Below are 96,478 nucleotides of genomic sequence, written 5' to 3'. Positions count from 1 at the left end.
GGGGCGGGTGCGGGCGCCGGTTGCGGCGCGCGCGGGCGTTGCGCAACTCCTATCTGCTGCTGACCGGCATCGCCCGTCAATGCCGGGCGGCGCAGCGCCGCCAGCCTGATGTCGCGCTCGACCACGACATCGGTCGGCCCGCCGATCAGGATCAGATGCTCGATGTCGTCGCGGCGCACCAGGACAAGCCGGCGATGGCTGTCGACAGCGGTGGCATCCATCACGGCAAGCCGCGTCTTGCGGTTCCTGCCGCCGGCGACGAAGGTGCCGAACGTCAGGTTGCGGACCACCTTGATGGCGAGCAGGACGACAACCAGCATGATGAGAGCCGCTACCGTCCACAGGATTGCAGCGACATAACCCGGGCCCGCTACATTATCCAGCCACTGCATCAGTGCACCCCAATCGCCATCTTTGAAGTCAGGGGACACTAGACCGTTGGGACCAGCGACCGCAAGTTCACATCACCCATCGTGAACAGTTTGAAACATGAATCGTTGATTTTATCGGACATTTGCCGCCGAGGCCTTTTCCGCTACAGGAGAATGTGATTCAACCGGCCGTCCGTGCCGTCGGACACCGGAATCACGAGCAGGGGGACCATGGCCAAGGAAGCGCGCGGCGATTTCTATCCGGTGCCGATCGTCGACCAGAACACGCGTCCGGGCGCCGTCACGAGGCTCATCGTCTTCATCGTCGTCTTGACCGGCGCCGCGATCGTCTTCGGACTTTTCCGCGAGCGCCTCGGCGATCCTTTCCTGCTCGGCATGCTCGGCGTGCTCGCCATGATCGGCGTCGGCTTCCTGTTCGCGACCGCGATCGGCTTCGTGCAGATCGCACCGCGTTCAACCGGCGACGAATTGTCGAAAGCCTTCGTCGATTCCATGTCGCAGGGCCTGCTGGTCACCGACACCAAGGGCCGCGTCGTCTACGCCAACCGCGCCTATGCCGACATGACGGGCGCTGCCTCGGCCGCCGATCTCAAGACCGTCGAAGGGCTGTTGTCGGACGTTCCCGAGGCCTCGATGACGATCTACCGGCTGGCGTCGGGCCTGCGCGACGGCCAGGCCGGCGACGGCGAGTTCCGGCTGGCGCAATCGATCAAACCAGGCGCCGAACCGGGCGCGCGCTGGTACCGCGCCCGCGCCCGCGCCTTCAGCATGCCCGGGCAAAGATTGCCGATGCTGGCCTGGCAGCTCGCCGACATTTCGCAGGAACGGGCGGAGCAGGAGCGTTTCTTCCTCGACCTGCAGAAAGCCATCGACCATCTAGACCATGCGCCGGCCGGATTCTTCTCTGCCGACCAGGAAGGCCGCGTCACCTATATCAACGCCACGCTCGCCGAGTGGCTGGGCATCGACCTTGCCTCCTTCACGCCGGGCGCCATCACGCTGCCGGAAATCATCGCCGGCGACGGCATGGCGCTGGTCCGCTCGGTCAAGGCCGACCCCGGTACCACCCGCAACGCCGTCATCGACCTCGATCTCACCACGATGAGCGGCCAGGCGCTGCCGGTGCGCTTCATGCATCGGGTTTCGGCAAGCCGCGAAGGCGTGAACGGCCCGACCCGCACGATCGTGCTCAACCGCACCCAGGGCGAGGACGCTTCCGCGGAGCTGCGGGCCTCCGAGGTTCGCTTCACCCGCTTCTTCAACTCGACGCCGATGGCCATTGCCGGCGTCGATGCGAGCGGACGCATCCAGCGCACCAACGCGCCGTTCCTGCAGCTGTTTTCGTCCGTGGTCGACCGCGACGCCGTCGACCGGCGGGTGCGGTTCGAGACCATCGTCCACGAGCGCGACCGGCCGGCATTCGCCGCCGCCTTCGAGAAGGCGCGGCAGCGGCAGGCCAATATCGAGCCGATCGATTCCGTCCTGCCCGGCAATGAGGAGCGCCACATCCGCTTCTACGTCAATGCCGTCGCCGACAGCGCGGGCAGCGAAGGCGCCGAGGAGGCGGCGATCGTCTATGCGGTAGAGACCACCGAGCAGAAGGCGCTCGAGGGCCAGATGGCGCAGAGCCAGAAGATGCAGGCGGTCGGCCAACTCGCCGGCGGTATCGCGCACGACTTCAACAACGTGCTGACCGCCATCATCATGGCGTCCGACCTTCTCTTGACCAACCACCGGCCGTCGGACCCGTCCTTCCCCGACATCATGAACATCAAGCAGAACGCCAACCGGGCGGCCTCGCTGGTGCGGCAATTGCTCGCCTTCTCGCGCAAGCAGACGCTGCGGCCGGAAGTGCTCAACCTGACCGATGTTCTGGCCGATCTCAGGATGCTGCTCGCACGCCTCGTCGGCAACGACATCAAGCTGAAGATCGACCACGGCCGCGACCTGTGGCCGGTCAAGGTCGATATAGGCCAGTTCGAGCAGGTGGTGGTCAATCTCGCCGTCAATGCGCGCGACGCCATGCCGAGCGGCGGCGATCTCACCGTGCGCACCCGCAACGTCACCGCCGACGAGTGCAAATCCTTCGCCTACCGCGAATTGACGCCGGCCGACTACGTGCTCGTCGACGTCGAGGACACCGGCAGCGGCATTGAGCCCGACGTGCTGAAGAAGATCTTCGAGCCGTTCTTCACGACCAAAGAAGTGGGCAAGGGCACCGGCCTCGGCCTGTCGATGGTCTACGGCATCATCAAGCAGACCGGCGGCTTCATCTTCTGCGATTCCGAAGTCGGCAAGGGCACGGTGTTCCGTATCTTCCTGCCGCGCCACATCGCCGAGGTGAAGAAGCAGGCCGAGCCTGGCGAGGCGCCGTCGACAGCGGCGACTGCTCCGGCCAAGACCGCCGACACCGCGAAAGATCTTTCCGGCTCGGCCACGGTGCTTCTGGTCGAGGACGAAGACGCCGTGCGCATGGGCGGTGTGCGGGCGCTGACCTCGCGCGGCTATACCGTGCACGAGGCGTCGTCCGGCGTCGAGGCGCTTGAAGTGTTCGAGGCGCTCGGCGGCAAGGTCGATATCGTGGTGTCCGACGTGGTGATGCCGGAGATGGACGGGCCGACATTGCTCGTCGAGCTGCGCAAACGCCAGCCTGACATCAAGTTCGTGTTCGTTTCGGGCTATGCCGAGGACGCGTTTGCCAAGAACCTGCCGGCCGAGGCGCATTTCGGCTTCCTGCCGAAACCGTTCTCGCTCAAGCAACTGGCGACGATCGTCAAGGACGTGCTGGAATCCTAGGGCGTTCAGCGCTTCCTTGGATTGCTCTAAATAAGCCAGAGCTTGCGCATTGCGGCAGTCCTGCCATGATGGTCGCCGGATGGGTCTATCAGGGGTGGTAGCGCGTGACGCCGCATATCGAGGCGGGCCGGGGGGACTATGCCGAAACGGTGCTGTTGCCGGGCGATCCCGAGCGCGCGCAATGGATGGCGGAGATGTTTCTCGAGGCGCCGCGTTGCGTCAACCGCCGAAGGGGCGCGCTGGGTTTCACCGGCCGGTTCCGCGGCAAGCCGGTCAGCATCCAGGCGACCGGGATAGGGGTGTCGTCTTTCCTGATTTATGCCTTTGAGCTGTTGGACCATTACGGCGTCAAAACGCTGATCCGCACCGGCACATGCGGCGGATTGTCGGAAGAGGTGCCCCTGCGCGGCGTCGTCATCTCCAGCGAAGTGCGGGCGGAGGGCGCAATCAGCGGACAGGTCTTCGGGCTGTACCAGCCGGCGGGACCGGACCAGACGCTGCATGCGCTGGCGCTGCAACGCGCGGCCGATCTCGGCATAGTCTGCAGCGCGGGTCTGACGATCTGCAGCGACGTGTTTCATCATCCCGACGGCCGCGCCCGGTTTGACGAGCCGATGGCGCTGCGGGCGTTGGCCGTCGATATGGAAACTAGCGCGCTCTATCGGATTGCGGCGCAGTTCGGCGCGCGAGCGCTGTCGCTGCTGACCGTCGTCGATCATGTCGCCACCGGTGAATTGACCGACTATTCGGAGCGCCAGGCGCTTTTCACAGACATGACCCGGCTGGCGCTCCAAGTCGCAGCCGAGAGCTAGATTTTAGGGCTATCTTTTGGTGCAGGTCGAAGCTGTGAAGGCGCCGTCCTGCTGTTTCATGATGATGTCGAAGGAAGGACCGCTCGGGTCATCCAAGGTCGCCTGGGTCATCGAGATCGAATTGCCGCCGCTGGTGTAGCCGCCGAGCGGACCGAGCCAGGTGATCTCGCCGTTGGGATTCATCTGGTAATTGTAAGGCGGCGGCGCGGCGCCGAAGGTCACCGGGCCGCTGTAGAGGCTGCCCTTGATGGTGATGTCGCCGAGGTTGAAGAACAGGCCAAGCAGGTAGACCTCACAGTGATAGGCGCCGTCCGGCAGCTTGCCGTCGGCGAAATCGGCGCGGGCGCTGCCGGCGGCGGACACAAGAAGCAGGAAACTCAGGATTGTTCGCAGGGCCATGACGTCGCTCGTTTGCACGGCGACCTTGCCCCATTTCGCCATGAGCCCGCAACAGGGCCGACGAAGCTATCCTTGCCTATGTGGTGAAATCATAGGCATTTTTACAATTTGGGCAAAATATAGGCAGCGGTGCGTAAAGTTTTCTCAATCCTGCCGCGTTGCAGTAGAGGCGACAGTTGCGCGGCTACCAGATAACCAACTGTAATCACTGCATTATCTCGAAAATCAGTTCAGCGCATTCCTATCTGGCACGTCGTTTGCACCGCTAATATTGCGATGCAAAACAACCAGCTTGGGAGTGTGTCATATGAGGGGTAACTTCGCGAAAATAACAAAAATCCTGTCCGCCGGCGTCGTCGCGGCTGGTCTGTTGGCTTCAGCTTCCGCCAAGGCGGCTGAAGACACGATCAAGGTCGGTATCCTCCATTCGCTGTCGGGGACCATGGCGATTTCGGAGACGACGCTGAAAGACGTCATGCTGATGCTGATCGACGATCAAAACGCCAAGGGCGGTCTGCTCGGCAAGAAACTGGAGGCCGTGGTCGTCGACCCGGCGTCCAACTGGCCGCTCTTCGCCGAAAAGGCGCGCGAGCTGATTTCCAAGGACAAGGTCGCGGCCGTGTTCGGCTGCTGGACCTCGGTGTCGCGCAAATCGGTGCTGCCGGTGTTTTCGGAACTCGACAATATCCTGTTCTATCCCGTCCAGTATGAGGGCGAGGAGAGCGAGCGCAACGTCTTCTACACCGGTGCGGCGCCGAACCAGCAGGCCATTCCGGCCGTCGATTACCTGATGAGCGCCGATGGCGGCTCGGTGAAGCGCTGGGTGCTTGAAGGCACCGACTATGTCTATCCGCGCACCACCAACAAGATCCTCGAAGCCTATCTCAAGTCGAAGGGCGTGCCGGCCGAGGACATCATGGTCAACTACACGCCGTTCGGCTTCTCCGACTGGCAGACCGAGGTCTCGGCGATCAAGAAATTCGGTTCGGCCGGCAAGAAGACGGCCGTGGTGTCGACCGTCAACGGCGACGCCAACGTGCCGTTCTACAAAGAGCTCGGCAACCAGGGCGTCAAGGCCGAGGACATTCCGGTCATGGCCTTCTCGGTCGGCGAGGAAGAATTGGCCGGTCTCGACACCGGGCCGCTGGTCGGCCATCTCGCCGCGTGGAACTACTTCGAAAGCATCGACACGCCGGCGAACAAGAAGTTCATCGACGACTGGCACAAGTTCATCAAGAACGACAAGCGCACCACCAACGACCCGATGGAAGCCCACTATATCGGCTTCAACATGTGGGTGAAGGCGGTCGAGAAGGCCGGCACCACCGATCCGGACAAGGTCATCGACGCCATGGTCGGCGTTTCGGTGCCGAACCTGACCGGCGGCTATTCGACGATGATGCCCAACCACCACATCACCAAGCCGGTGCTGATCGGCGAGATCCAGGCCGACGGCCAGTTCGAGACCGTCTCGCAAACGCCCGGCCTCGTCATGGGCGACGAATGGTCCGACTACCTGCCGGATTCCAAGGACCTGATCTCGGACTGGCGCGCGCCGTTGTCCTGCGGCAACTTCAACGTCGCCACCGGAAAGTGCGGCGGCAAGGGCACCAACTGATCCCGGTCCGTGATCCCAGGTCTGTCGGATCGCGGAGTGGCCCCGCGATCCGAGACCGCAGCCCGGGCAGGTTCCTGACCCGCCCGGGCAAGATCCCCGAAATCTAGTTTTGCGCAATTCCGGACGGAAAACCGCTTCACACTTTTCCTGGAATTGCTTGAGAAAGCTGCTTGAAGACGACAATGCTGCTGCTGCGCGCAATCGGTCTGATGTTGCTGCTGACGATGGCTGGACTGACGCCGTCGAAGGCGGCTGAGGCCGACCTTCGCGCATCGATCGGCAAATTCGCGACTGCAACCGGCTTCTCGGCTACCGAGGCCGTCGTGCGCGAGCTTGCCGCGAGCGGCGATCCCGCCGTCGATCGGCCGCTTTCGGCGCTGGCCGACGGCAATCTCTACATCCGCAAGGCCGATTCCCAGGTTTTTGTCGGCAAGGAGAGCGGTAACAGCATCGAGCTGCTCGATCCGCTGAGCGGCGAGAACGCCGCCGAAGCGGCGAAGGCCGACCTCACCAAGATCAAGGTTAATAACGGGCTGCGCCGTGTCATCCGCGACGCGCTGGGCACGCTGACCTTGCGCGCCAGGGACGCGAGCGTGCGTCTTGCCGCGGCAATGACGATGTTCAAGACGCCCGACGCGGCGAACACCGAGCCGCTGGATGCCGCAATCGCCGCCGAAATCGATCCCGGCGTCAAGGCCCTGTTCGAGCAGGCGCGCGCGGCGTCGGTTCTGGTTTCCGACAAGCCCGAAGCCGATAAGCTCGCGGCGATCTCGGTCGTCGCCGCCCGCGGCGACCGCGACGCGCTCTCGCTGCTCACCTCAGTTGAGGCGAACGCCCAGGGCGCGGTCAAGGAGGCGGCAACCGCCGCGATCGGCAAGATCAACGCGACGCTGGCCGTGTGGGATGCCGGCCAGAACATCTGGTACGGCATTTCGCTGGGATCGGTGCTGCTGCTTGCGGCGATCGGGCTTGCCATCACCTTCGGCGTCATGGGCGTCATCAACATGGCGCATGGCGAGATGGTGATGCTCGGCGCTTACACCACCTTCGTCGTCCAGCAAGTCATCCGCACCTCGTTTCCAGGCTTGTTCGACTGGTCGCTGGTGATCGCGCTGCCGCTCGCCTTCCTTGTCGCGGGGCTGGTCGGCCTTGCAATCGAACGCGGCATCATCCGCTTCCTCTATGGCCGCCCGCTGGAAACGCTTCTGGCCACCTGGGGTGTGTCGCTGGTCCTGCAGCAGGCGGTGCGCACCATCTTCGGGCCGACCAACCAGGAGGTCGGCAATCCGTCCTGGATGTCGGGTTCGTTCGATGTCGGCCAGCTGGCCATCACCTGGAACCGGCTGTGGATCCTGGTGTTCGCGCTCGCCGTGTTCGGTGTGCTGCTCTACGTCATGAAGCGCACGGCCTGGGGGCTGCAGATGCGCGCCGTCACCGCCAACCGGCGCATGGCTGCCTCGATGGGCATCAGGACGCCATGGGTTGACGCGCTGACCTTTGCGTTGGGCTCGGGCATCGCCGGGATCGCGGGCGTGGCGCTCAGCCAGATCGACAATGTCTCGCCCAATCTCGGCCACGGCTACATCATCGACAGTTTCATGGTCGTGGTCTTCGGCGGCGTCGGCAATCTGTGGGGGACGCTGGTCGGCGCCTTCTCGCTCGGCATCGTCAACAAGTTCCTCGAGCCCTATGCCGGCGCGGTGCTCGGCAAGATCGTCGTCCTGGTGCTGATCATCCTGTTCATCCAGAAGCGCCCGCGCGGCCTGTTCGCGCTGAAGGGCAGGGCGGTGGAAGCATGATCGCGCAGCGCTTCCTTTCCGCCGATCGCCGCATCGGCATTGCCATCTTCGTCCTGCTGGCCGCCGCGATCATCGTGCCCCTGCTCAACCTGGCGGTCTCGCCGCAAAGCGCCTTCCACATCCCGCCTTACATCGTGGCATTGGTTGGCAAATATCTCTGCTACGCGTTGCTGGCGCTCGCGCTCGACATGGTCTGGGGCTATTGCGGCATCCTCTCGCTCGGCCACGGCGCCTTTTTCGCGCTCGGCGGCTATGCGATGGGCATGTATCTGATGCGCCAGATCGGCTCGCGCGGCGTCTACGGCAATCCGATCCTGCCGGACTTCATGGTGTTCCTGAACTACAAGCAGCTGCCCTGGTTCTGGTACGGCTTCGATCATTTCTGGTTCGCGGCGCTCATGGTGCTGGCCGTGCCCGGCCTGGTCGCCTTCGTCTTCGGCTGGTTCGCCTTCCGCAGCCGCGTCACCGGCGTCTATCTTTCGATCATCACCCAGGCGATGACTTATGCGCTGCTGCTCGCCTTCTTCCGCAACGACATGGGCTTCGGCGGCAACAACGGCCTGACCGATTTCAAGGATATACTCGGCTTCAGCGTGCAGGCCGACGCCACGCGCTCGGCCCTGTTTGCGGCCAGCGCCGTGACGCTGGCGCTTGCCGTCTTCGTCACCGCTGCAATCGTGCGCTCCAAATACGGCAAGCTCCTGATGGCGGTGCGCGACGCCGAAAGCCGCACCCGTTTCCTCGGCTGGCGGGCCGAGAACGTCAAGCTGTTCGCCTTCACGGTTTCGGCCATCATGGCCGGCATCGCCGGCGCGCTCTACGTGCCGCAGGTCGGCATCATCAATCCCGGCGAATTCGAGCCGTCCAACTCGATCGAAGTGGTGATCTGGACCGCTGTCGGCGGGCGCGGCACCATTATCGGCCCGATCCTCGGCGCGCTCCTCGTCAACGCCGGCAAATCCTGGTTCACGGGCGTGCTGCCGGAATTCTGGCTGTTCGCGCTTGGCGGGCTGTTCGTCGCCGTCACCCTGCTTTTGCCCAAGGGCATCGTCGGCATGTGGGACGGCTGGCGCGGCAGGGCGACGGCGCTGCGAGCGGCCTCGCTTGCGGCGGAGGCCGGCGCCGATCAGCAGGCGCCGGAGCCGAAGATCGTGCGCTCGGCGGCGACGATGCCCGGCGCCTGGTCTGCCAGCGGCGCCGAGCCGCAGCCGGCGGAGTGAACGATCATGAGCAAGTCGAACACCATCCTTTATCTCGACGGCGTCTCGGTTTCCTTCGATGGCTTTCGCGCCATCAACAAGCTGTCGCTGGTGCTCGACAAGGGCGAAATGCGCGCGATCATCGGACCCAACGGCGCCGGCAAGACGACGATGATGGATATCGTCACCGGCAAGACGCGGCCGGACGAGGGCGAAGTGTTCTTCGACGGCGAGGTCGATCTCACCCGGCACGACGAGGCCGAGATCGCCATGATGGGTATTGGCCGCAAGTTCCAGAAGCCGACGGTCTTCGAGAGCCACAGCGTCGAGGACAATCTCATGCTGGCGCTAAAAGGGCCGCGCTCGATCTTCCCGGCGCTGTTCCATCGCCGTTCGGCGGCCGAGACGCGGCGCATCGACGATATCCTCGGCATCATCCGTCTCGGTAACAAGCGCGGCGAGCTCGCCGCCAACCTCAGCCACGGGCAGAAGCAATGGCTGGAGATCGGCATGCTCCTGGCGCAGGACCCAAAGCTTTTGCTCGTCGATGAGCCGGTCGCCGGCATGACTGATGCCGAGACCGAGGAGACGGCGCGGCTGCTCAAGGACATCGCCCGCGACCATTCGGTGATCGTCGTCGAGCACGACATGCATTTCGTGCGCGAGCTCGGCGTCAAGGTCACCTGCCTGCACGAGGGCTCGGTGCTGTCGGAAGGCACGCTCGATTTCGTTTCGGCCGACGAGCGCGTCGTCGAAGTCTATCTGGGGCGGTGAGCATGGTCTGGCGGGTTCCCTTCCACCGTTTCGATTTCGCTTTCCTGAAGCGCTGGAGAAGGGGCTGACCATGCTCGAAGTCTCCAATGCCACGCTGCATTACGGCGCCGCCCAGGCGCTGCGCGGCGTTTCGCTGAAAGCCGGCGCCGGCAAGATCACCTGCGTGCTCGGCCGCAACGGCGTCGGCAAGACGAGTTTGATGAGATCGATCGTCGGCCATCACCGGCTGACGAGCGGAAGCGTTGCCTTCGAGGGGAAGGCGCTCGACCGGAGCGCGGCGTATGACCGCGCCCGGTCGGGCATCGCATTCGTGCCGCAGGGCAGGGAAGTCTTTCCGCTGCTGACGGTGCGCGAAAATCTGGAGTCCGGCTTCGCGCCGCTGCCGCGCGCCGACCGCAACATTCCGGCCTATGTCTTCGAGCTGTTTCCGGTGCTGAAGCAGATGCTGTCGCGGCGCGGCGGCGACCTGTCCGGCGGCCAGCAGCAACAGCTCGCCATCGGGCGCGCGCTGGTGATGCGGCCCAAGCTCCTGGTGCTCGACGAGCCGACCGAAGGCATCCAGCCTTCGATCATCAAGGATATCGGCCGCGCCATCCGGTATCTGCGCGACCAGGCGGGGATTGCCGTGCTTCTGGTCGAGCAATATCTCGACTTCTGCCGGGAACTTGCCGACGAGGTCAACATCATGGATCGGGGCCAGATCGTGCATACCGGTCCCGCGGAAGACCTCGACCGGGCGGATGTGCGGAAGTTTCTGACAGTCTAGAATCGTTTGCTCGACTTCGGTCGACATCCCGAGGCGGCAGCAACCCCAGTATTTCTCTACGCTGGCCACGCCCAGCTCTGGCGCGTTGAATACCGCATGCTAGTCTTTTCTTGGCCTTGGTGAGTCGGCCGCTTTCCGTATCAGTCGCGAATGAGGGGGAAGGCGCGGATTCCGCCCGCAAGTTCCACGCAAGCCAATCCACCTAGCTTTCCCCGCAGTGATTGTCGGTCAATGCGTCCAAAAAGAATCTTGCCAGGGGACGGCGATGGAACGTTTTGTCGAGGACTACCAAAAGCGGCGCCTCACCGAGCGCGTCGACATCATGACCGCGATCAACATCCTGATGTCGCAAGGCTATGACGAAGATCATCTCCTGGATGAGATCACCAAGGTTTTCTACGTCGATCTCGACGCCTTCAACGAAGTGATCTCACATCATTGAGAGTTTGCACGCGGCGGTAAAACTCAGCCGGCGCGGCGAAAATCCAGGACGCGGTTGCGGCCGCCGCGCTTAGCGGCATAGAGCGCCTTGTCGGCGGCGCTGAGCACTTTGTCGAAGCTCATGCCATCCGTGCTGCCAAATGCGAAGCCGGCGCTGACCGTGCAGCGCAGCGGTCCGGTCTCGGTCTCGACCGTGTGTGCGGCGAACGCGGCCCGGACGCGTTCGGCCGTCGCCTCGGCCGTCTCGGGCGAGGTGCGCTTCAACACCATGGCGAATTCCTCGCCACCCATGCGGGCGACGGAGTCGCTCGGGCGCAGGTCGGCGGAGAGCACTTCGGCAAAGACCTTCAACACTTCGTCTCCCGCGGCGTGACCGAACTGGTCGTTGACCGCCTTGAAGCCGTCGAGGTCGAAAACCACGACAGCCGTGAAGGCGCCGACCGGTATCTTGCCGTGCAGGTCGAAGAGGGCACGGCGGTTGAGAAGGCCGGTCAAGGCATCGGTGTGTGCTTCGCGCCGATGGTGGCGCGCGAGCCGCCCCTGGTTGAGCGCCAGCGACAATGCGCCGATACCGGTCATGGAGGCGATGACGATGACGAGGCTCAGATCCTCAGCCCAATTGCTCGGCGCGTGGCCGAGAACCAGCCTGCCGTCCCATGCCAGCACGGCGGCGCACAGCACGAAGGACACAGCGGTCAGCGAATAGAGCAGCGCTACGCCGATGAGATGGACGGGCGCCTCCGCGCGACCGCGCCAATATTGATATGCGGTGCCGAACAGCAACAGCGCGGCCAGAGCGTTTTCCAGCATGAAGCCCAGCCCGTCATAGCCGAGCGCCATGGGCGGCAGCGCGAGAGCATAGGACATGCCGACGCCAAGCGCGATGAGCGGCAAGGGCGAGCGGCTGGTCCTGAACTGGTGGGCAGCGCCCAGCATGACCGAGAAGCCGAGCAAGAGCAGCGCCAGCGTCAGCACGCCAAGGGCCGTTCCGGGTCTCTCGATGTATGCGTCGTAGACAAAGACTTCGGCCACCACGACCAGCACGCTAATCGCCCAGGTCAGCAGGAACTTGTCGGAACGGGCGGTCAGCCATGTCCCGAACAGCGTAAGGCCGAGGCAAGCGGCCGAAAAGCCGACGGCAAGCAGCAATGAATTGTAGTCGAGCAGCATTCACGCGTCCTTGCCGGCGCCGGGCTTCTGCAACCTGACGTAGATGCATTAGTGCAGCAAGGAAGTATCGATTACGTTACGATAGCGGTGAAGATGCCATCATTCCGCGGCGTCAGAGGACCGCCACCAACAACAGCAGGATGATGCCGACCCCCATCATCAGCAGACCCGGCCAGTTCTGTGAAAGGCCGAGGAAACCGAGGCCGCGCCGGCGTGGCTCAAGCGTCGGGCCAGGCGTTGTAAGGTTTGGCATCGGGCGATCCGAGGCTGCAGGTGCCGGATCGCTAAGTTTCCCGCGCCTGAGGACCGCACCGGCCATGTACACGATGCCGGCGACAATGAGCAATGCCCCGATGAGGATGACAGCCATATCACCTGGCTTTCTTCGGGCTCCCCCGATACCGGAGCCTGGACATTGTTCCGCGAAAGCTCATCCGCTGTGAAAACCGGCTCCGGCGAGAAAGGCAAAACGGTCAAGATGCCTCGTAAGTTCCGACGGAGCTCGCCCCTTCAATCGGTCACCCGCTTCATCAGCGCCATGGCGCCGAAGGGAGCGCGCACCTTGCCCTCGGTAATGAAGTAGGCGAACACGTCGCGCGGCTTGACCGGCGCATCGGTCTTGGGATCGGCGCGCGGCAGGTCGGCGGGTTGCTTGCCTTGCGCCCATGTCTTCACGCGTCCCGCCCATTCGTCCAGGCCTTTCGGCGTGTAGCAGTCGGGGTTGTCGTCGCTGCCGGTTTGCAGCCGCGCATAGACGAAGTCGCCGGTTACATCGGCGATCGCCGGATATTTGGCGTGGTCGGCATAGACGATCGCAGCGTTGTATTTTCGGGCGAGCGCCGGGAATTCGGGCACAACAAAACTGTCGTGCCGCACTTCGACCGCGTGACGCAGAGGCACGCCGTCCTGCTTTTCAGGCAGCAGTTTCAGGAAAGCTTCGAAATCGTCCGCGTCGAATTTCTTGGTCGGCGCGAACTGCCACAGAATCGGGCCGAGCTTCTCGCCGAGTGCGGCGACGCCGGAGCCGAGAAAGCGCATCATCGATTCGCCCGCCTCGCCCAGCACGCGGCGGTTGGTGACGAAGCGGTTGCCCTTCAGCGAATAGACGAAGCCGTCAGGGGCCTCTTTCGCCCACTTGACGAACGTCGGTTCCTTGAAGCTGGAATAATAGGTGCCGTTGACCTCGATGCTCGGCACCTGCCGGCTGGCGTAGTGCAGCTGCTTGGCCTTGGCGAGCTTCTCCGGATAGAAGGAAGTATCCCAAGGCTCGAAAGTCCAGCCGCCCATGCCGGCGCGGATTGTTCCTTGGGCAGTCATCGTCTTCCTCCTCCGTTCAAAATGTGGTTAGGCCGCCTCGTCGACCGGCTTCACCATATCGACCAGGGTCCATCCTGGCCGGTATGGATTGGCGCGGCGACCCGTTTCGCGATAACCGTAGGCCGCATAGAGCGCGATGTTCCGCTCCATGCGCGAATTGGTGTAGAGCCGCACCTCCGGCACGCCCCATGACCGCGCCTGCTGATCGGCGAAGTTCAGCAATCTGATCCCAAGCTTCCTGCCCTGGAAAGCCGGCGCGACGGCGACGCTGAAGATCATGGCGTGGTCGGGATACTGTTCGAGGACTATCAACCCGGCCAATCCTCCGTCCTCTTCGAGCAGCCAAACCTCGCCGCGCTCGATGCGCGGCGTGTAATCCTCGGTCACTGGGATCGGCGGTCCGCCGAAGATGGGCGTGTAAGGCGCATAGGCATCCGTGGTCAGCGCGACGATTGCAGCGAGGTCTTCGGGGCGGGCCGGTCTCATGATTGGTCTACTCCGGCAGCGGCCGCGACAACCTTCTGCATCCCGGCAGCTATGGCTGCGACGGCATCGCGGCTGGCATCGCCGAGGCCGTGGCGCTCCGCCAGCCAGTGCGGGCGGTTATAGGACAGCCAGACCTTGCCTTGCTCGTCTTCCCAGGCCAGCGCCTTGATCGGCAGGTCGATGCCCGCAAGCTGCCGGTCCTGCATCAAGGGTGTGCCACCCTTCGGATGGCCGAAGATCAGCAATTCGGTTGGACGAAGCACGGCACCGATCTCGCGCGCGCCGGCGGCATGGTCGATGCGGGCGAAGACGCGCAGTCCGGCGCCGGTGACGGTTTCAACGAGCCGATCAACCGTCTCCGCGACTCCAAAGCGGCTTTCGACGGAGACGAGAGCGTTTGCCATCACTCCGCCGCTTCGCGTTTGCCTCCGGGGCGCCGCTCCAGCAGCTCCTTGAGGAACTGGCCGGTGTAGCTGCGCTTCTCGCGCACGATCGCTTCCGGCGTGCCCGACGCCACCAGCTCGCCGCCGCCGTCGCCGCCTTCGGGGCCGAGGTCCAGCACCCAGTCGGCGGTCTTGATCACTTCGAGATTGTGCTCGATCACCACCACCGTGTTGCCCTGGTCGACCAACTCGTGCAGCACTTCGAGCAGCTTGGCGACGTCGTGGAAATGCAGGCCGGTGGTCGGCTCGTCGAGGATGTAGAGCGTCTTGCCGGTCGCCTTGCGCGACAATTCCTTGGCGAGTTTTATTCGCTGCGCCTCGCCGCCGGAGAGCGTCGTCGCCTGCTGGCCGATATGGATGTAACCGAGGCCGACCTGCTTCAGCGTCTCCAGCTTGTCGCGCACGCCCGGCACCGCCGAGAAGAAGTCGACGCCTTCCTCGACCGTCATGTCGAGCACGTCGGCGATCGACTTGCCCTTGAACAGCACGTCGAGCGTCTCGCGATTGTAGCGCTTGCCGTGGCAGACGTCGCAGGTGACGTAGACATCGGGCAAGAAGTGCATCTCGATCTTGATAACGCCGTCGCCCTGGCAGGCCTCGCAGCGGCCGCCCTTGACGTTGAAGGAGAAGCGGCCCGGCTGATAGCCGCGCGCCTTCGCCTCCGGTAGCCCGGCGAACCAATCGCGGATCGGCGTGAAGGCGCCGGTATAGGTCGCGGGGTTGGAGCGAGGCGTGCGGCCGATCGGCGACTGGTCGATGTCGATGACCTTGTCGAGGAATTCCAGGCCCTCGATGCGGTCATGCTCGGCCGGATGCTCGCGCGAGCCCATGATGCGGCGCGAGGCCGCCTTGAACAGCGTCTCGATCAGGAAGGTCGATTTGCCGCCGCCGGACACGCCGGTGACCGCAGTGAAGGTGCCAAGCGGGATTTCCGCCGTCACGTTTTTGAGATTGTTGCCGCGCGCGCCGACCACCTTGATGCGCCGGTTCTTCTTCGCCTCGCGCCGCACCGCGGGCGTCGCCACTTCGAGCTCGCCCGACAGATATTTGCCGGTGATCGAGGCAGGTGTGGCCATGATCTGCTGCGGCGTGCCTTGCGCGATGATCTGGCCGCCATGGATGCCGGCCGCCGGGCCGATGTCGACGACATAGTCGGCATGCAGGATGGCGTCCTCGTCATGCTCGACGACGATCACCGTGTTGCCGATGTCGCGCAGGTGCTTGAGCGTATCGAGCAGGCGCGCATTGTCGCGCTGATGCAGACCGATCGACGGCTCGTCCAGCACATAGAGCACGCCGGTGAGGCCGGAGCCGATCTGCGAAGCGAGCCGGATGCGCTGGCTCTCGCCGCCCGACAGCGTGCCGGAATTGCGCGACAGCGTCAGATAGTCGAGGCCGACATCGTTGAGGAAGCGCAGCCGCTCGCGGATTTCCTTCAGCACGCGGACCGCGATCTCGTTCTGCTTGTCATTCAACTGCGCCGGCAAGTCCGTGAACCATTGGTCGGCCTTGCGGATCGACATCTCGGTGACTTCGCCGATATGCTTGCCGCCGATCTTCACCGCCAGCGCTTCCGGCTTCAGGCGGTAGCCGTTGCAGGCGGGGCAGGGGGTGGCCGACATGAAGCGCTCGATCTCCTCGCGCATCCAGGCGGATTCGGTTTCCTTCCAGCGCCGGTCGAGATTGGGGATGACGCCCTCGAAGGTCTTGGTCGTCTTGTAGGAGCGCAGGCCGTCATCATACTGGAAGGTGATCTCGCGCTCGCCCGTGCCGCGCAGCACGGCTTCTTTGGCCTCGGCGCTCAGATCCTTGAACTTGTCGCCGAGCTTGAAGCCATAGACCTTGCCCAGCGCTTCCAGCGTCTGCGCGTAATAGGGCGAGGTCGATTTCGCCCACGGGCTGATGGCGCCGTCGCGCAAAGAGACGTTCTCGTCCGGCACGACGAGATTGGGGTCGATGGCGCGCTGGCTGCCGAGGCCGTCGCAGGTCGGGCAGGCGCCGAACGGGTTGTTGAAGGAGAACAGCCTGGGCTCGATCTCGGGAATGGTGAAGCCGGACACCGGACATGCGAATTTTTCCGAGAACAGGATGCGCTCATGCGTCTCGTTCTTCGACTTGTTGACCGAATCCTCGCCGGTCTGGCTGGCATCGAGCGGCTTGTCGGCGAATTCTGCCACGGCAAGACCCTCGGCAAGCTTCAGCGCCGTCTCGATCGAGTCCGCGAGCCGCGTGGCCAGGTCGCCGCGCACGACGACGCGGTCGACGACGACGTCGATGTCGTGCTTGTATTTCTTGTCGAGCGCCGGCACGTCGGCGATCTCGTAGAAGACCCCGTCGACCTTGACGCGCTGGAAGCCCTTCTTCTGCAGTTCCAGCAGTTCCTTGCGGTACTCGCCCTTGCGGCCGCGCACGATCGGCGCCAGCAGGAACAGGCGCGTGCCCTCGTCCAGCGCCAGCACGCGGTCGACCATCTGCGAAACCGTCTGGCTTTCGATCGGCAGGCCGGTGGCCGGCGAATAGGGGATGCCGACGCGCGCGAACAGCAGGCGCATATAGTCGTAGATCTCGGTGACGGTGCCGACGGTCGAGCGCGGGTTGCGCGAGGTGGTCTTCTGCTCGATCGAGATGGCAGGCGACAGGCCGTCGATCTGGTCGACGTCCGGCTTCTGCATCATCTCGAGGAACTGGCGGGCATAGGCCGACAGGCTTTCGACATAGCGGCGCTGGCCCTCGGCATAGATGGTGTCGAAGGCAAGCGACGACTTGCCGGATCCCGACAGTCCGGTCATGACGATCAGGCTGTCGCGCGGCAGGTCGAGATCGACGTTCTTGAGATTGTGTTCGCGCGCCCCGCGAATGGAAAGGTATTTATGGTCGGCCATCGCCGGTCGCCGCCTCAGATCTGGAATTTGCTGGATTGGCGGGATTGTCCCGGCCATCCCCTATGTAGGTATTTTCACCGCCACGTCGAGAGACGCCACAATCTCGACGGGACAAGCCGATCATGGGTTTAACCGTCTTTCGCGCGAGCGGGCAAGCGGAAAGAACAAAGGTCGAACACGCTCCTGACAAAGCGTTGTGGAAACAATCGCTCAAGCGTTGTGAGAACAATTGCGGCCGAGATACGCGCCGTTGGCGTTTCGAAGCACTCGACTTACCTGCACGTAACCTCCAGGCGATCACATTTTTCGGTAACCGACTATTCAACGGTTGACGTCCCGGGCCCAGGGGAGCAGTCTCAAACGCGTCAACGAAGCCGGCCGTCTTTCGATGGCCTCGCCGCCTAACAGGCGGTCTGCGAGACGCCGCAGGCGATAGCGATTTGCGCTTCGAACGACATTGTCGCAACGGACCTAGGAGCGGAGCATGACGCCACCGGACAGTCCCTTGAGGCTCCACACTGAGATGGAGCCGCGGCGGGCATAAGTGCCAGGGCAGACTTGAAACGCCGGCCCGACAAACCGTGACTTGCCGATTCCCTACAATTAGAGACGATAGTCGGATCGTCGGCTGAACGCCGCGTTGCATCCGAAACAGAACGCCGGCAGTCCACTCCCGGCTAAAATTGGATTTTCAGATCCATGAAAGCCCCGTCCACCTGCGGAAGCAGTGGCGGGGCTTACATTTTGTCGGGCATGCCAGGTTCGCAATTGGCCGGAGACGCTCCCAACTTCGTCATTCTAGGGCGGAGCGACGCGAAGCGGAGCGCAGACCCTGGAATCCATGCCGTGACGTTGGACGGAGGGTGCAGCGGCGCAAAATTCTGTAACCGCTGCAATGCGTTAGCGTCACGGCATGGATTCCAGGGTCTGCGCGCGTCGCTCCGCTCCTTGCTCCGCCCTAGAATGACGAATTGAGAAGGGCTTCAGCCGATCGCCAGAGTTGTGGATTGCGCTGACGGCCAATCCGGCAAGATTTCTGTGACGACCGAACTATCAGTGGTTCGGTAGCTTCATGCCGCCCGTCGCCATGTCAATTGTGATGCTGCCGCCGATCCTGACATCGGTGTTGCCGATCTTGAAGGAGCCGCCTTTGCCGGTGGGCTGCGCGTCGTCCGGTTCCGGCTGCGGCGCCGGCTTGGCGATGCGGTAGTCGCCGCTGACGCCGGGCAGCTTCTGCGCCGAGTTGTCGTCGGCAATCGCGGCGCCGGCCACCAGCGCGCCGGCAAGCGCGGCGAGGGCAACGCGCAAATGCCTGGATTGGAACGGATCGATCATGCGCGGACTATAGAGACGCGGCTGGAGCGATGCCAGTCGCGCGGCGATAATTGCCGCGCGTTCGGCTTGAGGCGTCAGGCCGCTTTCTTGCGCGTGTCGTAGACGTGGTCGACAAGGCCCCAGGTCTTGGCTTCCGCGGCGCTCATGAAGTAATCGCGATCGAGCGTGCGCTCGACCTCCTCGTAGGTCCGGCCGCAATGCCTGGCGTAGAGCTCGGTCATATGCTGCTTGGTGCGCACGATGTCCTCGGCATGGCGCTGGATGTCTGAGGCTTGGCCCTGGAAGCCGCCCAGCGGCTGATGCAGCACGATCCTTGTGTTGGGCAGCGCGATCCGCCGCCCCGGCGCGCCGGCCATCAGCAGGAAGGAGCCCATCGAGGCGGCAAAGCCCATGCAGACCGTCGACACCGGGCAGGAGATGTACTGCATCGTGTCGTAGATGGCGAAGCCGCTGGTCACCATGCCGCCCGGCGAGTTGATGTAGATCGAGATCTCCTTGTCGGGGTGGTCCGATTCCAGCGACAGAAGCTGCGCGCAGACCAGCGCCGAGACGCTGTCGTTGATCTCGCCGTTGATGAAGACGATGCGCTCGCGCAGCAGCCGCGAGAAGATGTCGAAGGCGCGTTCGCCGCGGCTCGACTGTTCGATGACCATCGGCACCAGATTGGCCAGGGCGCTCATGTCGGATCTCCTCGGTTTTTTCGTTGATCAGGCCGCGCGCAGCATCATGCAGGGCGCGTTGGCGGCGATCGGGTTCTTGCGCGCGTGAAGCGAGAGCCCGCAGCCGGCTCCGGTAATGGCGAGGACAGGTTCCGCCACCGGCACGAAGCCGTCATGGACGATGCTGAGATGCGTGCCGCCTGAGGCGGTGCGCGCCAGCGTGAAGGTGACGATGCTGTCGAAGGCGGGAAACCCGTCGCGGTCGTTCGCGTCGGGCCGCTGATGCCAGGAATAGCGCAGCAGCTTCCCGTGCTCGGCCTCGAGCACCTCGCATTCGATCGGTTCATCCGGTCCGGCAAAGGCAAAGCGGGCGCCGGCTTCCGCCTTCATGTCGTTCGGCATCATCCAGGCCGCCAGCAGTTCCGGCTCGGTCAATGCCCGCCAGACTTTTTCCGGCGGATCTGGAAGGTCGCACTCAAAGCAGAGCGGCGCTTCATTGACCGTCGGGTTTTCGGTTGCCGTCATTGGTCCATTCCTTTCAGAACCGTCTTCAACTTCTCGATGCGTTCCGGCCAGAAGGCGCGGTAGCGTTCGATCCAGCCGAGCAGCGGGTCGAGCCCTTGCGGATCGGCGCGATAATAGGCGTTACGGCCGGCGCGTCGCTCGACCACCAGGCCGGCGCCTCGCAGCACGGCAAGGTGCTGCGAGACCGCCGGCTGGGACACGCTCATGCCGGCGCGCAGCTCGCTCACACTCATCTCGCCAGCGGTCAGCCGCTCGTAAACCGCGCGTCGCGTCGGGTCGGCCAGAGCGCGAAAAATCTCTGCTTCGATCATGGCAGAAGCATAAGTCGATACTTATCGATTTGGCAAGCTCCTATTTGATCGCCATATCAAGACGCACGTTCAAGCCTGCCTTTGCTGACATTCCTTGACAGAAAGTGCAGCTATGACTAGAACGAAAAGAGAACAAAAACCTTGTGGGAAAAGCCAGCCTTTTGCGGGCGGCGACGACCCGCAGGCTGTAAGGTGAGCGACTTGAAATTTGTTTCGGATGAGCGCGGAGAACTAAGATGGCGGGTAGCGTCAACAAGGTCATTCTGGTCGGCAATCTCGGAGCGGATCCTGAAATCCGCCGCCTGAATTCCGGTGATCCGGTCGTCAACATTCGCATCGCCACGTCGGAAAGCTGGCGCGACAAGAACTCGGGCGAGCGTAAGGAAAAGACCGAGTGGCATAACGTCGTCATTTTCAACGACCAGCTCGCCAAGGTGGCCGAGCAGTATTTGAAGAAGGGCATGAAGGTCTATGTCGAGGGCCAGCTGCAGACCCGCAAATGGCAAGACCAGACCGGTGCCGACAAATACACCACCGAGGTCGTGCTGCAGAAATTCCGAGGCGAGCTGCAGATGCTCGACGCGCGCGGCGAGGGGGGCGGCGGCCAGGTCGGCAATTATTCCGGCGGCGGCAACAGCCGTGGCTCGGATTTCGGCCAGTCCAGCCCGAATGAAAGCTTCAACCGCGGCGGCAGTGGCAGCTCCAGGGGCGGCGGTGGCGGCGGCTCGTCACGCGAGCTGGACGACGAGATCCCGTTCTAAGCGTCTCGAAACGGCCGTCTAAGGGGAAGGCGTGATGTCGCTCGGACCGCTTTTGTCGGCGTCGCCTCCCATTCCGTGGCATGCATTCGCGGCCTTCGCCGCTTTAGCCATCGGCGGCGCCCAGCTGGCGCTGCCGAAAGGTACTGTGCGTCATCGTGTGCTGGGCTACACTTGGGTGGCGTTGATGCTGGTCATCGCCATATCGAGCTTCTGGATCCAGCAGATCCGGCTCGTCGGTCCGTTCAGCCCGATCCATCTGTTGTCGATCCTGGTGCTGGTCACCGTGCCGTTGGCGACCTGGTATGCGCACACGCATAAGGTAACCGCGCATCGCGGCGCCATGATCAAGCTCTATCTGTTCGCGCTGGTCGGCGCCGGCATCTTCACGCTGCTGCCCGGCCGGATCATGCATGCCGTTGTGTTCGGCCAGTAAGGCGTGTTGATATTCAGGTGAGGCCGGCCTGACCTGAATCTCAACACGCCTTGGCGCGGACGGGAATTTCTCAAGGAAGATCAACGTGAAAGCACGCGTCAAATGGGTCGAGGAACGCACTTTCGTCGGCGAGTCCGGCAGCGGCCACAAGGTCGTGCTGGGCACGGCGCACGGGCCAGAAGGCAAGACGCCGGGACCGAGCCCGATGGAACTGGTGCTGATCGGCACCGGCGGCTGCTCGGCCTATGATGTCGTGCACATCCTCGAGAAGGGCCGCGAGGCGGTCGAGGATTGCGTGGTCGAGCTCGACGCCGACCGAGCCGAGGCCGATCCAAAAGTGTTCACGCGCATCCACATGCATTTCATCGTCAAGGGCCGCGCGCTTTCGCATGACAAGGTGAAACGCGCGATCGATCTGTCGATCGAGAAATACTGCTCGGCAAGTGCCATGATGGCGAAGACAGCGACGATCACGCACGATTTCGAGGTGGTCGAGACGGCGGCGAAGTAAGGCATTAGGCATTAGGATATTGTTCAAGCGGCCATCAGCGCCTTGATGCCGTCCGCCACGAACTGCACGGCAAGCGCCGCGAGGATCACACCGAGCAGACGGGTCAGGATCGATCGGCCGGTCTGGCCGAGGATGCGGTCGATGCGCTCGGACAGCACGAAGACCAGAAAGGTGATCACCAGGCAGATCGCAATGATGCCGACCAGCGCCGCCTGTGCGCCAAAACCCTGGAAGGAGCCCGACAGCAGCACGGTTGCCGAGATGGCGCCCGGACCGGCGATCAGCGGGATTGCCAGCGGGAAGGCGGCTATGTTGTGAATCATGTCCTTGGTGATGGCGACGTCGCCGATCTTCTCCTTACGGTCCTGGCGGCGCTCGAACACCATTTCGAAGGCGATGAAGAACAAGAGAAAGCCGCCGGCGACGCGAAAGGCCGGCAGCGTTATGCCGAACACCGACAGGATCGAGGCGCCGGCAATCGCAAACAACGCCATGACCAGGAAACCGATCACCGAGGCGCGGACCGAAACCTGCTGGCGCTCGTCACGGTTCATACCGCGCGTCACGGCAAGGAACAGCGGCGCCAGTCCCGGCGGGTCGATGGTCACCAGGATGGTGACGAAGGCGTTGAACAGGCTGTCGAAACTCGGCATCGCTGGTCCCCTCCCGCCGGGCGAAGCCCAGGTTCCGCAATTGGTAGAGCAAAGCCATGGCGCTGGAAAGCGGAAGGAAATGGTGTGCGAAGCTGTGAAAGCAGGCGCGAAGGATCGCTATTCAATTCCTTGCGGCTTTTCGATCGCTATCGAGGTTCATTTAGGCGGCGAGCCAGAAACTCGACCTCCGTGCGCCAGGTCGCGCCGCCATCATGCGAGCGCTCGCCGAGCCAGCGAAACGAGTTTTCGGTAACGCGTGAAAAGCTCCAGCGCACAGACGCGCCGGTGCCGTCGGTACCGACCTGGACGATCGTGCCGTCCTCGGCGCGGCCGAGCTGGCGGCTGTAATACTGGTTGCGCGGGTCGCTCCAGAAGATGTGCCAGGCGTCGGCGCCCGGATCGTAGACACGCAATGTGGTGCCGTAGAAGGTCCATGCTCCGAGCGAAGTCTGGGTCTCAGCGTTCCGCGCGGGCAAGATCCAGACGTCCTGCACGGCGCGGCCTTCGAGAACCCAGCCGAAATGCACTTCGCCGCGACCCGTGAGCCTTGTGCCATCCTCGAGAATGCGTGTGGCATCGAACGTCCATGCGCCGATGAAGCGGCCATAGAGCCTCAGCTTCTCGGCAAGGTCCGGTTTTGGGCCGTCGCTGTGCAGGGCCTCGGCAAAGGGATCGGTCATTGTTGCTGCCTCATTTGTCAGGAGAGGGCCAGCAATAGCGGTATGGCAGGTTCTGCGCTTGGGAAAAATTGCTATCTTTCAGCCATGACGACCGCGCAGAAAACTCTGGCTTCCGGACATGGTTGGCAGGTGTCCGACGTCGTGTGCACGGCCATCGCCGGCGACAAGCCATTCGAGGAAGAGCATTGCAGCTTTTGCGTCGCCGCCGTGACCAGGGGCACGTTCCGCTATCGCACGCGCCAGGGGACGGCGATGCTGGCGCCGGGCGCCATCCTGCTCGGCAATCCCGGCGCCTGCTATGAATGCGGGCATGAGCATGGCGCCGGCGACCGCTGCCTCTCCTTCCATTTTTCGCCGGGCTATCTGGAGCGCGTCCTGGCCGACCTGCCGGGCGTGAAACGGCTCGGCTTTGCCGATCCGCGCCTGCCGCCCTTGCCGGCGCTGGCGCCTCTGCTGGCCGAGGCGGAGGCGGCACGGGAGACGGGCGACGGCGACGCATTCGAGGAACTCGGCCTGCGCATGGCCGGGGCGGTCGCCACGGCTGCGGCCGACACTTCCACACCTGGCCGGACGCCCAGCCGCCGCGACCAGAAACGCGTTGCCGAGGCGGTGCGGCTGATCGAGCTCAACGCCGATCGACCATTGTCGCTTGCCAAGCTCGCTGCCGGCGTGGCGACAAGCCCGTTTCACTTCCTGCGTACCTTCCGGCAGGTTGCCGGCATGACGCCCTATCAGTTCCTGCTGAGGACGAGGCTGCACCGCGCCGCGGTGCGTCTGCGCAGCTCGGGCGCGGCGATCTCGACGATCGCCTTCGATGCCGGCTTTAACGATCTGTCGACCTTCAACCGCCGGTTCCGGCGCGAGATGGGACAAGCTCCCGGCGCCTATCGCGCCAGACGGACTAGAGGGCGCTGACGCCGGCCGCAGCGAAATCGACCTTGGCCATATCGTCGCAATCAGCGATATCCATTTGAAATTGCCATCAAAATTGTCTCTGGAAAAGTCCGGCCGACATTGGAGTTTCGGCGAGGCTTCCTATATAAGCGGTGAGTGATTCCCGACTGGATTGTGACCTGATTTGACCGACCAGAAGACACCGCGCGGGCCGGACGGCGGCCCCACCGGCATCGAGCCGATTTCGATCATCGAGGAGATGCAGCGCTCCTATCTCGATTACGCCATGAGCGTGATCGTCAGCCGTGCGCTGCCCGACGTGCGCGACGGCCTGAAGCCGGTGCATCGCCGCATCCTCTATGCCTCGCATGAGAGCGGCTACCACTGGAATCGCAAATATGTGAAATCGGCCCGCCCGGTCGCCGACGTGATGGGTAAATACCATCCGCATGGCGACGCCTCGATCTATGACGCGCTGGTGCGCATGGCGCAGGACTGGTCGCTGCGCGTGCCGCTGATCGACGGTCAGGGCAATTTCGGCTCGATCGACGGCGATCCGCCGGCGGCGATGCGCTACACCGAGTCCAGGCTCACCAAGGTCGCGCATGAGCTCTTGGAGGACATCGACAAGGAAACCGTCGATTTCCAGGATACTTACGATGCGTCCGGCAGCGAGCCCAAGGTACTGCCGGCCCGTTTCCCGAACCTTCTGGTCAACGGCTCCGGCGGCATCGCCGTCGGCATGGCCACCAACATTCCACCGCACAATCTCGTCGAGGTCTGCAACGGCGCCATCGCTCTCATCGACAATCCGGCGATCGACCTGACGGCGCTGATGGAGATCGTGCCCGGTCCGGATTTCCCGACCGGCGGCATCGTGCTTGGCCGTTCGGGCATCTACAATGCCTATTCGACGGGCCGCGGCTCGATCGTCATGCGCGGCCGCGTCGAGATCGAGCAGCGCGGCAATGACCGCGAATCCATCATCGTCACCGAGATTCCCTATCAGGTGAACAAGGCCTCGATGATCGAGAAGATGGCCGAGCTGGTGCGCGACAAGCGCATCGAGGGCATTTCCGACATCCGCGACGAGAGCGACCGCCAGGGCTACCGCGTCGTCGTGGAGTTGAAGCGCGACGCCGTAGCCGACGTTGTCCTCAACCAGCTCTACCGTTTCACGCCGCTGCAAACCTCGTTCGGGGCCAATATGGTGGCGCTCAACGGCGGCAAGCCGGAAGTGCTGACGCTGATCGACATGCTGAAGGCCTTTGTCGGCTTCCGCGAGGAAGTCGTCAGCCGCCGCACGAAATATCTGCTGCGCAAGGCGCGCGAGCGGGCGCATGTGTTGGTCGGTCTGGCGATTGCGGTCGCCAATATCGACGAGGTGATCAAGCTGATCCGCACCGCGCCGGATCCGCAGACGGCGCGCGAGCAGTTGATGGAGCGGCGCTGGCCGTCACACGATGTCGCTCCGCTGATCCAGTTGATCGACGATCCGCGCCATCGCATCAACGAGGACGGCACCTATAATCTGTCCGAGGAACAGGCGCGCGCCATTCTTGACCTGCGCCTGCAGCGCCTGACCGCTCTCGGCCGCGACGAGATCGCCGACGAATTGAACCAGATCGGCGCTGAAATCGTCGACTTCCTTGATATTTTGTCGTCGCGCGCGCGCATCCAGCAGATCGTCAAGGACGAGCTGGTCGCGGTCCGCGACGAGTTCGGCACACCGCGCCGCACCGAGCTGACCGACGGCGGTTCGGATATGGAAGACGAGGACCTGATCCAGCGCGAGGACATGGTCGTCACCGTCAGCCATTCCGGCTACATCAAGCGCGTGCCGCTTTCGCTCTACCGGGCGCAGCGCCGCGGCGGCAAGGGCCGCTCCGGCATGTCGACCAAGGAGGAGGATTTCGTCACCCGCCTGTTCGTGGCCAACACGCACACGCCGGTGCTGTTCTTCTCATCGCGCGGCATCGTCTACAAGGAAAAGGTCTGGCGGCTGCCGATCGGCAACCCGCAATCGCGCGGCAAGGCGCTGATCAACATGCTGCCGCTCGAGCAGGGCGAGCGCATCACGACGATCATGCCGCTGCCGGAGGACGAAACCAGCTGGGGCGAGCTCGATGTGATGTTCGCGACCACGCGCGGCACCGTGCGCCGCAACAAGCTGTCCGACTTCGTCCAGGTCAACCGCAACGGCAAGATCGCCATGAAGCTGGAGGAAGAGGGCGACGAGATCCTCGGCGTCGAGACCTGCACCGACAATGACGATGTGCTTCTGACCGCGAATTCCGGCCAGTGCATCCGTTTCCGGGTCTCCGATGTGCGTGTGTTCCAGAGCCGCAATTCCGTCGGCGTGCGCGGCATAACCATGGCCGAGACCGACCGCATCATCTCTATGTCCATCATCGAGAACGTCGATGCGTCGCCCGCAGAGCGCGCGGCCTATCTGAAGCGCGCCGCGGCGGAGCGCAGGTTTGCCGCCGGCGGAGCCGGCGAGGAAGAGGAGATCGCGCTCACCAATGAGGAAATCGGCGAGGAAGCCGAGCTTTCCGAGGAGCGCTACGAGTTCCTCAAGGCGCATGAGAAGCTTGTGCTCACGGTGACCGAATATGGCTACGGCAAGCGCTCGTCGTCCTACGATTTCCGGCTGACGGGCCGCGGCGGCAAAGGTATCCGCGCCACCGATGTGTCGAAGGTAGCCGAGATCGGCCGGCTGGTCGCGACTTTCCCGGTCGGCAACGACGATCAGATCATGCTGGTTTCGGACGGCGGCACGGTCATCCGCGTGCCGGTCAACGGCATACGCTTCGCCAGCCGGGCCACCAAGGGCGTGACGATCTTCAACACGGCCGAAGGCGAGAAGGTTGTATCGGTGGAGCGGATTTCGGAACCGCAGTCGGACGAAGAGGCCGAAGACGTGGCTTCAGGCGAGACCGGCACCGACGACATGGGCGAAGGCGAATAAGCCTCACCGGCCTCTCTGGGCCGATGCGATCATGATCAGTGGCGACGGTAGACGTTGCGATGGGCGAAACCATCGAGCCGCTTGGTATTGGCCTTGACGCGCACCCGCGCTGCTTCCTGATGCAACCCGAACGCAGTCGCGATCAGCATCACAATGGTCATCGCAGTGGCAAGCATATAGATCAGCATTTGCGTGTTCTCCTGGGCGTACAACGATGACATGGGGATTTGGTTTCATCCCTTGAAGCGGCAACCTAGTGAACGCTGAGTGAAACATTCGTGATTGCCGCGTTCATCTGTCGTTCATCGGCGCGAAAAGGTTCACGGCAGAGCGTTTCACCGTTTCACGGAAACGGCAAACCGCTCTGCCTCCTCGTTTTGGCGCAATTCCGAACGGAAAACCGCTCACACTTTTCCTGGAATTGCCCTAGGCAATTAATGAGATTTGCCTTTGTTCGAGAGGCTCGCTAGAAGCCTGCCATGACCGAACGCACCGCCCTTTACGCCGGCTCTTTCGACCCGCTGACCAATGGCCATCTCGATGTGCTGAAAGCGTCGCTGGCGGTGGCCGACACGGTCTACGCGGCGATCGGCATTCATCCGGGCAAGAAGCCGTTGTTTTCCTTCGAGGAACGCGTTGAGCTGATCGAGGCCGCAACCAAGGCCGAATTCGGCCGCGACAGCGATCGTATCAAGGTCGTCTCCTTCGACGGGCTGGTCATCGACGCGGCCCGCAAGCACGGCGCCTCGATCATGATCCGGGGGCTGCGCGATGGCACCGACCTCGATTACGAAATGCAGATGGCCGGTATGAACGAGACGATGGCGCCGGAATTGCAGACGGTTTTTCTGCCCGCCAGCCCTTCGGTGCGCACCATTACCGCCACACTTGTGCGCCAGATTGCGTCGATGGGCGGCGACATCCGCCCGTTCGTGCCAGCGGCCGTTGCCGGCGCGCTCGCCGCCAAGTTCACCAAATAGGTTTTCCCGGAGATACCCATGCAGCTGAAGAAGCTCGCTTCGTTCCTTGTCGTGCTTGCCGGCCTTTTCGCGGCGTCCTTGCCCGCCGTCGCCGCCGACAAGGAAAACACCATGATCATCACGCTCAAGGATGGCGACGTGACCATCGCGCTGCGTCCCGATCTGGCGCCCAAGCATGTCGCGCAGATCAAGAAGCTGGTGCGCGACGGCGCCTACGACAACGTCGCCTTCCACCGCGTCATCGATGGCTTCATGGCGCAGACGGGCGACGTCAAATTCGGCAACATGAAGAAGGGGTTCAGCCCCGAAGCCGTCGGCACCGGCGGCTCCGATCTTCCCGACCTGCCGGCCGAGTTTTCGCAGAGCGAGCAGTTCGCGCGCGGCGTGGTCGGCATGGCCCGTTCGCAGGACCCGAACTCGGCCAACTCGCAGTTCTTCATCATGTTCGCGCCGGCGCCGAACCTCGACGGCCAGTACACCATCGTCGGCAAGGTGGTCGGCGGCATGGATATCGTCGACAAGATCAAGAAGGGCGACGAGGCCGACAACGGCACGGTCACCGACCCCGACCGCATGATCAAGGTTCGCATCGCTGCCGACAGCAAGTAACTCCCTCAATTTTCAAAGGATTCTCCGACATGGCTGAGATCAAGGACCGCGAGAACGCGCTCATCATGGAAACGACCAAGGGCCCGGTCGTCATCGAAATGTATCCCGAGCTGGCGCCTGGGCACGTCGCCCGCATCAAGGAACTGGCGCGCGAAGGCGCCTATGACGGCGTGGTATTCCACCGCGTCATCGATGGCTTCATGGCGCAGACCGGCGACGTCAAGTTCGGCAATTCGAGCAAGCCCACTTATGCGCCGTCGCGCGCGGGCATGGGCGGCTCCGACAAGCCGGACCTCAAGGCCGAGTTCTCCAACGCCAATCACGGCCGCGGCGCCTGCTCGATGGCTAGGGCCCAGAACCCGAACTCGGCGAACTCGCAGTTCTTCATCTGCTTCGACGACGCGGCCTTCCTCAACCGCCAGTACACGGTTTGGGGACAGGTCATCGAAGGCATGGAGAATGTCGACAAGATCAAGCGCGGCGAGCCGGTGCAGGATCCCGACAAGATCGTGTCGCTGAAAGTCGCGGCAGACGTCAAGTAAAGGCGGGATGATGATGGGCGCTGTCTGGTCCCTGCTCGGCATCCTGTCCGGCGCTTTCATCGCCATCCAGGCGCCGATCAATTCGCAATTGGCTAAGGGCCTCGGCCTTCCGGTCGCGGCCGCCGCCTTTTCCTTCCTGTCCGGTGCCATCGTGCTCGGCATCATCTCGATTTCGGTGGTGAAGCTGCAGGGCATCTCGCTCGACTGGAAAGCGCCGGCGCCCTGGCTGTTCATCGCCGGCGGCATGCTCGGCGGCTTCTATGTGACGCTGTCAACGATCCTCACGCCACGCATCGGCGCTGCGGCGCTGATGGCCTTCCTGGTCGCCGGCCAGCTGATCGCCGGCATGCTGATCGACCGCGCCGGCTTCCTTGGCGTGGCGGTACGCGAGATCTCGCTTGGCCGCATCGCCGGCGCGGTGCTGCTCTTGGCCGGAGCGCTGCTGGTTCGGCTGACCTGAGTGTCAGCCGTTTCGTTCGGATTACTGTTTCGTCACCAGGACATGCATGGCGTGCTCGGACTGTTCCATTGACGTAACGGCATAGCCGAGCGCGCTAAGGTCGAGGCCCGCGAACAGGTTTTCGCCTTGGCCCAGCAGAACCGGCCCGGCCGCCAGATGCATCTCGTCGACGAGACGGGCGCGCAGATACTGCCGCACGGTCGAAACGCCGCCGCCGATCTTCACATCGAGGTTGCCTGCCGCCGTTTTGGCATGTTCGAGCGCCGATTCGATGCCGTCGGTGACGAAGAAGAAGGTGGTGCCGCCCTGCATGACGATCGGATCGCGCGGGTGGTTGGTTAGGATGAAGGTCGGCGCATGATAGGGCGGGTTGTCGCCCCACCAGCCCTTCCATTGATCGTCCGGCCATTCGCCGCGGATCGGCCCGAACATGTTGCGGCCGAGGATGAAGGCGCCGAAGCCATCCATCGCGCGGAAGGCGTATTTCTCATCAATGCCTTCGGACCCGCCCGGTTGGCCATGCATGGCACGGAATGTTTTGGTGCCGAAGAACCACTGGAATATCTCAGGTCCGCGTTTGCCAAGCGGGTATTCCAGACTCTGGTCCGTCCCGGCGGAAAAGCCATCAAGCGAAACGCCAAACCCGGCAACACGCACCTTGCCCATACTCATCTCCTGAATTGGTTTGTTTTCGGAAGCAGCAGTGCGAATATCATACCGATTGCATTTTGCAAGCGGTTTGTTGAGATGGAGCAGCGAAGGGCAATCGACGGCAATTGCTCGCAAGGCGCGGCAACAAGACGGTGGCGAGAGCGCGGCGATCGGGTTATTGGCGCGGACATGAAAGTGGACCTCTTCGATTTCGATCTTCCCGAAGACCGCATCGCGCTCAGGCCGGCCGAGCCGCGCGACAGCGCCCGGCTGCTGGTGGTGAGGCCGGGTGCCGGTTTCGAGGACCGGACGGTCCGGGACCTGCCGGCGCTGCTCAAGGCCGGGGACGTGCTGGTGTTCAACGACACCAAGGTCATCCCGGCGCAATTGAAGGGCATCAGGCTGCGCGGCGAAGCGGCGGCGCAGGTCGAGGCGACGCTGCACATGCGCACCGGCCCCGACCGCTGGCTGGCCTTCATGCGGCCGGGCAAGCGCATCGCCGCCGGCGACCGCATCCGGTTCGGCCATGACGGCAATTCCTGCTTTCTGGGCCGGCTCGACGCCACCGTGCTTGAAAAAGGCGAGGGCGGCGAAGCGCTGCTCGGCTTCGATCTGTCGGGCGCCTTTCTCGACGAGGCGCTGCATGCGGTCGGGCATATCCCGCTGCCGCCCTACATTGCGTCGAAGCGCGAGGACGACGAGCGCGACCGCGCCGATTATCAGACGATCTATGCGCGCGAGGAAGGCGCGGTGGCCGCGCCTACCGCCGGCCTGCATTTCACCCCGGAGCTGTTCGCGGCGCTCGACGCCAAGGGCATCGAGCGCCGCTTCGTCACGCTGCATGTCGGCGCCGGCACTTTTTTACCGGTGAAGGCCGACTACACGACCGACCACAAGATGCATGCCGAGACCGGGTCGGTAAGCCCGGAGACGGCGGCGGCGCTCAACGCGGCCAAGGCGCGGGGAGGGCGGATCATCTGCGTCGGCACGACATCGCTGCGGCTCTTGGAGAGCGCGGCGCGCGACGACGGCAGGATCGAGCCCTGGTCCGGACCCACCGACATCTTCATCACGCCCGGCTATCGCTTCCGTACGGCCGACATGCTGATGACCAATTTCCATCTGCCGCGCTCGACGCTGTTCATGCTGATCTCGGCCTTCAGCGGGCTGCAGGCGATGCGCTCGGCCTATGCGCATGCCATCGACAACCGCTACAGGTTCTACTCCTATGGAGACGCAACCCTGCTTTTTCGATCGGAGACGAGCGATGGATGATGATCTCGAAGGCATGGACCGCGATACGCTGATCGCGGAGGTGAAGAAGCTGCGCGCCGGCATCCGCGCGCATCGCGACGCGACCGGGCATGATCTGTGCTGGCATCACCCCGATCTCTGGGACCTTTTGCCGGAAAGGACCGAGCCGGCGATCGCCGTGCCGCCATGGCCGAAATTCATGCGCGGCTGCATCCGCTACCGGCAGTCGCTCGACGAGCAGGCGCCCGGCGCGCCGGAGCACGACAAGGAATTCAATGGCTGAGACTTTTTCATTCGAGGTGCTTGCCACCGATGGCAAGGCGCGGCGCGGCCTGGTCTCGATGCCGCGCGGCGAGATCCGCACGCCGGCCTTCATGCCGGTCGGCACCGGCGGCACCGTCAAGACCATGTATATGGACCAGGTACGCGGGGTCGGCGCCGACATCATCCTCGGCAATACCTACCATCTGATGCTGCGACCAGGTGCCGAGCGCGTGGCGCGCCTTGGCGGGCTGCACGAGTTCGCGCGCTGGCCGCATCCGATCCTGACCGACAGCGGCGGCTTCCAGGTCATGTCGCTGTCGAAGCTCAGGAAGCTGACCGAACAGGGCGTCACCTTCCGCTCGCATATCGACGGCGCGCCCTACGAGATGTCGCCGGAGCGATCGATCGAAATCCAGGGGCTGCTGGATTCCGACATCCAGATGCAGCTCGACGAATGCACGGCGCTGCCGGCCAAGCCCGAGGAGATCGAGCGCGCCATGGAATTGTCGCTGCGCTGGGCAGAGCGCTGCAAGGCGGCGTTCGGCGACCAGCCGGGCAAGGCGATGTTCGGCATCGTCCAGGGCGGCGACAGCGCGGCCTTGCGCGTGCGCTCCGCCCAGGCGCTGAAAGCGATGGATCTGAAAGGCTATGCGGTCGGTGGGCTGGCGGTCGGCGAGCCGCAGCTGGTGATGCTGGAGATGCTCGACATCACCTGCCCGGAGCTGCCGGCCGACAGACCGCGCTACCTGATGGGCGTCGGCACGCCGGACGATATCCTGAAATCGGTGGCGCGCGGCATCGACATGTTCGACTGCGTGATGCCGACCCGCGCCGGCCGCCATGGCCTTGCCTACACGCGCCGCGGCAAGGTCAATCTCAGGAACGCCCGCCATGCCGACGATCCGCGCCCGCTCGACGAGGAGAGCGACTGCCCCGCCGCGCGCGACTATTCGCGCGCCTACCTGCATCACCTGGTGCGTTCGCAGGAAGCGCTCGGCGCCATGCTGCTCACCTGGAACAATCTGTCCTATTATCAGAAGCTGATGCAGGTCGTCCGAGCGGCCATCGAGGCGCAGGCTTTCGAAGCGCGCGCCGCCGAGATTACCGAAGGCTGGGCGCGGGGCGATATCCCGGTCCTTTGACCAGGGAAGCCGTCGGAAAACCTTTCATAAATCAGATCAGGAGTAAGTATGCCTTGCCATATCGAGGCAAGGGGCGGCACGACTTTGGTAAAGATGGATGCGTCGATCGTCGACCATAAAGTAGCAAGTGCTAATGTTTACCGGCCAGGTTCGGCGGCGACCCAGCAATGGAATTACAGTCTATTACTTGTAATTTCAGGAGCCGTGCTTGTCGGCCTTATCTTGCGCCTGCTCGGCGCGCGCGGGGATCTCTGGCACGACGAGATCTGGAGCATCACGCTGCTGAGGCCCCTGACGTCGATCGACCAGATATTCTGGCGTGTGAACCACGACAACAATCACTTTCTCAACTCGATATACCAGTATGTCGTCGGGCCCGATGCCGCGCCGCTGGTCCAGCGCGGCCTGTCGATAACGCTCAGCGCATGCACCGTCATTGCAGCCGCGGCGATATCGCGCGGACGTTGGGCAATGATTGGGTCGGCGCTGCTGTTTGCGGTGAGCTATCCGATGGTTCACTACGGCTCGGAGGCGCGTGGCTATGCCGGCCTGGCGCTGTTCACACTCGTTGCGGTGGCTCTTCTGGAGCGCTGGTTCGACAAGCGGGGTGCATACGGCATCGCTCTTGCTGTCGCAATTCTGCTTGGCTTCCTTTCCCATCTGACAATGGCCGAAACGGTGGTGGTGCTCACGGCCTGGACGGCGTGGCTGAGCTGGCGAGGCAGCCGCAGCCTGATTGTCGTCAACAAGGAGGTCGTCCAGGCCTTTCTGCCTGCTTTCCTTGCCGTGCTTCCGCTTGCCGCGGCAATGCTTGTAGGCGCGCGATTGTTCAGCTTCAATATCGGCGGTTTTTCCTCTTTCTCGCTCGAGAAATTCGCCGCCGGTTATGGCGGAATGATCCGCTATCTTTTCGGTCTGCCGGACTGGATCGGCGACTGGACGTGCGTCGCGGTGACCTGCATCCTGGTCTTGGCACATGCAGGCGTCTCGCGCGATCGCCGGGCCAGCCTTTATGCCATCGGCATCGTCGGGCTGCCCGCCCTAATGGCGGCGGCACATCTGCCGAATGTTGAATTCCCGCGCTATTTCATTGTCAGCGGAACCTTGTTGCTGCTTTGGGCCGGAGACTTGATCGGACGCGGCTTCGACGCCGGCGGTAAGAGAAGGCTTTTTGCCGCCGGGATGCTCGTTCTTGAGGCGGGCGGCAACGCGGCGTCGCTGGCCCATTTCTATGAGCATGGGCGCGGTTCCTATTCCGGGATGGTGGACGAGATGACAAAGAGCGGCGCCGCCACATATGCCACCAACGCCGATTTCCGCACCGGCATGGTGGTCGATTATTTCGCTGCGCGCATCGGCCGCCAGGCTTCGCTCGTCACCCAGGACAAGATTTGCGCCGGACGCGCGGACTGGCTGATCCTCGAAGGCGATACCCAAAAACAGCCGGAGCGCGTGGACTTCGATTGCGCGCTTGCCTACGAACGAGCCGGAGCCTCGACCTTCTGGGGCCTCTCCGGTCTGGGCTGGACACTGTATAGCCGTCGAGATTGAGCGGTCATGCGGGGCCGGCTCAGGTACTGACCGAAGTCGAGGCGCGCAGGCTGCAGCCGGTGATCTTGAAGCTGCCGTCCGCCTGCTGCTGCAGCGTATAGACCGCCTCATAATCCTTGCCGTCGGGCCCGACGATCAGCACCTGCTGGACGATCGAGCCGGGTCCGGTCTGCTCGACCTTGCCGAAGGAATAGGACCGGGGCTTGCGCACCGGCGCGTAGCCATTCGTCACCATGTTCATGAAGGTGTCGACGGTCGGAAAGATCTGCTTCACGTTCGGCGCGGCGAAGCTGTAGGCGGTGGCGCCGTCATCGGCGACGAAGGCCTTCAACTGGCTGTCGATGACCGTCTGCGCGGCCTTGATCTCGGCGTCGCCGGCGAAAGCAAGCGAGGCTATCAACATCGGAACAAGAGCAAGTGCGAACAAAGCGCGGCGCATGGCGTGCCTCCCCGGAATTCGCTTGGCGAACGAATCTAACATACGCGTCGCGGCATGGCGTGGTTTCACCGGGTTGCGAAGATTTCGCCATTTCAGCGTCGGGAAGCGGGATCAGGCACTCTTCGAGGTGCGCGGCGCGTGAAGCTTGAAAGCCGGGCAGCAGTCTGCCACAAGGGCCGCTTAATCATGAAGCATGGCTGGCAGGACCGGGCAATGAAGGCATTTTTCGTGCAGATAAAGTGCGACCTGGGCAAGGCCTATGAGGTCGCCAGCGCGCTGGCCAATGCCGAAATCGCTTCGGAAATCTATTCGACCGCCGGCAATTACGACCTGCTCGCCAAATTCTATGTCGACGACGAGGAAGATGTCGGCCACTTCGTCAACGAGCGGGTGCAGATTCTGCCTGGAATCAAGGACACCTTCACCATAGTCACCTTCCGGGCGTTCTGACCGGGCCTGTCTGTGCCCCGCCGGGAAGCAGGAGCTGACCCGGCCGTGCTGTCCGTGCCTTGATTTTAGGCAATTTGCATAGAGTGGCCGCCGCGGCTTCCTAAATCACCGATTGCGCTTGATTTTCTCCGGCGGGGCCAGTGAAATGGCCTCAGAGGGGAGTACGCGATTGGCAGCGTTCGACGAAATGCTTCCGGAAGTTTCCGGATTGAGAAGACCTTATGAGGCTTACGATCGCTGGCTGGAGGAGCAGGACCCAGCCAGGCTTACCCAGAAGATGCAGGACGCCGAGCGCGTCTTCCGCAAGACCGGCATCACCTTTGCCGTCTATGGCGAGCAGGAAGCTTCCGAGCGGCTGATCCCTTTCGACATCGTCCCGCGCATCCTCTCCGGCCAGGAATGGCGCCGTCTGACGCAGGGCATCGAGCAGCGCGTGCAAGCGCTGAACGCCTTTCTCGACGATATCTACCACCGCCAGGAGATCCTGCGCGCCGGGCGCGTGCCGAGGGAGCTTGTCGCGAAGAACGAGGCCTTCCTGCCCGAGATGATCGGGGTCAGGCCGCCGGCCGGCGTCTACACCCACATTATCGGCGTCGACATCGTCCGCATCTCTGAGAACGAGTTCTACGTGCTGGAGGACAATGCCCGCACGCCGTCCGGCGTCTCCTACATGCTGGAGAACCGCGAGACGATGATGCAGCTCTTTCCGGAGCTGTTCCAGAAGATCAAGGTGCGGCCGGTCGAGAACTACCCGCAACTCCTGCGCCAGTCGCTGGCCGCGGTGCGGCCGCAAAGCAGCAAGGGCGCGCCGACCATCGCGGTGCTGACGCCGGGTTCGTACAACTCTGCCTATTTCGAGCATGCGTTCCTTGCCGACCAGATGGGCGTGCAACTCGTCGAAGGGCAGGACCTGCGCGTCGTCGACGGCCATGTGGCGATGCGCACGACCGAAGGCTACAAGCAGATCGACGTGCTCTACCGGCGCGTCGACGACAACTTCCTCGATCCGCTGACCTTCCGGCCGGATTCCGCGCTCGGCGTGCCCGGCATCATGGATGTCTACCGCGCCGGCAACATCACCATCGCCAACGCGCCGGGAACCGGCATCGCCGACGACAAGGCGATCTATTCCTACATGCCGGAGATCGTCGAGTTCTACACCGGCCGCAAGGCGATCCTCGGCAACATCCCGACCTGGCGCTGCTCGGAAGCCGACAGCTTGAAATACGTGCTCGAGCACATCCACGAGCTCGTCATCAAGGAAGTGCACGGCTCCGGCGGCTACGGCATGCTGGTCGGCCCGGCGGCGACCAAGAAGGAATGTGAGGCGTTCGCCAAGAAACTGCAGGCGAAGCCCTCGAACTATATCGCCCAGCCGACGCTGGCGCTCTCGACCTGCCCGATCCTGACCGAAAAGGGCTTGTCGCCACGCCATGTCGATCTCAGGCCTTACGTGCTCGTATCCGACCGCATCCAGATCGTGCCGGGCGGCCTGACGCGCGTCGCGCTCAAGGAGGGGTCCTTGGTGGTCAATTCCTCGCAGGGGGGCGGGACGAAAGATACGTGGGTGCTGGATGATTGAAAGAGCGAATAGAGAGTAGCGAATAGCGAGTAGAGAAAAAGAGGGGGATACGACGGCAATCAATTCCTACAGAGATCTGATTGTTTGGAAGGCGGCTTTGAGGTTGGCCGTGGATTGCTATTCGGCCACGAAAGGTTTTCCGAACAGCGAAGCGTATGGAATGACCTCTCAGATACGACGCTCGGCGGCTTCCATAGCAGCGAACGTTGCGGAAGGTCACGGAAGAGAAAATACGGGAGCTTTCATTCAATTTCTTCGGGTAGAGCGCAGGGCTCTCTGAAAGAGTTGGAGACACATCTCATCCTGTGCGGAGAGGTTGGGCTGATGGTCGAAGCGAAGGTCGCCAGCTTGCTTGGCCAAACTGACGAAATAGGAAAGATGCTACGTTCGATGATCCGGAGCCTGCAGCAAAAGTCATGAAGTCTTTTTCTCTCTATTCGCTACTCGCTAGTCGCTATTCGCTCGACACCGGAGCAAGCTGATATGCTTTTGGGCCGCACCGCAAACGGTCTCTATTGGATGAACCGCTATATCGAGCGAGCCGAAAACATGGCGCGCCTGGTCGATGCGGGATTGCGCATGGCGCTGACGCGCACGCAGAGCGCTTCGGAGGAATGGAACTCGGTCCTGCTCAGCGCCGGCTCGGACATCGCCTTCAGCCAGAAGTACCAGGACTATACCGCCGCCAACGTCTCGGACTTCCTGCTGCGCGACACCTCGAACCCGTCGAGCACGATGTCGTCGATCGAGACGGCGCGCAACAATGCGCGCATGGTGCGCACGGCGCTGACCCGCGAGACCTGGGAAAGCATCAACGAAGCCTGGATGTCGCTGAAGCGCATGCTGGCAAGGCCGATCGACGAACGCGACCTGCCAACGGTGCTCGATGCAATCAAGCGCGAGACGGCGCTGATCCGCGGTTCGTTCTACGGCACCATGCTGCGCAACGAGATTTTCGATTTCTCGCAGCTCGGCACCTATGTCGAACGTGCCGACAACACGGCGCGCATTCTCGACGTGAAATATTATGTGCTGCTGCCGTCGCTGTCCTGGGTCGGCTCGACGCTCGACAACTACCAGTGGGAATCGATCCTGCGCTCGGTGTCGGCGCATCGCTCCTATCGCTGGGTTTATGAAGCCGACTACAAGCCGACGAATATCGCCGACTATCTGATCCTCAACGTGCGCATGCCGCGCTCGCTGACTTTCTGCTACCGCTTCCTCGGCGAGCATTTGAAATTCCTCGCCGACGATTACGGTGAACGCCATGCCTGCCATGGCACGGCCGAGAAGATCCAGTCGCTGCTCAAGAGGGGGTCGATCAAGGACATATTTGATCATGGCCTGCACGAGTTCCTGGCCGAGTTCATTCGCGACAACACCAGGCTGGGCGACGAGATTGCCCAGGACTACCGGTTCTATTGAGCACAGCCGAGGCGAGCGTTATGCGGCTCAAGATCACCCATCGTACCGAGTACCGCTACGATCAGCCGGTGCAGTATCTGCTGCAGCGGCTGCGCCTTTGGCCTTCCAGCGGACGCACGCAGACCATCGGCTCCTGGGCGATCAAGGTCGAAGGCGCGCGCGAGGAGGTGCGCTTCACCGATCATTTCGGCAACGAGACGCGGCTGGTGAGCGCCGAGAGCGGCCAGAATTCGATCACCGTCGAGGCAGCCGGAGACGTAACCACGCATGACACGGCGGGCGTGACGGGTCCGCATCAGGGCTTTGCGCCGCTCTGGCTATTCGCACAGCAGACGCAACTCACCGCCGCCGGCGAGGGCATACGCGAACTGGCCGGCACGCTGGGCCAGGGCACCGAGATCGAGCGACTGCACCGGCTGATGGGCGCTATCGGCGAACGCGTTGCCTACAGGCCGGGCGCGACCAGCGTCGTGACGCCGGCGGAGGAAGCGCTGGCGTTGAAGTCCGGCGTCTGCCAGGACCACAGCCACATCTTCATCGCCACCGCCGTCGCCCTCGGCTTTCCCGCACGCTATGTCAGCGGCTATCTGATGATGGATGCGGCCGTCGAGCAGGCGGCAAGCCATGCCTGGGCCGAGGCCTATGTCGTGGGGCTCGGATGGGTTGCCTTCGACCCGGCGAACGGTATCTCTCCCGACGAACGCTATGTGCGGGTGGCGACGGGGCGTGACTATCGCGATGCCTCGCCGGTGTCGGGGATACTGCTGGGGCAGGCGCAAGAGAAGCTTGCCGTCACCGTCACGGTAGAGCAGTAATCTGCGCCGGAATCGCTAGCAAAAGAGCAATCATGACCTATTGCGTCGGCCTCAAGATCGATAGCGGGCTCGTGTTCATGTCGGACACGCGCACCAATGCCGGCATGGATTCGATCTCGACCTTCAAGAAGATGCATGTGTGGGAACAGCCCGGCGAGCGCGTCATCGTGCTGATGTCGGCGGGCAACCTTGCCACGACGCAGGCGGTTGTCAGCCTGCTCGACGAGCGTAACAAGGCGGTCGGCGACCGTCATCCGAAGCTGCTCGAAACTCCCTCCATGTACCAGACGGTGCGGCTGGTCGGCGATGCAGTGAAGGAAGTGATAGAGCATGCCTCGCTCAACGGCGACAAGGCGGATTCCTACTTCAATGCCTCCTTCATCCTCGGCGGCCAGATCAAGGGCAGCCCGCCCAGACTGTTCATGATCTATCCGGAAGGCAATTTCATCGAGTCGACCGACGACACGCCTTTCTTCCAGATCGGCGAGACGAAATACGGCAAGCCGATCATCATCCGTGCCTATGATCGGGCAATGAGCCTGGCCGAAACGGTGAAGCTGCTTCTGGTGTCGTTCGACTCGACGCTGAAATCCAACCTCTCGGTCGGGCTGCCGCTCGATCTGCTGTTCCTGGAACAGGATGCGCTCAGGGTGGGGCTAAACCGACGGATCGGCCATGATGATCCTTACTACCGCACCATATCGGACGGCTGGTCCAACGCGTTGAAAATCGCTTTTTCAAATCTGCCGGACTTTCCAGGATAGGGCTTTCCGAGAGCGGTTCGACCGGCCGGTATCTTCGCCGGCCGCTGGGAGGGAAAATATGGACAGCGACGAATTCCGCGATTGGTCGAGGCGCGCCGCCGACTGGGACGCCGACTATCGCGCCAGTCTGCGAGACGGTCCGGTGCGGACGGCGATCGCGCCGCAGATGTTGACGCGGCGTTCGACGGCATAACCGAGATTGCACGGCGCTTATCCTGAGGCGGCAGATCTGTTCCGCACTGGTTTGCCTTTTGCAATCAGGTGATTTTCGTTAGCCGGCTTATACCTTTTCTTCGCTTTCGTTTTCCGATATAGACGGAAAAAACGAAAATGGAGGACGCGCAATGTTTCTTTCGCCACGCCATGCCGAGATCATCCAGAGGGCGAAAGACCATGGCCGGGTCCTGGTCGATGACCTGGCGACGCATTTCAACGTGACGCCGCAGACCATCCGCAAGGACCTCAACGATCTGTGCGATCAGCGCCTGCTGACCCGTATCCATGGCGGTGCGCTGTTCCCGTCCGGCATCGAGAACATGGAGTACGAGGCACGCCGCAAGATTGCCGCCGACGAGAAGGAGGCGATCGGCAGCGCGGCGGCGCGGCTGATTCCCGACAATGCCTCGCTGTTCATCAATATCGGCACCACCACCGAGGCCGTCAGCAAGGCGCTGCTCGACCATAACGGGCTTATGGTCATCACCAATAATATCAATGTTGCCAATAGGATGCGCATCTACCCCACGATCGAGGTGGTGATCGCCGGCGGCGTTGTGCGCGGTTCCGACGGTGGCATTGTCGGCGAGGCAGCCGTCGATTTCATCCGCCAGTTCAAGGTCGATTACGCCGTCATCGGCGCCTCGGCGATCGATCATGACGGCGCGTTGCTCGACTTCGATTTCCGCGAGGTGAAGGTTGCGCAGGCTATCATCGCAAATGCTCGCCACGTCATTCTGGTTTCCGACCGGACGAAATTCGAACGCACCGCGCCGGTCCGGATTGGCCATCTTTCGCAGGTGAATACCTTCATCACCGATCGTTGCGAGATCCCGTCGATTCGCAGGATTTGCGAGGAAACCGAAGTCCGGCTGATCGAGACAGCGTTCGAATAGGCACGCCTCGACGGCTTGCTCAACCGACTGCGATATTTCGTTTGACATTCGCTTTGAGTTCGAAATAATTCCGTCACGGTTTCGTAAAACACAAAAATGGTGCAATGCGAAATCGTTGGAGGATTCTTTGGACGCATCTCCGATCCATGACATTTTCGTCATCGGCGGCGGCATCAACGGCTGCGGCATAGCCCGCGATGCCGTTGGCCGCGGATTTTCAGTTTACCTTGCCGAAATGAACGATCTCGCCAGCGGGACTTCCTCCGGCTCGACCAAGCTCATCCATGGCGGGCTGCGTTATCTCGAATTCTACGAGTTCCGGCTGGTGCGCGAAGCGCTGATGGAGCGCGAGGTTCTGTGGAAGAACGCGCCGCACATCATCTGGCCGATGCGCTTCGTGCTGCCCTATGCCAAGGGTCTCAGGCCCGCCTGGCTGATCCGGCTGGGACTGTTCCTTTACGATCATATCGGCGGGCGCAAGCTGCTGCCAGCGACGAAGACGCTGGACATGGCCCGCGATCCGGCAGGCAAGCCGCTCAAGCCATTGTTCCGCAAGGCTTTCGAGTATTCGGACGGTTGGGTCAACGACGCGCGCCTGGTGGCGCTGAACGCGCGTGACGCCGCCAACCGGGGTGCCATTATCCGCACCCGCACAAAAGTCGTCAGCGCGCGGCGCGACGGTGCGCTTTGGACCGTGAAGGTGCAGAATGTGCTTACCGGTGAAACCGAAGAGGTTCGCGCGCGGCTTCTCGTCAACGCCGCCGGCCCCTGGGTCGATCACGTGCTCTCGACCGCGGTCGGCCAGAACGACGTCCACAATGTCCGCCTCGTGCAGGGCAGCCACATCGTCATCAACAAGAAGTTCGACGACCCGCGCGCCTATTTCTTCCAGAACAAGGACGGCCGCATCATCTTCGCCATTCCTTACGAGGAAGAATTCACGCTGATCGGCACCACCGATCGCGACTATCCGGGCGATCCGCATGAGGTGAAGATCTCCGACACCGAGATCGACTATCTGTGCGCCGCGGCAAGCGAATATTTCGCGCAGCCGGTGAAGCGCTCCGATATCGTCTGGACCTATTCGGCGGTGCGCCCGCTCTATGACGACGGCGCCTCGAAGGCGCAGGAAGCAACGCGCGATTATGTGCTGAAGGCGGATGGCGGGGAGGGTGCTGCCCCCTTGCTCAACGCCTTCGGCGGCAAGATCACCACCTTCCGCCGGCTGGCGGAATCGATGTTGGAGAAGATCGAAGGTTTTCTCGGCAAGCGCGGCAGGCCGTGGACGCATGATGCGCCGCTGCCCGGCGGCGATTTCGCCGCGACCGGCTTCGATGCCCAGGTTGCCAGGCTGAAGAGCGCCTATCCGTTCCTTGACCAGCGGCTGGCGCGCCGCTTCACCCGGCTTTACGGCACGCGGGCGGAAAGGCTGCTCGGGCTCGCCAAGTCGAATGCCGATCTCGGCCGCAATTTCGGCGCCGATCTTTTTGAGGCGGAAGTTCGCTATCTGGCCGAAAACGAATGGGCGGTCACCGCCGAGGACGTGTTGTGGCGCCGCACCAAGCGCGGACTGCATTTCAGCCGCGAGCAGACGGCGGCATTGGAAGAATTCATGCGCGGACTGAGCGGCCGTCATGTCGCGGCGGCGGAATGAGGATCGGCCGCTGATGCGCAAGGCCTGGGAGGAGGCGTGATGCTGGAATTGAGGAACGTGACGAAGACCGTCGGCGCGCAGGAGCATATCCGCGACGTGTCGCTGACGCTTCAGCACGGCTCGCTGAACGTCCTGCTTGGGCCGACGCTCTCCGGCAAGACCAGCCTGATGCGGCTGATGGCTGGCCTCGACGCGCCGACTTCCGGCTCGGTCTGGTTCGACGGCAAGGACGTCACCGGACAGAAGGTGCAGAAGCGCAACGTCGCCATGGTCTACCAGCAGTTCATCAACTACCCGGCGATGACTGTCTACGAGAACATCGCCTCGCCGCTGCGGGTGGCCGGCGTCGAGCAGGCGAAGATCGACAAGGAGGTGCGCAACGCGGCGGCGCTCTTGAAGCTCACGCCTTATCTCGACCGCACGCCGCTCAGCCTGTCCGGCGGCCAGCAGCAACGCACCGCGCTTGCCCGCGCCATCGTCAAGAATGCCAGCCTGGTGTTGCTCGACGAGCCTTTGGCCAATCTCGACTACAAGCTGCGCGAGGAATTGCGCGCCGAATTGCCGAAGATCTTCGCGGCGGCCGGCACGATCTTCGTTTATGCCACGACCGAGCCGCACGAGGCCCTTTTGCTCGGCGGCAACACGGCAACGCTTTCGGAAGGCCGCGTCACGCAATTTGGCCCGACGGTCGAAGTGTTCCGCAAGCCCGTCGACCTGGTGACGGCGCGGACCTTCGCCGATCCGCCGCTCAACACCATCGTGCTCTCCAAGAAGGGGTCGGATTTCCTGCTCGAAGGCGGCGTCAAGCTGCCGGTGCCGACGGAACTCGCCGGCATTGCGGACGCCAGCTACACGATCGGCTTCCAGCCGCATCATTTGTCGCTGGAGCGGCCGAACGCCGGCGCCGTGCCGGTGCGGGCCAAGGTCACCATCACGGAGATCACCGGCTCGGAAAGCTTCGTCCATCTCGATTTCGCCGATGCGCGCTGGGTGATGCTTGCGCATGGCATTCTCGATTTCGAGACGGACGACGAGGTCGAGGTGTTCATCGACCCGCGCCACATCATGGTATTCGACCATAACGGCCGCGCCGTGACGGCGTCGAAGCTGGCGGCCTGAGGAGAAAACGATGGCGCGCATCGAGGTCAACCACATCCGTCATTCCTACCTGCCCAACCCGCAGAAGGATTCCGACTTCGCTCTGAAGGAAGTGCACCACACTTTCGAGGATGGCGGCGCCTACGCGCTGCTCGGGCCTTCGGGCTGCGGCAAGACCACCTTGCTCAATATCATTTCGGGACTGCTGCACCCCTCGCACGGCAAGTTGCTGTTCAATGGCCGGGACGTGACCAGGCTGTCGACGCAGGAGCGCAATATCGCGCAGGTGTTCCAGTTCCCGGTCATTTACGACACCATGACCGTCTACGACAATCTGGCTTTCCCCCTGCGCAACCGGCGCGTGCCGGAAGCCGATGTCGACCGCAAGGTGCGCGAGACGCTTGACATGATCGATCTCGCTTCGATGGCGAACAGGAAGGCGCGCCGGCTCACCGCGGACCAGAAGCAGAAGATCTCGCTTGGACGCGGCCTGGTTCGCTCCGACGTCAATGCCATCCTGTTCGACGAGCCGCTGACGGTCATCGACCCGCATATGAAGTGGGTGCTGCGCTCGCAGTTGAAGCAACTGCACCGCCGCTTCGGCTACACCATGGTCTATGTCACGCATGACCAGACCGAAGCGCTGACTTTCGCCGACCGCGTCGTGGTCATGTATGACGGCGAGATCGTGCAGATCGGCACGCCTGCCGAACTTTTCGAGCGGCCGCGCCACACCTTCGTCGGCTATTTCATCGGCTCGCCGGGCATGAACGTGCTGCCGGTTGCGCTGGAAGGCAGGACGGCGAAGCTCGGTGCCCAGCGCATCGAGTTACCCGGCGTGCCCAAGGCCGAAGCCGGCGCCGTCGAGCTCGGCATCCGTCCCGAATATGTGCGGCTCGGCCGCGAGGGCATGGCGGTGCAGGTCAGCAAAGTCGAGGACGTCGGCCGCCACAAGGTCGTGCGCGCCAACCTCGAGGGCAGGGAGATCGCCGCGGTGATCGGCGAGGACGACGAGGTGCCGGCCGAACCGAAAGTCCGCTTCGATCCGGCCGGCATCAACATCTATGCCGATTCCTGGCGCGTCGAGATGGGGGCATAGATGGACAAGACCTGGAACAACAAGGCCTGGTTCCTTGTCCTGCCGGTGCTGGTGCTGGTGGCGTTCTCGGCCGTCATCCCGCTGATGACGGTCGTCAACTATTCGGTGCAGGACACGTTCGGCAACAACGTCTTCTTCTGGGCCGGCACCGAATGGTTCGAGGAACTGCTGCACTCCGACCGCTTCTGGGAAGCGATGGTGAGCAACCTGGTCTTCTCCTTCATCATCCTGGCGATCGAGGTGCCGCTCGGCATCTTCATCGCGCTCAACATGCCGAAGAAGGGCTGGGGCGTGCCGGTCTGCCTGGTGCTGATGGCGCTGCCGCTGCTCATTCCGTGGAATGTCGTGGGCACGATCTGGCAGGTGTTCGGCCGCAACGACATCGGCCTGCTCGGCTATTACATCAATGCGCTCGGCATCGACTACAACTACGTCCAGGATCCGATCGATGCCTGGGTCACCGTCATCATCATGGATGTCTGGCACTGGACCAGCCTGGTCGTGCTGCTTTGCTATGCTGGCCTGGTCTCGATTCCCGATGCCTTCTACCAGGCTGCCAAGATCGACGGCGCCTCACGCTGGGCTGTGTTCCGCTACATCCAGCTGCCCAAGATGCAGCGCGTGTTGCTGATCGCCGTGCTGTTGCGCTTCATGGACAGTTTCATGATCTATACCGAGCCCTTCGTCGTCACCGGCGGCGGTCCCGGCAATTCGACCACCTTTCTGTCGATTGACCTGGTCAAGACGGCGCTCGGCCAGTTCGACCTCGGTCCGGCGGCGGCGATGTCGCTGGTCTACTTCCTGATTATCCTGTTGTTGTCATGGGTGTTCTACACCGTGATGACCAATTACGATGCGGAGCGCTAACAGATGGCGGGCGCCAACGAGACCACGCGCGTGAGCGAGACGGCAGTCACCGAAGTGGGCAGCGCGCTGTCGCAGGACGAGGTGGCGAAGCTGATGCGCCGCCGCGGCGAGGAATCGCGCTGGTGGTGGATCGTGCCGACGGTCTACATCATCGTTATCCTGCTGCCGATCTACTGGCTCATCAACATGAGCTTCAAGACCAATGCCGAGATCGTGTCGTCGCTGACGCTGTTCCCGCATAATCCGACACTGGCGAACTATCGCACCATCTTCACCGACCCGTCCTGGTATTCGGGCTACATCAATTCGATCACCTATGTGGTGATGAACATGGTGATATCGGTGGCGGTGGCGCTGCCGGCGGCCTACGCCTTCTCGCGTTACCGCTTCCTCGGCGACAAGCATTTGTTCTTCTGGCTTTTGACCAACCGCATGGCGCCGCCGGCGGTGTTCGCGCTGCCGTTCTTCCAGCTCTATTCAGCGTTCGGCCTGATCGACACCCATATTGCCGTGGCGCTGGCGCACTGCCTGTTCAACGTGCCGCTGGCGGTATGGATCCTCGAAGGCTTCATGTCCGGCGTGCCGAAGGAGATCGACGAGACCGCCTATATCGACGGCTATTCCTTCCCGCGCTTCTTTCTGAAGATTTTCATGCCGCTGATCGCGAGCGGCATCGGCGTCGCCTGCTTCTTCTGCTTCATGTTCTCGTGGGTGGAGCTCTTGATCGCGCGCACGCTGACCACGACGGACGCCAAGCCGATCGCCGCCACCATGACCCGCACGGTCTCTGCCGCCGGAATGGATTGGGGCCTGCTCGCCGCCGCCGGCGTGCTGACGCTGATCCCCGGCGCCTTGGTCATCTGGTTCGTGCGAAATTATATCGCCAAGGGCTTTGCCCTGGGGAGGGTCTAAGCGATGAACCTCGACTTCTCCTGGATGGCGTGGACGTGGCCGACGGCCGCCTTCTTCATCGTTATTGCGCTGATGCTCTTTGGCATGGGCGTCTGGGAATATGCCTCGCCCGGCGGTCATCCGCGCGTCGGGGTGCTGCGCTTCGAGACGACGCGCGGCGATCGTTTGTTCCTGTCGCTGCTTGGCAGCGCATTCATCCATCTCGCTTGGCTGGGTCTGGTTGGACCCAACCTGTGGTGGGCTCTCGCTCTCTCCGTGGTCTACGCCGTTGGCGTGTTCCGATACGTATAGAGGGGGAATAGCCGGGTCGGCCGCGTGCTGGCGGCCGCCCCGGATCGCACTTGCAACTTAAGACTGGAGGAGACACATGCGACGGCAATTTCTAACATCGACGACAGCCCTTGCTCTATTGCTCGGAGCGGGCCATGCCTATGCCGGTATGGACGAGGCAAAAGCCTTTCTCGACAAGGAGATAGGCGACCTGTCGACGCTTTCACGCGCCGACCAGGAAAAGGAAATGCAGTGGTTCATCGACGCAGCCAAGCCGTTCGCCGGCATGGACATCAAGGTCGTTTCGGAAACCATCGCCACGCACCAATACGAGTCACAGGTGCTGGCACCGGCCTTCTCCGCCATCACCGGCATCAAGGTCACACATGACGTCATCCAGGAAGGCGACGTCGTCGAGAAGATCCAGACCCAGATGCAGACCGGCCAGAACCTCTATGACGGCTGGGTCAACGACTCCGACCTGATCGGCACGCACTGGCGCTACCAGCAGGTGCGCAACCTGACCGACTGGATGGCGAACGAGGGCAAGGACGTCACCAATCCGAACCTCGACCTGAAGGACTTCATCGGCACGTCGTTCACGACGGCGCCCGACAAGAAGCTCTATCAGCTCCCCGACCAGCAGTTCGCGAACCTCTATTGGTTCCGCTACGACTGGTTCAACGACGAGAAGAACAAGGCCGACTTCAAAGCCAAATACGGCTACGACCTCGGCGTTCCCGTCAACTGGTCGGCTTATGAGGACATCGCCCAGTTCTTCACCGGCCGCGAGATCGACGGCAAGAAGGTCTACGGCCACATGGACTACGGCAAGAAGGACCCGTCGCTCGGCTGGCGGTTCACGGACGCCTGGCTGTCCATGGCCGGCAATGGCGACAAGGGCCTGCCGAATGGCCTGCCGGTTGACGAATGGGGCATCAAGGTCGACGAGCATTCGCGTCCCGTCGGCTCCTGCACCGCGCGTGGCGGCGATACCAACGGCCCGGCGGCGGTCTACTCGATCCAGAAATATCTCGACTGGCTGAAGGCCTACGCTCCGGCGGAAGCCCAGGGCATGACCTTCTCCGAATCCGGCCCAGTGCCGGCGCAGGGCGGGGTCGCGCAGCAGATCTTCTGGTACACCGCCTTCACCGCTTCGATGGTCGACGCCGGCGCCAAGGCGGTGCTGAACGACGACGGCACGCCGAAGTGGCGCATGGCGCCGTCGCCGCACGGCGTCTACTGGAAGGACGGCATGAAGCTCGGTTACCAGGACGTGGGTTCCTGGACACTGATGAAGTCGACGCCTGACGATCGCGCCAAGGCCGCCTGGCTCTACGCGCAGTTCGTCACCTCGAAGACGGTCGACGTGAAGAAGAGCCATGTCGGCTTGACCTTCATCCGCGAGAGCACGATCCACGACAAGAGCTTCACCGAGCGCGCTCCGAAGCTCGGCGGTCTGATCGAGTTCTATCGCTCGCCGGCCCGCGTCCAGTGGTCGCCGACCGGCACCAACGTGCCTGACTATCCGAAGCTGGCGCAGCTCTGGTGGCAAGCCATCGGCGATGCCTCGTCCGGCGCCAAGTCGGCCCAGGAAGCAATGGACTCGCTCTGCGCCGAGCAGGAAAAGGTCATGAGCCGCATCGAGAAGTCGGGCGTCCAGGGCGACATCGGCCCGAAGATGGCCGAAGAGCACGATCTTGCCTACTGGAACGCCGACGCGGTCAAGAAAGGCAATCTCGCTCCTCAGTTGAAGATCGAGAACGAGAAGGAAAAGCCGGTCACCATCAACTACGACGAACTGGTGAAGAGCTGGCAGCAGCAGTAACTGCGTGACGCGAGCGCGTTTGCCCATGTAGGAAGTGCAGGGGAGGCGGCTTGGCCGTCTCCCCTGTTGCATGAGAAGTGGAGGGATGGAATGAGCGGTTTTGTGCTGGCGATCGACCAGGGAACGACGTCGACCCGGGCGATCCTGTTCGACGACAAGATGAAAGTCGCCGGCAGCAGCCAGCAGGAATTCACGCAGCATTATCCGGCTTCCGGCTGGGTCGAGCATGATCCGGAAGATATCTGGGCAAGCGTTCTCGCCACGGTGAAAGCGGCTTTGAAGGCCGCCGGCCGAGCGGCATCGGATGTGGCCGCGATAGGCATCACCAACCAGCGCGAGACGGTCGTGATCTGGGACAAGGCGACAGGCAAGCCGATCCATAACGCGATCGTCTGGCAGGACAGGCGCACCGCGCCGCTGTGCCAGAAGCTGAAGAAGCAGGGGCTGGAGAAGACATTCACGAAGAAGACCGGCCTGCTGCTCGACCCCTATTTCTCCGGCACCAAGATCGCCTGGATGCTGGACAAGGTGAAGGGTGCCAGGAAGCGCGCCGAGAAGGGCGAACTGCTTGCCGGCACCATCGACAGTTTTCTCATCTGGCGGCTGACCGGCGGCCAAGTGCACGCCACCGACGCGACAAATGCTTCGCGCACGCTGGTCTACAACATCGAGAAGAATGTCTGGGACGACGAGCTGCTCTCGGTCCTGAAGATCCCGGCCGCGATCCTGCCTGAGGTGAAGGACTGCGCCGATGATTTCGGCGTCACCGAGAAGAGCCTTTTCGGAGCCGGGATGCGGATCCTCGGGGTGGCCGGCGACCAGCATGCGGCGACCATCGGCCAGGCCTGTTTCGAGCCCGGCATGATGAAATCCACCTATGGCACCGGCTGCTTCGCGCTGCTCAACACCGGCGCCGATCTGGTGCGTTCGAAGAACCGGCTTCTGACCACGATCGCCTACCGTTTGAACGGCAAGACAACCTACGCGCTGGAAGGCTCGATCTTCATCGCGGGCGCCGCCGTGCAGTGGCTGCGCGACGGCATCAAGGTGATCGGCAAGGCCGAGCAAAGCGGAGTATTGGCTGCGGCCGCTGACCCTGCGCAGCAGGTCTATCTGGTGCCAGCCTTCGTCGGCCTCGGTGCGCCGCATTGGGACGCGGATGCGCGCGGAGCGATCTTCGGGTTGACGCGCAATTCGGGCCCGGCCGAGTTCGCCCGCGCGGCACTCGAATCGGTCGCCTTCCAGACGCGCGACCTACTCGACGCGATGCGCAAGGACTGGAAAGGCGCTTCGGCCAAGACGGTGCTTCGCGTCGACGGCGGCATGGTGGCCTCCGACTGGACCATGCAGAGGCTCGCCGACATTCTCGACGCACCGGTCGACCGTCCGACGATCCTGGAGACGACGGCGCTGGGCGCGGCCTGGCTTGCCGGGTCAAAGGCCGGCGTCTGGCCAAAAGCGAAAGAATTCGCCAAGAGCTGGGCGCTGGAGCGGCGCTTCAAGCCGGAGATGGACGCGGCAACGCGCGGTGCGAAACTGGCCGGATGGCGCGACGCGGTGCGGCGGACGCTGAGCGCGAACTGAGATCGCGCCGACAAAACCGGCCTTGGAAACGAGACATTTGACCAGCATCCCGTACTGGCACAGCTCGTTTGGTTTTTGGCGACGGTATTCAGCGCGCCGGCCGTGAAAGCGGCCAGGGGAGTCGGCAGGCGTGATTTATTCGATCGGCTAGCCTCTACCACCTATTGATGCGAGAGCCGCACAGGATGCCGGCGATACAAACGCAGCTTGATAAGCATAAGCTAGCGAATTTCCAACGCTCGGTGCGGGAGCACGCCAGTGTCCGTTGTTGCTTTCATGAGAAATCAGCTCCGCGAAGGTAAGTTGGCGTCTGCTCGAGCCTGCGGATTTCGGCGTGGCGCCATGGTGGCAGGATAGACAGGGACATCTTTCGGTGGATGCCTTCACCAAGCTGCGGTCCGCACCGGCTATTCGACTTACAGACACGTCTGCTGTTCTTGGGAGAGTCAATTGAACGAAAGCGTTCCAAAGTTGTCAATTGGTCTCGCCGTCCGCAATGGCAGAGGCTGGGTCGAAAAGTGTATCCAATCAATCTTGGCTCAGGATTTTGAAGACTTCGAGCTGATTATTTCCGACAATGCGTCCGACGCGAGAGATGTTGAAGCGCTGATGGCCTTTTCACGCGCCGACCGACGTATCAATCTAAGCATCAATCCCTCGAACATCGGATTGCACCAAAATATGAACCGCGTTCTGCGCTTGTCGCGCGGCACGTACTTCCGGTGGATAAGCGCCGACGACTGGCTCGAGCCCACGTGCTTGTCGAGGTGTGTCCAAGCCCTTGAGGCGAGACCCGACGCGATCGGCGTCACAACAGGTGTGACGTTGTACGACGGAAATACGGGAAGGTGGGAGGACTTTCCTGGTGAGTTCCCATCGTCGCCAGAACCATCTCGGCGATTCGAGCGGATGTTATGGTTTTACCATGCGGGCGACGCGAAGTATGACCCAATCTATGGCGTGTTTCGACGTTCGCAGCTTATGGAAACCCAGCTGTTGCGGCGATCCGAACGGGCGGACTGGCTGTTCTGCGCGGAATTGGCACTTCGTGGGCCAATAATTCACCTTGCCGAAAGGTTGACGAACCGGACGCAGAAATCGGTTGTCGGTCGCGACATTGCCGCTTTCCTGAGGCGTCTCGATCCGGTCCGGAGTGAAGAACTCAGGACTTCGCCCTCTCGCATGCACAAAGATCTGTTGGATATCGCTTTGTCAGCCAATCTTTCGACTGAACAGAAGCGCAAATGCGAGGCGGCTCTCCGCCGCTTCTGGATCAAACAGATAGTTTGGGATGGGCGCGTTAAAGTCGCAAGCGCCCGACACAGGCTGTTCGGGCGGACGAACCAGGCGCGTCAGACCGCAACGAGGTGACGAGGCCTGGACTGCTCAAGATGACAGGCTCGTTTGCCAACGGAAGTAAGACGCGGGGAGCTTTCCGGAGGTTCGACCAATCGAACTATCAAAAATACCCAATAGGGCTATTTGTGCCTCTTCAATCCCCAAGCATGATTCAACAGCGGCCCTAGCCGGTCTTAACCCATAGACAGGTAGCAAATTGATTTCCGAAGCCGAATTGGAAGGTCAGTTCGTTGTGTCCAAGGGGCACATTCCGGCGGTGCCGGGCTCCAAGCGGGTTCAGATTAATGCGCTTTCGATTGATATCTTTCCTCGGCTTCGTTTGACCAAGGTTTTTGACAGCGACGATCAACTCATTGGCTGTCTGCTCGGAACCCCGATCGACCTCGACGGGAATAGGATACTCGATGGTCGTTACGAGCTAAAATGCGCTGCTGGCGCTGGACCGGCGCTGGACGCTTGCATTGAGAGAGAAATCTATAGGTTGGCCGGCAGCTTTGTCTTCGTTTTGGACTTGCCGCAGGCACGGAGATTGTACCTCGATGCAAATGGTACATTGTCAGTCGTATACGAGGCGGCCAATCAGGTGGCGGCGGCAACCACGTTGTTGGTTCTGGCATCGGAAAAGGAGTACGATGAACGCCTTGACCATGCCTTTTATGCCGCCCTTCGAGTTGACAGAGATGGCTGGTTTCCTGCGGGCCTTACAGCTCATGACGGCGTTAAGCGCTTGATTTGCAACCACTATCTCGATTTTGACAGCTGGAAATGCACTAGGCATTGGCCGACCGAGCCACTTACGCCGGAGTTTGACCCCGTTAGGTCGATCGGGACAATTCTGGAACACACAAGTCGCGTCATAGGAGTGCTCTCCAAGGCCGCTCAGGCACGTCTGGGTCTTACCGCCGGACTGGATACAAGGCTGGTATTGGCGTGCGCAAGAAAGTTCCTCAGCGATGTCAGCTTCATCACGGTGGACGCGCCGGGAGCCGAGTTAGATGTTTTGAGGGCGCGCGAGTTGTCACGACGCTTCGGTTTGAAGCATCAGATACTGCCCTATGTCGAGGCCAATGACGCGCAGGTGCAGACATGGCAGAGGAAGGCGAGCCATTGCGTCACTGGCATGAATATGAAAATGCATCCCAGCATGACACCTCTCGAGGACATGATATTTGTCGGAGGTTTAGGCGGTGAAGTCGGCCGTGGATTTCTCTGGTTGAACTCGGGTGATCAGACAAAGCTCGATGCCAGTGGCCTGATTGCAAGGCTCAAACTACCCCAGCATCCCCGCCTTCTGCCGGCGGTTGAGGCCTGGCTCGAGCCCCTGCAGGGTTTGGATAGTCTTCTGATACTTGATCTTGCGTATGTGGAACTGCGCATGAGTTCCTGGGGCTTTGCAGAATCCTATGCGCATCTAAGGCACGTCGAAATCAATCCGCTTATATCTCGCTCGACATATAGCGCGATGATGTCCCTGCATCCGTCGTTGCGCAGAAACAACTCCATGCTAGTCGGTGCGCTGAAGGTAGAATGGCCCGAACTGCTCGAATTTCCCATAAATTGCTACGGCAATTGGCGGGACGGTTATCATCGAGCGCGAGCTGCGATCATTAACCCGGTGCGAGCACTGAGAAAGTTGCGTCAATTGGGTTCGGCTAAATTGGTTAATTTATACAGCAAGGCAGAAAGAATTTTAAACTAGCTTGCGTCTATTGTGAGCAGTCTAGATCGGACCATCGTCTCAAGAGTTGCTGACCGTCCGGAGCATGAATTGCTTCCAGAGCGTATCACCGTTTCACGGAAATGGCGAACCGCTAGCTCTTTGTTTCAACACAATTCCTGACGGCTAACCGCTCACACTTTTCCTGGAATTGCCATAGGACAGCGTGCCAGAATACCTGGCTGTTTGGTCAATGCAGTGTCTCAGTGTGAAGATGCCCGACGCCAATCATGGGGGCGGCACACGCCACCCGGGTGGGCCAGCCTTGGCAACTGTCTTCTCTGAACCGCCGGGGGGCGCATCAAGAAGCCACACTCCGCTTCCCAGCAGAAACAGAGCAAGGACGTACGTGCTGCTCCAGAAGTGCACCGTCCAGCCGATCTGGAAAAAGAAGACCATCGTTATGATGTAACCAGTGCGGACGTCGTCGAGCCTTTTCTCGAAATTTCGTTTGCCAGCCATCGCCAGGCTGATCGAAATCCCTGCTGATAGCAGCAGTATCGGAGCGGGTAGACCGTAGCGAATTGCTTCCACGAGCCAGAAGTTGTCGATTGTGTCGTTGGGCATCCAGGCAGGGCGCTCCCAGTCGCCAAGGCCAATCCCGAAAAGAGGATGGTTCAGCGCGGTTGCCGAACCATAGTCCCAGATCAACCTCCGATACCAATAAGTCTGTGGGTCGATCACGACCATTTGCGTCATTATGGACAGAGGTGACCTGTTGGCAAGTAGTTCAAGCGGTATCAAGAGTAAAATTAAAATAGCTATAAATATCTTCCACCTATATCTAATTCTGTACAATACTGTGTTCCAACTTATCAGAATAATCTGTAGAATAGTGGAGAAAATAGGGCCAGTTGATAGAGACAACGATGCCGTTCCTAATATAACTGCCGATTTTAAATAGCGTTTCATCAATCTTTCGTTGTAATCTCCGACAAAATAGTTAAGTGCCAAGATACTACCTGTGCTAAGCCCAAACAAGATTGGGTGCTCGAACACCGACATTACGCGAGTTAGCCCAAGCCGATGCTCTGGCGCAAAAATTGCCGTGGGCCAAATTACCCCCATGGCGGTGCGCAGAACGTTGCCGCCACCAAAACATTCGACTACGGCAAAGGGCATCAAGATCACAACAATCCAAAACAGCAGACGGACCGCTTTTTGCAGGTCGTCAAAATCGCGTATCCAGCAGCGAGCGAGCAGGTAGGCGCCGAATGTTTCGACAACTTGAATTCCGGCTGGCTGCATAGCTGTCGCGAACCCGTTGTCAACGATGAGGCTGAGTGCCGACCACAGAGCAAACAGAAGCACCGCGAGATCGGCAAATCTGACTTTGCCAACTTTCCCGGCGATCAACAGGACCAGGCAGGAGCCCAGCAATGCCAACAGCACGAAGCGATAGGCCGACAGTCGCATCGGTCCGAGATGGAAATCCCAAGGAAATACCAACGAGATCAGAAAGATGCGCACCGGCCAAGGGTTGTTTTTCTTCTTCGCTGGCGGCTCGCGGTCACTGGCGTCGTCGGGGTCGGCCCGACCGTCCCAATTTGATGGCGGTCCCTCAGCCGTTTGGAGGGACGACCAACGGGGACGAGCCTCCGTCAAGATGAGCGCGCCTTCATATTCATTCGCTTGGCTGTGTGCCCTCTGAATGTGGCTCAGCGCAGCCGCGGTCGGGGATAGTTTCCGAATCTTCGTGCTGCTGCTCTGCGGACTCTTTGTCATAGGGTGCGACGTTCCGACTTGCCCGTGCGGGTAAGTCGACCTGCTGCGGGCAGGACTTGACTAGACGCGCAGCGCATCCTTTCGGCGGATAGCGGTAAAGAGAGCCCGGGTCTCATCAGAGCAACGACGCCAGCAATGGCTTGGATCTCCGTGGCATTCGGATGTGCGGGAAAGGGACGACCGTCGCAAGGAGGAGCAGGGCGTCAGGCGCAGTGCGGCGAATAAACCCGAAGTTGACCAAATCCCCGCCTCTTTCCGAAAGACTTTGTTCTGCAACGAGTGTGACCGGAAACACGCTCTTGGCGGAGCTACCAATTGGATGAGGTGCTGACGCGATTGGTGCTTCGTTCCTTTCAACCTAAAGCGAAGGGAGTAGGAGTTTTTCAGAATGGTCGATAGGCAGTCGCGCGGGTCTGGATCGATGCTTCGACACGCAAACCGGAAAGCGACCCTTAGTGGCCGCTATCGAACTTATTACCGCTTTGCGACGGCCGAGGCGGACGTTTGGGGTGCCTCGAGTGACGGAGAACAAGCGTTCAGGAGTTCCGAAAGGCACAGGAGAGGACATGCATCCAGCAAGGCTCAGTCTGCTTTTGGCCGGAGTGTTTGCTATCGTCGGCCTCCCGGCCAATGCCGCGACGCTCCGGAGCGACACCGCCGTCGTGTCGGCACGCTCGGCGGCCGCCTTCTTTGCGGCCCGGCATGCCGCGAGTTCAAAAAACGGCCTCCTTATCGCTAGCGCCGAGGCTCCTGTTCGTAGCAGGAGCGCTTGGCCTGACGCGACAAACACCGGCGTCCCCCCTGGGACGATATTGACAGATTACAAAGACGAGTGCGTCATTACTGAAAATAACTTTGTTGTCAATGGCAAAACTGTTAATTGCAGCCTGAGCATTCAGGCTTCAAATGTCATTATCAAAAATAGCAAAATTAACGGTCAGGTTATTCTTGATACTGATCGACCAGGCTCTAAGCTGTGGTCATTTTCAATGTTTGACTCCGAGGTTGACGCCGGAACCATTCAGCAGTCTGCTGTTGGGTGGGGAAATCTGCAGGTGCTCCGGTCGAACATCCACGGTGGAGTAACGTCAGTTCAGTGCGATGAGACGAGTTCGTCTTGTTTGGTGCAGGATTCGTATCTTCATGGTCAATACATGCCCGAAGGCCAGGATTGGCACCTTGGAGGATTCCTGAGCGATGGAGGCCGAAATATTACGCTTCGGCACAACTATATAATATGTGATCACCCAGTGAACTCAGTTGGCGGAGGGTGCACTGGCGATGTTAACTTGATCCCCAACTTCGACGCGATAAAAGGCGCTCTTATAGAGAACAATTTCTTTGGCGCGAATACTTATCTTTCGTATTGTACCTATGGAGGTGAGAAAAAGAATTCCAAATTTCCTCACTCTTACAATGTTATCTACAAAAACAATATTTTAATGCGAGGAGCCAACAAAAAATGTGGCGCTTACGGGCCGGTAACAAACTTCAACGCCACCAACACGGGCAATCTATGGCTGGACAATTTTTGGGACGACGGGACCGTCGTACATCCGGCGAACTAATCCGTGGCGTCCAAACCTGATCACATGCAGTGTTCGGAGCTCGCTACCGCGCCGCTATAAGGTGGTTGTGTCCTCCAGCGTTGACCGCGCCGAGTGGTCGCCACGCTTTCGATCAGAGACCGAAAAGCCAGCAAATTGGGATGCATTTCACGGCAGCATCTCGAAGCATATCGATATTACCACTAACGGAGCCGCCTATTTTCGCTTTTTGGCTAAGGCTCGGCTCTCGTTGCCTAGTGTATGGTCAGTTACCCAGGTCGATCGGACCATATACGCTAGAGCGATCCGAACAACAGAACACAAGGGGAATGAAAGCATGCGCCCTGAACGTCCCCCAAATGGACATCCCTTGCGTCAAGGCGACGTAGTTGAAGTGCTGTCTGCGGAAGAGATTCAGGCGACGCTCGACAAGGACGGCACCTTGAACGGGATGGTTTTCATGCCCGAGATGATTGCCCATCTGGGAAAGCGCTTCACAGTGTCGCGGCGCGTCGACAAAGCATGCAATATGGTCGATCACTCAGGCGGTCGACGCATGCATAGCACCGTGTACCTCGAGGATCTCCGTTGCGACGGATCCCGCCATGGCGGATGCCAGGCGGGTTGCCGCATCTACTGGAAGGATGAATGGCTGCGTCGGGTGGACAACAACGCCGCACCCGCAATTAACACCGGTAGCGCAGGCAGCACGGAACTCGAGCGTATAGCGGAAGCGGCAACGCGGCCGGCAAAAGCGGCGCACGAGAATGGTGCGGATTTCTGGCGGTGCCAGGCCACTGACGCGCTCAAGGCCTCCGAGCCGCTGAAGCGTCGGAACCTGAGCCAATACTGGCGCGAACTGACGAATGGCAACTTCCGTCCGCTCAGGTTCGCGGTGCTGCTTGCAAGGGCATTCGTGATGGACTTTGCGTTCTACACGGGGCTGATCAAGACGCTGCCACTCCAGGGGCCGGGCGAACCCGCAAGCATGGACAAGGCACTCAACCTGCAGGCAGGGGAACTCGTCCGAGTGCTGACCCCTACGGAAATCGCAGCAACGCTCGATGATCGTGGCGAGAGCCGCGGCCTTTCTTTTGACCGGGAGATGCTTCCTCACTGCGGACGAACCTACAGGGTCAAGACCGGTGTGCGGCGCATCATCGACGAAAAAGACGGCCGCATGTTAAAGATCCCGAGGGATTGCGTTATTCTTGATGACGTCTACTGCTCGGGTGAACTCAGCGTGTGCGGCCGTTGGTTCTGTCCCCGTGGCATCTATCCGTTTTGGCGGGAGTCCTGGCTGGAAAGGGTCGACGACGCGGCGCGTCCGTGAACGTATGTGCGCGATCTGCCAAGGGAATCTTAGTCACCATTCGGCCACCAGGAGCCATTGCAAAAAGGCCTCTCAGCGTTTGGGGCTAAAAGGCGGCGAAGGGCAAATCCATTCCACGGCAAAAGAGAAAACCCGTGCCTCTCGAGGCACGGGCTCAGTCAACGGCCCTGGGTACTGACTGGAGGCCGTCAGTAGGGCGAAACACACTGCTGACGGGGGCCGTTGTTAGGCTGGAAGGTGTTGTCCGAGGCGCGATAGGAGCGGTAGCGGTCGTAGCACCACTGCACGTGCGAGTTGCCGCGATACACGCGGTTGTTCTCACTGTTAACGATGGCGCCGGTGATCAGCGCGCCGGTGGCGAAAGCTGCCAGCGGGAACCAATAGTCGCCATGCCGGCGATAGCCGCGGCGATACTCACGATAGCCGCGATGGCCGTTCCAGTAGACAGCGTCACCACGACGCGAGAAATCGCGGTTGAAGCCGCGGTGCCTTCTCCAATCCCGATACTGCACGGTCTGGAGATCTGACGACAGGCCCTGGGGTTGCGGTACATAAGCTGGCTGAGCGTTGACCGGCACCATCTCCGCCGCGACGAACGACGCCGAGAGAGCGGTTGCCAACAGGCCGGATGCGATCTTGTTCATTGATCTTCTCCTCGATGGTTGGTGGGGACGTCCTGTTTGCGAAACGGGCCCGGATTGCAATGGTTCCCGTTCCACCATCAGCCCATTGTTTCAGCCCATTGTTATTGTAGGGCTTTCTGAAGCAGCCCCAAGCCGGGCCATTGGCGCAGGCATCGAAAGCCGTTCCCCCCTCGGCGCCCCTTCGAATCCGTTCAAGAAACCCGCCTTGGAAGCCCGTCTTTTTCCGGTTGACCGGCCGCGGCACTCTCCCTATGTTCCGCGCAATTTCGAGGGCGGCGTTCCGAGCCCACGGGAGCGCGTAGCTCAGCCGGTAGAGCAACTGACTTTTAATCAGTAGGTCATGGGTTCGAATCCCATCGCGCTCACCAAAATTTTTAACCCAAATAGATGCGAGATCCGACCCACGGGCGCTTCCATGTCCGGGGCGATCGAAGCAGCACATTTGTCTGCGTCTCCGGCAATCGGAACAAAAACTTATGCGCGGCTGTTTCCCTGTTGAAGGGACCGCAATCTGGGATGCGGATACAGTGGACGTACTGAACTTGGAACTGGCCAGGGCCAGGCAGAGCGTAAAACGCGCGGAGACTTCTCTCAATCACGCAAAGAAAATGCTGGACGAGGACTGTGGTGTGGGGATCAACCTTGTCCTGTGCGACCGCATACGGTCGGAACAGAAGCGCGTGGCAGAAGCCAGAAAACGGCTGATGAAGATCGCCCGGGCTGCCTTGCCTTGAGGGGGGTGACTTTCCCCAAGGCAATGCGTGTCGGTCACGGGCAAACTTGTCCCTGGATGGGGTCGTGGTTAAACTCGGCGCCTCCGAGGGAGGCTCCAGGATGGCACTTGACCTTTCGGCAGATGCGCAGGCGCCCAAGGCGGCGACGCCGCCGGGCAGATATCTTTTCGGCCCGGTCGCCGATTTCCTGATGCTCGGCGGCAGCGCGTTTCTGATCCTGCCACTGCTGTTCCTGGTGCCGCGCGAGTATGAAGGCTCATTGGCCGCGACGATGGTCGCCGTAGCCTATGTGGTGAACTATCCGCATTTCGCCCACTCCTACCAGATTTTCTACCGCAATTTTGGCCGTAAGGCGCGTGGCGAGGGCTACGACAGAAGCCTGCAGCTTCGCTACATTTTCGCCGGCGTCATCGTACCAGTGGTCATGGCGCTGTTCTTTGCCTATGGCGCGGCGACGTCGAACACGCGGCTGCTCGGCTTCGCGGCCAACGCGATGTTCTTTTTCGTCGGCTGGCACTACGTCAAGCAAGGCTACGGCATGCTGATGGTCGACGCCGTGTTGAAGCGCAAATTCTTCGACGACCGGGACAAGAAGGTGCTGCTCGTCAACAGCTATGCGGTGTGGATCCTGGCCTGGCTGCAGACGAATACGGCCGTGACGCAAGGGCAGTATTACGGCCTTCAATATTACACCTTCGCGGCACCGTCCTGGATCACCGACATTGCGGTGCTGGCGGCCGTCGGATCGACGGCGGCCACGCTTTTCATGCTGATCAACCGCTGGCGAAGGAATGGCGGCGGACTGCCTTACAACGGCATCGTGGCCTATGTCGCCTCGCTCTATCTCTGGATCCTGATCGCCAGGATAAACCCGCTCTGGCTGCTCGTGGTGCCGGCGTTGCACTCGCTGCAATATCTGGCCGTGGTGTGGCGCTATCAGACCAATGTCGAGCGTGACGTTTTGGATGCCGCGCGGGATCCGGAACCAAAGATACTATCCGTGCTCGGGCCCCGCTATCGGTTGCGGGTGCTGGGATTCATCATCGGGGGTGGGGCGCTTGGCTATCTCGGCTTCTGGCTGATCCCGTTCGTGCTGACCGCCTTGGTTCCCTACGACAAGCAGGTGCTCGGTTCGTCGCTGTTCTTCTTCATCGTGCTGATCTTCATCAATGTGCACCACTATTTCCTCGACAACGTGATGTGGCGCCGCGGCAATCCGGAAGTGTCCAAATATCTGTTCCGGTAAGGAAATCAGCGTTGCGGGTAAACGCGCCAGGTCACGCGATCAGCGACACATTTCCGCCGGCGTGGCGCTCGAGCCGTCCGGCAAGGTCGAGTTCCAGGAGCACCATCGCAATCTGCGCGGCGCTCAGTCCCGTGTGGCGGATGATCTCGTCTATGCCTGTCGGCGTGGGCCCGAGCGCTTCCAGCACATCGGCGCGGTCGTTTTCGCCTGGCGGCGGCATGGTTGATGTGTCGGGCGCCTCGGCAAGTGGGGCGGTTCTTGGAAGCCGGGTGCCGGCAAGCGGCGCCAGCGCGCCGAGCACGTCGGCGGCCTCGGTGACCAGCGTGACGCCGTCCTTGAGCAGCGCGTTGCAGCCTGCAGCGCGCGGATCGAGCGGCGAGCCCGGCACGGCGAAGACCAGCCGGCCCATTTCGTTGGCGAGGCGCGCGCTGATCAGAGAGCCGGAGCGCTGCGCCGCCTCGACCACCACCAGTCCAAGCGCCATTCCTGCGACCAGGCGGTTGCGGCGCGGGAAATCCTGGGCGCGCGGCTGCCAGCCGAAGGGCATCTCGGAAACGATGGCGCCGCCTCGATCGGCGATCTCATCGCAAAGGCCGGCATTTTCAGGCGGGTAGGGGACATCGAGCCCGCCGGCCAGCACACCGACTGTGCCGGTCGAAACGCTGCCTTTGTGCGCGGCCGTGTCGATGCCGCGCGCCAGGCCGGAAACGATGGCGTAGCCGTCGCGGCCGAGATCGGCCGCCAGCATGCGCGCCATCTTGATGCCGGCCAGCGAGGCATTGCGAGCGCCGACAATCGCCACCGCCGGCAAGCGGAAGACCGCGCCTTCGCCTTTTACCGCCAGCAACGGCGGCGGATTATCGAGGGTCTTCAGCAAGGGCGGATAATCGGCCTCGCCGATGCCGATGAAGCGGGCGCCGGCGCGCCGGGCGGCGTCCAGCTCGGCTTCGGCCTCGGCGATGGAGGGGATGCGGACGATGCGCTTGGCGCCGCCGGAGATCATCAGCTCCGGCAGCATTTCAAGCGCGGCTTCGGCCGAGCCGAAGCGGTTGATCAGCTCGCGAAACGACGCCGGGCCGACATTGGGCGTGCGGATCAGGCGAAGCCAGGCAAGCCGCTGCCGATCGCTGAGACGCGGGCCGGCAGCCAGGGCGCTCATCCCTTCGCCCCGATCTTGCCCTCGGTGCCGGCGAGCAGCCGCGAGATGTTGGCGCGGTGCTTGATGAAGACGATCAGGCTCATCAGCGCGAACAGGCCGGCGATCTGCGGCATGCTGATGAAATAGAGCGCGATCGGCACGACTACCGCGGCCGCCAGCGCCGCCAGCGAGGAATAGCGGAACAGGAAGGCCATCGCGAGCCAGACGACGGCGAAGACAAGCATGCCTTGCCAGGAAAGGCCAAGCAGCACGCCGAGATAGGTGGCGACGCCCTTGCCGCCCTTGAAGCCGAGCCAGACCGGGAAGAGATGGCCGAGAAAGGCGCCGAAGCCGGCCGACAGTGCGAAGTCCGGTGAAAAATGTCCGGCGATCAGCACCGCGGCAGTGCCTTTCAGCGCATCGAGCAGCAGTGTGGCGGCAGCAAGGCCCTTGTTACCCGTCCTCAGCACATTGGTCGCGCCGATGTTGCCGGAGCCAATCTGGCGGACATCGCCGAGCCCTGCCGCGCGGGTGATCAGGAGCCCGAACGGGATCGAGCCGAGCAGATAGCCGAAGACGAGCGCGATCGCGTAACTCATTGTTTCCCCATATTTCCTGTCGCTTCGGTAGCTCGTCTTATGATTGATACACTGTGCCCGATGCAACCATGGCTTGCAAGTGCTGGCCCTCTTGGGCGTGAATTTATCATAATGGTAGAGTCGGGAGGGTTCGCCAAGCAAGTCTATGCCGGGCAGGCTGAGCAGGCCTCAAGCGATGCGGTGGCTTATGCGGAAAACACTGTGCGGCCCGCGACCATCGTCTGCAGGACCTTGCCCTGCAGGCGCGCGCCCTCGAGACAGGTGTTCTTGGAGCGTGAGCGCAGACCGCTCTCGCTGACGATCCACGGCGCGTCGAGATCGACGACCGCGAGATCGGCCGGCGCGCCTGGCTTCAGCGTGCCGCCCGGCAGGCCGAACAGTCTGGCCGGCGCCGTGGACAGCGTCTCGATCAGCCTCAGCAGCGGCACGTCGCCATTGTGGTAGAGCCGAAGTGCTGCGCCAAGCAGCGTCTCAAGACCGATGGCGCCGGCCGCGGCGTCGGCGAAGGGCAGGCGCTTGGTATCGACGTCCTGCGGGTCGTGCGAGGAGACGATGATGTCGATCGTGCCGTCCTTGATCGCCTCGATCATCGCCAGCCGGTCGTCCTCGGCGCGCAGGGGCGGGGTCAGCCGGAAGAAGGTGCGGTATTCGCCGACGTCGTTCTCGTTGAGCGACAGATTATGGATGGCGACCCCGGCCGTGACATTGGCGCCGTCCGTCCTTGCCCGGTCCACCGCGCCGGCTGCCATCGCCGACGAGATTTTTGCCGCGTGATAGGCGCCGCCGGTCAGCCGGGCCAATGCCAGGTCGCGTTCGAGCGGGATCAGCTCCGCCTCGCGCGGAATGCCCGACAGGCCGAGCCAGCTCGCATAGAGCCCTTCGTTCATCACGCCGGACGAGGCGAGGTTGGCATCTTGCGTTTCGTGCGCGATGACGCCGCCGAAATCGCGCGCATAGGTCAGCGCCCGGCGCATCACCAGCGCATTGGCGATCGTGTGGCGGCCATCGGTGTAGGCGACGGCGCCGGCCTCGCGCAGCAGGCCGAATTCGGTCATCTCGCGGCCCTCGAGGCCCTTGGTGATCGCGGCCGCCGGGAAGATGTTGACGCTAGCGGTGTCGCGTGCCGTGCGCAGCACGAACTCGACCAGCGCCACATTGTCGATCACGGGATCGGTATCCGGCATCATGACGATGGAGGTGACGCCGCCCGCCGCCGCGGCGACGCTGGCCGAAGCGATGGTCTCGCGATGCTCGCCGCCTGGTTCGCCGATGAAGACGCGCGCGTCGACAAGGCCCGGAATGATCGTCTTGCCGGCGCAGTCGACGACGGCGGCGCCTTCCGGCACGCCCTGGTTCAGTGCGGCTTTCCCGGCCGCGACGATCTTGCGGCCGTCGACGATGACGCTGCCGATCTCGTCGACGCCGCGCGAGGGGTCGATAATGTGCGCCTTGCTGAACACGGTCATGCTCATGCGCCGCGCCCCTCATGGTTGCGGCGCGGATCAAGCAGCGCTTCCATCACCGCCATGCGCACGGCGACCCCCATCTCCACCTGTTCCTGGATGACGCTTTGCGGTCCGTCGGCGATCTCGGAGGCGATCTCGACGCCGCGGTTCATCGGGCCGGGATGCATGACCAGCGCATCGTCCTTGGCGGCTTTCAGCTTCTCGGCATCAAGGCCGAAATAGCGGAAATATTCGCGGATCGACGGCACGAAAGCGCCTTCCATGCGCTCGCGCTGCAGGCGCAGCATCATGACCACGTCGGCGTCCTTGAGGCCTTCGGCCATCGAGCGCGACACGATCACGCCCATCCTGTCGATGCCGGACGGCAGCAATGTCGAGGGCGCGACGACGCGCACCTGCGCGCCGAGCGCGTTCAGAAGCATGATGTTGGAGCGGGCGACGCGCGAATGCAGGATGTCGCCGCAGATCGCCACGATCAGCTTCGACAGCGGCCCCTTGGCGCGGCGGATGGTCAGCGCATCGAGCAGCGCCTGCGTCGGGTGCTCATGCGCGCCGTCGCCGGCATTGACCACCGAGCAGCCGACCTTCTGGGCCAGCAGCGCAGCCGCGCCCGCCGATTGGTGGCGGATGATCAGGATGTCCGGCCGCATGGCGTTGAGGGTCATCGCCGTATCGATCAGCGTCTCGCCCTTCTTCACCGAGGAGCTTGCCACCGACATGTTCATGACGTCGGCTCCGAGACGCTTGCCGGCGAGCTCGAAGGACGATTGCGTGCGGGTCGATGCCTCGTAGAACAGGTTGATCTGGGTGCGGCCGCGCAGCGTCGAGGTCTTCTTTTCCGATTGCCGCGAGATCGCCACCGCCTGGTCGGCCCGATCGAGCAACAGCTCGATATCGGCGGGGGAAAGATCGCGGATGCCCAGAAGATGGCGGTGAGGGAAGAGCGGCAGGGACGAAGCGTCGGTCATCTCAAGGCGCTGCTATAGGGTGCGGTCCGGCCTGCCGCAAGCGCCAGCTTTGGATTGCGAGCGTTCTCCCCGGTATTTTCGTCGCGCGCCTTCCGTGGCTTGGGCTATAAGGCCCGGTGGCTTCGGATTCGCGACCGCGGGCTTGGAAATGGTAAGAACCTCTCGGCCAACTGAAGGATTGGGCAACTGAAGGATTGGGCGTGACCGACGAGGTGATCAACCAGCCGCCGCCGTTGGCAGGCGGCAATGCATGGCGGGGCGATCCGTTGCTCATCCAGCTAGCCGAGCGTTTTTCCGACCCCGTTCGCAAGGATCTCGACGGGCTTGGCCGGTTCGTGATGACGCAGGAAGCGCAGGAGCTTGCCCGGCTTGCCAACACCGACATGCCGAAATTGCGCACCCATGACCGCCAGGGCCGCCGCCTCGACTTGGTCGAATATCATCCGGCCTATCACGCCTTGATGCGCCGCTCGATCGCCGGCGGTCTGCATTCTTCGGTATGGGAAAACGGCGATGCCGAGATCGGCCGCCGCCATCAGGTGAGGGCGGCACGGTTCTACCTCACCGCCGAGCTCGAGACCGGGCATCTGTGCCCCATCACCATGACCAGCGCCTCGCTGGCGGCGCTGATGGCAAGCCCGAAGCTTTTCCGCGAATGGGCGCCGCGCGTGACGACGCGCAAATACGACCAGACGCAGAAGCCTCCGGTGCAAAAGACCGGGCTGACGCTCGGCATGGGCATGACCGAGAAGCAGGGCGGCACCGATGTGCGCGCCAACACCACCAGGGCGGAGCGTACCGGCAGCGGTTTTTACCGGTTGACCGGCCATAAATGGTTCATGTCGGCACCGATGTCGGATGCCTTCCTGGTGCTCGGGCAGGTTCCGGAGGGGCTGTCCTGCTTCCTCGTGCCGCGCATCCTGGGCGACGGTTCCGGCAACGGCTTCCGCTTCCAGCGGCTGAAGGACAAGCTCGGCAACCGCTCGAACGCCTCGTCGGAGGTGGAGTTTGTCAACGCGATCGGCGAGATGGTCGGCGACCCGGGCGCAGGCGTGAAGACGATCATGGACATGGTGACGCTGACCAGGCTCGACTGCGCGGTCGCTTCGTCGGCGCTGATGCGGGCGGGCCTCGCTGAGGCCGTGCATCACACGCGTCATCGCCAGGTGTTCGGCTCCAACCTGATCGACCAGCCGCTGATGCAGCGGGTTTTGGCCGACATGGCGCTCGACGTCGCCGCGGCCACGGCGTTGTCGTTCCGGCTGGCGCGCTCTTTCGACGAGGCGGCAAGCGATCGCGGCGAGGCGGCCTTTGCCCGCGCCATGACGCCTGTCGTCAAATACTGGGTCTGCAAGATCGCGCCGCAGCTGCTTTACGAGGCGATGGAATGCCTTGGCGGCAACGGCTATGTCGAGGAAGCGCCGCTTGCCCGCTACTACCGGGAGGCGCCGGTCAACGCGATCTGGGAGGGCTCTGGCAATGTCATGGCGCTCGACGTGCTGCGCGTGCTCGGCCGCGCGCCCGGCCTGTTCGAGGAGGTGCTGACGGGCATCGACCGCGATCTCGGCACCGGCGGGCGCGGCACCATCGGCGTGCTGAAAGCGGCCATGCAGGTCGCCGCGACTGACCAGGGCTCGGCGCGCCTGCTCACCGAACAGCTGGCGCTTTCGGCCGCGGCGGCGGAGCTGCGCAGGCTGGGGGCAGGGCGGATCGCCGACGCTTTCGTCGAAACGCGTCTCGGCGGCCAGTGGCGCACCACCTACGGCATGCTCGATTCGCGCCACGACGCACGCATGATCATCGACACGCTCTATCCGCCGGTGACCTGATCCGCCTCTAAATCTCTAAATCGAGAGATTGAGCATCACGTCATCCGAAAACCGCTTCACGCTTTTTCGCCATCATGCCGGAGGCGCATCGCGCCGAAACGGATTCGGGCGACGCGCTTTAAGTCATTGTTGTGATGCATGTCGTTGTCCCGGAACCGCTGCGCACTTCTGGGCGACATGCATTAAAGGGCATTTTGCCGATCTGTGGATAGCTGTTAACCTTAACAAATGGTTTCCGTTGCGGCGAGCCGTTGCAAAGCCCACTCTCCACTTTGCTGGAGTAGGGAAGGGTTAACCATGACCTCCCCGAACTCCGCCAGCGGGAAACGTATGCGGCACGTGTTGAGCTCAGTTCTGGCCTTGCATTGGGCGGTGGTTTTCGCCCTGCTTGCCTATGTCTGCATGGACGATAGCCGCGGCATAGCGACGGCTCTCGGCGTGCTTGGCCTCTCCGTCCGGGGCAACCGGTTTCCGCAGTTTGAAAATGCGGCCGTGGTCGCGCCGCTTTCGATCGCGTTGTTGATCGTCGCGGTGTTGTTCTGCTGGGCCTTCGTCGAAACGCTGCTGAACGCGGCGGCAAGGCCGGACGCGGGCGAGAGCGTGGCTCGGATCGCCTTCATCTCGGCATCTTTCCTGCTCTCGCTGATCCTCATCGGCGGCGTGGCGCAAGGCATAGACGGCCTGTTCATGATCGTCGCCATCCAGATGACGGCGCTGCTTGCCTCCTACATCGCCGTGCTGGCTGAACGCCGCTCCACCTTCGCCGCAATGCACTTGCCCGAGGGTGATATCCGCGCCGCCTCGCGCATGGCGATGGGAGCCGCGCACAGCTCGCTTCTTTCCCGCATATCCGGCCGCCCGGAAAACAAGCCTGGAGGCAGGCGCTGATGCGCACGATATTCACGCTCTGGGCTGCTCCGATGGCCATCTTCTGGGGATGGTTCTTCCTGTCGGCCAACGACATGAATTTCGGCTATGCGATGCTGAGCCGACAGGTGCACGATTTCGCTTTCCAGCTCTACGGCCAGATGCTTGGCATCGATCCGGCTATCATCCCGGGCATGGTAGCGCGGACCTGCGTTTTCGACTTTTTCCTGCTCATGGGGCTTTGGGCCTTCCGGCGCCGGCACAACATCGCCGAATGGATCAGACAGCGCCGGCAGAGCGATATCAGCTCCGATCGGCTCGGCCCAACGACTGAAGTCGGTCCAACGCTCCCTGCAGAATAAAGGCGGCGGCCGCCGAATCGATCTTGCCGGCGCGCTTCTTGCGCGAGAAATCCATCTCGATCAGTGTCCGCTCGGCCGCAACCGTCGACAGCCGCTCGTCCCACAGCACGAAGGGCAGGTCGGAAAGCGGCGCCATGTTGCGGACAAAGGCGCGGGATTTTTGCGCTCGGGGTCCTTCGGAGCCGTCCATGTTGACCGGAAGGCCGAGCACGAAGGCGCCGACATTGTCCTTGTCGAGCTGAGCGAGCAATTGGGCGGCATCCAGCGAAAATTTCCTACGCAGGATGACCGGGCGCGGATGGGCGAAGGACAGCCCGCGATCGGAAACCGCCACGCCGATCGTCTTGTCGCCGAGATCGAGCCCGGCGAGCGTCTTGCCGCCGGCAAGCCGCTCCGGCAGTTCCTCGATTGAAATAATGCCCAACGGCTTTTCCTGATATCCAGGCGTCACATCCTTTTGACGTTTAGGAGGAGGGGCGCCACTTTCAATTTGCGACTAGCGTTCTATCTTCCGGCAACGGAGAAATCGAGGAAGCATTGATGAAACTGACCTGGTACGGGCATTCGGCATTCCGCGTCGAGACCAAGGACGCCACCATTCTCATCGACCCCTATCTGGTCGGCAATCCGTCCTGGACGGGCGACTGGGAAGGGCCGGCGGAAGGCGTGACCCATGTTCTCCTGACTCATGGCCACAACGACCATGTCAGCGGCGCGGTCGAAGTGCTGAAGAAAAGCGGCGCCATGCTGGTCGCCAATTTCGAGATCTGCATGTACCTCGTCGGCCAGGGCGTCAGCGGCGACAAGATCAATCCGGGCAATATCGGCGGCACCGTCGATTGCGGCCCTTTCACCACGACCTTCGTCCAGGCGCTGCACTCGTCCTCCTTCGGCGGCGAGGGCGGCACGAACACCTATCTCGGCAATCCGGGCGGGCTTGTCCTGCACTTTCCCGAGGACAAGACGCTCTACCATATGGGCGACACCGACATCTTCTCCGATATGGGGCTGATCAACGAGCTGCACGAACCGAAGATCGGCATCGTGCCGATCGGCGACCGCTTCACCATGGGCGGCGCTGTGGCGGGCCTTGCCTGCCGCCGCTTCTTCGGCTTCGATACGGTCGTTCCCTGCCATTTCGGCACCTTCTCGATGATCGACCAGACCGCCGACAAGTTCGTCGCGGGCATGGAAGGCTCGGGCGTAAACGTGGCGCTGCCGGACATCGGCAAGGCGATCACGATCTAGGTTCTTTGCGTCGGAAGAGCTCTGCTCCCAAGCCAGGAAAAGATACGCTGCAGACAGGCCGGCAAACCGTGGCAGCCATTATCACTGCGAGGGCGTGGCATTGCCGCGTAAGCGCCGGGGAGCGACCGCATGGCGATCGAACCGGCATGATCCGTGTTGCACGCTGAGCGCCGCGCCGCTATAGCCCGAATTGGTTTTCCCGAGGCGATAGAACATGTCCGTTGATCTTCAGACCGTGAAGCGCGTCGCGCACCTTGCCCGTATCGCGGTGAGCGAGGAGGACGCCGAGCGCATGACCGGCGAATTGAACGCCATCCTCGGCTTCGTCGAGCAATTGAACGAAGTCGATGTTTCGGGCGTCGAGCCGATGACCTCGGTCACGCCGATGGAGATGAAGAAGCGCCAGGATGCCGTCACCGACGGCAACAAGGCCGCCGACATCGTCGCCAACGCGCCGGCGACGGAAGAGAATTTCTTCCTCGTTCCGAAGGTGGTGGAGTAGAGCGTGGCTGTCGAGATCGCCGTCGAGACGCCTTTGCAGGACGACGTGCGCGCGCTGGTCGCCGAACTCAACGCCGCGCTGCTCGAACTGACGCCGCCCGAGCACTGCTACCATCTCACCGTCGAGCAGATGGCCAACGAGCATACGACGGTGTTCATCGCCCGCGACAACGGCCTTGCCGTCGGCTGCGGCGCGCTCAAGCGCCATGACGATGCGGTCGGCGAGATCAAGCGTATGTACACGCGGCCGTCGCATCGCGGCCGCAAGATCGGCGCCGAGATCGTCGCACGTGTCGAGGCGCTTGCCCGGCAGGAAGGGCTGAAGCGCCTGGTCCTCGAGACCGGCGATCGGCACCTCGCCGCCTGGACCGTCTATGAGCGCGCCGGATTCTCGCGTTGCGGACCGGTGCTGGATTATCCCGATTCCGAGTGGTCGGTGTTTTACGAAAAGAGCCTTGCCTGATGAGCGATCTCACACATCTCACCATTTCCGAGGCCCGCGCCAAGCTGCGCGGCAAGGAGATCACCGCGGCCGAGATCACCGAGGCCTATCTCGCGGCGATCGAGCGCGCCAATCCCGTGCTCAATGCCTATGTGACTGTGACCGCCGACAAGGCGCGCGACATGGCCAAGGCTTCCGATGCCAGGTTGGCCACGGGCGAGGGCGGCGCGCTGGAAGGCATTCCGCTCGGCATCAAGGACCTGTTCGCCACCGAAGGCATCCACACCCAGGCCTGCAGCCACGTGCTGGACGGCTTCAAGCCGCACTACGAGTCGACCGTGACGAGCAATCTATGGGCCGACGGCGCCGTCATGCTCGGCAAGCTCAACATGGACGAGTTCGCCATGGGCTCGTCCAACGAGACCTCCTATTACGGCCCGGTGATCAATCCGTGGCGACGCTCGCGTGTCGATACGGTCGTCATGCCGACGACGCATCAAGGCGATGGCGGCTTTGTGTCCGCCGGCGGCACGAAGACGGCGCGGACCTTGGACAACGCCCAGCTGGTGCCGGGCGGCTCGTCGGGCGGGTCGGCTTCGTCGGTGGCCGCCTTCCTTTGCGCCGGCGCCACCGCCACCGATACCGGCGGCTCGATCCGCCAGCCAGCCGCCTTGACCGGCACGGTCGGCATCAAACCGACTTACGGGCGCTGCTCGCGCTGGGGCATCGTCGCCTTCGCTTCCTCGCTCGACCAGGCCGGACCCATCGCGCGCGATGTGCGCGACGCCGCGATCCTGCTGAAGTCGATGGCCTCCGTCGATCCGAAGGACACGACCTCGGTCGACCGTCCGGTGCCGGACTATGAGGCGGCGATCGGCAAGCCGATCAAGGGCATGAAGGTTGGCATTCCGAAGGAGTATCGTGTCGACGGCATGCCGGAAGACATCGAGGCGCTCTGGCAGAAAGGCATCGCCTGGCTGAAGGACGCCGGCGCGGAAATCGTCGACACCTCCCTGCCGCACACCAAATATGCCTTGCCGGCCTACTATATCGTGGCGCCCGCCGAGGCTTCGTCGAACTTCGCCCGCTATGACGGCGTGCGCTACGGCCTGCGCGTGCCCGGCAAGGACATCGTCGACATGTATGAGAAGACCCGCGCCGCCGGTTTCGGCCGCGAGGTTAAGCGCCGCATCATGATCGGCACCTATGTGCTGTCGGCGGGCTATTACGACGCTTACTATCTGCAGGCGCAGAAGGTGCGCACGCTGATCAAGCGCGACTTCGAGAACGTCTTTGCAGCCGGCGTCGACGTCATCCTGACGCCCGCGACGCCATCGGCCGCCTTCGGCATCGCCGACGAGGACATGGCCTCCGATCCGGTCAAGATGTATCTCAACGACATCTTCACCGTGACGGTCAACATGGCCGGCCTTCCCGGCATTTCCGTGCCGGCCGGCCTCGACGGCAAAGGCCTGCCGCTCGGCCTGCAGCTGATCGGCCGCCCCTTCGACGAGGAGACGCTGTTCCAGACGGCCAACGTCATCGAGCAGGCGGCGGGCAGGTTCCAGCCGGAGAAGTGGTGGTAGCGGCGCCCCTCATCTGAAAAAGGGGCGATGCATGTTCTACTATCTTTCCAAGATTCTCTGGTTCTTCATACAACCGATCAACCTGGCGATCTTCCTGTTGCTCGCCGGCCTGCTGGCAGCGCTGTTTGGGCGCCGGCGGCTGGCGGCCGCGGGTAGCGTGCTCGGCGTCACGATCCTGGTCCTTTCGGCCTGGACGTCGGTCGGCGCGATGATGCTCAATCCGCTCGAAGAACGCTTTCCCAAGCTGCCTCTACCGGAAAAAGTCGACGGCATCGTCGTGCTTGGCGGCGGCTTCGAGGGCGCCATCAATCTGGCGCGCGGCGGTTACGAGCTGAACAGCAGCGGCGACCGCATGGTGGAGACAGCGATCCTTGCGAGGCGCTTTCCGCAAGCGAAGATCGTCGTATCGGGCGGCAATGGCTCGCTTTTTCTCGACGGCGAGGGCGATGCCGACACGGCGCCGCGGCTGCTCGGCGCTTTAGGCGTTTCCGCCGATCGCCTGATCCTAGAGGATAAATCCCGCAACACTTACGAGAATGCGGTGTTCTCGCGAAAACTGGTCGAGCCGAAGCCGGGTGAGACCTGGCTGTTGGTAACCTCGGCTTTCCACATGCCGCGCGCCAAGGCGCTGTTCGACAAGGCGGGTTTTGCGACCATTCCGTGGCCGGTCGACTATCGCACCTCGGGCAGGGAAGGCGTCGGCCTCTACCGCGACAATCCGGTCGATTCGGTGCAGGCGACCACCATCGCAGTGCGCGAGTGGATCGGGCTTTTCGCCTACAGGCTGTCCGGCAAGATCGATCAGCTCTTTCCCGGGCCGGGCGGCTGACCGAGCACGGCTTGCCGCGCCGCCGAGAAGAACTGGCGGCGCACCAGCACGGCCAGAAGCACCAGCGTCGATATCACGAAGACGACCGGGTCGACGAACCAGCCGAGATAGCCGATCGAGAAGAAGACGGCGCGCAGTCCGGAGTTGAAGTGCTTGCCGGCAAGCACGTTCATGCGCGTCGCCCGCCACACCGCCGTTTCGCTGACCGGGTTGCGCGAAGCCGGGCCATGCGGGGTCGGCACGGCGCCGATCAGGATCGAGCAATAGTTGAACAGGCGATAGGCCCAGCCGAATTTGAAGAAGGCGAAGGCCAGGACAAGCACCAGGCCGAACACCTTGGTCTGGAAGGCTTCGCGCGACGGAGCCGCGCCGAAGGGCAGGCCGGCCAGAACCTCAAGCACGCGGTCGGAGGCGCCGAGCAGGGCAAAGCAGCCGCCGAGCGCGATCAGAGAAGAAGAAGCGAAGAAGGCGGTGCCTTGCTGCAGGCCGCCCATGATGGCGGTGTCGACGATCCGAATCTCGCGCTCGGCCATGTTGCGCATCCAGGCTTCGCGCTGGGCGTTCATCGCCGTGGTCAGCGACATGCGACGGACCAGCTTGCCGTCCGAGGCGAGCGTGTGCGCAACCCAGACGACCAGGAAGAAAGCCAGCGCCGCCAGATCGGCCGCCGAAAGATGAAGTGAATCGCCCATCCACTGCTTTTAACACAGGGGGTGCCGGCACTTCGACAGGCGGCAAGCGATGTCGCTGGTGGAGTAAACAAGGTCGGCAGCCGCCGCTCCGCGCCATGCAAAACAGCGGAAACATCCCGGGAATTCCTATATGTATGCTTTGAGCAGTCCTCAGGAGACAACGCCCCAGTGTTCCTTTCGGTTTTCGACCTGTTCAAGATAGGCATCGGCCCATCGAGCTCGCACACGATGGGGCCGATGACGGCCGCGCGTCGCTTCCTCGACGAGATCCTGGCCGGCGACTGGCCCCGGCCCGCCGGCGTCAAGGTTGACCGCATCGGCGCCAGCCTGCACGGCTCGCTTGCCTATACCGGCATCGGCCACGGCTCGGACCGTGCCGTCATCCTCGGCCTGGCCGGCCAGACGCCGCAAACGGTCGATCCGGACGAAGCCGACGCCATCGTCGCCCACATCGGCGCGGAGAAGCGCATTTCGCCGCCCGGGCATCCGACATACCGCTTCGATCCCGCCAGGGACCTCGTGCTCGACCGCAAGACGCCGCTGGCCGGCCACGCCAACGGCATGGCCTTCTATGCCTATGATGCTTCCGACCGGCTGCTGCTCAAGCGCATCTACTATTCGATCGGCGGCGGCTTCGTCGTTTCCGAGGAAGAGCTGCAGCGCATGAAGGCCAAGAGTTCCGTGACGACCGAAGGCAAGAACGTGCCGTACCCCTTCAAGAACGCCGTCGAGATGCTGGCCATGGCGGCCAAGAGTGGGCTTTCGATCGCCGAGATGAAGCGCGCCAACGAGGAAAAGCATATGTCGCGCGAGGAGCTCGACGAAGGCCTCGACGCGATCTGGGGCGCGATGAAGGGTTGCATCGATCGCGGCTTGTCGCAGGACGGCATCATGCCGGGTGGGTTGAAGGTGCGCCGCCGCGCGCGGCAGCTGCACGACAAATTGCAGGAACAGTGGCAGCAAAACAGGCCAAATCCCTTGCTCGCCAATGACTGGCTGTCGATCTACGCCATGGCAGTCAACGAGGAGAACGCCGCCGGCGGGCGCGTGGTGACGGCGCCGACCAATGGCGCCGCCGGCACGCTGCCGGCAGTGCTGCGCTACTGGCTGCATTTCCATCCTGAAGCCGACCAGCCGAGCATCCGTGACTTCCTGCTGACGGCCGCCGCCGTCGGCGGCATCATCAAATCCAACGCCTCGATCTCGGGCGCCGAAGTCGGTTGCCAGGGCGAGGTGGGTTCCGCTTCGGCGATGGCCGCCGCCGGGCTTTGCGCCGTCATGGGCGGCACGCCCGAGCAGGTGGAGAACGCCGCCGAGATCGCGCTCGAGCATCATCTCGGCATGACATGCGATCCGGTCGGAGGCCTGGTGCAGGTGCCCTGCATCGAGCGCAACGCGCTGGGGGCGGTGAAGGCAGTGACGGCCGCATCATTGGCCATCAAGGGCGACGGCACACATTTCGTGCCGCTCGACGCCGCGATCGAGACCATGCGCCAGACCGGCCTCGACATGAACGAGAAGTACAAGGAAACCAGCCTCGGCGGCCTGGCGGTCAATGTGGTGGAGTGCTGAACAGGGGTTCGCAGCCAAGATTTTCCACGTTTTCCCTGCGTCTTTGAAAAACTCGAGATTGGTCAAGTCGCTCCGAATGTCGTCATTCTAGGGCGGAGCAAGGAGCGAAGCGACGCGCGCAGACCCTGGAATCCATGCCGTTACCTGCACGCGCTACCACGGTGCAGACACGAAGTTCGACGAGGGTGTCTGGCGAAAGCTATTCGCGACCGCTGCGTTCTACGGTCTGCGTCACGGCAGGGATTCTCGGGTCTGCGCGCGTCGCTTCGCTCCTTGCTCCGCCCGTGGATGACGAGCGATGGGTGTTTCGGCAGACCTCCAAGGCCAAACTACCAGCGCAACCATCATCCGATCCGTCACCTTCTATGCTAAGAAACCATGGGGCCATCATCGGGATCGACGGCCATAAGGCTACGACGGCATTCGATCCTGAAATCGGGATGTTGAGAGGCGAGTTTCTTGGACTTGCTGGCGGCGCCGACTTCTATGCGCAGGATGTCGAGCAGCTCTATGTCGAAGGGGCGAAGTCTTTGGCGATCTTCCACGAAATTTGCAGGGAGAAGGGCCTCGAGACGGCGATGCAAGCCTCTTGAGCGACAGCCTTTCTTGCCTGTGCAAAACCGCCCGAGGCGTTGAACCCCCACTACGCCGTCGCTAGATTGCGACCATGCTCAATCTGCTAAAACTGTGCGTCGGTTGCGACAGCGTCGAGGATCTCGAAGAGTGGATCGCCTTCCGCCTCGACGAGCGGCGCCGTGCCGGCGAGCCGGCCGAGCACTGGCACACCACCCGCATGGTGCCGACGCGCGGCGATGAGATCACCGATGGCGGCTCGCTCTATTGGGTAATCAAGGGCAGCGTGCAGTGCCGGCAACTGATCACCGAGATCCGGCCCTTCGTCGACGGCGAGGGCATCGGCCGTTGTCATCTCATGCTCGATCCTGAGGTGGTGCGCACCGACTGGCAGCCGCGCCGCGCCTTCCAGGGCTGGCGCTATCTGAAGCCCGCCGACGCACCGGCCGATCTCGGCAAGGGCAGGGCGGCACTCGCCGAAATGCCGCCCAAGCTGAGGCTCGAACTCGCCGAACTCGGCCTGCTGTAGCGCCGCGCCGGCCGGCAAGCCCGCCGCTGGCCCTTCGGCTCGTTCGATGTGGGACTTGCAAGCGCCGGACCTTGGTCCCATCCTATTTGTTATGCTCGGTCATCCGTATGGCGGTGCTACCCGATGGGTGTGATCCTCGCTTTGGCAGCGGTGCTTGTGGTGCTTTTCGGTGCCGCCATGCTCTTTGTGCGTGCTGATCCCGCAAGGATGGCCGACAGTCTGAGATCGCTTGGACCGGCTTTTCTGGGCCTTGTCGGGGCGCCGATGCTGATCTTTGGCCGCAGCCTTATCGGTGGACTGCTTTTGCTCGCGGCGCTGGCCTGGGTCGGCTGGATACGCACGAGACGGCCTCCGGCGCGCGCCGCCGCGTCCAAACATTCGACGGTGCGCACCGCCGCGCTCGAAATGGACCTCGACCACGACAGCGGCAAGCTTGAGGGGCTTGTCCTTGCCGGGCGTTATGAAGGCAAGATGCTGGGAGCAATGGGGCTGACGGACCTGCGCCAGCTTCATGGCGAGCTCAGCCCGGATATGGAGAGCCGCCAGCTCCTAGAGACGTATCTTGACGGCCGTTTTCCCGTCTGGCGCAAGGACGCGCAGCCGCACGGTGGCGAAGGGCTGGGTGTTGCGCCAGGTGCGGGCTCCATGACTAAGGAGGAGGCCTACAAGGTCCTTGGTCTTGAAGCGGGGGCTGCCGCGGCGGATATCCGCAAGGCGCACCGCCGCCTGATGCAGCGCCTGAACGCCGATGTCGGCGGCACGTCTGTCCTGGCGGCGCGGATCAATGAAGCCAAGGACGTCCTGCTCTCCAATCACGATTAGTCTCCTTCGACGCGGGTACTTTCCCGGAGATTTCAACAGCCGCCTATTGCTCGACGGCGTAGCACGAGATTTTCTTGCGCTTCAGGGCGTCGCAGGCCTTCCAGGCGGCGTCCTTCGAGCCGAAGCCGCCGAAACGGGCGCGGTAGTAGGTGGTGCCGTCCTTGTCGAAAGCGACCGTGAAGCCCGATGCGTCCGCCAGGACCCTCGGCGCCTGCTTGCTCGTCTTTTCGAGCAGCGCCTGGGCTCCGGTTTTCGTCGGCGACGATGCAACCTGAACGACCCAGCCGGAGGGCACCGACGATGTCTTGACCGGATCGATCGCCGGTGCTGAAGGCGCCGGGTCGGCATAGGCGGTGACAACCTGGGACGAGGCTTCCTCGGTTTTGGCGGGCGGCGCCATCGCGGCCACGGCAACCGTCTTCACCTTCTTGATCTGGATCACCGGTTTCGTCTCTTCGGCGACCTGTTGGCTGTCGTCCTGGACGTCATCGTCGGCTGAGGCGACGACGGCGTCATCCGTAGCCGGCTTGGCGTCCGGAGTCGGCGCGTCATGTTTGGGTAAAAAGACATTGGCCAAGGTCTTGATCGAATTGTCGTTGCCCTTGGCGATGAGATCGCCGCCGCCGCGCGTCGAGGCGCGCGGCAGATAGGTGTTGATCAGCGCGGCCATCTGGTTGTCGCGGCTGCGGCCGGAAGCGCCGCCCATCACCACCGCGACGAGGCGGCGGTCGCCATCGGCAACGGAGGAGACGAGGTTGTAGCCTGAAGCGCGGGTGTACCCGGTCTTGATGCCGTCGACGCCCCTGATGCGGCCAAGCAGACGATTGTGGCCGTTGATGCGCTGACGGCCGTAGAGAAACGAGCGCTGCGAGAAATAGCCGTAATATTGCGGATAATGCTCGCGGAGCGCGATGCCCAGCATCGCCATGTCGTGAGCGGTGGTGAACTGGCCCGGGTCGGGCAGGCCGTTGGCGTTGCGGAAGACGGTGCCGTTCATGCCGAGCTGGCGCGCCTTGGCCGTCATCATGCGGGCGAAATTGTCTTCGCTGCCGCCAAGCATCTCGCCGAGCGCGGTCGCCGAGTCGTTGGCGGATTTCGTCACGATCGACAGAATCGCGGTCTCGACCGGAACCGAGCCGCCGGCGCGCACGCCGAGCTTGGTCGGCGCCTCGGCGGCGGCATGAGCGGAAAACGGAACCGGGGTGTTCTTGCTGATCCTGCCCTTCGCCAGCGCTTCGAAGGTGAGGTAGAGCGTCATCATCTTGGTAAGCGAGGCGGGATAGCGCCGGCCATTGGCGTCAGCGGAGTAGAGCACCTTGCCGGTCTTGGCGTCCACGACGATGGCCGAGGATCTCGCTGCCATTGCCGACGCCACGTCGGCGACGACAACCGTCATCGCGAGCGCGGCGATCATGATTGCCTTGAGGGAGAAAGATTTGGAGACCAGCCCCGACAACGCCTGACGCACCGTTACTTACCCTGAATTTTCGTTGCCCCGGAGGCGGCAAAGGGAGTGCCGGCCTCACTTCCGGCCAAGCTATCGCGCCCAGCGTTACCAATCCGTTTATGGTAACCGCCGCGTTCACCATTTTTCGGCAAATCGAGCTTCTCTTTAATCGAATTTTACCGGCCGCCGGCGCTGGACCCCCTGCATGCCAAGGGATTCTTGACTTTTGTGCATCGCACAATATATTGAGGTGCATTGCACAAGGGCGCCCGGGGCAAAAAGGGCGTTTCAACCAAAGGGAAGTATGAAATGACCCAGACCTATGAGGACTTCACGAAATACGGCAAGGAATTTGCCGACACCGGGCTGAAGAGCTTCGCCTCGCTCACCAAGGGCGCGCAGGCGATCGCCACCGAAGCCGGCGAATACACCAAGAAGAGCTTCGAAGCCGGCACCGCCGCCTTCGAGAAGCTGTTCGCGGCCAAGTCCGTCGAGAAGGCCGTCGAGATCCAGACCGATTACGCCAAGCAGAGCTATGAGAGCTTCGTGGCCGAGGCCAGCAAGATCGGCAATCTCTATGCCGAGCTCGCCAAGGAAGCGTACAAGCCCTTCGAATCGGTGGTCGCCAAGGCGAAGTAATTTCGCCCGGTCATACCGGACACGGCCAGCGGGCCAATCAAAAGCACCCGGTCGCGGAAACGCGGCCGGGTTTTTTCATGCGAGATCGCAACCTGACGCACCTTGCCGCATTCACGATTGAGAAATTCGCTGAGGTTTGCCCACCTAGCCATATTGTCAGCTAAACAGAAGGGCTTAAAATCGTCCATCGAGAACCTACATGTTGAACTCGCATGAGGATTCGAAAAGGCTGGACTACGTGACGATCGGTTTGACTGCCACGGCAGGCGTGGTGCGAATGCAAAGTGACGGAGACCGCAACGATCCCGGTCGCGGCACCGCTGTCATCACGCGCACCAAAACCAAGACCAAGAAGCCCAGTCTCTACCGGGTCCTTATTCTGAACGACGACTACACCCCGATGGAGTTCGTCGTTCACGTCCTGGAGCGTTTTTTCCAAAAGGACCGCGAAGCCGCCACACGCATCATGCTTCATGTTCACAATCATGGAGTGGGCGAGTGCGGTATCTACACATTCGAGGTGGCCGAGACCAAAGTGTCCCAGGTCATGGATTTCGCCCGACAGAATCAGCATCCGCTGCAATGCGTGATGGAGAAGAAGTGAGGTAACATGCCGGCTTTCTCCCAAGGCTTGGAAAAGGCGCTACATCAGGCGCTGACATTCGCCAACGAGCGGCATCATGAGTATGCAACGCTCGAACATTTGCTGCTCGCCCTGATCGACGACACCGAGGCGGCCGCCGTCATGCGCGCTTGCAACGTCGATCTCGACGAGCTCAAGCATACGGTTCTCACCTATATCGACACCGAGCTCGACAACCTCGTCACCGGCTACGACGAGGATTCGAAGCCGACGGCAGGTTTCCAGCGCGTCATTCAGCGCGCCGTGATCCATGTGCAATCGTCCGGCCGCGAGGAAGTGTCCGGCGCCAATGTGCTCGTCGCCATCTTCGCCGAGCGCGAGAGCCACGCCGCCTATTTCCTGCAGGAACAGCAGATGACCCGCTACGATGCGGTCAATTACATCTCGCATGGCATTGCCAAGCGCCCGGGCGCTTCGGAATCGCGCACGCCGCGCGGCGCCGAGGACGAGCAGGGCGGCCAGAACGGCGCCGAGCCGCAGGAAGAGGGCGGCAAGAAGAAGCAGCAGGACGCGCTGACGGCCTACTGCGTCAACCTCAACAACAAGGCCCGGGCCGGCAAGATCGATCCGCTGATCGGTCGCGACAGCGAGATCAACCGAACCATCCAGGTGCTGTGCCGCCGTTCCAAGAACAACCCGCTTTATGTCGGCGATCCGGGCGTCGGCAAGACGGCGATCGCCGAAGGCCTCGCCAAGCGCATCGTCGAAGGCGATGTGCCGGAAGTGCTGCAGGACGCCACCATCTTCGCGCTCGACATGGGCACGCTGTTGGCCGGCACCCGTTATCGCGGCGACTTCGAGGAGCGGCTGAAGCAGGTCGTCAAGGAGCTCGAGGACTATCCGGGCGCGGTGCTGTTCATCGACGAGATCCACACGGTGATCGGGGCCGGCGCCACCTCGGGCGGAGCCATGGATGCATCGAACCTTCTGAAGCCGGCGCTGTCGTCCGGCGCCATCCGCTGCATCGGCTCGACCACCTACAAGGAGTTCCGCCAGTTCTTCGAGAAGGACCGCGCGCTGGTGCGGCGCTTCCAGAAGATCGACGTCAACGAGCCGACCATCGAAGACGCCATCGAGATCATGAAGGGCCTGAAGCCCTATTTCGAGGAGTTCCACAAGGTCCGCTACACGAGCGAGGCGATCAAGGCCTCGGTCGAGCTGTCGGCGCGCTACATCAACGACCGCAAGCTGCCGGACAAGGCGATCGACGTGATCGACGAAACCGGCGCCTCGCAGATGCTGGTGCCGGAAGCCAAGCGCAAGAAGACGATCGGCATCAAGGAGATCGAGGCGACGATCGCCACCATGGCACGCATCCCGCCGAAGACGGTCTCGGCAGATGATGAGAAGGTGCTGCAGGGGCTCGATATCGAGCTGAAGCGCGTCGTCTACGGCCAGGATACGGCCATCACCGCGCTGACCTCGGCGATCAAGCTGGCGCGCGCCGGCCTGCGCGAACCGGAGAAGCCTATCGGCTCCTACCTGTTCTCAGGGCCAACCGGCGTCGGCAAGACCGAAGTGGCGAAGCAGCTTGCCGCCTCGCTCGGCGTCGAGCTGATCCGTTTCGACATGTCGGAATACATGGAACGCCACACCGTCTCGCGGCTGATCGGCGCGCCTCCCGGCTATGTCGGCTTCGACCAGGGCGGCCTGCTCACCGACGGCGTCGATCAGCATCCGCATTGCGTGCTGTTGCTCGACGAGGTCGAGAAGGCGCATCCGGACCTGTTCAACATCCTGTTGCAGGTGATGGACCACGGCAAGCTGACGGACCACAACGGCAAGCAGATCGACTTCCGCAACGTGATCCTGATCATGACCACCAATGCTGGCGCCTCGGACGCGCAGCGCGCGGCAATCGGCTTCGGCTCGACCAAGCGTGAGGGCGACGACGTCGAGGCGATCAACCGGCTGTTCACGCCGGAGTTCCGCAACCGCCTGGACGCGATCATCCCGTTCGGTTCGCTGCCGGTGCCGGTCATCCATCAGGTGGTGCAGAAGTTCGTCATGCAGCTCGAGGCCCAGCTCTCCGAGCGGGGCGTCACCTTCGACCTGTCGCCGGACGCGATCGCCTGGCTGGCCGACAAGGGCTATGACGAGCGCATGGGCGCGCGTCCGCTCGGCCGCGTCATCCAGGAGCACATCAAGAAGCCGCTGGCGGACGAAGTGCTGTTCGGCAAGCTCAAGAAGGGCGGCACGGTGCGCGTCACCGTCGAGAAGAAGGAAACCGGCGAGTCCGGCCTGAAGCTCGAATCGCTTGCCGACGAGTCGCCCGTGCAGCCGAAGAAGGAAGAGCCGGAAGACTCGCCGAAGCCGAAGAAGACGGTGGCCAAGAAGCCGGCGCCCAAGAAGGCCGTGGCGCAGAAGCCGGAGCCGAAGGGCAAGGACGGCAACAAACGCAGCCTTGTGCCGCAACTGCCGCGCAAAGGCTGATCGGCCTTCATGTGAAATGCAAAAGAGCCCCGGCAATGGGGCTCTTTTCTTTTGAGCGGTCAGCGCGCAGTCACCGGGTCGAAGACTGGGTCAGGTTCCCAGCGCCGCGCGGATCTTGCCGGCGTTCTCGGCCAGCACCTCCGGCTTCTCCATCTGGCCGGAATGCGGCTTCAACGGCACGCCTTCGAAGCGCGGCACGACGTGGACATGGAGATGGTAGACGGTCTGGCCGGAGGCCGATTCGTTGAACTGCATGAGGGTGACGCCGTCGGCGTCGAAGGCCTTTTTCACTGCCACGGCCACCTTCTGGACGACCGCGAAGAGCGGACCGAGCGTTGCCGGATCGGCGTCGAGCATGTTGCGCGACGGCGCCTTGGGCATCACCAGCGTGTGGCCCATGCCTTGCGGCATCACATCCATGAAGGCTATGACCGCATCGTCCTCGTAGATGCGGTGCGACGGAATTTCGCCGCGCAGGATTTTCGCGAAGATGTTGCCGGGATCATAGGCTTCGGCCATGGGGTGACACTCCCAATTGCATTCACCGTCCGGTGTAGCGAAGCCGCCGACGGGCGGCAAGGCGCTCAGGCGAGATCGACAATGCGCCTCGTAAGGAATGGATTCAGCCGAGGCGCCTTAAGTCTCTGTTTTCATGCATGTCGTTCTCGCCGCTGCGAAGTTTTGGTCGGCATGCATCAAGCCCGCGTCATTCGCTCAGGACTATCGGCTGTTGTTGACGGCACGCCGTGCTGCCGGAAAGCCACACTGACCGCGAGACCTATTCCCCAAGATCCTTGCGGAACGGCGTGTGCTCTTCGAGATATTCGCTCATGCGCTCGACCTCGCGTCGCTCGCGCCTGAGATAGTCGGCGACGGCGTTGCGCAAACCGGGATGCGAGAAGTAGTGCGCCGAATGCATGGTCACCGGCCGGTAGCCGCGCGCCAGCTTGTGCTCGCCCTGCGCGCCTGCCTCCACCACCTTGAGCTTGCGCTCGATGGCGAAATCGATCGCCTGATGGTAGCAGACCTCGAAATGCAGGAAGGGGTGATCCTCGATGCAGCCCCAGTTGCGTCCGTAGAGCGCGTCGGAACCAATGAAGTTAATGGCGCCGGCAATGTAGCGGCCGTTCCGCTTTGCCATCACCAGCAGGATGTCGTCGGCCATGCGCTCGCCGATCAGCGAGAAGAACTGTCGGTTGAGATAGGGCCGCCCCCATTTCCTCCCGCCGGTATCCATGTAGAAGGCGAAGAAATCGTCCCAGGCGCTTTCGGTGATGTCCTTGCCGGTCAGCCAGTCGATCGAGATGCCGTCGGCAAGCGCTTCGCGGCGCTCCTTCTTCATTGCCTTGCGCTTGCGCGAGGCAAGCGTGGCGAGGAAGTCGTCATAGGCCGAAAAGCCTTCGTTGAAGAAATGGAACTGTTGGTCGGTGCGATGCAGGAAGCCCGCCGCTTCCAGTGTCGCCACATCGGGCTCGGTTGCGAAAGTGACATGCGCGGACGAGACGCCGAGCTTGTCGGTCACCAGCTTCAGGCCTTCCGCCAGTCCTGCCTTCACCGCACTTTCATTCTCGCCTTTGCCGACCAGCAGGCGAGGGCCGGTGACTGGTGAAAACGGCACCGAGCATTGCAACTTGGGATAATAGCGGCCGCCGGCTCGCTCGAAGGCATCCGACCAGCCGTGGTCGAAGACATATTCGCCCTGGCTGTGCGATTTGAGGTAACAAGGGACGGCGCCGAGCAACCTGCCTTGCGCGGTTTCCAGCCGCAGGTGATGACCCTGCCAGCCGGTGCGCCGGACAGCGCAGCCGGAATCTTCCAGTGCGCTTAGAAAAGCGAATGAAACCAGCGGGTTGTAACCGTTTTCTTGGTCGCCGCGCGTGGTTCCGGCAAAGCCGTTCCATTCCTCGCAGGTGAAGGCGCCGATACCCGCCGCGATGCGGATCGCATAATCCGCATTCGCTGCCTGTCCATCATCTTCGTCGCCCTGATCCATGGGGCTTATTTAAGCTTCGCAGGGGCAGCTACAAGTCACGTTTGAGGCACCCGGCTCAGCCAACTCTCACCAGGCCGGGCTCGAAACCCTCGAAGGTCATCTGGTCGGCATATTTGAAGGTGAGGTCGACCGCCGGCTGGTCATGCACGGTCCAGGTGATGACCGGCATCTTCAGCTTTTCGCGCACGAAGCTGACGAAGGGGTTGGGCAGGTCGCCGGCAGCGTAGGAGGTGAAGGCGAGGTCGTGCGCGAGCATGGCGAAATGCGCCTCGATCAGCTGATTGTCCCTGCCATAGGCGGTCAGCCCGCCGGGGATGCCGGGGGCCGCCTTGGCGAAGTCGCGGATCAGCCAGTGATCGAACGACATGATCGCTACCTTGCCGTTGTAGCGCTTGAGCAGCCGGCCGACGCTGGCCACCAGCCCGGCATCATGGCCAGGAACGCCTTTCAACTCGACCACCAGCGGCACGCGGCCGTCGATCAGGTCGAGCGCCTCCTCGAGCGTCGGCACGTGGTCCTTGGTGCCGCCGATCTTGAGCGTCGCCAGTTCGGCCGCGGTGCGTTGCCAGACGAAGCCATCGTGGCCGGTGAGGCGTTTCAGCTCGCCGTCATGGATGATGACCGGGACGCCGTCGGACGAGATATGCACGTCGCATTCGATGGCATAGCCGCGCTCGGCGGCCGCGGCGAAAGCCGACAGCGTGTTTTCCCAGCGCGTCTTGTTCATGTCGTGGAAGCCGCGATGCGCGACGGGCTGCGCAATCAGCCAGGACAGATCGGTCATGTTGAGCCTCACTCGACTTCGAAGATCGCTTCGATCTCAACCGCGGCGTTGAGCGGTAGCGAGGCGGTGCCGACGGCGGAGCGGGCATGCTTGCCGCGCTCGCCGAGTGCGGCGACCAGGAAGTCGGAGGCGCCGTTGGCGACAAGATGCTGCTCGACGAAATCCGGCGCGGAGGCGACGAAGACGGTGATCTTGACCAGGCGCCGGATCTTTTCGAGATCGCCAAGTGCGGCCTTGGCCTGCGCCAGGAGGTTGATAGCGCAGAATTTCGCGCCTTCCTTGCCTGCGGCGGTATCGATGTCGCGGCCGAGCAACCCGCTTGCCTGCAGCTTGCCGTCCTTCAGCGGCAACTGGCCGGCGGTGAACAGCGTGCTGCCGGTGCGGCAATAGGGCACGTAGTTGGCGGCGGGCGCGGCGGCGGCCGGGAGGGTGACGCCAAGATCGCTTAGCCGCTTTTCGATTGTTTCGCTCATTGGTTTTCCCTATTGCTGGAAGACGCCGCGTTGGCCGGGCCGAAATTGCTATTTTTGCCTCGCTTCCGCCACGACTTTTTTTAAGCTGGACCATCTTTCCCTGCGGTCTGCCTCGCGGCCGCGACGATCGGAGCAACGCATGCGCGCAACGCGCCTTTTTTTCGCCGCCGCCTGTTTCTCGGCGATGCTGCCGATGGCGCCGGCGCTTGCGGTGCCCGCGCTGCAGGCGCATCGCGCCGTCTACGATCTCACGCTCAACAAGGCCTCCGACCGCTCAGGCATTACCGGCATCACCGGCCGCATGGTCTATGAGTTCAATGGTTCCGCCTGCGAAGGCTATACGGTGAAATTCCGCTTCGTCACCCAGATTGCCACCGCCGAAGGTACGAAGCTGACGGACCAGCAGACGACCACGTTCGAGGATGCCGAAGGCAAAACTTTTTCGTTCGTGACGAAATCCTTCACCGACCAGAACCTCGACAAGGAAGTGAAAGGCACCGCGACCCGGGAGCAGAAGGGTCTCAAAGTCGAGATCGACAAGCCTGAGAAGAACAGCCTCGAGCTTGCAGCGACGCAGTTCCCGACCCAGCATCTGGTCGAGCTGATCGGCAAGGCCGAAAAGGGCGAGAATTTCTACCAGACCAACCTGTTCGACGGCTCCGAGGACGCCAACAAGGTGATGACCACCACCGTCATCGTCGGCAAGAAGACCGACGTCCAGAAATCCGACCCGGAGGCGCCGGCGCTGGCCAAGCTCGCCACCGACAAATACTGGCCGGTCGACATCGCCTATTTCGACGATACCGACAACAAAGGCGAAGAGGTGCCGGAATACCGGATCAGCTTCAAGCTGCACGAGAACGGCATCACCCGCGACCTCGTCATGGACTATGGCGAATTCTCGATGACCGGCAAGCTGGTGAACCTGTCGCTGTTCGATCAGACCAAGCCTTGCCCGGCGTCGAAATAGCAATTGCTGACGGCAGCCGGCCCGGCTTGCAGGCTTGGCCTCCGAATACCATGCGTGAGGCTCACCGAATGCGGTGGGCCTGATGGCAGTCTATGTCGATGCGGCGATCTGGAGATGGGCCGGCCACCGCTGGTGCCATCTGCTCGCCGACAATACCGACGAACTCCATCGCTTTGCAGCCGAGCTGGGCCTTAAGCGTTCGTCCTATCAGGGGCCGCCCAAGACATCGGCGCCGCATTACGATATCACTGGCTTCGAGCGTGATCGTGCGGTCAGGCTTGGGGCGATCGAATGCAGCCGCGAGGAGATCGTCGCGATCTTTCGCCGCGTCAGGGTGCCGAACGGCAAGATAAAACGCTGAGATTTGGGCGGATCGCCGCAGGCGGGGACGTTTTCGGGCGCGCGGCTTGCGTTAATCGGACTTCCCCTCTATATGCGCGCTCATTCCACACACGGACTTTGGTGTCTGCCCGGGAGAAATCCGGCTGAGACCTCCGGTGGCATCAGGACATAAGTCCGAAATGCCTGTGTCCGTGGAGGCCAACCGGAAAGGAACTAAAGAATGGCTCTGCCAGATTTCAGCATGCGCCAGCTTTTGGAAGCTGGTGTTCACTTCGGCCACCAGACCCACCGCTGGAACCCGAAGATGGCGCCTTATATCTATGGCGCCCGCAACAACATCCACATCATCGACCTGTCGCAGACGGTGCCGCTGCTGCACCAGGCCCTGAAGCAGGTGTCCGACACCGTCGCCAAGGGCGGCCGCGTGCTGTTCGTCGGCACCAAGCGCCAGGCGTCCGACATCGTCGCCGACGCGGCGCAGCGCTCTGCCCAGTACTATGTCAACTCGCGCTGGCTGGGCGGCATGCTCACCAACTGGAAGACGATCTCGAACTCGATCCAGCGCCTGCGCAAGCTCGACGAGACGCTCTCCGGCGAGGCCCAGGGCCTCACCAAGAAGGAGCGCCTGAACCTCGACCGTGAGCGCGAGAAGCTCAACAAGGCTCTCGGCGGCATCAAGGACATGGGCTCGACGCCGGACCTGATGTTCGTCATCGACACCAACAAGGAAGCGATCGCCATCCTCGAGGCCAAGCGCCTCGGCATCCCGGTCGTGGCCATCATCGATTCGAACTGCGATCCGGACAAGATCGACTTCCCGATCCCCGGCAATGATGACGCGGCCCGCGCCATCCAGCTCTATTGCGACCTGATCGCCAAGGCCGCCATCGACGGCATCGCCCGTCAGCAGGGCGCGCTCGGCGTCGACATCGGCGCTTCGGCCGAGGCTCCGGTCGAGCCGGCGCTCGACGCTCCGGCTGCAGAAGCTCCGGAAGCTTGATAAGGAAGGCCGGATCCCGGCCTTCATCTTTCCAATAAGTTGGCGCGCTAAAGCGCTTTTGCCGAGCGCATCACCCGAGTCCCGGTTGGTGCGTCGGCGCATTTGAGACAAAGAGGCGACAATGAGCATTTCGGCTGCACAGGTCAAAGAACTCCGCGACTTGACCGGCGCGGGCATGATGGACTGCAAGGCGGCGTTGAACGAGACCAACGGCGACATGGAAGCGGCCGTCGACTGGCTGCGCAAGAAGGGTATCTCCAAGGCCGACAAGAAGGCCGGGCGCACTGCCGCCGAGGGCCTGATCGGCGTCGATGCCGGCGTGCGTGAAGCGGCCATCGTCGAGGTCAATTCCGAAACCGACTTCGTCGCCCGCAACGAGCAGTTCCAGGAACTGGTCCGCAATGTCGCGAAGGTCGCGCTCGCCTATGGCGCAACCGAAGCGGTTGCCGCCGCCAAGTATCCGGGCTCCGACAAGACGGTCACCGAGACTGTCAAGGACGCGGTCGGCACCATCGGCGAGAACATCAATTTCCGCCGTTCGGCCAAGCTCACCGTGCCGCATGGCGTGGTGGCGACCTATGTCCACAATGCGGTTGCCGATGGGCTGGGCAAGCTCGGCGTGCTGGTCGCGATCGAGACCACCGGCAACGAGCATGCCGCGAATGCCTTTGCCCGCCAGGTTGCCATGCACGTCGCCGCCACCAACCCGGTGGCGCTGACGGCCGAAGAGGTCGACCCGGCGCTGATCGAGCGCGAGAAGGCGATCTTCTCCGACCAGGCGCGCCAGTCGGGCAAGCCGGAAGCCATCATCGAGAAGATGGTCGAGGGCCGCCTGCGCAAGTTCTACGAAGAGGTGGTGCTTTTGAAGCAGGCCTTCGTGCTCAATCCCGACATCACCGTCGAGAAGGCGCTGAAGGACGCGGAGAAGGAGATCGGCGCTCCGGCGAAGATCACCGCCTATCTGCGCTTTGCGCTCGGCGAAGGCATAGAGAAGGAAACGACCGATTTCGCGGCGGAAGTCGCGGCCGCGGTCAAGAAATAGCTCCGATCCGAGGGGAGCGCGCAGCGTTTCCTTAAGGTGACGAGCTCACGAGCTCAGGCGACTCGGCCGGGTGTCCGCATGGATGCCCGGCCGATTTCTTGCGCGGTGTCGATAAAGGCCCTGAGCTTCGGCGCCATCGACGCGCGGCGCGGAAAATAAAGGAAGAGTCCGGGCTCCTCGATCGCCGTCTGCGGCAGGATCTGGACGAGGCGGCCGGCGGCAAGGTCGGCGCGCACCAGCGGCTCGAAGACGTAGGCGAGCCCGACGCCGGCCAGCGCCAGGTCGATGGCGCCAAGCGAATCCGTGACGACGGCCGTGCCGCGCGTTTCGACGACGACATCCTTGCCGTTGTCGTTCAGGTCCCAGCGATAAAGCGCCCCCGATCGGACCAGCCGGTAGCCGATGCAGTTGTGGTTGGCGAGATCGGCCACGTCGCGCGGACGGCCGTGCTTTGCGACATAGGCGGGAGAAGCAACGATCACGGCTTTGAACGGCGGCGTCATCCGGACGGTGACCATGTCCTGCGCGATCATTTCACCCAGCCGGATGCCGGCGTCAAACCCTTCCCCGACGATATCGATAAGCCCCTGGTCGGCAACAATCTCGACCGTCACGTCGGGATAGCGTTCGGCCATCGCCGCGACCACCGGCGTCACCGCCAGGGGGATCGCTATGTTGGAGGCGTTGATCCTGAGCAGGCCGGCGGGCCTTCCCTTCACGCCTCGAATGCGGTCCATCCGCTCGGCAATGTCCTGCAGGGCAGGGCCCGCCGTCTCCACCAGCGCTTTGCCTGCCTCGGTCAGCGAGACGCTGCGCGTCGTGCGCGCAAAGAGCGGCTGGCCGATGCGCTCCTCCACCAGCCGCACCGCATGGCTGACGGCAGACGGGCTCATGCCCAGTTCAGCCGCGGCAAGCGCGAAGCCGCCGCGCCGCGCCACGGCGACAATGACCGGAAGGTGTGTGAGCAGATCGCGATCCATTCATGAATGATATCGCACAGTCTTTGCGAACAATGCAATCTTATCGATGCCCCCGAGTCGGCTCATATTGGCGTCAACACATCGGCGGCGGGCTGATGGCCAAGGAGAGACGAAATGAACGCGTTGAGACATGTAACTTTTGCCGCAGGAATAGTGCTGGCGCCCGTCGATGCCGGCGGTGCCGAACCGGCCGGCTGGCAGGCCCTTGCCGACGAGCGCGCCGTCATCCGCATCGCCGACGCCATCGACCGCGCGGTGGACGCGCAGGACTGGAAGCTGGCGCGCAGCTATTTCGCAGAGCGTGTCACCGCCGATTTCAGCAGTCTGTCCGGCCAGCCTGCGGCCAACATCGCGTCCGACGACCTGATCGGCGCCTGGGCGGGCAACCTCAAGGGCAGCAAGACCAGCCTGCATCTGCGCACCAACCATCAGGTCGTGCTCGAAGCCGATGCCGCGACTGTCCGCTCCAACGGCTATGCCTGGAACCGGATGCAAGGCAATGGCGATCCGCTCTGGGAAGTCTGGGGCACCTATGAGCACCACCTGACGCGCTCGGCCTCCGGCTGGAAGGTCGACGGCTTCACCTTCCGCATGACGCATGAGCGCGGCAATCCCTGGGTCAAGGCGACCCCCGGCCAGTGACCGGCAGGAAATCAGTTCAGAATCGGGAGACCACCATGACCATGACCTATTACACGCTTGGCAACAGCGGCCTGCGCGTCAGCCGGCTGGCGCTCGGCACCATGACCTTCGGCACCGAATGGGGCTGGGGCGCGGACAGGGACACAGCCCGCTCGATGTTCGACGCCTATGTCGAAGCGGGCGGCAACTTCTTCGACACGGCCGACCTCTATACCGGCGGTACCGCCGAGACCTGGCTCGGCGAGTTCGTCGCCGAGCGCGGCCTGCGCGACAAGGCGGTGATCGCCACCAAATTCACCATGAATTCCGAGGCCGGCAACCCGAACGCCGGCGGCAACGGCCGCAAGAACATCATGCGGGCCGTGGACGCTTCGCTGAAACGGCTCGGCACCGACTATATCGACCTTTATCTTCTGCATGTCTGGGACAGGATTACCCCGGCCGAGGAGGTGCTGCGCACGCTGGACGACCTCGTTCGCGCCGGCAAGGTGCGCCATATCGGCCTCTCCGACGTGCCGGCCTGGTATGCCGGCCGCGCCCAGGCGATCGCCGAACTGCGCGGCTACGAGCCGGTCTCGGCGCTGCAGCTCGAATATTCGCTCGCCGAGCGCGCCATCGAACATGAATATGTGCCTTTCGGCACCCGTCATGGCGCCGGCATCATGGTGTGGAGCCCTTTGGCCAGCGGGCTGCTCAGCGGCAAATACAAGCCGACGCAAGCCGGAAGGGTCGGGCGGCTCGACGGCTTCCGCAACACCACGCATCCCGGTTTCCAGAAGTTCAGCGACCGCAACTGGGCGATCGTGGCGGAGCTTGAGAAGGTAGCGGCCGAGCTCGGCCGCAGCATGGCCCAGGTCGCTCTCAACTGGGCGGCGACGCAGCCAGGCATCGCTTCCGTCATCCTTGGAGCGACGAAGCTCACTCAGCTGCAGGACAATCTCGGCGCGCTCGATTTTTCGATTCCCGCCGAGCTTCGCGCGCGGCTGGAAAAGGTCAGCGCCATGCCGGCGCCGTTCCCGCATTCCTATTTCGGCTCCGAGATCCAGGTCCGGGTGACCGGCGGCGCCGTGACCGGCGACAAGCCGGCCGGTTATTCGCCCGCGGTCATGATCGAAGGCGAGGCGGTCAGCGTCTCCAGCCGTTGATCAAAGAGGCGGCAACTGACCGAAAAAGCCTGGAATTTTGCACGAGGGCGCGGCGTGACATCGCCGCGCCCTTCGTGTATCGGGTCAACCCGTCATGACAGCATCGCCGGATGAAGCGGGGGCGGTTTTGCCTCCAAAATTGCCGCGCCGAGATATTCGAGGAATGAGATGACGGTGAAGCCCCTCTATCGACGTGTCGTGCTGAAGGCTTCGGGCGAAGCGTTGATGGGCGAGCAGCATTTCGGCATCGATGTCTCCGTTGTCGACCGCATCGCCGCCGACATTGCCGAGGCGCGCGCGCTGGGCGTCGAAGTGGGTGTCGTCATCGGCGGCGGCAATATTTTTCGCGGCGTGGCCGTGGCCTCGAAAGGCGGCGACCGGGTCACCGGCGATCACATGGGCATGCTCGCCACCGTCATCAACTCGCTGGCGCTGCGCACCTCGCTCAACAAGATCGGCGTCGATGCCGTCGTGCTTTCGGCGATCGCCATGCCGGAACTTTGCGAGAGTTTTTCCCAACGCCAGGCGACAGCCTATATGAACCAGGGCAAGGTGGTCATATTCGCCGGCGGAACCGGCAATCCGTTCTTCACCACCGATTCGGCCGCGGCCCTGCGCGCCGCCGAGATCGGCGCCGATGCGCTGTTCAAGGGCACGCAGGTCGACGGGGTCTATTCGGCCGACCCCAAGAAGGACCCGAACGCGGTCCGTTTCGACCGCATCAGCCACGCCGAAGTCATCAAACGCGGTCTTGCGATCATGGACACCGCCGCGATTGCACTTGCGCGTGAAAACAACATTCCGATAATCGTCTATTCGATCCACGAAAAAGGTGGTTTCGGCGATATTCTAAGGGGCGGCGGCCATTGCACGGTCGTCGCGGACAAATAACCGAGGCCGGGATCCGTTGAACGGTACCGCGGACGGGACGACGGCATAAGCAGTGAACCCGGCGAACGGGTCGAGGAGATGATCATGAGTGGCGAGTTCGAAGACCTGAAGCGACGCATGGACGGGGCGATCGCCGCCTTCAAGCACGACCTGGCGTCGCTGCGCACCGGCCGAGCCTCCAGCAACCTGCTCGACGCCGTCCAGGTCCAGGCCTACGGCACGACGATGCCGATCAACCAGGTCGCCAACGTGACGGTGCCGGAGCCGCGCATGATTTCGGTCTCGGTCTGGGACAAGTCGATGGTCAGCGCGGTCGACCGCGCTATCCGCGAAGCCAATCTGGGCTTCAATCCGATCGTCGACGGCACCAATCTCAGGATCCCGCTGCCGGAGCTCAATGAGCAGCGCCGCAAGGAACTGGTCAAGATCTCGCATGGCTATGCCGAGAACGCACGCGTCGCGGTGCGCCATGTCCGCCGCGACGGCATGGATTTCCTCAAGAAGGCTGAGAAGGACGGCACCATCAGCGAGGACGATCACCGCAAGCGATCCGACCAGGTCCAGAAGCTGACCGACGAGATGATCAGCACCATCGATCACCTGCTTTCCGATAAGGAAGCTGAAATCATGCAGGTTTAGGGTCGGGGTTTTCCGGCTCGAAAGCGAGACCATGGCAACGCCCGCGCATGTCGCGATCATCATGGATGGAAACGGACGCTGGGCCAAGGCGCGCGGCCTGCCGCGCCTTGCCGGGCATCGCGCCGGCGTCGAGGCTCTGCGCAAGACGGTGCGCGCCGCACCCGAGCTCGGCATCTCCTATCTGACGGTCTACGCATTTTCCTCGGAGAACTGGTCGCGGCCGAAATCCGAGGTCAGCGACCTCATGGGGCTTTTGAAGCTGTTCATCCGCCGCGATCTCGCCGAACTGCATCAGAACGGCGTGCGGGTGAGAGTGATCGGCGACAAAGAGGGGCTGCAGCCCGATATCCGGGGGCTGCTGCAGGAGGCCGAATCGCTGACCGCCGGCAACGAGGCGCTGACACTGGTCATCGCCTTCAATTACGGCGGCCGCGACGAGATCGTGCGCACAGCGCGCAAGCTCGCGGAGGCCGTGGCGCGCGGCGACATGGCGAGCGAGGCTATCACGGCGGAAAGCTTCGCTGCGTCGCTCGACACAAAGGGCATTCCCGATCCCGAGCTGGTGATCAGGACCAGCGGCGAGCTCAGGCTGTCGAATTTCCTTCTCTGGCAGGCTGCCTATAGCGAGCTCGTCTTCCTGCCTTGCTATTGGCCGGACTTCAGCCGCGAGCACCTGGCCGACGCCCTGCGCGACTTTGCCGGCCGTGAAAGACGCTTTGGCGGGCTCGCCGCCCGCGATGTCGCGCTTTAGGCGCCGCACGCATGAGCAACCTCCAGCAGCGCGTCATCTCGGCAATCGTGATGGCGGCTCTGACGCTTGCGCTCACCTGGCTCGGCGGATTGCCGTTCCGGCTGTTCTGCGCCGCAATGGCGGCGCTGATCTTCTATGAATGGACGCGCATGGCGCGCGCCGGGAACGGCGCGGCTCTCGGCTTCCTGCCCGAAGTGCTGATTCTGATCTTCGTCGGCGCGCTGATCGCCGGTCTGCCGGCCTTGTGGCTGCTGCTCATCGTCGCCGTGCTTGTGGCGGTCGCGGCCATTGCCGCTCGAATAAAGGGGGCCGCGCCGTGGGAAGCCGCGGGAGTGGCCTATGCGGCACTATCCGGCTTTTCGCTCGCCTATCTCCGTGACGACAATCATTCCGGGCTGATTGCGATTCTCTTCCTGTTCGCCGTGGTCTGGGCAACCGACATAGCGGCCTATTTCGTCGGCCGCGCGGTCGGCGGCCCGAAGCTCGCGCCGTCGATCTCGCCCGGCAAGACGCAGAGCGGCGCGCTGGGCGGCGCCGTCGGCGGCGTTATCGCCGGAGTTTTGCTCGCAATCGCAGCCGGCGCCGGCAATCTCGTTCAGCTTGGCCTCGTGGCGCTTGCTCTGTCGATCGTTTCGCAAGCCGGCGACCTGTTCGAATCATGGGTCAAGCGCCGGCACGGCGCCAAGGATTCCAGCAACCTCATTCCCGGCCATGGCGGCGTCATGGACAGGGTGGACGGGCTTGTCGCGGCCGCGTTCGCACTGTACGTCATGGGCTGGATCGCGGCGGGCGCCGAGCATCCGGCACTGGGGCTGTTTCCGAACTGAACGACGCGGCGGCAAGGCGAAAAAGGGCGTGGGCCACGGATTCGCCCGGATTGATGCCACAGTCGCGGTGGAATGTCGCTCGCGGGCGAATTTGAGGGCATGACTTGAACGACATCTTTCACGCGGTTTTCAGCACACAAGGCTTCGTCCTTGGCACGCTCGTGCCGTTTCTGTTCGTGCTGACCGTCGTCGTGTTCGTCCACGAGATGGGCCACTATCTGATCGGCCGCTGGTGCGGCATCGGCGTGAAGGCCTTCTCCATCGGCTTCGGCCCCGAGCTCTTCGGCTTTTACGACCGCCGCGGCACGCGCTGGAAGCTTTGCGCCATTCCGCTTGGCGGCTACGTCAAGTTCGTCGGCGACATGAATGCGACGTCGAGCCAGCCGAGCACGGAAGAGATCGAATCGCTGACGGAGGCTGAGCGCGAGGTCGCCTTCCACACGCAACCCATCTGGAAGCGCGCCGCTACCGTCGTTGCGGGGCCGCTGTTCAATTTCCTGCTGACGATCGCCGTGTTTGCGGTGCTGTTTTCCCTCTATGGCCGTCCGGTTCTGGAGCCGATGGTGGCCGAGGTCACCGCGGGCAGCCCGGCGGAAAAAGCCGGAATCCAGCCAGGCGACCGATTCGTCAAAGTCGACGGCAGCAAGGTGGAGACATTCGCCGACGTGCAGCGGCTGGTTTCGGGCCGGGCTGGCGACGCCATCACCTTCACCATGCTGCGCGACGGCAAGGAAATCGACGTTACGGCCGCGCCGGAGCCCATGGAGCAGCAGGATGCGCTGGGCAACAAGGTCAAGGTCGCGGTCATCGGCGTCGTCAACAACGCCGAGCTCGGCCAGCCGCGCCTGATCTCCTACACGCCGGCCGGCGCCGTGGTGGCGGCGGTCGAGGAAACCGGGCACGTGATCGAGCGCACCGGCCAGTTCCTGCAGCGCTTTGCGCTTGGACGCGAGGACAAATGCCAGTTGGGCGGTCCGATCAAGATCGCAAAGATGTCGGGCCAGGCAGCCAAGCTAGGCTTCGAGTGGCTGGTGCAGCTTGTTGCATTTCTGTCAGTCGGAATAGGATTTCTCAATCTCCTGCCGATTCCCCCCCTCGACGGCGGCCACCTGTTGTTCTACGGCGTGGAGGCGGTCATAAGGCGGCCCGTTTCGGAGCGAACGATGGAGATGGCCTACCGGACCGGGTTGTTCCTGGTGCTCGGCTTCATGGGCTTCGTGTTTTGGAACGATCTGTTTGGATGCTGAAATCATGAAGAAATTTGGCTTCAGCGCCGGTCATATTGAGATGCCGTTTACCATGCGTGGGGATATGCGTGACGCGAAAGCCACGCGGTACGGTTAAGTAAATACAAATTAACCGGGAGCCTTGCGTGTAGGGAAAATCCGGTTAATACGGTAAGGGAAAATACCGCACGTCCGGTTTTCTCGCCGTGGGGACTACGAGAAAAAGGTACAAAAGCCCGATGAAGGCAGCATCCAAGTTTCTGAGCGCCGCTTCCGCGGCGGCTTTGTCCGCCGCTCTGGTCGTGCCAGGCGCGCTCGCAGTGCAGTTCGCCGCCACGTCGGTGGCCGAGGCCGCGGTCATCTCGCGTGTCGAGGTCAGCGGCAACCAGCGCGTCGATGCGGAAACCATCCGCAATTACATTTCGATCAAGCCGGGCAAGCCTTTTTCCAGCTCCGATATCGACGATGCCGTCAAGGCGCTGTTCGGCACGGGTCTGTTCTCGGACGTTCAGATCAACCAGGTCGGTTCGAGCCTTGTCGTCAAGGTTTCCGAATACAAGGTCGTCAACCAGGTCCTGTTCCAGGGCAACAAGAAGATCAAGGACAACGCGCTTCAGATGGGTATCCAGCTGAAGCCGCGTGCAACCTTCTCGCAGCAGGCGCTGGACGCCGATGTCGAGGCGATCAAGACGGCTTACAAGCGCATCGGCCGCGACGACGCCGCCGTGACCACGCAGGTCATGGATCTCGGCGACAACCGCGTGAACGTGGTCTTCAACATCAACGAAGGCGGCCGCACCCAGATCGCGGCGATCAACTTCGTCGGCAACCACGCTTATTCCAGCCGCCGCCTGTCGGACGTCATCAACACCAAGCGCTCGTCCTGGCTGTCCTTTGTGCTGCG

General features: G+C 62.5%; 99 protein-coding genes, 1 tRNA gene and 2 pseudogenes (1 of these 102 running past the window's edge). 71 read left to right on the top strand and 31 right to left on the bottom strand.

The genetic code is table 11. From position 1 onward, the window contains the following. Positions 1-392, bottom strand: a pseudogene (locus FJ419_RS18320) (flagellar biosynthetic protein FliO); the annotation flags it as partial. A 210-nt stretch (positions 393-602) separates the two neighbouring features. Between FJ419_RS18320 and FJ419_RS18315 the strand changes: the two are divergent. Together FJ419_RS18315 and FJ419_RS18310 are read left to right on the top strand one after the other, a co-directional pair. Then, positions 603-3,188 carry an ATP-binding protein gene (locus FJ419_RS18315; protein ID WP_140696337.1) on the top strand — a complete coding sequence of 862 codons (2,586 nt, stop codon included), beginning with the start codon at positions 603-605 and terminating at the stop codon, positions 3,186-3,188. Between the two features lie 104 nt (positions 3,189-3,292). Continuing rightward, positions 3,293-4,000: a purine-nucleoside phosphorylase gene (locus FJ419_RS18310; protein WP_140696334.1), complete on the top strand. Its 708-nt coding sequence runs from the start codon at positions 3,293-3,295 to the stop codon at positions 3,998-4,000. 9 nt (positions 4,001-4,009) lie between these two features. On the opposite strand, the gene FJ419_RS18305 is transcribed toward FJ419_RS18310, so the two are convergent. After that, positions 4,010-4,399: a hypothetical protein gene (locus FJ419_RS18305; RefSeq protein ID WP_140696331.1), complete on the bottom strand. Its 390-nt coding sequence runs from the start codon at positions 4,397-4,399 to the stop codon at positions 4,010-4,012. Positions 4,400-4,706: 307 nt separating this feature from the next. Between FJ419_RS18305 and urtA the strand changes: the two genes are divergently transcribed. The 6 genes from urtA to FJ419_RS18275 all read left to right on the top strand — a co-directional run bounded on the left by urtA (position 4,707) and on the right by FJ419_RS18275 (position 10,997). Further along, positions 4,707-6,017, top strand: a complete 1,311-nt coding sequence (urtA, locus tag FJ419_RS18300) for an urea ABC transporter substrate-binding protein (RefSeq protein WP_140696328.1) — start codon at positions 4,707-4,709, stop codon at positions 6,015-6,017. A 182-nt stretch (positions 6,018-6,199) separates the two neighbouring features. Then, positions 6,200-7,816, top strand: coding sequence for an urea ABC transporter permease subunit UrtB (gene urtB / locus FJ419_RS18295; RefSeq protein ID WP_140696325.1), 1,617 nt, complete (start codon positions 6,200-6,202; stop codon positions 7,814-7,816). Further along, positions 7,813-9,036 carry an urea ABC transporter permease subunit UrtC gene (urtC, locus tag FJ419_RS18290; RefSeq protein ID WP_140696322.1) on the top strand — a complete coding sequence of 408 codons (1,224 nt, stop codon included), beginning with the start codon at positions 7,813-7,815 and terminating at the stop codon, positions 9,034-9,036. The genes urtB and urtC overlap by 4 nt, the downstream gene beginning before the upstream one ends. 6 nt (positions 9,037-9,042) lie before the next feature. Then, on the top strand, positions 9,043-9,789 hold the full coding sequence (gene urtD, locus FJ419_RS18285; protein WP_140696320.1) for an urea ABC transporter ATP-binding protein UrtD: 747 nt from the start codon (positions 9,043-9,045) through the stop codon (positions 9,787-9,789). A gap of 70 nt (positions 9,790-9,859) precedes the next feature. Beyond that, positions 9,860-10,555, top strand: a complete 696-nt coding sequence (urtE, locus tag FJ419_RS18280; RefSeq protein ID WP_140546957.1) for an urea ABC transporter ATP-binding subunit UrtE — start codon at positions 9,860-9,862, stop codon at positions 10,553-10,555. Positions 10,556-10,820: 265 nt separating this feature from the next. Further along, positions 10,821-10,997 (top strand): hypothetical protein, encoded by a 177-nt coding sequence (locus tag FJ419_RS18275; protein ID WP_095765283.1) that lies wholly within the window; start codon positions 10,821-10,823, stop codon positions 10,995-10,997. Positions 10,998-11,020: 23 nt separating this feature from the next. Here FJ419_RS18275 and FJ419_RS18270 read toward each other — a convergent pair whose 3' ends face one another. The 10 genes from FJ419_RS18270 to FJ419_RS18225 form a co-directional block, all read right to left on the bottom strand. Then, positions 11,021-12,166, bottom strand: coding sequence for a GGDEF domain-containing protein (locus FJ419_RS18270; RefSeq protein WP_140696317.1), 1,146 nt, complete (start codon positions 12,164-12,166; stop codon positions 11,021-11,023). Between the two features lie 112 nt (positions 12,167-12,278). Beyond that, positions 12,279-12,536, bottom strand: a complete 258-nt coding sequence (locus FJ419_RS18265; RefSeq protein WP_140546959.1) for a hypothetical protein — start codon at positions 12,534-12,536, stop codon at positions 12,279-12,281. A 140-nt stretch (positions 12,537-12,676) separates the two neighbouring features. Continuing rightward, complete coding sequence (locus tag FJ419_RS18260) at positions 12,677-13,483, bottom strand: DUF72 domain-containing protein (protein ID WP_140696314.1); 807 nt, start codon at positions 13,481-13,483, stop codon at positions 12,677-12,679. A gap of 27 nt (positions 13,484-13,510) precedes the next feature. After that, positions 13,511-13,969, bottom strand: coding sequence for a GNAT family N-acetyltransferase (locus tag FJ419_RS18255; RefSeq protein ID WP_140696311.1), 459 nt, complete (start codon positions 13,967-13,969; stop codon positions 13,511-13,513). Next, on the bottom strand, positions 13,966-14,373 hold the full coding sequence (locus tag FJ419_RS18250; RefSeq protein WP_181170742.1) for a DUF302 domain-containing protein: 408 nt from the start codon (positions 14,371-14,373) through the stop codon (positions 13,966-13,968). Before FJ419_RS18250 ends, FJ419_RS18255 begins: the two co-directional genes overlap by 4 nt. Next, positions 14,373-17,294 (bottom strand): excinuclease ABC subunit UvrA, encoded by a 2,922-nt coding sequence (gene uvrA / locus FJ419_RS18245; RefSeq protein WP_140696305.1) that lies wholly within the window; start codon positions 17,292-17,294, stop codon positions 14,373-14,375. Before uvrA ends, FJ419_RS18250 begins: the two co-directional genes overlap by 1 nt. Before the next feature lie 1,053 nt (positions 17,295-18,347). After that, entirely contained in the window at positions 18,348-18,629 is a 282-nt protein-coding gene (locus tag FJ419_RS18240; RefSeq protein WP_140696302.1) for a hypothetical protein, read from the bottom strand. A 74-nt stretch (positions 18,630-18,703) separates the two neighbouring features. Continuing rightward, the gene (locus FJ419_RS18235; protein ID WP_140696299.1) at positions 18,704-19,309 is read right to left on the bottom strand and encodes an ATP-dependent Clp protease proteolytic subunit; all 606 of its coding nucleotides are present in this window, start codon (positions 19,307-19,309) and stop codon (positions 18,704-18,706) included. 27 nt (positions 19,310-19,336) lie between these two features. Continuing rightward, positions 19,337-19,813 (bottom strand): SRPBCC domain-containing protein, encoded by a 477-nt coding sequence (locus FJ419_RS18230; RefSeq protein WP_140696296.1) that lies wholly within the window; start codon positions 19,811-19,813, stop codon positions 19,337-19,339. Continuing rightward, positions 19,810-20,124 carry a metalloregulator ArsR/SmtB family transcription factor gene (locus FJ419_RS18225; protein WP_140642883.1) on the bottom strand — a complete coding sequence of 105 codons (315 nt, stop codon included), beginning with the start codon at positions 20,122-20,124 and terminating at the stop codon, positions 19,810-19,812. The genes FJ419_RS18230 and FJ419_RS18225 overlap by 4 nt, the downstream gene beginning before the upstream one ends. A 236-nt stretch (positions 20,125-20,360) precedes the next feature. On the opposite strand from FJ419_RS18225, the gene FJ419_RS18220 reads away from it, so the two are divergent. The 3 genes from FJ419_RS18220 (at position 20,361) to FJ419_RS18210 (ending at position 21,829) form a co-directional block, all read left to right on the top strand. After that, positions 20,361-20,885: a single-stranded DNA-binding protein gene (locus FJ419_RS18220; RefSeq protein WP_140696293.1), complete on the top strand. Its 525-nt coding sequence runs from the start codon at positions 20,361-20,363 to the stop codon at positions 20,883-20,885. Between the two features lie 34 nt (positions 20,886-20,919). Beyond that, a complete protein-coding gene (locus FJ419_RS18215) occupies positions 20,920-21,318 on the top strand; it encodes a DUF2306 domain-containing protein (protein WP_140546760.1) in 399 nt (132 codons plus the stop codon). An 85-nt stretch (positions 21,319-21,403) separates the two neighbouring features. Then, positions 21,404-21,829 carry an OsmC family protein gene (locus FJ419_RS18210; protein WP_140546759.1) on the top strand — a complete coding sequence of 142 codons (426 nt, stop codon included), beginning with the start codon at positions 21,404-21,406 and terminating at the stop codon, positions 21,827-21,829. Positions 21,830-21,852: 23 nt separating this feature from the next. Here the strand turns inward: FJ419_RS18210 and FJ419_RS18205 are convergent, their stop codons facing one another. Next, entirely contained in the window at positions 21,853-22,482 is a 630-nt protein-coding gene (locus FJ419_RS18205) for a MarC family protein (protein ID WP_140546758.1), read from the bottom strand. Positions 22,483-22,628: 146 nt separating this feature from the next. Next, positions 22,629-23,162 (bottom strand): hypothetical protein, encoded by a 534-nt coding sequence (locus FJ419_RS18200; RefSeq protein WP_140696290.1) that lies wholly within the window; start codon positions 23,160-23,162, stop codon positions 22,629-22,631. 84 nt (positions 23,163-23,246) lie between these two features. Between FJ419_RS18200 and FJ419_RS18195 the strand changes: the two genes are divergently transcribed. After that, positions 23,247-24,077, top strand: coding sequence for an AraC family transcriptional regulator (locus FJ419_RS18195; protein ID WP_140696287.1), 831 nt, complete (start codon positions 23,247-23,249; stop codon positions 24,075-24,077). Positions 24,078-24,240: 163 nt separating this feature from the next. Further along, positions 24,241-27,027 carry a DNA gyrase subunit A gene (gene gyrA / locus FJ419_RS18190; protein WP_140696284.1) on the top strand — a complete coding sequence of 929 codons (2,787 nt, stop codon included), beginning with the start codon at positions 24,241-24,243 and terminating at the stop codon, positions 27,025-27,027. A 35-nt stretch (positions 27,028-27,062) separates the two neighbouring features. Here gyrA and FJ419_RS18185 read toward each other — a convergent pair whose 3' ends face one another. Continuing rightward, on the bottom strand, positions 27,063-27,215 hold the full coding sequence (locus FJ419_RS18185; protein ID WP_095765297.1) for a hypothetical protein: 153 nt from the start codon (positions 27,213-27,215) through the stop codon (positions 27,063-27,065). A 291-nt stretch (positions 27,216-27,506) separates the two neighbouring features. On the opposite strand from FJ419_RS18185, the gene coaD reads away from it, so the two are divergent. The 4 genes from coaD (at position 27,507) to FJ419_RS18165 (ending at position 29,618) form a co-directional block, all read left to right on the top strand. Continuing rightward, positions 27,507-28,007 carry a pantetheine-phosphate adenylyltransferase gene (gene coaD, locus FJ419_RS18180; protein WP_140696281.1) on the top strand — a complete coding sequence of 167 codons (501 nt, stop codon included), beginning with the start codon at positions 27,507-27,509 and terminating at the stop codon, positions 28,005-28,007. A 111-nt stretch (positions 28,008-28,118) separates the two neighbouring features. After that, positions 28,119-28,616: a peptidylprolyl isomerase gene (locus FJ419_RS18175; RefSeq protein WP_246679239.1), complete on the top strand. Its 498-nt coding sequence runs from the start codon at positions 28,119-28,121 to the stop codon at positions 28,614-28,616. Between the two features lie 29 nt (positions 28,617-28,645). Continuing rightward, entirely contained in the window at positions 28,646-29,158 is a 513-nt protein-coding gene (locus tag FJ419_RS18170) for a peptidylprolyl isomerase (RefSeq protein WP_095765300.1), read from the top strand. Positions 29,159-29,168: 10 nt separating this feature from the next. Further along, positions 29,169-29,618: a DMT family transporter gene (locus FJ419_RS18165; RefSeq protein ID WP_140696275.1), complete on the top strand. Its 450-nt coding sequence runs from the start codon at positions 29,169-29,171 to the stop codon at positions 29,616-29,618. 21 nt (positions 29,619-29,639) lie between these two features. Here FJ419_RS18165 and FJ419_RS18160 read toward each other — a convergent pair whose 3' ends face one another. After that, the gene (locus FJ419_RS18160) at positions 29,640-30,284 is read right to left on the bottom strand and encodes a dihydrofolate reductase family protein (protein ID WP_140696270.1); all 645 of its coding nucleotides are present in this window, start codon (positions 30,282-30,284) and stop codon (positions 29,640-29,642) included. Positions 30,285-30,458: 174 nt separating this feature from the next. Between FJ419_RS18160 and queA the strand changes: the two genes are divergently transcribed. The 4 genes from queA to FJ419_RS18140 are packed head-to-tail and all read left to right on the top strand — an operon-like array spanning position 30,459 to position 34,480. After that, a complete protein-coding gene (gene queA, locus FJ419_RS18155) occupies positions 30,459-31,544 on the top strand; it encodes a tRNA preQ1(34) S-adenosylmethionine ribosyltransferase-isomerase QueA (protein WP_140696267.1) in 1,086 nt (361 codons plus the stop codon). Next, positions 31,537-31,806 (top strand): hypothetical protein, encoded by a 270-nt coding sequence (locus tag FJ419_RS18150; RefSeq protein ID WP_140696264.1) that lies wholly within the window; start codon positions 31,537-31,539, stop codon positions 31,804-31,806. The genes queA and FJ419_RS18150 overlap by 8 nt, the downstream gene beginning before the upstream one ends. After that, a complete protein-coding gene (tgt, locus tag FJ419_RS18145; protein WP_140696261.1) occupies positions 31,799-32,929 on the top strand; it encodes a tRNA guanosine(34) transglycosylase Tgt in 1,131 nt (376 codons plus the stop codon). Before FJ419_RS18150 ends, tgt begins: the two co-directional genes overlap by 8 nt. Positions 32,930-32,977: 48 nt before the next feature. Further along, on the top strand, positions 32,978-34,480 hold the full coding sequence (locus FJ419_RS18140; protein ID WP_140696257.1) for a hypothetical protein: 1,503 nt from the start codon (positions 32,978-32,980) through the stop codon (positions 34,478-34,480). A 19-nt stretch (positions 34,481-34,499) separates the two neighbouring features. On the opposite strand, the gene FJ419_RS18135 is transcribed toward FJ419_RS18140, so the two are convergent. Then, on the bottom strand, positions 34,500-34,919 hold the full coding sequence (locus tag FJ419_RS18135; RefSeq protein ID WP_140696254.1) for a DUF4864 domain-containing protein: 420 nt from the start codon (positions 34,917-34,919) through the stop codon (positions 34,500-34,502). A gap of 213 nt (positions 34,920-35,132) precedes the next feature. Here FJ419_RS18135 and FJ419_RS18130 point away from each other — a divergent pair, with 213 nt between their 5' ends. The 18 genes and pseudogenes from FJ419_RS18130 (at position 35,133) to FJ419_RS18050 (ending at position 53,437) form a co-directional block, all read left to right on the top strand. Beyond that, positions 35,133-35,369: an Lrp/AsnC family transcriptional regulator gene (locus FJ419_RS18130; protein ID WP_140696251.1), complete on the top strand. Its 237-nt coding sequence runs from the start codon at positions 35,133-35,135 to the stop codon at positions 35,367-35,369. A gap of 169 nt (positions 35,370-35,538) precedes the next feature. Beyond that, positions 35,539-36,951, top strand: coding sequence for a circularly permuted type 2 ATP-grasp protein (locus tag FJ419_RS18125; protein ID WP_181170741.1), 1,413 nt, complete (start codon positions 35,539-35,541; stop codon positions 36,949-36,951). Between the two features lie 103 nt (positions 36,952-37,054). Next, positions 37,055-37,371: pseudogene (locus FJ419_RS18120) on the top strand (four helix bundle protein). 63 nt (positions 37,372-37,434) lie between these two features. Beyond that, positions 37,435-38,376 (top strand): alpha-E domain-containing protein, encoded by a 942-nt coding sequence (locus FJ419_RS18115; protein ID WP_140696245.1) that lies wholly within the window; start codon positions 37,435-37,437, stop codon positions 38,374-38,376. Between the two features lie 20 nt (positions 38,377-38,396). Continuing rightward, positions 38,397-39,191, top strand: coding sequence for a transglutaminase family protein (locus FJ419_RS18110; RefSeq protein ID WP_140696242.1), 795 nt, complete (start codon positions 38,397-38,399; stop codon positions 39,189-39,191). A 32-nt stretch (positions 39,192-39,223) separates the two neighbouring features. Beyond that, on the top strand, positions 39,224-39,955 hold the full coding sequence (locus tag FJ419_RS18105) for a peptidase (RefSeq protein WP_140696239.1): 732 nt from the start codon (positions 39,224-39,226) through the stop codon (positions 39,953-39,955). Positions 39,956-40,013: 58 nt separating this feature from the next. Beyond that, positions 40,014-40,148 carry a hypothetical protein gene (locus tag FJ419_RS31445; protein WP_281405825.1) on the top strand — a complete coding sequence of 45 codons (135 nt, stop codon included), beginning with the start codon at positions 40,014-40,016 and terminating at the stop codon, positions 40,146-40,148. Positions 40,149-40,299: 151 nt separating this feature from the next. Then, a complete protein-coding gene (locus FJ419_RS18100; RefSeq protein ID WP_140545843.1) occupies positions 40,300-41,067 on the top strand; it encodes a DeoR/GlpR family DNA-binding transcription regulator in 768 nt (255 codons plus the stop codon). 127 nt (positions 41,068-41,194) lie between these two features. Then, positions 41,195-42,721, top strand: coding sequence for a glycerol-3-phosphate dehydrogenase (glpD, locus tag FJ419_RS18095; RefSeq protein WP_140696236.1), 1,527 nt, complete (start codon positions 41,195-41,197; stop codon positions 42,719-42,721). Between the two features lie 39 nt (positions 42,722-42,760). Then, positions 42,761-43,840 carry an ABC transporter ATP-binding protein gene (locus tag FJ419_RS18090; RefSeq protein WP_140627777.1) on the top strand — a complete coding sequence of 360 codons (1,080 nt, stop codon included), beginning with the start codon at positions 42,761-42,763 and terminating at the stop codon, positions 43,838-43,840. 10 nt (positions 43,841-43,850) lie between these two features. Further along, positions 43,851-44,918: an ABC transporter ATP-binding protein gene (locus tag FJ419_RS18085; RefSeq protein ID WP_140627778.1), complete on the top strand. Its 1,068-nt coding sequence runs from the start codon at positions 43,851-43,853 to the stop codon at positions 44,916-44,918. Further along, complete coding sequence (locus tag FJ419_RS18080; protein ID WP_140696233.1) at positions 44,919-45,785, top strand: sugar ABC transporter permease; 867 nt, start codon at positions 44,919-44,921, stop codon at positions 45,783-45,785. Positions 45,786-45,788: 3 nt separating this feature from the next. Continuing rightward, complete coding sequence (locus FJ419_RS18075; protein WP_140696230.1) at positions 45,789-46,697, top strand: carbohydrate ABC transporter permease; 909 nt, start codon at positions 45,789-45,791, stop codon at positions 46,695-46,697. 3 nt (positions 46,698-46,700) lie between these two features. Then, positions 46,701-46,988 carry a DUF2160 domain-containing protein gene (locus tag FJ419_RS18070; RefSeq protein WP_140672830.1) on the top strand — a complete coding sequence of 96 codons (288 nt, stop codon included), beginning with the start codon at positions 46,701-46,703 and terminating at the stop codon, positions 46,986-46,988. Between the two features lie 76 nt (positions 46,989-47,064). After that, positions 47,065-48,795, top strand: coding sequence for an ABC transporter substrate-binding protein (locus FJ419_RS18065; protein ID WP_140696227.1), 1,731 nt, complete (start codon positions 47,065-47,067; stop codon positions 48,793-48,795). A gap of 90 nt (positions 48,796-48,885) precedes the next feature. Next, complete coding sequence (gene glpK, locus FJ419_RS18060) at positions 48,886-50,379, top strand: glycerol kinase GlpK (protein ID WP_140696224.1); 1,494 nt, start codon at positions 48,886-48,888, stop codon at positions 50,377-50,379. 450 nt (positions 50,380-50,829) lie between these two features. Continuing rightward, a complete protein-coding gene (locus FJ419_RS18055; protein ID WP_140696221.1) occupies positions 50,830-51,750 on the top strand; it encodes a glycosyltransferase family A protein in 921 nt (306 codons plus the stop codon). Positions 51,751-51,934: 184 nt separating this feature from the next. After that, the gene (locus FJ419_RS18050; protein WP_246679238.1) at positions 51,935-53,437 is read left to right on the top strand and encodes a hypothetical protein; all 1,503 of its coding nucleotides are present in this window, start codon (positions 51,935-51,937) and stop codon (positions 53,435-53,437) included. 246 nt (positions 53,438-53,683) lie between these two features. Here FJ419_RS18050 and FJ419_RS18045 read toward each other — a convergent pair whose 3' ends face one another. Beyond that, the gene (locus FJ419_RS18045; RefSeq protein WP_140696218.1) at positions 53,684-55,180 is read right to left on the bottom strand and encodes a polymerase; all 1,497 of its coding nucleotides are present in this window, start codon (positions 55,178-55,180) and stop codon (positions 53,684-53,686) included. Positions 55,181-55,746: 566 nt separating this feature from the next. Between FJ419_RS18045 and FJ419_RS18040 the strand changes: the two genes are divergently transcribed. Beyond that, positions 55,747-56,748 (top strand): hypothetical protein, encoded by a 1,002-nt coding sequence (locus FJ419_RS18040; protein WP_181170740.1) that lies wholly within the window; start codon positions 55,747-55,749, stop codon positions 56,746-56,748. A 349-nt stretch (positions 56,749-57,097) separates the two neighbouring features. After that, a complete protein-coding gene (locus FJ419_RS18035) occupies positions 57,098-58,060 on the top strand; it encodes a hypothetical protein (protein ID WP_140696209.1) in 963 nt (320 codons plus the stop codon). 188 nt (positions 58,061-58,248) lie between these two features. On the opposite strand, the gene FJ419_RS18030 is transcribed toward FJ419_RS18035, so the two are convergent. Next, positions 58,249-58,704: a BA14K family protein gene (locus tag FJ419_RS18030; RefSeq protein WP_140696204.1), complete on the bottom strand. Its 456-nt coding sequence runs from the start codon at positions 58,702-58,704 to the stop codon at positions 58,249-58,251. Positions 58,705-58,996: 292 nt separating this feature from the next. Between FJ419_RS18030 and FJ419_RS18025 the strand changes: the two genes are divergently transcribed. The 3 genes from FJ419_RS18025 to FJ419_RS18015 all read left to right on the top strand — a co-directional run bounded on the left by FJ419_RS18025 (position 58,997) and on the right by FJ419_RS18015 (position 60,684). Further along, positions 58,997-59,072, top strand: a tRNA-Lys gene (locus FJ419_RS18025). 159 nt (positions 59,073-59,231) lie between these two features. Beyond that, a complete protein-coding gene (locus tag FJ419_RS18020; protein ID WP_140545774.1) occupies positions 59,232-59,438 on the top strand; it encodes a hypothetical protein in 207 nt (68 codons plus the stop codon). 100 nt (positions 59,439-59,538) lie between these two features. Then, entirely contained in the window at positions 59,539-60,684 is a 1,146-nt protein-coding gene (locus FJ419_RS18015; protein WP_140696196.1) for a hypothetical protein, read from the top strand. Between the two features lie 31 nt (positions 60,685-60,715). Here FJ419_RS18015 and dprA read toward each other — a convergent pair whose 3' ends face one another. From dprA to FJ419_RS17995, 4 genes are all read right to left on the bottom strand, one after another. Further along, positions 60,716-61,843 carry a DNA-processing protein DprA gene (gene dprA / locus FJ419_RS18010; RefSeq protein WP_140696193.1) on the bottom strand — a complete coding sequence of 376 codons (1,128 nt, stop codon included), beginning with the start codon at positions 61,841-61,843 and terminating at the stop codon, positions 60,716-60,718. Next, a complete protein-coding gene (plsY, locus tag FJ419_RS18005) occupies positions 61,840-62,421 on the bottom strand; it encodes a glycerol-3-phosphate 1-O-acyltransferase PlsY (RefSeq protein WP_140696190.1) in 582 nt (193 codons plus the stop codon). Before plsY ends, dprA begins: the two co-directional genes overlap by 4 nt. A 185-nt stretch (positions 62,422-62,606) precedes the next feature. Further along, on the bottom strand, positions 62,607-63,893 hold the full coding sequence (locus tag FJ419_RS18000) for a dihydroorotase (protein WP_140696187.1): 1,287 nt from the start codon (positions 63,891-63,893) through the stop codon (positions 62,607-62,609). Further along, positions 63,890-64,855 carry an aspartate carbamoyltransferase catalytic subunit gene (locus FJ419_RS17995; RefSeq protein ID WP_140696184.1) on the bottom strand — a complete coding sequence of 322 codons (966 nt, stop codon included), beginning with the start codon at positions 64,853-64,855 and terminating at the stop codon, positions 63,890-63,892. The genes FJ419_RS18000 and FJ419_RS17995 overlap by 4 nt, the downstream gene beginning before the upstream one ends. 200 nt (positions 64,856-65,055) lie before the next feature. Between FJ419_RS17995 and FJ419_RS17990 the strand changes: the two genes are divergently transcribed. From FJ419_RS17990 to FJ419_RS17980, 3 genes are all read left to right on the top strand, one after another. Further along, positions 65,056-66,684, top strand: a complete 1,629-nt coding sequence (locus tag FJ419_RS17990; RefSeq protein WP_140696181.1) for a DNA alkylation response protein — start codon at positions 65,056-65,058, stop codon at positions 66,682-66,684. Between the two features lie 330 nt (positions 66,685-67,014). Beyond that, complete coding sequence (locus tag FJ419_RS17985; RefSeq protein WP_140696364.1) at positions 67,015-67,572, top strand: hypothetical protein; 558 nt, start codon at positions 67,015-67,017, stop codon at positions 67,570-67,572. Continuing rightward, positions 67,572-67,913 carry a DUF6105 family protein gene (locus FJ419_RS17980; RefSeq protein ID WP_140696178.1) on the top strand — a complete coding sequence of 114 codons (342 nt, stop codon included), beginning with the start codon at positions 67,572-67,574 and terminating at the stop codon, positions 67,911-67,913. The genes FJ419_RS17985 and FJ419_RS17980 overlap by 1 nt, the downstream gene beginning before the upstream one ends. Here FJ419_RS17980 and ruvX read toward each other — a convergent pair. Then, complete coding sequence (ruvX, locus tag FJ419_RS17975; RefSeq protein ID WP_140696175.1) at positions 67,855-68,337, bottom strand: Holliday junction resolvase RuvX; 483 nt, start codon at positions 68,335-68,337, stop codon at positions 67,855-67,857. The genes FJ419_RS17980 and ruvX overlap by 59 nt on opposite strands. A gap of 116 nt (positions 68,338-68,453) precedes the next feature. On the opposite strand from ruvX, the gene FJ419_RS17970 reads away from it, so the two are divergent. The 5 genes from FJ419_RS17970 to FJ419_RS17950 all read left to right on the top strand — a co-directional run bounded on the left by FJ419_RS17970 (position 68,454) and on the right by FJ419_RS17950 (position 72,519). Continuing rightward, the gene (locus tag FJ419_RS17970; RefSeq protein ID WP_140696172.1) at positions 68,454-69,161 is read left to right on the top strand and encodes a metal-dependent hydrolase; all 708 of its coding nucleotides are present in this window, start codon (positions 68,454-68,456) and stop codon (positions 69,159-69,161) included. A gap of 214 nt (positions 69,162-69,375) precedes the next feature. Further along, entirely contained in the window at positions 69,376-69,663 is a 288-nt protein-coding gene (gatC, locus tag FJ419_RS17965; protein WP_140545764.1) for an Asp-tRNA(Asn)/Glu-tRNA(Gln) amidotransferase subunit GatC, read from the top strand. Positions 69,664-69,666: 3 nt separating this feature from the next. Next, positions 69,667-70,125 (top strand): GNAT family N-acetyltransferase, encoded by a 459-nt coding sequence (locus tag FJ419_RS17960; RefSeq protein WP_140696169.1) that lies wholly within the window; start codon positions 69,667-69,669, stop codon positions 70,123-70,125. Beyond that, positions 70,125-71,690 carry an amidase family protein gene (locus FJ419_RS17955; protein ID WP_140696166.1) on the top strand — a complete coding sequence of 522 codons (1,566 nt, stop codon included), beginning with the start codon at positions 70,125-70,127 and terminating at the stop codon, positions 71,688-71,690. The genes FJ419_RS17960 and FJ419_RS17955 overlap by 1 nt, the downstream gene beginning before the upstream one ends. Positions 71,691-71,721: 31 nt before the next feature. Next, on the top strand, positions 71,722-72,519 hold the full coding sequence (locus tag FJ419_RS17950; RefSeq protein WP_140696161.1) for a YdcF family protein: 798 nt from the start codon (positions 71,722-71,724) through the stop codon (positions 72,517-72,519). Here the strand turns inward: FJ419_RS17950 and FJ419_RS17945 are convergent. After that, complete coding sequence (locus tag FJ419_RS17945; protein WP_140696158.1) at positions 72,492-73,211, bottom strand: DUF599 domain-containing protein; 720 nt, start codon at positions 73,209-73,211, stop codon at positions 72,492-72,494. The two genes, FJ419_RS17950 and FJ419_RS17945, sit on opposite strands and share 28 nt — an antisense overlap. A gap of 168 nt (positions 73,212-73,379) precedes the next feature. Here FJ419_RS17945 and FJ419_RS17940 point away from each other — a divergent pair, with 168 nt between their 5' ends. The 4 genes from FJ419_RS17940 to FJ419_RS17925 all read left to right on the top strand — a co-directional run bounded on the left by FJ419_RS17940 (position 73,380) and on the right by FJ419_RS17925 (position 76,707). After that, entirely contained in the window at positions 73,380-74,783 is a 1,404-nt protein-coding gene (locus FJ419_RS17940) for an L-serine ammonia-lyase (protein ID WP_140696155.1), read from the top strand. A gap of 302 nt (positions 74,784-75,085) precedes the next feature. Continuing rightward, positions 75,086-75,376, top strand: a complete 291-nt coding sequence (locus FJ419_RS17935) for a hypothetical protein (protein WP_140696151.1) — start codon at positions 75,086-75,088, stop codon at positions 75,374-75,376. A 74-nt stretch (positions 75,377-75,450) separates the two neighbouring features. Continuing rightward, positions 75,451-75,885, top strand: a complete 435-nt coding sequence (locus FJ419_RS17930) for a DUF1489 family protein (protein WP_140545757.1) — start codon at positions 75,451-75,453, stop codon at positions 75,883-75,885. A 123-nt stretch (positions 75,886-76,008) separates the two neighbouring features. After that, positions 76,009-76,707, top strand: a complete 699-nt coding sequence (locus FJ419_RS17925) for a molecular chaperone DnaJ (protein ID WP_095765344.1) — start codon at positions 76,009-76,011, stop codon at positions 76,705-76,707. Between the two features lie 43 nt (positions 76,708-76,750). On the opposite strand, the gene FJ419_RS17920 is transcribed toward FJ419_RS17925, so the two are convergent. Continuing rightward, complete coding sequence (locus FJ419_RS17920) at positions 76,751-78,175, bottom strand: D-alanyl-D-alanine carboxypeptidase (protein WP_140696148.1); 1,425 nt, start codon at positions 78,173-78,175, stop codon at positions 76,751-76,753. A 288-nt stretch (positions 78,176-78,463) separates the two neighbouring features. Between FJ419_RS17920 and FJ419_RS17915 the strand changes: the two genes are divergently transcribed. The 3 genes from FJ419_RS17915 (at position 78,464) to clpA (ending at position 81,869) form a co-directional block, all read left to right on the top strand. After that, positions 78,464-78,793: a phasin family protein gene (locus tag FJ419_RS17915; RefSeq protein WP_140545754.1), complete on the top strand. Its 330-nt coding sequence runs from the start codon at positions 78,464-78,466 to the stop codon at positions 78,791-78,793. 277 nt (positions 78,794-79,070) lie between these two features. After that, the gene (clpS, locus tag FJ419_RS17910) at positions 79,071-79,397 is read left to right on the top strand and encodes an ATP-dependent Clp protease adapter ClpS (RefSeq protein ID WP_036258315.1); all 327 of its coding nucleotides are present in this window, start codon (positions 79,071-79,073) and stop codon (positions 79,395-79,397) included. Between the two features lie 6 nt (positions 79,398-79,403). Beyond that, positions 79,404-81,869, top strand: coding sequence for an ATP-dependent Clp protease ATP-binding subunit ClpA (clpA, locus tag FJ419_RS17905; protein WP_140696145.1), 2,466 nt, complete (start codon positions 79,404-79,406; stop codon positions 81,867-81,869). Positions 81,870-81,959: 90 nt separating this feature from the next. Here clpA and FJ419_RS17900 read toward each other — a convergent pair whose 3' ends face one another. The 4 genes from FJ419_RS17900 to FJ419_RS17885 all read right to left on the bottom strand — a co-directional run bounded on the left by FJ419_RS17900 (position 81,960) and on the right by FJ419_RS17885 (position 85,119). Next, positions 81,960-82,388 (bottom strand): HIT domain-containing protein, encoded by a 429-nt coding sequence (locus FJ419_RS17900; protein WP_140696142.1) that lies wholly within the window; start codon positions 82,386-82,388, stop codon positions 81,960-81,962. A gap of 259 nt (positions 82,389-82,647) precedes the next feature. Continuing rightward, positions 82,648-83,862, bottom strand: coding sequence for a GNAT family N-acetyltransferase (locus FJ419_RS17895; protein WP_140696140.1), 1,215 nt, complete (start codon positions 83,860-83,862; stop codon positions 82,648-82,650). Between the two features lie 55 nt (positions 83,863-83,917). Then, positions 83,918-84,646, bottom strand: a complete 729-nt coding sequence (locus FJ419_RS17890; RefSeq protein ID WP_140696137.1) for a glycerophosphodiester phosphodiesterase — start codon at positions 84,644-84,646, stop codon at positions 83,918-83,920. Between the two features lie 8 nt (positions 84,647-84,654). After that, entirely contained in the window at positions 84,655-85,119 is a 465-nt protein-coding gene (locus FJ419_RS17885) for a RidA family protein (RefSeq protein ID WP_140696134.1), read from the bottom strand. A gap of 139 nt (positions 85,120-85,258) precedes the next feature. Here FJ419_RS17885 and FJ419_RS17880 point away from each other — a divergent pair, with 139 nt between their 5' ends. From FJ419_RS17880 to tsf, 4 genes are all read left to right on the top strand, one after another. Then, positions 85,259-86,089, top strand: coding sequence for a cell envelope integrity EipB family protein (locus FJ419_RS17880; RefSeq protein ID WP_140545913.1), 831 nt, complete (start codon positions 85,259-85,261; stop codon positions 86,087-86,089). A gap of 82 nt (positions 86,090-86,171) precedes the next feature. Continuing rightward, entirely contained in the window at positions 86,172-86,450 is a 279-nt protein-coding gene (locus tag FJ419_RS17875; RefSeq protein WP_140696131.1) for a DUF4031 domain-containing protein, read from the top strand. Between the two features lie 201 nt (positions 86,451-86,651). Next, positions 86,652-87,431, top strand: coding sequence for a 30S ribosomal protein S2 (rpsB, locus tag FJ419_RS17870; protein ID WP_095765354.1), 780 nt, complete (start codon positions 86,652-86,654; stop codon positions 87,429-87,431). Between the two features lie 121 nt (positions 87,432-87,552). Then, positions 87,553-88,473 (top strand): translation elongation factor Ts, encoded by a 921-nt coding sequence (gene tsf, locus FJ419_RS17865; RefSeq protein ID WP_140627840.1) that lies wholly within the window; start codon positions 87,553-87,555, stop codon positions 88,471-88,473. Positions 88,474-88,526: 53 nt separating this feature from the next. On the opposite strand, the gene FJ419_RS17860 is transcribed toward tsf, so the two are convergent. Then, positions 88,527-89,453 carry a LysR family transcriptional regulator gene (locus FJ419_RS17860; RefSeq protein WP_140696129.1) on the bottom strand — a complete coding sequence of 309 codons (927 nt, stop codon included), beginning with the start codon at positions 89,451-89,453 and terminating at the stop codon, positions 88,527-88,529. A gap of 114 nt (positions 89,454-89,567) precedes the next feature. On the opposite strand from FJ419_RS17860, the gene FJ419_RS17855 reads away from it, so the two are divergent. From FJ419_RS17855 to bamA, 8 genes are all read left to right on the top strand, one after another. Further along, a complete protein-coding gene (locus tag FJ419_RS17855; RefSeq protein ID WP_140696126.1) occupies positions 89,568-90,095 on the top strand; it encodes a nuclear transport factor 2 family protein in 528 nt (175 codons plus the stop codon). A 35-nt stretch (positions 90,096-90,130) separates the two neighbouring features. Then, on the top strand, positions 90,131-91,240 hold the full coding sequence (locus FJ419_RS17850; RefSeq protein ID WP_140696122.1) for an aldo/keto reductase: 1,110 nt from the start codon (positions 90,131-90,133) through the stop codon (positions 91,238-91,240). Positions 91,241-91,408: 168 nt separating this feature from the next. After that, complete coding sequence (gene pyrH / locus FJ419_RS17845) at positions 91,409-92,131, top strand: UMP kinase (RefSeq protein ID WP_095765617.1); 723 nt, start codon at positions 91,409-91,411, stop codon at positions 92,129-92,131. Positions 92,132-92,215: 84 nt separating this feature from the next. Beyond that, positions 92,216-92,770 (top strand): ribosome recycling factor, encoded by a 555-nt coding sequence (gene frr / locus FJ419_RS17840; RefSeq protein WP_140545921.1) that lies wholly within the window; start codon positions 92,216-92,218, stop codon positions 92,768-92,770. 31 nt (positions 92,771-92,801) lie between these two features. After that, on the top strand, positions 92,802-93,521 hold the full coding sequence (locus FJ419_RS17835) for an isoprenyl transferase (protein WP_140545922.1): 720 nt from the start codon (positions 92,802-92,804) through the stop codon (positions 93,519-93,521). An 11-nt stretch (positions 93,522-93,532) separates the two neighbouring features. Then, on the top strand, positions 93,533-94,348 hold the full coding sequence (locus FJ419_RS17830) for a phosphatidate cytidylyltransferase (protein ID WP_140696107.1): 816 nt from the start codon (positions 93,533-93,535) through the stop codon (positions 94,346-94,348). 104 nt (positions 94,349-94,452) lie between these two features. Next, a complete protein-coding gene (rseP, locus tag FJ419_RS17825; RefSeq protein WP_095765361.1) occupies positions 94,453-95,595 on the top strand; it encodes an RIP metalloprotease RseP in 1,143 nt (380 codons plus the stop codon). Positions 95,596-95,813: 218 nt separating this feature from the next. Beyond that, positions 95,814-96,478, top strand: partial view of an outer membrane protein assembly factor BamA gene (gene bamA / locus FJ419_RS17820; protein ID WP_140696093.1) — the beginning only. The gene runs 1,693 nt beyond the window's last position; only the first 665 of its 2,358 coding nucleotides appear in the window; it begins with the start codon at positions 95,814-95,816; its stop codon lies beyond the right edge, outside the window.

Origin of the sequence: Mesorhizobium sp. B2-6-2, assembly GCF_006440615.1 — a bacterium.
Taxonomy (GTDB): domain Bacteria; phylum Pseudomonadota; class Alphaproteobacteria; order Rhizobiales; family Rhizobiaceae; genus Mesorhizobium.
The sequence above is the reverse complement of the archived record's forward strand: the minus strand, read 5'-3'. Positions and strand labels throughout refer to the sequence as shown.

Excerpts from the sequence above, each read along its gene's own strand:
- FJ419_RS18315 (WP_140696337.1), top strand. The coding sequence starts at position 603 with ATGGCCAAGGAAGCGCGCGGCGATTTCTATCCGGTGCCGATCGTCGAC.
- FJ419_RS18305 (WP_140696331.1), bottom strand. The coding sequence starts at position 4,399 with ATGGCCCTGCGAACAATCCTGAGTTTCCTGCTTCTTGTGTCCGCCGCC.
- urtA (WP_140696328.1), top strand. The coding sequence starts at position 4,707 with ATGAGGGGTAACTTCGCGAAAATAACAAAAATCCTGTCCGCCGGCGTC.
- urtB (WP_140696325.1), top strand. The coding sequence starts at position 6,200 with ATGCTGCTGCTGCGCGCAATCGGTCTGATGTTGCTGCTGACGATGGCT.
- urtC (WP_140696322.1), top strand. The coding sequence starts at position 7,813 with ATGATCGCGCAGCGCTTCCTTTCCGCCGATCGCCGCATCGGCATTGCC.
- urtD (WP_140696320.1), top strand. The coding sequence starts at position 9,043 with ATGAGCAAGTCGAACACCATCCTTTATCTCGACGGCGTCTCGGTTTCC.
- urtE (WP_140546957.1), top strand. The coding sequence starts at position 9,860 with ATGCTCGAAGTCTCCAATGCCACGCTGCATTACGGCGCCGCCCAGGCG.
- FJ419_RS18275 (WP_095765283.1), top strand. The coding sequence starts at position 10,821 with ATGGAACGTTTTGTCGAGGACTACCAAAAGCGGCGCCTCACCGAGCGC.
- FJ419_RS18270 (WP_140696317.1), bottom strand. The coding sequence starts at position 12,166 with ATGCTGCTCGACTACAATTCATTGCTGCTTGCCGTCGGCTTTTCGGCC.
- FJ419_RS18265 (WP_140546959.1), bottom strand. The coding sequence starts at position 12,536 with ATGGCTGTCATCCTCATCGGGGCATTGCTCATTGTCGCCGGCATCGTG.
- FJ419_RS18260 (WP_140696314.1), bottom strand. The coding sequence starts at position 13,483 with ATGACTGCCCAAGGAACAATCCGCGCCGGCATGGGCGGCTGGACTTTC.
- FJ419_RS18255 (WP_140696311.1), bottom strand. The coding sequence starts at position 13,969 with ATGAGACCGGCCCGCCCCGAAGACCTCGCTGCAATCGTCGCGCTGACC.
- FJ419_RS18250 (WP_181170742.1), bottom strand. The coding sequence starts at position 14,373 with ATGGCAAACGCTCTCGTCTCCGTCGAAAGCCGCTTTGGAGTCGCGGAG.
- uvrA (WP_140696305.1), bottom strand. The coding sequence starts at position 17,294 with ATGGCCGACCATAAATACCTTTCCATTCGCGGGGCGCGCGAACACAAT.
- FJ419_RS18240 (WP_140696302.1), bottom strand. The coding sequence starts at position 18,629 with ATGATCGATCCGTTCCAATCCAGGCATTTGCGCGTTGCCCTCGCCGCG.
- FJ419_RS18235 (WP_140696299.1), bottom strand. The coding sequence starts at position 19,309 with ATGAGCGCCCTGGCCAATCTGGTGCCGATGGTCATCGAACAGTCGAGC.
- FJ419_RS18230 (WP_140696296.1), bottom strand. The coding sequence starts at position 19,813 with ATGACGGCAACCGAAAACCCGACGGTCAATGAAGCGCCGCTCTGCTTT.
- FJ419_RS18225 (WP_140642883.1), bottom strand. The coding sequence starts at position 20,124 with ATGATCGAAGCAGAGATTTTTCGCGCTCTGGCCGACCCGACGCGACGC.
- FJ419_RS18220 (WP_140696293.1), top strand. The coding sequence starts at position 20,361 with ATGGCGGGTAGCGTCAACAAGGTCATTCTGGTCGGCAATCTCGGAGCG.
- FJ419_RS18215 (WP_140546760.1), top strand. The coding sequence starts at position 20,920 with ATGTCGCTCGGACCGCTTTTGTCGGCGTCGCCTCCCATTCCGTGGCAT.
- FJ419_RS18205 (WP_140546758.1), bottom strand. The coding sequence starts at position 22,482 with ATGCCGAGTTTCGACAGCCTGTTCAACGCCTTCGTCACCATCCTGGTG.
- FJ419_RS18200 (WP_140696290.1), bottom strand. The coding sequence starts at position 23,162 with ATGACCGATCCCTTTGCCGAGGCCCTGCACAGCGACGGCCCAAAACCG.
- FJ419_RS18195 (WP_140696287.1), top strand. The coding sequence starts at position 23,247 with ATGACGACCGCGCAGAAAACTCTGGCTTCCGGACATGGTTGGCAGGTG.
- FJ419_RS18185 (WP_095765297.1), bottom strand. The coding sequence starts at position 27,215 with ATGCTGATCTATATGCTTGCCACTGCGATGACCATTGTGATGCTGATC.
- coaD (WP_140696281.1), top strand. The coding sequence starts at position 27,507 with ATGACCGAACGCACCGCCCTTTACGCCGGCTCTTTCGACCCGCTGACC.
- FJ419_RS18175 (WP_246679239.1), top strand. The coding sequence starts at position 28,119 with ATGATCATCACGCTCAAGGATGGCGACGTGACCATCGCGCTGCGTCCC.
- FJ419_RS18170 (WP_095765300.1), top strand. The coding sequence starts at position 28,646 with ATGGCTGAGATCAAGGACCGCGAGAACGCGCTCATCATGGAAACGACC.
- FJ419_RS18165 (WP_140696275.1), top strand. The coding sequence starts at position 29,169 with ATGATGGGCGCTGTCTGGTCCCTGCTCGGCATCCTGTCCGGCGCTTTC.
- FJ419_RS18160 (WP_140696270.1), bottom strand. The coding sequence starts at position 30,284 with ATGGGCAAGGTGCGTGTTGCCGGGTTTGGCGTTTCGCTTGATGGCTTT.
- queA (WP_140696267.1), top strand. The coding sequence starts at position 30,459 with ATGAAAGTGGACCTCTTCGATTTCGATCTTCCCGAAGACCGCATCGCG.
- FJ419_RS18150 (WP_140696264.1), top strand. The coding sequence starts at position 31,537 with ATGGATGATGATCTCGAAGGCATGGACCGCGATACGCTGATCGCGGAG.
- tgt (WP_140696261.1), top strand. The coding sequence starts at position 31,799 with ATGGCTGAGACTTTTTCATTCGAGGTGCTTGCCACCGATGGCAAGGCG.
- FJ419_RS18140 (WP_140696257.1), top strand. The coding sequence starts at position 32,978 with ATGCCTTGCCATATCGAGGCAAGGGGCGGCACGACTTTGGTAAAGATG.
- FJ419_RS18135 (WP_140696254.1), bottom strand. The coding sequence starts at position 34,919 with ATGCGCCGCGCTTTGTTCGCACTTGCTCTTGTTCCGATGTTGATAGCC.
- FJ419_RS18130 (WP_140696251.1), top strand. The coding sequence starts at position 35,133 with ATGAAGGCATTTTTCGTGCAGATAAAGTGCGACCTGGGCAAGGCCTAT.
- FJ419_RS18115 (WP_140696245.1), top strand. The coding sequence starts at position 37,435 with ATGCTTTTGGGCCGCACCGCAAACGGTCTCTATTGGATGAACCGCTAT.
- FJ419_RS18110 (WP_140696242.1), top strand. The coding sequence starts at position 38,397 with ATGCGGCTCAAGATCACCCATCGTACCGAGTACCGCTACGATCAGCCG.
- FJ419_RS18105 (WP_140696239.1), top strand. The coding sequence starts at position 39,224 with ATGACCTATTGCGTCGGCCTCAAGATCGATAGCGGGCTCGTGTTCATG.
- FJ419_RS31445 (WP_281405825.1), top strand. The coding sequence starts at position 40,014 with ATGGACAGCGACGAATTCCGCGATTGGTCGAGGCGCGCCGCCGACTGG.
- FJ419_RS18100 (WP_140545843.1), top strand. The coding sequence starts at position 40,300 with ATGTTTCTTTCGCCACGCCATGCCGAGATCATCCAGAGGGCGAAAGAC.
- FJ419_RS18090 (WP_140627777.1), top strand. The coding sequence starts at position 42,761 with ATGCTGGAATTGAGGAACGTGACGAAGACCGTCGGCGCGCAGGAGCAT.
- FJ419_RS18085 (WP_140627778.1), top strand. The coding sequence starts at position 43,851 with ATGGCGCGCATCGAGGTCAACCACATCCGTCATTCCTACCTGCCCAAC.
- FJ419_RS18080 (WP_140696233.1), top strand. The coding sequence starts at position 44,919 with ATGGACAAGACCTGGAACAACAAGGCCTGGTTCCTTGTCCTGCCGGTG.
- FJ419_RS18075 (WP_140696230.1), top strand. The coding sequence starts at position 45,789 with ATGGCGGGCGCCAACGAGACCACGCGCGTGAGCGAGACGGCAGTCACC.
- FJ419_RS18070 (WP_140672830.1), top strand. The coding sequence starts at position 46,701 with ATGAACCTCGACTTCTCCTGGATGGCGTGGACGTGGCCGACGGCCGCC.
- FJ419_RS18065 (WP_140696227.1), top strand. The coding sequence starts at position 47,065 with ATGCGACGGCAATTTCTAACATCGACGACAGCCCTTGCTCTATTGCTC.
- glpK (WP_140696224.1), top strand. The coding sequence starts at position 48,886 with ATGAGCGGTTTTGTGCTGGCGATCGACCAGGGAACGACGTCGACCCGG.
- FJ419_RS18045 (WP_140696218.1), bottom strand. The coding sequence starts at position 55,180 with ATGACAAAGAGTCCGCAGAGCAGCAGCACGAAGATTCGGAAACTATCC.
- FJ419_RS18040 (WP_181170740.1), top strand. The coding sequence starts at position 55,747 with ATGCATCCAGCAAGGCTCAGTCTGCTTTTGGCCGGAGTGTTTGCTATC.
- FJ419_RS18030 (WP_140696204.1), bottom strand. The coding sequence starts at position 58,704 with ATGAACAAGATCGCATCCGGCCTGTTGGCAACCGCTCTCTCGGCGTCG.
- FJ419_RS18015 (WP_140696196.1), top strand. The coding sequence starts at position 59,539 with ATGGCACTTGACCTTTCGGCAGATGCGCAGGCGCCCAAGGCGGCGACG.
- dprA (WP_140696193.1), bottom strand. The coding sequence starts at position 61,843 with ATGAGCGCCCTGGCTGCCGGCCCGCGTCTCAGCGATCGGCAGCGGCTT.
- plsY (WP_140696190.1), bottom strand. The coding sequence starts at position 62,421 with ATGAGTTACGCGATCGCGCTCGTCTTCGGCTATCTGCTCGGCTCGATC.
- FJ419_RS18000 (WP_140696187.1), bottom strand. The coding sequence starts at position 63,893 with ATGAGCATGACCGTGTTCAGCAAGGCGCACATTATCGACCCCTCGCGC.
- FJ419_RS17995 (WP_140696184.1), bottom strand. The coding sequence starts at position 64,855 with ATGACCGACGCTTCGTCCCTGCCGCTCTTCCCTCACCGCCATCTTCTG.
- FJ419_RS17985 (WP_140696364.1), top strand. The coding sequence starts at position 67,015 with ATGCGGCACGTGTTGAGCTCAGTTCTGGCCTTGCATTGGGCGGTGGTT.
- FJ419_RS17980 (WP_140696178.1), top strand. The coding sequence starts at position 67,572 with ATGCGCACGATATTCACGCTCTGGGCTGCTCCGATGGCCATCTTCTGG.
- FJ419_RS17970 (WP_140696172.1), top strand. The coding sequence starts at position 68,454 with ATGAAACTGACCTGGTACGGGCATTCGGCATTCCGCGTCGAGACCAAG.
- gatC (WP_140545764.1), top strand. The coding sequence starts at position 69,376 with ATGTCCGTTGATCTTCAGACCGTGAAGCGCGTCGCGCACCTTGCCCGT.
- FJ419_RS17955 (WP_140696166.1), top strand. The coding sequence starts at position 70,125 with ATGAGCGATCTCACACATCTCACCATTTCCGAGGCCCGCGCCAAGCTG.
- FJ419_RS17950 (WP_140696161.1), top strand. The coding sequence starts at position 71,722 with ATGTTCTACTATCTTTCCAAGATTCTCTGGTTCTTCATACAACCGATC.
- FJ419_RS17945 (WP_140696158.1), bottom strand. The coding sequence starts at position 73,211 with ATGGGCGATTCACTTCATCTTTCGGCGGCCGATCTGGCGGCGCTGGCT.
- FJ419_RS17930 (WP_140545757.1), top strand. The coding sequence starts at position 75,451 with ATGCTCAATCTGCTAAAACTGTGCGTCGGTTGCGACAGCGTCGAGGAT.
- FJ419_RS17925 (WP_095765344.1), top strand. The coding sequence starts at position 76,009 with ATGGGTGTGATCCTCGCTTTGGCAGCGGTGCTTGTGGTGCTTTTCGGT.
- FJ419_RS17915 (WP_140545754.1), top strand. The coding sequence starts at position 78,464 with ATGACCCAGACCTATGAGGACTTCACGAAATACGGCAAGGAATTTGCC.
- clpS (WP_036258315.1), top strand. The coding sequence starts at position 79,071 with ATGCAAAGTGACGGAGACCGCAACGATCCCGGTCGCGGCACCGCTGTC.
- clpA (WP_140696145.1), top strand. The coding sequence starts at position 79,404 with ATGCCGGCTTTCTCCCAAGGCTTGGAAAAGGCGCTACATCAGGCGCTG.
- FJ419_RS17900 (WP_140696142.1), bottom strand. The coding sequence starts at position 82,388 with ATGGCCGAAGCCTATGATCCCGGCAACATCTTCGCGAAAATCCTGCGC.
- FJ419_RS17895 (WP_140696140.1), bottom strand. The coding sequence starts at position 83,862 with ATGGATCAGGGCGACGAAGATGATGGACAGGCAGCGAATGCGGATTAT.
- FJ419_RS17890 (WP_140696137.1), bottom strand. The coding sequence starts at position 84,646 with ATGACCGATCTGTCCTGGCTGATTGCGCAGCCCGTCGCGCATCGCGGC.
- FJ419_RS17885 (WP_140696134.1), bottom strand. The coding sequence starts at position 85,119 with ATGAGCGAAACAATCGAAAAGCGGCTAAGCGATCTTGGCGTCACCCTC.
- FJ419_RS17880 (WP_140545913.1), top strand. The coding sequence starts at position 85,259 with ATGCGCGCAACGCGCCTTTTTTTCGCCGCCGCCTGTTTCTCGGCGATG.
- FJ419_RS17875 (WP_140696131.1), top strand. The coding sequence starts at position 86,172 with ATGGCAGTCTATGTCGATGCGGCGATCTGGAGATGGGCCGGCCACCGC.
- rpsB (WP_095765354.1), top strand. The coding sequence starts at position 86,652 with ATGGCTCTGCCAGATTTCAGCATGCGCCAGCTTTTGGAAGCTGGTGTT.
- tsf (WP_140627840.1), top strand. The coding sequence starts at position 87,553 with ATGAGCATTTCGGCTGCACAGGTCAAAGAACTCCGCGACTTGACCGGC.
- FJ419_RS17860 (WP_140696129.1), bottom strand. The coding sequence starts at position 89,453 with ATGGATCGCGATCTGCTCACACACCTTCCGGTCATTGTCGCCGTGGCG.
- FJ419_RS17855 (WP_140696126.1), top strand. The coding sequence starts at position 89,568 with ATGAACGCGTTGAGACATGTAACTTTTGCCGCAGGAATAGTGCTGGCG.
- FJ419_RS17850 (WP_140696122.1), top strand. The coding sequence starts at position 90,131 with ATGACCATGACCTATTACACGCTTGGCAACAGCGGCCTGCGCGTCAGC.
- pyrH (WP_095765617.1), top strand. The coding sequence starts at position 91,409 with ATGACGGTGAAGCCCCTCTATCGACGTGTCGTGCTGAAGGCTTCGGGC.
- frr (WP_140545921.1), top strand. The coding sequence starts at position 92,216 with ATGAGTGGCGAGTTCGAAGACCTGAAGCGACGCATGGACGGGGCGATC.
- FJ419_RS17835 (WP_140545922.1), top strand. The coding sequence starts at position 92,802 with ATGGCAACGCCCGCGCATGTCGCGATCATCATGGATGGAAACGGACGC.
- FJ419_RS17830 (WP_140696107.1), top strand. The coding sequence starts at position 93,533 with ATGAGCAACCTCCAGCAGCGCGTCATCTCGGCAATCGTGATGGCGGCT.